Here is an 86,219-nt window from a genome sequence, read left to right as displayed (position 1 = left end):
CAATTTTTATTTAATTCCTACTTTCATCAATAAATGATCACAAAAAATTACAAATGATTTTCCTATCTTTGTACATGAAAAAATCTTTAAAAAACAACCTATAAATATAGATAACATGTATATTAAATAATTTTTATTAATAAAATATATGCAAATCATACAAATATATAAAATTACTATCAAATGAAATCCTTTCATAGCTCTTTGTATCAATAATATGGAGAAGTTTAAAATACATATTGAAACAATTACCCATTCTATTGTATATAGATAAAATTTACACATATATTTCATAATAAATGATGCCCCTAAAAAATATATACAAGTAAATACTATACATCTATCAAAACTAGTACAATGTTGACTTATAACTGTTTCTTTGAATATTAATGCCGTTATCATCATAGGCCATAAATATTTAAATACACCTAAAAAATAAGAAATACTAGATGCTATAAGAAATTCAATAATGATACCTAAAACTACACTAAAGCCATATTGAGCCTTTAATCGTTGAGTATTATCTACTTGACTAAATATAGCTAAACTAAAGATTTTTTCTGATATATTTTCTATATTTATCATTTATATCACTCCATTATAAACTTAGGAATTGAAATTTTAACCACAAAATAATCATTGTCGAGAAATATATCTAAATCACCTTCTAACTTCTGTACCCTTTCTTTTATAATAGATATTCCATATCCCCTACCTCTATTTTCTTTTGTAGAAAATCCCTCCTTGTATATTTCATCCATATTAATATTTTTATTATCATATCTATTCTTAATAATAAATATATAATCTAATGGATTCGATTCTATAGTTATAAAAATTTTTCTTCCTTCTTTAGGGATCTCCTTACAAGCATCAATAGTATTATCTAATAGATTAGATAATATGGAAACTAAAGGTATTATTTTATTTTTATTACAATGAATATATGTCTTATTTTTAAATTCTACCCCTATATCTAATTTCCTTGCTTCTTTAATTTTTGAATATATTAAAATATCTAATTCCGTACAACCCACATCTACCGTTATAAGTATATTGTCTATTTCCCTACTATAATGACATATGTAGTTGTTTAATTTATCATGCTCTTGATCTTCTAATAATTTACGCATAACTAGGATATGATTTTTAATATCATGCTTATGTTTTATATATCTTCTATTTTCTTCTTGTATAAAATTATATTTCACCTTGTTCGTATTATACTCTCCCTCTTCTTTCCATGTTTTATATAAGTCCTTTATAATAAATATAATAAGTATATGCATAATCAATATTACAATTCCTAATAACAACTCTATTACTGCCATATGCTTTGACTGAAAATAATTTAATCTTTTCATAAAATCATTGTTCACAAGTATACTTAATAATAGTGTTTGAATGATCAGATACACTATAATTCTTTTATACTTTCTTTCCCATGTATGATTCATCTACATCACCTATTTTCTACAAACACCGTTATCCTTTTACGATACACTATTATTGCTATTAAAAAATGTACTATAATTTGTGGTATAAAACATTTAAAAGCTAACATCATATCTTTACTAAAATCTAATGGATTGATATTAAAAATTAATATTAATAATTGAATAAAAACAAACTCTAATGTAGCACTTATAGACTCACTCAATAATACGGATATAATCCATTTAAATATATATCCCTTATTTACCATAATTCCTATTATTATATCTATCCACAAAAGTATAATCGTATATATAATAAAATTATCTATATTTTCTCTTATAAAATGTTGACTTATAGCTACCACTATACTAATCCATGTCCATATTTTAAAGTTCATTTTCTTTCCTAAAAAACCATAAGTCATAAGAATACTTACAAAAAATTGTGGGGTTGAAAATAATAGAATCTTTAAAACTATATGATTTTCCATCCTAAGCAACTCCTATCTAAATCATTTTTCGCAATTCTGATAACAAGCTTTTAGATAATTGAGCTTTATAGTTTTGATTACGAAATGCGATTTCTAGGGAAGTCCTAGACATAGAATGAATTGATACAATCTTTGTAATATTAACAATATAAGCCCTACTGGTCTTAAAGAAGTTTTTATGTGTTAATATTTCCTCTACTTCTTTTAAAGAATGATTAACTATATATTTGTCTTTAGATGTATATATTATAGATTTCTTTTTATTTGCTTCTACCATATATATATCTTCCACCCTAATATTGATATATCCATCTTTTACTTTAAATGAATAAAAATTTTCTTCTTCCCTATATCTGCTCTTTAATCGTTTTAAGGTTTTTAATAGCCTGTTTTTGTCTATTGGCTTTTCTATATAATCAAATGCATATACCTCTATCGCCTCTTTTATATACTCACTATAAGAAGTAATAAATACTATTTCTATATCTGGTAACTCACTTCGTATCTTTTTAGCTACCTCTATTCCACTTAATTTGGGCATATCTATATCTGTAATCATAATTTCAGGTCTTATTTTTCTTATCGCCCTTAAAAAATCCTCTCCATCTTCTGTAAAATATACAATCTCAAATCCATCTATATCTGTAATTTCTTTAATTAATGACTTTCTAAAAATCTCATCATCTTCTCCAAGAACAATTTTTAAATTCATAGTAACAGCTCTATAAAATCTATAAAAATCTAAATAAATATATAAAGATTATAGATTTTATTCATACACTCAATATTACTATTAGTGTATATAATAGCATTTCTCTACAATACTATACCGTAAGCCGACGGTACTTTTGTTCACTTCCTTTCTAAAAATCAAGCACTTAATTTTCCATAGTGAAAATGAAGAATAGTTACTTGATTTATATTTTTATAATTCAATTCAGTATCTTCTTTAAACCTGTTAAAAATGTTAATACTTGAATTAATGTCTCTGTCTAATGTCATACCACATTCACACGTATAAGTTCTTTTAGATAACCCCATATCTTGTTTATTTCCACAGTTTGAACAAGTTTTAGAAGTATAGGCTTCATTTATATAAACCACATTAACATCCTGCAATTTTGCCTTGTATGTTAAAAACGTTTTAAACTTACCTAAACCCCAATTTTCCTTTATACTTCTGTTCAGTTTTGTTAAATTCGATTTTTTAACCATTTGCTCTTGTGATAAATCTCCAAGAATTAATTCTTTATTATTTAATACTAAATATTTTGTTATAGTATGAATAAAATGTTCTTGTTGTTTTCTTCGGTTTTCATATAGTCTATTTAAGGTATTAGTTAATTTTTTATATCTTTTACTTCCTTTCTTCTTTGTATCTCTCATTGACCTTACTTTATCTGTTTTTTTATTCCAATACTTATCATATCTTGGATTTACAATTTCAATTACTTCTCCATTTTGATTTATTCCCGTTACAAGTTTAGAAATTCCCAAATCAATTGCTAAGGTAGTGGAATTGCTATTTTCTTTTTTATTAGCTTCATAAGTTATTGAAATTATATATTTATTTCTAACTTTACTAATCCAAACTTCTCCATAATTTTCTGGTATCTCATTAACATCCACCTTTAATTCATAAAAGCCTAGTTTGATTTTATCTTGTTTGATTTTTACATATTGCTTAGGTGTTTTAATTGGATAAAAATAGTTTTTATTTTTATATCTCGGAAGTTTTGTTTTTTCTCCCTTGCTTCTCTTTTTAATGCAACCTTTATAATCTTCGTCTAAATCCATACAAACAGCATGAAGATGTTTCGCATAAACTTTAGCATAATCAGTATTTTGTTCACGAAGTAGTGGAATTTGACTTCTTTGCTCTGTCATTTTCATTGTTGTATTATAACAAATATAATATTCTTTTCTTTGAGTTAGATAAGTATTATATAGTATTTTGCATAAAAAGCTATCCCGTTCTATATCTGCTATCTGTTCTTTTGTGGGATATATTTGAATTTTTTTACATAATACAACACTATCTTCATTTTTCTTCTTGAAACCCACTTTCAACAACCTCCTTTACCACTTTTTCTATTTTCTTTTGCTTATAACTTCTGCTTCCATAGAGTCTAGCAGAAAAAACATGAACTATTGTCATTAAATCTTCAACCATTTCTTGCTCATAAGTTTTTTCTTCTGCATTATTCATAACTATTACTTCTACATTAAATTTTTTACAAATACTTTCAAAGAAGTCATAGCCAAATCGTACAAATCTATCCTTATAAGCAATTATCACTCTTTCAACTTGATTAGCTAAAATCAAATCCCACATTTTTTGAAATTTAGGTCTATTATAGTTTAAAGCACTTCCTGTATCTGAAAATATTTCATCTATAACGTACCCCTTTACAATACAAAATTGTTTTATGTTTTCAAGTTGATGTTCTAATTCATTCTTTTGTTTATTTGAAGATACTCTTGCATAGACAATAGTTTTTCGTGGTAAAGGCTTTTGTATTAAATTACTAGCTATTATAAAATGTTCTTCTGTATATCTTCTGTGTCCACTATCAAGTTTAATTGGAGATAACTTTCCTTCTTTATCCCAATTACGCAAAGTTTGTATTGTTACACCTAATTTTTCTGAAAATTTTCCTATTGAATACATTTTCATCACCTCTGACATTATAATATCATAAATATGTAAATTATTTAATAGGTTTTTATATGTTTTTATAGATTTTAATTAACTGTTTATATCACCTCAATTCAAGATAACTATTAGCCTTGATAGTTTTTATCTTAACATATCCTATTAAAATAATTTGTCTTATTTTGTAATATTATCGAGTTTTATGCAAACTATATGCTTAAGTTATGCCTTCTATTAAATAAAACCGTCCTACGAGAAATTTATTTTGTATAAACAAAATCTATTCATAAAAACTAACTATAGATTATTTTTTATATACTAGACAAAAATAAAAAAAAAGAGTAGAATAATATCCAGGTCAAAGATATACCTCATTAGCTCAGTTGGCTAGAGCACCTGACTCTTAATCAGGGTGTCCAGGGTTCGAATCCCTGATGGGGTACCAAAGAAAAAAGCCTTGAATCTTCAAGGCTTTTTTTGCTATCTAAATATTTCTTCTATTTTTCTATGAATTTTGAACTTTTGATGATAGTATAGGGTTTTTGATAAACTAAATAAATTTTTTAAATATGAGATTTTTTTATGCATTTGTGTAAAGATTCTATGACATAATCTACTTCTTTTATTGTGTTTTTATGTCCAAAGCTAAATCTTATGGTTCCTTTTGGGAATGTTTTTAATATTTGATGGGCAGATGGAGCACAATGAAGACCACATCTTGTCATAATTCCAAATTCTTTGTAAAGATCATAAGCAATCTCCCCTTGATCCAAATCTTTTACATCAATAGAAAGTATACTCGTTCTATTTTTCAAGTCTTTCTTTCCTATAATTTGTACATAAGGCATATTTCCTATCCCTTCTATGAATCTTCCTAAAAGTTCTAGCTCCTTTTTTTGTATATATTCTAGCCTCTGCACGAGTATATACTCTAGTGCTGCATGAAGTCCATAAATGCCAGGAATATTCATAGTTCCTGCCTCAAATTTATCTGGCATATAAATAGGCTGTTCTTCATACTCTGATAAACTCCCTGTTCCTCCTTGTATCAAAGAATTTACTTTATTCGCCATATCATCACTAATTAAAAATCCTCCAATCCCTTGGGGCCCTAAAAGTCCTTTATGTCCTGTAAAAGCGATAGCATCTGCTCCTAATTTTTCATAATCTATATCTAAAAATCCTGCTGTTTGTGCTGTATCTATAATGAATAATAGTTTGTTTTCTTTGCATATTTTTCCTACTTCTTCAAGAGGGAGTATTGTACCACATACATTTGAAGCATGAAGCATTACTACCGCTTTTGTATTAGGCTTTATATACTTTTTTATATCTTTTGGATTAATTTCTCCTAAATAATTGCAAGGTACTTTTGTATATTCTACTTTCATTTCATGAAGAGGTCTCATAACTGCATTATGTTCCATAGAAGATACAATCACATGATCCTTTTCTTTCAAACATCCTTTTAAAAGTACATTTAAACTTTCAGTTATATTTTTTGTAAAAACTACATTCTCACTTTTTTGAAAATGAAAAAGTTCACAAAGAAATTCCCTTGTTTCATACACTATATTCTCTGCCTCAAAAGAACTTCCATAAGCTCCTCTATTGATATTACATCCGATATTATTTAAATAATGAGTCATTTTTTGTACAACCCCAGGAGCTTTTGGAAAAGAAGTAGCTCCATGATCTAAATAAACATTCATACTTATTCCCCCATAAAATAAATCTATGATCTTCGCTAAACTATAAGAATATTTTATTTAACATTTATTGTATAAATTGTTAACCTTATCTTGTATGCAATATTAAAAATATTCTATCACAGGAGGGGTGAACATGAAAGAGAAAAAAGGAATTATCATTTCAGGTGGCATTATAGGAATTATATCTGTTTTGTTAGTAAAATTAGGAAATCCTGCTAATATGGGATTTTGTATCGCATGCTTTATTAGAGATATTTCAGGGGGATTAGGACTACATAGAGCAGAGATCGTTCAATATTTAAGACCTGAAATTATGGGATTAGTTTTAGGTTCTTTTATCATTGCATTTATGAATAAAGAGTTCCGTCCTCAAGGAGGATCTTCTCCCTTTATTCGTTTTGTTTTAGGAATCACAGTTATGATTGGTGCTTTAATGTTTTTAGGTTGTCCTCTTCGAATGGTTCTTCGTCTAGGAGGAGGAGATTTAAATGCAATCTTTGGAATTTTAGGATTTATTGTAGGAATTTTAATAGGCATTTTCTTCTTAAACAAAGGCTTTAATTTAAAAAGAAACTATAAACTTTCTAATGGAGAAGGGCTTTTATTTCCTATCATCAACATATTTTTATTGATTTTACTCATTAGCGCTCCATCCTTTATTTTCTTTAGTCAAGAAGGGCCCGGCAGTATGTATGCTCCTATAGGCATATCTTTATTAGCAGGATTAGTCGTTGGTGTCTTATGTCAAAGAACTAGACTTTGCATGGTTGGAGGAATAAGAGATTTTATTTTGTTTAAAGATACTTATTTACTTTTAGGTTTTGTATCTATTTTTATATTTTGCCTTATAGGTAATGGATCATTGGGATATCTTAAAGTAGGTTTTTTAGAACAACCTGTTGCTTTTCATGATGGTCTTTGGAACTTTTTAGGTATGGTTTTATGTGGCTTAGGATCTGTATTATTAGGTGGCTGTCCTATGAGACAACTGATTTTATCTGGAGAAGGAAATACAGATTCTGTAATTACTGTTATGGGTATGCTCATAGGTGCTGCCATTTGTCATAATTTCGGATTAGCATCTAGCCCAAAAGGACCTACTCCTAATGGTCAAATTGCAGTGATTGTATGTTTGATCGTTGTAGGAGTTATAGGATATATACATTCAGAAATGTTTGTACCAAAAAAAGTGAAAGGAGATGTAAAGATTGGATAGAGTAGATACAAGAGGTATGTCTTGTCCCCAACCTGTTTTGATGACTAAAAATGCTATTTCTGATGATCCTGAAAAACTAGAAATTTTAGTAGATAATAACACAGCTAAAAATAATGTTTCTAGATTTTTAAAGCACACTGGATATACTTTTCAAATAAAAGAGGTGGATGAAGATTTTATCATTTACGCAAGAAAATAATATTTCTATAAAAAATTATATAGCAGTGTTCTTTACTCATTCAGGAGCTATCAAATTTAATAGATTTGCAAAGAAGAATAATATTTCTTGCGAACTTATGCCTGTCCCTAGAAAATTAAGCTCTAATTGTGGAATCGGAGCAAAATTTTGTTGTGATGATATTGAAAAAATAATAGATTCTGAAATTGAAAAAATATTTGAAGTAAAGATTAATGAGTATATTTTAGTATATGAAGAGTAAAAACCCCATATGGGGTTTTTTAACTTACAAATTTTATTTCAATTGTAAATCATTCTATACATGAATTATGATATAATATGTAAGTAAAAATCATAAAAAAAGGGGGGTCTCTCTTGAAAGAAATCCTTGAATGGATAAAAACTATTGTTGTCTCTATCCTGATCGCTTTTGTTATTACAACTTTTGTTACTCCACTCATTGTAGATGGAATGTCTATGTATCCTACTTTGGATGATCATGATTATCTTATTTTGAGAAATACACATAATGTACAAAAAGGAGATATTATTTCATTTTCTTCTAATTTAAAATTTTCTCCTGACGAATTAGAAAATTTAAGTATTTTTCAAAAAATTAAAAGGGGAGAAACAAAAAACTTAATTAAAAGAGTCATTGCTGTAGAAGGAGATGAGCTACTTATTAAAGATGGACAAGTCTATGTAAATGGAGAGTACCTAAAAGAAAATTATATTGATGGAGCGTATACTTTTGGTGATACTTACATAGAAAAAATTCCTAAAGATAAAATTTTTGTCATGGGAGACAATCGAGGAAATAGTTTAGATAGTAGAAATTTAGGTTTAATCGATTTAGAAAAAGTACAAGGAATAGCCCTTATAAGAATTTTCCCTGTATCTAAAATAGGAAGTATAGAATAACAATGACAAGAGTGGCAATTCACTCTTGTCATTGTTATATAAAGAACCAAGAACAAAGATGCAGATACATATAATAACATATGTAATTTTCCGTTGCACAGTCTACTCCCCTATTGATCCTTACTTATATTCTATCAATCCACTGATTTGTTATATCATTTGTATACCATAATTTTCTTCATTTTCCTGCAATGTATATACAATCTCTTCAAAAACTTCTACAAGATAAGGATCAAAATGAGTTCCTTTTCCATCTTTTATAATTTTCATTGCATCATCAATAGACATAGCCTTACGATAAGCTCTATTACTTGTTAGTGCATCAAATACATCTGCAACAGCTAATATTCTAGCTCCTAATGGAATATCTTCTCCCTTGATCTGATCTGGATACCCTTTTCCATCATATCTTTCATGATGATATTTAATGATATACTTAATATCATTAAACATGTGAGAATCATTTAATATTTTATAACCCATATCAGGATGTTTTTTAATAATATTATATTCTTCTTCTGTTAATTTTCCTGGTTTATTTAAAATCATATCAGGAATTGCTATTTTTCCTATATCATGCACTAATGCTGCATTTGATAATATATGTAAATCTCTATAGCCTATATGCTCTCCAATACGATAGGCATAAAAAGATACTCTTTCTGAATGACCTTTCGTATAAGCATCTTTTACTTCTAAAGAAGTTACTAAAGCTTTAATAGATTCTAAATAATTTTCCTCTTGTTTATCAATCATAGTTTTTATTTCTGTAGAAAGCATATTTACACTTTTAGAAAGTTCTCTTACTTCGTAAGACCCCTTCTCTTCTAGTCTTTGTTTATAATCTCCCTTTGCAATAGAATGGATTTTATTAATTACTTCATAAATTTTTTTCATTTCTTGATCCATCAAAATAGTAATAATCACACCTGCTATTAAAGAATATACAATAAAAGTCATCATAATTTCTTTAAATAATTTATACTTAAAATGATTCAAATCTGATAGATTATACACTACCTGAATCCAGGCTATTTCATCTTCATCTTGATTTTTTATAGGTTGATAAATTTCTATTTTATTTTTTTTATGTACAATAGGAAGTTTCAAATCATTTTGTTTTACAATATCTGTTTTCTTTGCATGGTCTCTTATAGCAAACACTTGTAAATTGTCTAAAAATAATTTATCTATTTTTTTTGCCAAAAGAAGAGTTCCATTTGATTTTGTTTGATCCTCCGTAGTAATTGGTGCTACTGCCACATCATATATCGTATCATCAAATATTACATATTCACGACTCATCTTATTTTCTTTTAATGATTTTTTATATACATTTGTATTTTCTAACTCAGATATAGAAATTTCATCTCCATAATACTCCATATAAGTATTACTTTTTTTAGATAAGTAAACTATGTCTATTCCAAAAAAATCAGTTTTATATAAATACTTGGTAATATTATTTTGTAGCCACTTTGAATCTTCTTTCTCTACGTGATTAAATGCATCATCCCACTGTGCATAATCATACATATAATTTTCTAATCTTTCAGAAGAATCTTTTAGGTAATTTTCTACAATCTTCAATCTAGATTCTCCGTATACATTAAAAAATTCTTCCTTAGCTTGTTCCATAATCACAGTAATTTGTATAGTAACTGTACTGATCACGATAGCTATTGCCCCCAAAATAAACAATTTTATTTTTGTTTTTGCTTTCATACATATCATCTCCCCCTTTTTATCCTATAAATACCCATTGTAATATTTTCCATAACTCCGATCTTAGTTTATTTTTATAATTATATTTTCTACAATTTTCGTCATTTTCCTCCATTTGGCTCAAAAAAAGCTGTTTCTATTTTTACGTGAATTATCCATTTATATGCAAAAGCTGAGGATCATCCTCAGCTCCTTAATAGTGTATAAGTAAGATTTATTTTTTTTTCATCATCACATGAATTGATTATTTGTATGGTGCCTTCTTTTTTAAGTTCCTTAAGCCAACCCTTTTCATCAAGAATATTCTTTAAATGAAGAGCTGTCCCTACCCCTCCATCAATAAGCTCAATATTATCTCCTAATATTTTTTTCATAGCATCCTTTAAAAATATGTAGTGGGTACATCCTAACACAATAGATGATACTTCTTTGATATTGATTCCTTCAAATGTTTCTAAAATAGCTCTTTGTGCTTCTTCTCCACTTGTAATTCCATTTTCTACAACTGTTACAAGCTTAGGAGCAGGAATCTTTACAATATTTGCCTCATCTTTATATCGATCCATAAGTTTTGCAAATTTTTCTTCCTTTAAAGTCACATCTGTAGCTAAAACAACAATTTTTCCTCTATTATACTTTTCTATAGCAGGTTTTAATGCAGGTTCTACTCCAATAATAGGAATATTATATCTTTCTCTAAACAAATCTACTGAAGCACTTGTAGCTGTATTGCATGCAATAACAATTGCCTTAACCCCTCTATCTATGAAATAATCTCCAATCTTTATACACAACTTTTGTAGTTGCTCTTTTGTTTTTGTCCCATAAGGTATGTTTTTAGAATCTCCATAATAAATATAATCTTCATAAGGCATAAGTTTTTTCATTTCTTTTAAGACACTAATTCCACCCATCCCTGAATCAAATATACCTATTGGCAAGTCCCTCAATGTATACTCCTCCTCATTTTATAATAAATTATTATACCACTTTTTTCCGTTATTATGTTTCTTATCTATAGTCTATTTTATATACATTATTTTTTACTATACTCCTAAAAATATCTTTATTTTTTATTATACAACTTTTCTTTTGAAGAACAAATACATCTAAACAATATATGATTGTATGATCTTATCATTTTATAGAAAAAAGTGAGCTTATACTCACTTTAAAAATGTAGGTTTATATAATCTTCTATTGTCTAATGACCAAATAGGTTCTGTAAATTTTCCTACTTCAATATTTTTTAAATGATCCTCCATATCGTACATTCTTGCATCAATCATATCAATATAATGAAGCAATTCTCCTTCCGGAATCATAGGCCTTTTAGGGCTTCCAAACTCTGGTTCATAATGATGTGATAACACCATATGTTGAAGAATCATGATAATTTCTTCATCTATTTCTAAAGTTTCCCCAACCTTTCCAATTTGATCAATACCCATATTGATATGTCCCAAAAGTTGCCCTTTGGTACTATATTCTGCAATTCCTAATGAATCTGCATTAAGTTCTTCAAGCTTTTTTATATCATGAAGTAAAATCCCTGCAAACAAAAGATCCTTATTTATATTTTCATATACTTCACTTAATTTTTCTCCTGTTCTTAACATCCTCAATACATGATACAATAACCCTGATCTTATGGCATGATGAAGCGATTTTGCTGCTGGATAATACATAAGCTTCTCTTTAGAATCTAAAATAATATAATCTACAATTTTTTTTATTCTTTCATCCTTTATTTTATTTACAAAGCTATATACTTCATCAAACATATCCTCAGCAGAAATAGGGGCAGATTGTACAAAGTCTTGAATTTTTTTGTTATCTTCTTCATTTGTTAAACGTATTTTAATTATTTTAATTTGAGGCTTTCCTTTCCACTCAGAAACACTTCCTCTTAATTTTATTAAACTTCCTGATTTAAATTCTTCTTCTTGACCCTCTTTGTAATCCCAAACTTTCCCATTTATTTCTCCCGTTTGATCTCCTAAAGTTAAATCCAAAAAAAATTTATTGTTAGAAGAAATTTTTTTTTCTATTTTTTTTACTATAAAAAAACTTTGAATATCATCTCCTGCTTTAAAATCTTGGATTTTTTTTTCTTCTATCATTTTTAATCCTCCCTAAAATATAATCTTTATACCCTAAGTATATCATCAAATAAATGAAAAAAAAGCAGGATTTACCTGCTTTTTTGTAAGTAATTATAAATTTCTATGGCTGCATCTGCTCTATATATTTCTTCTTTTGGATGAAAAGCTCCATTTTCTCCTTTTACAATACCTAATCCATATGCAATACAAATATGTCCAATTAAATTAGGATCAGCACTTTTCTCATCTGTAAAAGGATATTTGTAAATTCCTTTTATATTTCCTATATCATCATATTTTAAAGCTCTTATAATAAATTTTACACTTTGTTCTTTTGTTAATATTTCATCTGGTTTCTTTTCTTCTTCTTTTATAATATTTTGTCTTATCAATTCTTCATACATTTGATTTTTATCATCATATTCTCCATATGGATTTAATGCTTGTGATAGAAGGTATAAAAAGTCTTTTTGATTTATTTTATCATCTGGTCTAAAATCTTGTCCTTTAAAACCTATATTATATTCTCTTAAAGCTTCAATCTCCTTTTGTGCTTTATGGCCATCAATATCTTTGTATAAAATTTTCTTTTTCTCCTGATAAAGATCTCCATTGTATTGTAGTATTTTTCCTGTATGTGCATCAAATATAGCTGGTTTCTTTTCATCTATTCCATATACCAATTTTACTTCCTCATTTTTTTGAGAATTTATCCTACTTACTTTGTATAAAAGATTAAAGCCTATATCATCAAAAAGTTTATTATATAGCTCATCTATAGATACTAATTTGCTAGGAGCTGGAAATGAAATATCAAACCATTTTATATCAAAGCTTTGTATTTTTCCAGTTTTAGCGTTAAATCTTACATGAATAGCATTGTCTTCAAAGGGTACTCCATGAATTTTTCTTACATAAGTAAAATAATAATAAGATAACTTTTCATTTTGTGCTATTATTTCATCTTCTGTATTTTCTTTATAAATAGTTTGAGCATACTTTTCCCCTACGAAATTTTTTAAAAATTCTTCCACTTCTTTTTTAGCATAATCTTGATCATAGATAGGTTCTTCTTTTTCTTCATCATTTCCAATATAAAAATTTTTGATTTTTCCACTAAAAGCATCTATTCCTACACTTACATATTGATGATTCTTATCTTCTTTATTAGCAAAAGATAAATTCCACGTAAAGGAATCTTTCATGGGCCAATTTTTATGAATATTTCCATAAGATAATTCCATATCTTTTGTAATTCCTAATAATTCTTCATTTCTTGCAATTTGTTCTGCATCTTTTTTAGATATTAATTTTTCAGCTTCTTTTACAGCTCTTAATTCTTCTGGATTTAAAGAAATTTCATTTCTACTTATCCCTCCTCCTCCACTCTCACTTTCATCCATTGCTGACTTATTCTTATAAAGGATAGGTCTTGTAATTTTTATTCTTTTTCCTGTAAAAGCATCAATAAAGTAGTCTCTTCCATATTTTGTAGTATATACAAGATACGGCTTTACTTTTTCATCTTCATATCTATATTTATAAATTAACTCTAATCCTAATTCTTTTTTAAAAGCTTTTTTTGCTTCTTCTTTAGATAAAATTTTTTCAGGCTTTGGAAATGAAATATCATAACTCCAATTTCTATAAAAGCTTTCTACCTCTCCTGTATAACTATTTACTCCTATAGACACACTATCTTTATAAAAAGGAAGATCATAGACTTTTCTTATATAGTCATAATGATATGTACCTTGTATTCCGGATATTGTATTTTCCTCATATATTAATTGTGTTAAAAGATCTCCATCTACTTTTTTAATAAAATTCTCTGCAATTTTTTTCCCTTGATTTTTATTATACACTGGAAGTTTATTTTTAAAATCTCGTGGCTTATATTTATAATAAGATGTAATATTTTCTTTTTCATCTACAGAAACTTCTATTCGTCCTTCCTTTTCATCTTTACTATACCACTTCATATTCCATTTACTTCCATCCTCAAAAGAAGAAATATCATACTCAAATTCTGTAAATGTTTGAGGAATATCAAAAATTTTCTTTGTCTTTTGGATGGCTTTTTCTAATTTTACATCTTCTTGTGCAAAGGATTGTATAGGCTGTAAGCTACTAAATAATAAAGAACATATCATGAAAAAAAATATAATTTTTTTCATATTCTCACCCCTTTTTTCATTTTAATTGTTTAGACGAAAATACTTAATAAAAGTTTCATATATTTAAATATTTTTCCATGTTTATTTTTAATAAACCATATCTATAACAAAAGCATTATCCAATGGATAATGCTTTAGTGTATAGGATGTATATCATTTGCTGTATAAGAAGGATCTATATATGAATTCTTTAAGTAAGAATTCTCTGTATACGCTTTTCCCCATTGATTTATAAATACATGTTCTCTTACATCTTTTTTATCCTCATGTTCTGATTTTTCTTCTACTTCTCCTATAGGTGTCATGGCAATGACTCTAAATTCATGAGGAATAGAAAGAATGTTTCTAACTTGATCTTCATTTACTGCAGCAATCCAACAAGTTCCATAACCTTCATTCGTAGCCGCTAAGACAAAGTGTTCCATAGCAATAGCACCATCTACTAAGTAATATTCTTTGTCTGTAATGACTCCAGAATTTAGTGGTTCTCCTACCACTACTGCTACCATAGGAGCTTCTTCAATAGATTTTGAAGCTTCTGGTGTTTCATTCATAATAGCTTTTGATAGTTCTCTTTTTTCTCTTTCATCTTCTACTAAAATAAATTTGTAAGATGTATGGTTCTTCCATGAAGGTGACTGCATAGCTGCATTAATCATTCTAGATAATCGATCTTTTTCAATGGGTGATTTCTTAAAAGATTTGATACTTTTTCTATTTTGTATCACTTCATAAAATTGCATATAATCACGCTCCTTCTCAATTATTATGTACCAAGAAAGAGTAATTCATGTATTCCTTTATTTAAGAATTTCATAGCTATTTACAAAAACAGGAAGCTTTAAATTTTCTAAAACCCTTTCTAATAATATTCCTTCTCTTTGAGGATAATCAAATCCATAGCTTGCTCGAATAGCTGATACAATAAATTGTACACTTCTGTCCATTGCAACAGGTAAACTATCTCCTTGCAAGAGACTTCCTACTAATACACTTGTAAAAGTATCTCCTGTTCCAGGAAAATGAGCAGGAATATATAAACAACTTACCTTCCAAAATTTTTTTCCTTCTCGATCATAAGCAATTACACTAGTATTTTTGCATTCTTTTTCTGGTACACTTGTAATAATTACTATTTTAGGACCCATATCAGATAACTTTACAAGCCAATTTTTGATTATTTCTTCAGAGATTTCTGTTTCGTAAGATTCATCTAATAAATAAGCCGCTTCTGTAAAATTAGGAGTAATAATATCTGCTTTTCCAATAAGTTTTTTCATCTTCTCTACCATTTCTTCATTCATAGTGCTATATAGTGTTCCATTATCTCCCATTACTGGATCTATTACTTTTAGATTTTCTTGATTCCCAAATAAATCAATAAATTTAGAAACAATATCAATTTGTTTAGGTGAACCTAAAAAACCACTATATATACAATCAAAATCAATATCTATGCTTTTCCAATGATCAATATAACTTTGCATGGTATCTGTCAAATCTATAAAACTATATCCTTCAAAACCTCCAGTATGAGTAGATAAAACAGCAGTAGGAACAGGACATACTTGTACTTTCATAGTAGATAAAATAGGGATGATCACAGACAAAGAAGATCTTCCAAATCCTGAAAGGTCATGAATTGCAGCTACTCTTTTTACGGGTTTATCCATAAATTTTTCTCCTCTCTAATTTATTCACATCTATATGTATTATATCCTTTATAGTTTACGATAAATATCTTCTGATCATCTTTAAATTTTTCAAATATTTCTTTTGTATTTTTGCAATTTCTTGATCCTAAAAAACTTTCAATTTCATATTGATTCATAGGATGTCTTTTAATAATACTTAAAACAGCTTCATAATCATCCTCTTCTTCACTAAAAAATCCTTTTGTTGCTAACATATCAATAGAAACTCCTCCCAAGACATCTACTGCTCTTTTGATGGCTTCTTCAGTAGCCATCTCTACCCAACCTTCTGCTGGTGGTCTTACTGGGGTATTGATATAGAGCCTATCATAATCAATTGGTGTTAAAATTTCTTTTAGTTTTAATAAAGATTCTTTATCATCATTCATATCTTTTATAATCATAGTTTCTATCCACAATTGACCTTTATATACCTTTGAAAAATCAATTAGCCCGTTATAAATTTCATCAAATTTTATTTTTTTATAAGGCCGATCTATTTTTCTAAAGCTTTCTTCATCATATGCATCTAAAGAAGGAAGTACAATATCTGCATCTAAAAGACTATTTCTTACCTCTTCTTCATGAAGAGAAGATCCATTCGTAATAACTGCTACAGGTTTTTGAGTTAATTGCTTGAGTCCTAAAATAAGCTCTTTTATATTTTTATATAAAGTAGGCTCTCCTTCTCCTACTATTGTCACCACATCAAAATTTATATTTTCTTTTAGATACTCTTTGAACTCTTTTAAAATTATATTTGTTTCGAAAAATATCTCTTTTGTATTGCTCATTTTAGTAGTTCTTCCAAGCTGACAATATACACAAGAATAATTACAGTATTTTGGAGGAATAGGACTAACTCCTATAGATAACCCCATTCTTCTTGAGGGAATAGGTCCAAATAAATGATTATATTTTTTCAATGTAAGGTCCCCTTTCCTATGACTTGCATTCTTATTTTATCATATTTCTTTTTATATTGTATCACAATAGCCATACATTTTATATTGTATCTATACAAAAATTGTCAAAAAAAAAGCTCCCTTATGCAGAAGCTTTTTCATTTTTCCCTTTCTTCATGAACAATCCAAAGAAAATAATTGCTACTACGATACCTATCATATTAGAAACTTGTGCTACCATTTTAAATCCCTCTGGCGCTTGTAATATATAACTAGTCGTCACAGCAGTCATAAATACAGCAGGAATTGTACAAATCCAATGATTTCTTCCTTTTTTTACAAGATATGTTGAAGAAGCCCACAACATAATCATAGCTAAAGTTTGATTAGACCAAGCAAAATATCTCCATACAATACCAAAATCTATTCTTGTGAGTAAAACTCCTATTGCAAATAGCGGAATAGCTATATAAAATCTATTACTCTTTTTATCTTGCCTTAAATTTAGAGCATCTGCAATAACTAATCTAGCGCTTCTAAAAGCTGTATCTCCTGATGTGATAGGACAGGCTACTACTCCAAGTACAGCTAAAATTCCTCCTACAGTGCCTAAAAGAGTTCTAGAAATTTCATTTACAACTACACCTGGTCCTCCATCTCCTAAAATTTGAGCCAAGCCTTCTGTTCCTCCAAAGAATGCCATAGATGCAGCAGCCCAAATGAGTGCAATAATTCCTTCTGAAATCATAGCTCCATAAAACACTTTTCTTCCTTCACTTTCTTTTTTTACACACCTTGCCATAAGGGGTGACTGGGTTGCATGAAATCCTGATATAGCACCACAAGCAATAGTAATAAATAAAAATGGAAAAATAGGAGTTCCTTTTGGATGAAGATTTGTAAATGTCAGTTCTGGTATATGATATCCTTTTATAACAATCCCTGCTCCTATTCCTACTGCCATAATCAATAAAGATGCTCCAAAAATAGGATAGATTTTTCCAATTAGTTTGTCTACTGGAAGGACTGTTGCCAAAAGATAATAAATGATAATAATGCCTATTAATAAATCCATATCGAGTCCTGTAAGATTCTTAAGCAGTCCTGCAGGACCCATAACAAATACAACTCCTACTAATACTAGTAATACTACGCTAAAAATTCTCATAACAAATTTTGCAACATCTCCAAGATAAATACCTACAATCTCTGATACACTTGTTCCTTTATGGCGAAGAGAGAGCATTCCTGAAAAATAATCATGCACAGCCCCTGCAAAAATACTTCCAAACACAATCCATAAAAATGCAGCAGGTCCCCATAATGCTCCAGCAATGGCTCCAAAAATAGGTCCTAATCCTGCAATATTTAGAAATTGAATTAAAAATATTCTTGGCCAACTCATAGGAATATAATCTACTCCATCTTGCATAGAAATTGCTGGTGTTTCGTTTTGATCATTTACTTTAAAAACTCTTTCAACAACATTTCCATAAATAAAATATCCTGCAATTAATAAAATAATAGAAATAAAAAACGTAATCATAGTTTCCCCTCCTTTAAATAAAAATATTTGTTTCTACTTCTTTATATTTCATTATAAATTCAACCCTCTAAAATCATATCTCTTTTGCAATGAAGTGATCTAAAAATGACATGAAATGCAAAAAAATAAACACGAAATTTTATTCGTGTCATATGCCCATCTTTTCTTTAAATATTTTTATATTATTTCTGCTTACAGGAATTTCACAATCTAAATCTTTCATTTTTACATTGTATGTATGGTGAAACCAAGGGATAATTTCTTGTATTTTATCCAGATTAATAATATAAGAACGATGACTTCTAAAAAAATGATCTTTAGAAAGCTTATCAAAAAACTGTGAAATATTAATTTTTGCAATATATTTTTCCTCTTTTGTATATACAAAAGTTTCTCTTTCATGAGCTTCACAATAATATATATCTGTACAATCAAGAACAATCATTTTTTCATTTTTACATACAATAACTTTATGATATAAACAATTTTCTTTAAAATTTCCTTCTTTATGTTCTTGTAGTTTCTTAAGAGTTTGAATTATCCTTTCATTGGAATAAGGCTTTAAAATATAATCAAAAGCATAAATTTCAAAAGCCTCTATGGCATATTCTTTATATGCAGTAATAAATACGATCTTAGGATTTTTCTCAAATCTATGAATAATCTTACTAAAAGTCATACCATCTAACTTAGGCATATTAATATCTGCAAATACTACATCTATCTCATTTTTTTGCAAAAATTTCAAGGCACTAAGTCCATCTTCAAATTCTTCTATAATTTGAATACTACTATAATTTTTAATAAAATATTTTAACTCCTCCCTTGAAGGATATTCATCTTCTATGATAATACACCTCAAAGTTCTTCCCCCTTTCTATTGATCTCAAAAGATACTCTCGTTCCCTTTTTTAAACGTTTAAACTTAAGTCCTGCTCCATAAATGAGTTTCAATCGATTATGTACATTAAGAAGGCCTATTTTTCCATTCTCCATCTTTCCTTTATAAATACATTGTATAATTTCATCAGAAATTCCTACTCCATCATCTTCTATAATGATTTTTACTTTTTCATTTTGGTTCTTTATGCAAATGATTACAGATCCCTGCTCTCCTTTTTTTAATATTCCATGTCGAATAGCATTTTCAACTAATGGTTGTATAGTAAGACTTGGGATCTTTACATCTAAAATATCTTCTATCTTATATATGATATTTAATTTATCTTTATATCTAGCTTGCTCAATTTTTATATATGCTCTAACTTGATCTAGTTCTTTATGTAAACTGACTAATTGATCTCCTTTTTCCAAATTATATCTTAAATAAGTAGATAAATGAATCATAAGCTCTCTTGCTTCATCTGGGTTGATTCTTATAAAAGATACAATTGTATTTAAAGCATTAAATAAAAAATGAGGATTGATTTGAGCTTGTAATGCTTTGATTTCCGATTTTGTTGCTATATCTTTTAGCTTTTGCAATTTACTAATTTCAATTTGAGTAGATATAAGTTGAGATAACCCTTCTGCTAGGCTAATATCTCTAAAAGTAATAGCATGTTCCCTTTCATAATATAATTTAAGAGTTCCTATTACGTTTTCATTCTCTTTTAATGGAACAATAATTCCAGACCTAAGTGGACAATTTCTATCCACACAATTAATATCTGTAGCTTTATTTAATACTTCGATTTGATCCTTATGAATTACTCTTTGAGTAGCTTGTGTCAAAATAGATTTTCCAGGAATATGATGATCTTCTCCACTGCCTACATGAGCCAAGATATGTTTTTCATCTGTAATCGATACAGCATCTACATCTACAGACTCTTTTATAATTTTGCAGACTTTCTCAAGATTTGATTTATTAATATCTCTAAAATAAGGAAGAGTTTTATTAGCAATCTCTAAAGCATTCTTTGCCTGCTTTGCTATAATCTCCTCCTTTGCTTCAAAAATATTTTGTGTAATCATAATGATAATACTAATTCCTACTCCATTGATTAAAACCATTGGCAGATAAATTTGTTTTACAATGATTAATGCAAGATCAAATGGTTTTGAAAATAGAAGAATAAAAAACATACTAAGATTTTCTACTAAAACTCCACCTATAAATCCATACATACACCTATTCTTCATATTAGATTTTTTATAAATTATTCCTGATAAATATCCCCCTATCAACGTAGCTAAAGCACATGGTAGTGTAGTAATCCCTCCTGTATCAATATATATTCTATGAATCGCTGCTAATCCTGCTCCCATTAAACCTACAAAAGGTCCACACAAAATACCTCCTACCATTACTCCTATGTTTCTTGTATTAGCAATTGCACCTGCTACGTCAATTCCTACATATGTACCTAAAATTCCTGTCCCTCCAAATACAAAACCCAATAAAATCTTTTCTATTTTATTGATCTTATCTTTTTGGATCATCTGTCTAAATGTATGCAATTTAGATATAAAAAAAGAAATAACAATTACATAACCCAGATTATTCATCATATGTCTAAATAATTCTGCCAAAATCATCATCTCCAAAAAAATAAGCCAAAATGGCCTATTTAAACTTCTCTTTTATTTTAGTATTTATCTTATTTTTTGTAAAGTTTAGAAATTTTATTTTCTAACTTGATCCTTGGTCTTTAAAAAGCTTGGTCTTTTTTTAGAAAGGGTAATCTCGCTTAAAAGATAATGCTTTATATCTTTTATCTTCAATGGAGCCAATCCTGAAAGATATGGAATTCCTAAAGTTGTCAAACTACTAAGATGAATCACAATTAATGTAAATCCCATCACCAATCCAAATAAACCTAATATACCTGTTAAAAAAATAATCATAAATTTTAAAATTCTAATAGGACTCATAATTGTATAATCTGGCGCTACAAAAGAACACAACATAGAAAGAGATACAATAATTACAATCAAAGGACTTATAACTCCTGCTGCAACAGCAGCTTGTCCAATTACAATAGCTCCTACAATTCCAATAGCTGGTCCTACTTGTTTTGGAAGTCTTATACTTGCTTCTCTTAATATTTCTGCTATAAGTTCCATTAATATAGCTTCTACTATAGAATTGAAAGGAACTGCTATTCTTGATGTAGCTAATGCTAATATAAACTGAGGCGGTAAAATATCTGTATGAAAGCTTACTATAGCTACATATAAAGAAGATAATAATAAAGATGCAAAGAGAGAAAATACTCTTAAAAATTTAGAAAAAATCCCTAAATATAAATTATCATAATGATCTTCTCCTGCATCTAAAAATTCAATAAATATTTTAGGAACTACTAAAGCTATATTACTTCCTTCTATAAAAATACCAATCTTTCCTTCTAAAATATTGGCACATACTGTATCTGATCTTTCAGCAATTCCTGTTTGAGGAAACATATCAAATGTATTATTTAATAAAATCTTTTGTATATATCCTGATTCTAATATTCCATCAATTTTTACTTTTGATAATTTCTCTTTTACTTCTTGTACATATTCTGTATTTACTATATCTTCTATATATACCATAACTACATCTGTCTTTGTTCTTGTCCCTATACAATATGAATCCATTTTTAATGATTTATCTTTTATTCTATATCGAATCAAAGATAAATTTGTCTCTAAGCTTTCTGTAAAAGCATCTTTAGGAGCTCTTAGTGTAGTTTCTAGTTCTGGAGGGCTAACTGCTCTTTTTTGTGTCTTTTTTGTATTTGCAACAATATAATCTTTAGAATAAGAACAAAAGATAATAGAATTTCCTTTTAAAATATACTCTTCTAATTTCTCTATATTTTCATCTGAAAATGCATCGTCTATATAAATAATAGAATGAAGAAGTTTTTCTATATCTATTTTTTCACTTTTTTTATTTAATATAGGTTTTATAATGTATTCAGAAATCATTTTTCTATCTGTTAATAAAGGAATATATGCTAAAAAGATATCCCCATAATCCATAGAAATCTTTTTTATAAGGACTTTATCATCTATTTTTTGTAGCTTTTCTATCCATAGTTTTTTTTGATTCATCTTATTCATTCCTCTGTGACTTTTTCTTTAACATTTTGATTTACTAAATTTGTATTAATTATTTTAGTATTTACACGAATGACTACTTTCGAATTGGGAAAAATTTCTCTCCATTTCATCTTTTCATATTCTTGTATGTGTTGTGCTCTAAAATATTCAGCAAATCCAAAAATATCACATTTGTATTCTTTCTGTGCTTTTTGAATGATCTGTTGTATTTTTTGTTTTTGTTTTTTAGAAATTTCTTTTTCTAACTTTTCTATATTTTTTTTATGTAGATGCTCTCTATAATATTGATAGGAAAGCTGCGCATCTAAATCAAGATCAATATAAATAACAGGTATGTTTTTTTCATAGTCTATTTTTATCTTTCTTTTTTTTATAGATATCAAAAAAGAATATTTGTTATTTTTGTTTTCTATTTCCTCTATCCCTTCAAATGAAGATAGGTTTTTCACCAACAAATACAACATTCCTTGTGTGTTTTTCTCATCTATGATATCTATTAATTTAGAATCCTTCATTACTGCAAGTCCTAAATAAGATATATTATCTTTTTTCATTCCTATATAAGGCATAACATATCCTGCTTGTTGTAATTCTATATCAGATAAGAGATCTCCAACAGTAGAATATATACTCCTTCCTTTATTCTCTAAATAACCTATAATATTTTCTATCAAAAATCCTACTGCTATATCTTTTTGGGTATCTGTATTTAAAAGAATTGAAGGCTTTTCTTTACTTACTACTGCTAATACTGTCTTTCTATAATCAGTAGTTCTATCTACTCTATTTAAATAAGATCCTATTCCTTCTTTCGCATAATCTTGTCCAAAAACAACAACTCTTGCCGCTCCTAAGAACAGTGGAAATGGATTGCTTGAATCATAATTTTTTCTCGCTTCTCCAAAGGTTTTTCCCAAAGATTCCATATTGTATACATTAGCTACTTGTGCTTTTTCACCTTTCTCTTTAGAAGAAGCAAACTGTGCTACTTCTCCTGAAAATTCAATCATATTCTTTACTTTATCTACTCCTATAGAAACTACCACACACTTTTGATCAATATCTCTATAATCCCAACATCCAACTAAAGCTATGCTGCATATTATTAAAATCAAAATTTCATATGCTTTTTTTAACATTTTTTTTCACCTTTTCAATAATAAACAATATTGTAGGAAAAACAACAACAGTCAAAACTCCCATTTTACTCACTATATCTAATATTTCTTCTGTTTGCATAAAAGTCATTGGAAGTAAAGATATAAAAAATCCTATAATGCTTACAAAAACAGCTATCTTGGAAAAAGATATGTTTTTAAATTTTTTGCTGATCAAATGTACAGTTGCATATACCTCAATCAACACACTACAAAATATAGACATAATCCATACAATAATAAAAATCCCATCTAATCTTCTAATAAATTGAAGCTCTTTAATATCTATTCTTCTCAATGTAGCCAATAATGCATCATGATAATATATAATATTTTCAGATCCCATGACAGCTATACAAGCTTCCACATCTAAAATATAAAAAAAACCTATAAATAAAATCATCCCCAAAACATATTTATATACATGAATATTATCTTTCTTTTGTATGGGTAAAATTGTTAAAATTTCTATTCCTAAAAAAGAAAAAACAATAGATTTTGAGTTATAAATATATTTAGGCAACTGTTGTACTTCAAAAAAAGGAAGTAGATGAATCCATTCTCCTTCTAAAAATATAGCAAAAAATAGAAAAATTGAACCTGTAATAATCATCATCCCATAAATTTCACAAATTCTTCCTATCGTAAATATTTTATGTATGACTGCATAATAAACCACTATTAACAAAGTCAAAGAAATTACCCATATAGGAGTATTAGTAAGTATAGTTAACTTAATAGTTTCACAAGTAATTCTAGTCATCATACAAAATGATATAAAAAAATATATAATATAAAAAATTACTATAATATATGAAAAAAATGAATTCATTAATACTTTGCTATATTCATCAATTGTTTGATTAGGATAACTCAAACTAAGACTTAAAATAATATAAGTAAAAAACATTGTAAAGACTGTGGCAAAAACTAAAGAAACCCATCCTTGTGTTCCTCCGCTCTCTGCTACTTTTTGTGGTAAATTAATAAGTCCATAACCTACTACGAGTCCAAAAACAATAAAAGAAATTTGTCTATGAGTTAATGTTTGTTTCAATTTAGCACCTCCATTTTTATTTTTTCCATTATATTATTTTTGTATACAAAAAAAGCCCATAAGGGCTTAATTTAGAATATATACAATTACATTAGTAGCTGTTCCAAAATCTTTTACTGCTTGAATCTGATCGTCTCCCCCATCTCCTAAGTAGATATCAATTACATTTCCTTTAATGCCACCACCCGTATCTGCTGCAAGATAAATACCATTGTATTTGGATCTCCAATCATTTTCATCAAATAATATAAGTACCTTACTTCCAAGAGGAATCTGTTTTGAATCTACCGCAACTACCATTGCTTCTCCCCATTGCTTTCCATTTAAGTTAATACCTGTTTTGGTATAACCTCTATATTTTGATCCTACACTTTTTCCACAAGATCGTATAGACAAATCATAACCTATCACTTTATAATCATTTCCTAAATATTTGGCATCCTCTATAATTTGTTCTCTTGTTGTAGTTATATTTTCTTGTTCTTCTTTTATATTTATTTCTTTCTTTGCAAAGCTTTCAGGAAAAAATTCTTCATGAATCAACCCTACATTTTTTGCAAGAACCCATCCTTTTTTGCCTTTGTATTCAATTTCAAAATAGTCTTCTTTTAAATCAAGAATATTAAATTTTTCATTTTTATCAATTTTATCTATACTTTTCATATTTGAAGAAGGATTAGATAAAATTGGGCTATCTGTTGAAATTTTTCCTTTTTTATTATGAGGAATAATTTGTATATCCTCATCTACTGCCCATCCTAAAACTTCATCTCCCATACAAATCTCAATCCATCCATCCTTTTTTTTCACTATTGCAATCTTTGTAGCAAAACCTAATCTTCCTAAAATATCCGCTTCAATATTAGCTTCTTTATATATATTTATAGATTCTGTATTTACAACAGCATTTTGTATGAATGGCTTTTCTGCTTTTCCTAAAAGAACACATTCACTATGAACCCAGCCAAAAGTGCCTCTTTTCGTAGAAACTTTATACCATCTTCCATGATTGTTCTCTATATATACTTCATCTTCTAATGAAAGTCTTTCTATCACTTGAGAATTTATCTTAGGTTCTTTCAAAAGAATTGTTCCATTTTCGATAACCGTTCCTTTTGACAGACTGTGTGCATAAGTTATAGATCCAAATAATATACACACTAAAACGACAATCACTAATTTTATTATTCTTATCAAAATACAATCACTCCCTTTTTTGTTTAATTTTATCCGTATTTTACTGATAAATTGGATTTCCTTTATTTTTTTACTCTATACTCCTTGATTTGTATTTTTTTCTTTTATTTCTTTATGCAATCTAATAGCTAATATACTTGTAAGTATAAGTGTTAAAAAATCTGCAACAGTTTGACTCCAAATCACTCCATTCAATTGAAACAATTTAGATAAAATAAAAATTGCAGGAAGTAAAAAGATTCCCTGTCTGGCTATAGATAAAGTTAATGCTTCTTTTCCTTTTCCTAGTGCTTGAAATAACACAGCATAAACTTGTTGAAATCCAAACAAAGGAAATAACATACTCATCACTCTTAAAGTCTTTTCTCCGATCATGACTACATCCATATCTTTACTAAATACTAGTATAATTTCTTTTGCAAAAACATTAAATATTATAGTAATAATAATGCAAAATATACTGGTCCATTTTAAAGATACTTTAATAGATTCTTTGACTCTTTCATATTTTTTAGCTCCATAATTATAACCTACTACAGGCTGAAATCCTTGATTGTATCCAAATATTACAAACATTCCTAATGAAAATACTCTTAAAGATATTCCCATAGCTGCAACAGCTGCATCTCCATATGCTTTTGCTGCTAGATTAATAAACCCTAGAGAAAAGCTTCCTAAAGCTTGTCTAGCAAAAGTAGATACTCCTATTTTCATAATTTCATTATAAATCTTTATACAAGGAGAAAAATATTTTATAGAGATATGAATATAGCTTTTTTTAAGTATATAATATCTCATCAAAAATATAAAAGATATACTTTGAGCCACAACAGTAGCTACTGCAGCTCCTTTAATTCCCATATCAAATGCAAACATAAAAATAGGATCTAATATAATATTTATAACTGCTCCTATACTAATAGCCATCATACTATATTTTGCATTTCCTTCTGCTCGAATCGTATTATTAAGTGTCATATTCATGATTGTAAAAGTAGATCCAAACATAATAATCTTTGAATACTCCTTGGCAAAAACCATAATTGTATCTGTAGCCCCAAACATTTTTAATATAGGAATAATAAACTTAACTCCAAATATAGTAAAAAATATACTAAAAATCAAACTCGTAAAAAAGGTAGTAGATGCTGTTTGATCTGCTAATTTTTTATTCTTTTCTCCTAAAAGCCTAGATATATAAGATCCTGCTCCTATTCCAAACATCAATCCTATGGCTCCTATCATAATAAACATAGGAAAAGCTACACTAACAGCAGCAATAGCACTCGTATTTTTTAACATTCCTACAAAAGCAGTATCTACTACATTATAAATAGCATTTACAAGCATACCTATAATTGCTGGTATAGACAATTTTAATAATACACTAGAAATTTTCTCTTCTCCCATCATTTTTTCTCTTTCTGTCATATCTAACTCTCCTTTAGTCTCTTAATGTAGCTGTAATCCAATTTTTAATAAACTCAACATTTGTGCTCTTTTCCTTTGGATATTCTTTAATCATAGTAGAAATCATAACAGCCGTACTTATTCCTATTCTTTTTTTTATTTCTTCTGGTAATACACTATTCCTTTTCAATTCTAAAACTGTAAGAATTTTCATCATCTTTTCAAAAAATTTTTCCTTTATCTTTAAAACAAGTTGTAAATCCTCTCCTTCAAAAGCATTTTCTTTATTTAAAACTCCTCCCAATCCTTTTCTTTTAGATATTTCATCATATAAAATACAAATAAATTTTTCTAATTTTTCATCTATATCCATATTCTCTTGTAAAATATCATCTAATTTTTCAAATGTTATTTGCCAACTTCTTTCTAAGACACCCATAAATAGTTTTTGTTTATTAGAATAATAATTATATAATGTCCCTACTGCAATCCCTGCATTTTGGGCAATCATTTTCATATCCACTTGTCTATATCCATAGCTTCCAAACAACTCCATAGCCCCATTAAATATATTTTCCTCTATATCTTTTATAATTTTAGGCATTTTTTCACCCCTTTTATGAATTCAGATTCATATTATAATGAATTACTATTCATTATAATAAAGAAAATACTCTTCGTCAAATTTATTTTTGACTTTTCGTAAAACATATAATAAGATTTTGGATTTTGTTAAAGACTATTATTACTACAATCTTATTGGAGGAATTTATATTGTCTAAAGAAATTTTATCGGATCAGCAAAAATTTTGTATGATAACCATATTTATAATCGGTTCATCTTCTATATTTGTAATGGGCTTAGAAGCGGGTAAAGATTTATGGATATCTATTGTATTGGCTTTTTTTATGTCAATTCCTGTAATTTTATTATATGGAAACCTGCATGCTTCATTTCCTGGTCAGAATCTCTTTGATATGTGTGAAATTTGTTTGGGAAAATGGATAGGCAAATTTATTATTCTTTTATTTACTTGGTATACACTTGATGTAACTGCATTAAATATTAGAAATTATGGACAATTTATTCATGTTGTAGCTTTAGATTCTACCCCTATGCCCATTTCTATGGGTATATTTATTTTTTTAAGTATCTTTGCGCTCAAATCGGGAATAGAAGTTTTAGGAAGATGGGCTTCCTTTTTTTTACCCATTCCTATTTTTATTACAATTCTTATAATATTTTTACTTATTCCTGATATGGATCTTCATCATATTTATCCTATATTACAAACTCCTTTTTCTTCTATATTAAAGGGAGCATTTGAATTATTTTCATTTCCTTTTGCTTATATCGTAGTATTTCCTATGGTTTTTTCTCATTTTAACAATCAACCTTCTCATAAAATATATTTAAAGAGTTTATTAATAGGAGGACTCGTAATATTAGCAACTTCTTTAACTGGTCTTTTAGTCATAGGAATAAAAGATGCTTCTATCTCTTATTTCCCTAATTATCAAGCCATTACACGAGTCACTGTAGGAGACTCTCTACAAAGACTTGAAATTTTAGGTAGCATTAATTTCATGTTAGGAGGTTTTATAGAAATATCTATATACCTTCTTGCAACATGTATTGGAATGTCAAAACTTTTCAATTTCCAAGATTATAGATTTCTTGTTTTACCCTTAGGTCTTATAGCACTGAATTTGGCTTCTTTAGAATTTGATAGTATTATGGAATATTATGAATGGTCTTTTGAAGTATGGCCTTTTTATTCTTTTGTTTTTCAAGTAATCCTACCTAGCTTACTTCTTATTGCTGCAAAATTTTATCAAAGAAAAACCTTCTAGTTTACTAGAAGGTTTTTCTTTGATAAATTATGATAAATAAAGCATTTTTATTGAATTTTTTCATCTTATTTTGATAATACATGAATTGTATAGTCTCTTGTTTGATAAATTGTATCTTTATTCCAATCTTGATACAATCTAAAATGTATTTTTGTCTTTCCTTCTTTTAATCCTTTAACTACCCAGGTATGGATTCCTCCTGCCCCTTTTCTTCCTTCTTGGTTTTCCTTTTCCTTGTATTCACTAGTAATGATTTTTATCATATTTTCATTGTCTATATCTACATGCCATGTAGCACCTGTTGTAATATTTTCTTCTAACTGTATTTGAAATTCTTCTCCTACTTTTATCTCTTTTGTTGAAGAAAGATCTAAACCCTTTTTAATCATAGTTGCAGCCTCCGCTCTTGTTGCATATCCTTTTGGCTTTAATATATTTCCTGGATATCCTTTTATTAAATCTGTCTGTACTGCTACTTTTAAAGGTTCTATTGCCCATGAAGATATATCTTTACTGTCTATAAAATCTAAAGTGCTTTTACCTTGCGAAAGCTTCATGGCTTTTGCAAGCATTGCAACCATTTGCTCTCTAGTAATGTACTCATCTGGTCTAAAATTTCCATCTTCATATCCAGATGCAATCTCATTCCTTTGAGCAATAGAAATAACATCCTTTGCCCAATGATCTTTAGTATCTAAAAATATTTTTCCACTTCCTTTTAATTGCAATACTTTTACTAAAATACTTGTAAACTCTGCTCTTGTAATTGGATCCTCTGGCTTAAATGTATGATCTGAATAACCAGTAATTCCATATTTTTGTATCAATTCTTTGACATTTTCTTCTGCCCAATGTCCGTCAATATCTTTTATATGTATTGGAATAGAAGTATTTTCTGTTTTTTCAATAGCAATTACTGCAAATTTTGTAAAGTGATTGATTTCTCCACTTACTTTTTTATTTTTTTCATCTATATGAATATCATCTAGTTTAATCCATTCTTTTGTTTCTTCATTCAACCAAAAGATGCCTAAATCATATTTTTCTAAATCTACTTTTGATAGATTATAATCTATAGTGATATGAACAGGTTTTTTAAATAACCCTTCTTTATTTTTTTTGATTTCTACTACATTGCTCATAAACTTCATTTCTTTAGATAAAGGTAGTTTGGATATATCTGATATTTTTTCTATTGTAATATCTATTTCTCCATCAAAAGCATTCTTTGGTATAGTTACAGTAGCACCATTTTTTTCAAGACTACCTCCCAAAGATCCTTGAATAGATTTTTTATTTGTTACAGAACTACTTCCTCCACCTCTAGATCCTCCCTTTGATATAGATGGTTCTGAAGCTTTCACAGTTAAGGGAAAACTACTCGTCACATCTGCATACATATTTCCTTTCATTCTAATTAAAGCAATCAAATATGTATTCTGATCTTCTAATCCTTGATGAACCACCCCATCATTTGTAATACTATTTTCATTCCTTGAAGTCCATTCAATCAAAACATCTTTATATTCATCCCCTAAAAAGCTTCCGTCTTTTATAAGTCTTAGGTTGCTTCTAATATCATATAGGCTATTATTTTCTCCTTTGATTTGATCAAATGTTAATGCATCTCTTACCTTATGGGTATAAAAAATCTCCTTATAATTATTTAATTTTACATCAAATGATTTTTCAACTGATTTTTCTCCTAAAATAAAACGAGCTATAAGCTTTACTTTATCCTTTGTTGTTATTTGATCTAATGGTTTTAAAACATTGCCCTCATTGTCTACTAAACTTTGATCTTTACTTTCCCAAATGATTTTAATTCCTTTATCTCCTATAGATTCATCATCTTGAATCAAATTTAATTTATTTTCATAAATAGGACTGACAATATTTCTATATTTTAACTTTTGTTGTGCTTGGTGAAGAAGATATTCTTCTTTTGTTGGCAATGAAATTTCTTTTTTATAATCTTTTTCTAAGTTTTTTCCACCCTTATCCTCTACGGCATTTTGAGGAATAAGAAGGGTATATTTTTCTCCAAACCTAAAACCATCTATTGGTTTAATTTTTAGTCGATCGTTATCAATTATTTTATCCATATCTACAATAAAATCTTTATGTTCATTTCCATAGACTATTTCATAAACTGTATCATAAACATTTTTTGTGACAGTACTTATATCTTTATTTAAAAGATAAATATTTTCATATTCTTGTGATGGAAAAATCCTTTTGCTAAAAGAAAAAATTCCCTCATCTGTTTCTTCCATAAATAAGTTATTCTCTTGATTTGGATAATAAGCTTCTAATTTGGGTACTGTATCTTTATAGCTATAGGCTTTGATACAAATATTTGCTGTAGAATCTATATCTGTTATATCACTCCAATATACCTCATTGTATACAGTATTCTCTTTTGGTAGCCCTAGCATACTTTCTCCTGGGTTTGCAGAAGCATTTTCACTAAAACCATATAGAAAATTTTCAACAGGAACTAAATATGAAAAATCACTCCTTGGTGCAGAAAACTCTACGATAACCGAAAATTGTTCTCCTTCCTTTACTTCTACCAAATCATCTAATTCAATCGTATGATAACCCTGTTCTTGCAAAATCCCTTCTTTGATAGGATCTCCTAAATCTAGAGCAGTACCTGATTCAATAGCATTAGAAAATATCCATATTTTATATGAAAGATTATCTACAACAGCATAAAACCCTACCCCTTCAATTTTTTCGTCTTCTTTTGCAGTAAAAATATTTGCTCCATATAATTTTTCGTATTCCTTATCTCCAATCAAAGTAATCAATCCCAAAGGATCATATTGATAAATATTTTTATAATTTTCTACAGACTCCCCCATATAAATACTACTTAAAGTGATTTTTTCATCATCTTCCATATCATCAAATATGTCATAGTAAGATAAATAAAAATATCCTTCATCTCCAAAATTTTTTCCCCAACTATTTCTTACAATAAAAGCTCCATCTCCTGGTGGAGTGATTACAAAATTTTCCTTAGGATAATCATCATCCCATCCTACTAAAGTAATCTCATGATTTGTCAATATATTTCCCTTTCGATTTCTTTCATTTTCTTTATCATTATTTGTTCCTGAATAATAAGAATAATGATTATAATTTAGTAAATACTCCATTGCATCATCTACATACACTGCACTATCTACTGCCCCATATTTTAGGATGGCTTTTTTTAGTCCTTCATTATTTGTGAAATCTTTTCCATGCACAATCCATCTTGTATTTTGCACATGTTTTTTTGTTTCTATATCCATATTCCTTCGATCTACGCCATCATAAGGGTCATCTTCTTCATTTACTGGACCCTCCCATCTTAAAAAATAGGACCATGTTTGAGCAGGAAATCCTCCATCATCAAGGGTAATTTTATTAAAATATCCATGACCATATGCTAAATGATTTTCTGAAAAGTTATATTCTTTCAATGGTAGGAGATAAGATTCTAAAGATGCCATCCCTGCAAAAGCCCAGCATGTACCATACTGTCCTTGATTTTTAACAGAAGTTAGCTTTCCTTTTTCTCTTAAATCATATCTTGTAGGTAAAAATTCTTTGCTCATTCTTCCAAATCTCATTAGATTCTGAGAACTACTATTTGAAATAATGAAGGGAGTAGGTATTTTCCCTAATTTATATTCCCTCTCTCCTATCTTTATACTACTTAAAGGGTCTTCTCCACTATTCAGCTTATGAATATATGATTCATACTCAGGATTAATAGGTCCCTTTTCCCAATCAGCCCATACCTGTATTTGCAGCATACTACTAAATAGCATGCTCATTATCAATACCAACACCATTCCTTTGACAATAGAATTTTTCCTTTTTTTCATTTTATTCCTCCCTCTATAAATTATAGTTTTTTTATAATTTAATTCATTATATAATACTCCTCTTCATTTTCACAATAAAAAAAAATTTGCAAAATCTATTTTTCAAATCTCTATAAAACAAAAACCTCCTAGTTTACTAGAAGGTTATTCCCACAAATCATCTGCTATCTTTTCTATTTCTTCTTTTCTTTTTTTTGTTTCTTCTTTATCTATGATTATTTTTTCATCATAAACAAATAATACATCTCCTTCCTTTGCTTCTTTGGGAATATTTTCTTTTCCAATAGAAATCATATTCTTTTGTTCATCTTCACAAATTGCATAATTCCCCTCAAATCTATCAATTATAAGATACATTCTATCCCCTACCTTTTTGATTTTCTAAATCCAGCATTTTGTGCTTCTTCTTCTGTTTTAAAATAAACTTCTGCATTCACCTTTGCATAATATGCACCATCTGGCATATGATAGATCTTTTCTCCTTTACTATTAATATTTCCTTTAATTGCTCCTATTGCACTTTGTGTAGATTCATTTTTAGACACTTCTTTATTTTTATTACCTTTTGTATCTTTTCCATAAGTATAATCTCCAGATGATACATTAAATTGTATTTCTTCTCCATTACTACTAGCAATAATTGTTCCTTGCTGATCTATTCTATATACAGGAATATTTCTACTTTTTAATTTTTCCATAGTCTCTTTATGAGGATGTCCATAGTCATTTCCTGTTTCACACATAATTACTGCATATTTAGGATTTACTCGATCTAAAAATAAACTTGTTGTAGAAGAATGACTTCCATGATGACCTATCTTTAATACATCTGATGATAAGTCGAATCCGTTTTTTAACATTTCATCTTCTGAAACATCTTCTGCATCTCCAGTAAATAAAAATGAAGTATTTCCATAAACTAATTTTATAACAATAGAATAATCGTTAAGGTTTTTATATTCATCTTTATTTGGAGCAAGTATAATTCCTTTTGCATCTCCTAGTATAATTTCTTCTCCTACATAAGGAGTAGATATTTTAAGATTTTTTTTCTTAATAGAAGTAATCACATCTTTAAATGTCTTACTAGTATGAGTAACCTTTGGCATATATATCTTTTCAATATTAAAGTTATCAATCACATCATCTAATCCTCCTATATGGTCTTCATGAGGATGCGTTCCTACTACATAATCTAATTTTTCAACGCCTTGTTCCTTTAAATAATTTACAACTAAATCTCCATCTGCATTATTCCCTGCATCAATGAGCATATTATATTCCTTATTTTGAATTAAAATGCTATCTGCTTGCCCTACATCAATAAAATGCACCTTCAAATCCCCTAATACTTGAGTAGTTACTTGCTCTTTTAAAGCTTCTGACTCTCTACTAGTTTCTACGACTACTCCATCACTACACCCTGTAAAAACTAAAACAATAAATAACAATGTAAATAGTAAAAATAATCCTTTTAATTTTCTTTGATTCATCTGTCACACTCCATTTCGTCATTTTGTTCATTTCCTAGGAAATAAACAATATAAATTTTTCTACTTTACTCTTCATTTTTCCCTTCCTTTCACCATAATCTTTCATATTTTTTAGACTATCAAATAATAAGATCTTTAGCAACATTGTAATTTAAAAAACCACTGAAAAATTCAGTGGTTCAGACTAAAAACAAAGCATATTTTAGCAAAGTTATAAAAATAAGAAACAATTATTGAGAATTCTGTGATTTAAACAAATAAATCTACGATTTGTTGTTTAAGTACATCAACCATTCCAAGGTCAGACATTTTTGCATTTGGTATAACTGGAAGAGCTAATGTAGCAATTCTTAAAAGAGGATTTTCTATCTCTGTAAGTCCTAAATCTTTTAAGGCTTTTTTCATTTTAGTAGCTTCTTTAGCAATTACATCACAAGGCTTAGTAGACATAAGTCCCCCTACAGAAAGAGGTAGATGCTCTATCATTTTTTCATCTTTTGCACAATTTATTCCTCCCCCCAGTTCAATCAAATCCTTAGCAACTATATAAGCATTCTGTGGTGTATCATAGACAATCGTTAAATTATGACAATCATGAGATACTGTACTTCCTACAGCTCCCATATGCGTACCAAAATTTCTAACTACCCCATACCCCTTTGTTTGGTGTCCTTTGTGTCTATTGATAATAATCACAAACTTAAGATTTATATCATGAGAAATATCTAAATATCCATTTTTTACAGGAATCTCTTCTATTACAAAATCTGTTGTAGAGAAATTAAGCTCTTGATACTTGATCACTCTTGTTTTTATTTTTCCTTCTTGTATAGGTGCTTTTATCTTAAAATCTTCTAATGTTATATCTTCAACAAACATAGTATTTTTATTTTCTAATTCAAAAACTTGATTCACAATCTCTACCTTTAACTCTTTGTTTTCTGCAACTAACTTTCCTTCAAAAAATACTGCACAAGGATTCATTTCTTCTAATGAATCTAAGATCACTAAATCTGCTACGTATCCAGGTGCAATCGCTCCTAAATTGTTGATTCCAATTTCTTTTGCTACGTTTAAAGTAGCACTTCTAATAGCATCTATAGGATTCATTCCACATTTTATTGCTTTTCTTACTACATCATTCATATGTCCACTACTTAAAATATCTTCTGCTTCTCTATCATCTGTACAAAGAGTAAGATAATTAAAATACCTAAAATCTTGTATATTTTTTACAATATCTTCTACATTTTTTGAAATAGAGCTTTCCCTAGCATCTACATACATTCCTACTCTCATTTTATCTCTTGCTTCTTGGCCTATGCGACTTTCATGGTCACTATTAGGCCCTGCACATAAATAAGCTGACAGTTCTCTTCCGCTTACAAATGGGGCATGTCCCTGCATAAAAAGATTTCTTTTTTCTACACAATCTAATATATCTACCATTCTTTGATCATTATGAATAACCCCTGGATAGTCCATTACTTCTGCTAATCCTATTACTCTTTTAAGTTCTAATAATTGTTTTACTTCTTTATCTTGAAAAATCGCTCCTCCATTTTCCTTGCCAGGAACAGCAGGTACACAAGATGGTGCCAAAAGATATTGTCTCATAGGAAGATTTTTACTAGATTCATGCATATACATAACTCCATCTATTCCACATACATTAGCAATTTCATGAGGATCTGTAACAACGGTAGTTGTTCCATGTGGAACAACTGCTTTTGCAAAGTTTTTTGGTGTCATCATTGTACTTTCTATATGAATATGTGCATCAATAAGTCCTGGAATTATATATTTTCCAAAACCATCATAATACTGCTTTCCTACTAATTCATTTTCTTGTCTATGTAAGTCATCTGGATCACACTGAATGTGAGCTATAAATCCTTCATAAATACCTATATTTGCTTTATAAATTTCTCCTGTAAATACATTTACCATATTTACATTTTGAATCACTACATCACATGGTGTTTTTCCCATTGCAGCTTCAATCAATGCTTTTTTATCTTTTGGAAATATCTTCATTATATTTGCCCCTTTCTCAAGTCATTTCTAATTAAATAGAATATAGCATGTATAAAATACATGCCACAAACTGTTGATAACTTATATTATAACAAAAGCATTTTACTTCTGAACAATTATTAAAAATTTAATATTATTTCTTATAATTTTGTATATATCCTATATAATTACATAATAATAAAGTAAAAAATCAGTGGAATACATAAAATATAAAGTCCAAAATGAAGTTCTTTAGCTTTTCCTGAAACCAATTTTACAAAAGTATAAGAAATAATTCCTATACTAATTCCATTTGCAATGCTTGATGTATAAGCAGTAAAAATAATAGTTGCAAAAGCAGGAAAAGCTTCTGTAAAATCTGAATAATCAATTTCACTCATTCCTGATAACATCAAAAGGCCAATCAAAATGAGGGCAGGTGCTGTAGCTGCTGCTGGAATCATACCTGCAATAGGTGTAAAAAACATAGTAAGTAAAAAACAAATTCCTGTTACTACTCCTGTAAGTCCTGTACGTCCTCCAGCTTCTACTCCTGATGCTGACTCAATATAAGTAGTTACTACTGTAGAACCTAGTAAAGCTCCTACTATAGTAGCAATGGCATCTACTAAAAAAGGCTTATCTATATTTGGCAAATTTCCTTCTTCATCTAAAAATCCTGCCTTTGCAGATACTCCTAGTAAAGTTCCTAAAGTAGAGAAAAAATCTCCTACAAAGAATGTAAACATGAGTGGAAAGAAACTCCATTTTAATGCTCCCATAATGTCTAATTGAAATGCAATAGGTGCAATCGATGGAGGTATAGATATCAAACTATTAGGTACTTTTGTAATTCCCATAGGAATACCCATTATAGTTGTTCCAATCATTGCCCATAAAAGAGCACCTTTTACTTTATTCGCCATTAAAATAACTGCTAAAGCCAGTCCCATTAAAGATAATTTGGTAATAGGATCTCCCAAGTCTCCAATCTTAATAGCGTCTTGTGTAATCATCATAAACTTTGCACTTTTAAATCCAACAAGTACAATAAAAAATCCTACAGCTGATCCAATTGCAATTTTCACATTTTTAGGAATCATTTTAACAATAATTTCACGAAGTCCTAATATAGTAAGTACGATAAATATCATCCCTGATATAAATACCATTCCAAGTCCTTGTTGCCAAGTCACTAATCCTCCTGCTACTAACGTAAAAGCAAAAAAAGCATTACTGCCCATGGCAGGTGCTAATGCAAAAGGAAGATTTGTATAAAGAGCCATAAATAATGTAAATACTCCTGAAAGTAAAGCTGTCACTACAGTAACTGCTCCTGTGTCCATACCAGCAGCAGACATCATGCTTGGCTGTACAATAAGAATATATGCCATAGTCATAAATGTAGTTACTCCTGCTGTTGCTTCTGTTTTTATATTTGTTTTATGTTCTTCTAGCTTAAAAAAATCAATACCTTTAGATGTCATGTCTATTTTCATCCTCCTATACATTAAATTGATATTGTCATTTTAATCCACAGTTCTACAAAAGTCAACTTTTTTCTATTTTTATTTTATATTGTTCGTGTTTTTGGATGTTATTCATTGTATTTTTATATATTTAAATATATTTATTGAATTAAATGCGAACATTAAATTATTTTTTAAAAAAGTAAATTTAGAACATATATTTTTATGAACATCTCTTTTTAAATTGAAAATTATATAGAATGTGCTATTATATAAATGCTCTTGAATAAGTATTATTTATTTTAGAAAATTCTTTATAGCACATCATTTCTTATATGCTATAAAAATATATCTTAATTTAAAGAAAAGGAGGAGCTAGCCATGCATGCTACTGTTCATTTGATGAATTCTGTTCACAACTTAATTTCTCGTAAAATGAATAATAACGAAGACTTAGCAGATACTGATATTTGTATGCTTAGCAACTATTTAGATACAATCCTAGAAGCAATTGAAAATCATACTAATTAATTTCACATATAATGATCTGCACTATTCATACTATAAAAATAATTTTTATCTTTTTATTTCATATTCCAATTGCTTATAATTATTAGAAAGCTTTACTTTCTAATAATTATCAAATACATAATTTGCTGTAAAACAAAAAGAAGGACATGGTTTCAATCAACTTCCAAACCATCTCCTTCTTTTTGGCTATTGGTACAAATCTTAACTCATAAAGTATTTCTATGTAAAACCTCCACATTATTTTGTAATCACAATAAACACTTTATAAACTACCTTAATCTCTATTCTGTTTTTTGATTTTTTTAAATATTTTCTTTTCAATTTTCAGAATATTTATTTTATTATTGTTTTTCTTTCATATATCCTATTTCCAAAATGACAATTCTTAAAAATCTCAAAATTAACATTTGACTGAAAAGACAGATTATACTATAATTGAATGAAATTTATCTAAAAACATGAACTATCTAGAGCTTTTTTACAAAAATATACAAGGAGGTATCTATATGGAAATTAAAGTAGAATTATCAAAAAAGCTTAAACCCAAACCAAATTTTAACAAATTAGGGTTTGGTAAATTTTTTACCGATCATATGTTTGTAATGGATTATACCAATGATATAGGCTGGCACGATCCAAGAATTGTTCCTTATTCAAATTTTGAAATTCCCCCTGCTTCATTAATTTTACATTATGGTCAATCAGTTTTTGAAGGCCTAAAAGCTTATAAAACTAAAGCAGATGGTAAAATTACTTTATTTAGACCCCAAAAAAACTTTGAGAGATTAAATAAATCTAACAATAGACTTTGTATTCCTCAAATTGATGTTGATTTTGCTCTAGAAGCACTTTGTAAACTTGTTTCATTAGAAAAAGATTGGATCCCAACAAATGAAGGAACAGCTTTATATATTCGACCATTTATTTTTGCGACAGAAAGTATGTTAGGCATTCATCCTTCTAATACTTACAAATTTGTAATAATATTATCTCCAGTCGGTTCATATCTTTCAAACGGATTAACTCCTGTTAATATAGCAATTGAAAGTAATTACGTACGTGCAGTAAAAGGTGGAAGTGGTCATGTAAAAGCATCTGCTAACTATGCAATCAGTTTAAAAGGTCAAGTAGTTGGAAAATCAAAAGGATTTGACCAAGTATTATGGTTAGATGGAGTTGAAAAAAAGTATATAGAAGAAGTTGGATCTATGAACATCTTTTTCAAAATTGGTGGTAAATTAGTCACTCCATTAGCAGATGGTAGTATTTTAGAAGGAATCACAAGAGATTCTATTATTACCCTTGCTAAAAGTTGGGGATATGAAGTTGTTGAGAAAAAAATTTCTATTCAAGAGCTTTATGAAGCATTTCAACTAGGAAAATTAGAAGAATCTTTTGGATGTGGAACAGCAGCAGTTGTATCTCCTATTGGTAAATTCTTATGGGAAGATAAAGAAATTATAGTTTCAAATGGTCAACTTGGTAAGTTCACAAAAAAACTTTATAATCATTTAACAGGAATACAATACGGAAAAGAAAAAGATGAATTTGATTGGATTAGAGAAGTAAAATAAACCATTTAAGGAGGATAAAATGATAAGTGATCGAGTAAAAAAAGGAATAGAAAGAACTCCACATAGATCCCTCTTTAAAGCTATGGGATATACAGACGAAGAATTAAGTCGCCCACTTATTGGTGTTGCTAATGCTTTTAACGAAATCATTCCTGGTCATATCCATTTAGATAAAATAACAGAAGCTGTCAAAAGAGGGATTCTTGCAAATGGTGGAACTCCCATTGAGTTTCCTGTTATTGGAGTATGCGATGGTATCGTTATGGGTCACGAGGGAATGAGATATTCATTAGCAAGTCGTGAACTCATTGCAGACTCTATTGAAACAATGGCAGTAGCTCATGCATTTGATGGATTAGTTTTGATTCCAAACTGCGACAAAATTGTTCCTGGTATGTTAATGGCTACAGCAAGAATTAACATTCCTTCCATACTAATAAGTGGAGGTCCTATGTTAGCTGGAAAAAGCTTAACGGGTGAAGATACTAGTCTTTCCAATACCTTTGAAGCTATTGGAGCTTTTGTTTCTGGAAAAATTAATGAAGATGAATTAAAGTTTTGTGAAAATAATAGTTGTCCAACTTATGGATCCTGCTCAGGAATGTATACAGCAAATAGCATGAATTGTTTAACAGAAGTTTTAGGAATGGGTTTAGCAGGTAATGGTACTGTTCCTGCAGTTATGTCTGAAAGAATACGAATTGCAAAAAAAGCTGGTATGCAAATCGTAAATTTGATTCACAAAAATATTAAACCAAGAGATATTATGACAAAACAAGCATTTTTAAATGCATTGACTGTTGATATGGCTATAGGCTGTAGTACGAATAGTATGCTCCATTTACCAGCTATAGCAAGTGAAGCTGGAATTAAAATTACATTAGACATGGCGAATGAAATCAGTGAAAAAACTCCTAATTTATGTAAACTTGCTCCAGCAGGCAACCATCATATGGAAGATTTAAATCGTGCTGGGGGAATCTATGCAGTTATGAAAGAACTCACAAAACTAGATCTTTTAAATTTAGAAGTAATGACCGTTACAGGAAAAACTTTTAGCGAGAATTTTCAAAACATTAAAAATTTAGATACAAGCATTATAAAACCTGCAGAAACACCTTATAGCAAAACTGGTGGAATAGCCGTATTAAAGGGAAATATCGCATTAGACGGTTGTGTTGTAAAGCGTTCTGCTGTAGCACCAGAAATGTTAAAAACACGTTGTAAAGCTAAAGTATATAATTCAGAAGAAGAAGCAATCAAGGCTATATATGATGGAAAAATTGAAAAAGGTGATATAGTTGTAATTCTCTATGAAGGTCCAAAAGGTGGCCCAGGAATGAGAGAAATGCTTTCACCAACCTCTGCATTAGCTGGTATGGGGCTAGATAAAGATGTCGCACTTATTACTGACGGAAGATTTTCTGGTGCCTCTAGAGGAGCAAGTATTGGACATGCTTCTCCAGAGGCTGCTGTTGGAGGAAATATAGCGCTCATTGAAGATGGTGATTTTATTCAGATTGATATCAATGCAGGTATTATACACCTTGAAGTTTCTGATGAAGAATTAGAAAAAAGAAGGAAAAATTGGATTCCGCCTGAACCAAAAGTAAAAACTGGTTATTTAGCAAGATATGCAAAACTTGTACAAAGCGCTCATACAGGTGCAATATTAATATAAAAATGGAGTGATGCTTTTGAAATTAAATGGTTCTGAAATTTTACTAGAATGTTTATTAGAGCAAGGAGTAGATACAATCTTTGGATATCCTGGCGGAGCTGTTTTAAATATATATGATGCACTCTACAAATATAGCGATAAAATAAAACATTATCTTACATCCCATGAACAAGGTGCATCTCATGCTGCTGATGGATATTCTAGAGCAACTGGAAAAGTAGGAGTATGTTTAGCCACAAGTGGTCCTGGAGCAACAAATCTTGTAACAGGAATCGCTACTGCTTATGCAGATTCTGTTCCCTTAATCGCTATAACTGGAAACGTTGGAGTAGCCTCTTTAGGAAAAGATAGTTTTCAAGAGGTTGATATACAAGGAATTACTATGTCCATAACAAAACATAATTTTATCGTTAGAGATGTTAATATGTTAGCTGAAACGATAAGAAAAGCTTTTTATATCGCTCAGTCCAATAAACCAGGGCCTGTTTTGATCGATATAACAAAAGATGTTACAAGTGATACTTGTGAATATGAATATAAAAAACCTAAAAAAATTTTACCAAGGACAAAAACAATAAAACAAAATGATTTATTAAATGCTATAAAATTAATATGCAAAAGTAAAAAACCAATAATTTTTGCTGGCGGGGGTATTATTTCTTCAAAAGCAACAGAAGAATTAATAAAATTTGCTGAATTAATTGATTCGCCAGTAACTTTAAGTACTATGGGCCTTGGAGGTTTTCCAGCATCCAATATTCGTTATACTGGAATGTTAGGTATGCATGGGTCTAAAGCCTCAAATTTATCTGTTATGGAATGTGATTTATTTATTGCACTAGGAACTAGGTTTTCAGATAGAGTTTCTGGAAACACATCTCAATTTGCAAAAAATTCTAAAATTTTGCACATAGATATTGATCCTGCTGAAATCAATAAAAATATTTTTATTGATCAAAGTGTTATTGGAGATTTAAAGGAAATATTAAAACGCTTAAATTCAATGTTAACAAAACAAGATCATAAGGATTGGAACAACCAAGTAAACCAGCTAAAATTAAAATATCCACTAACATACAAAAAAGATGAACAGCTTAAACCTCAATACATCATGGAAAAAATTAATGAAATTACAAAAGGTCAAGCAATCATAACAACAGATGTTGGTCAGCATCAAATGTGGGCCTGTCAATACATTAAACACGAAAAACCTCGCCATCTTATCACTTCTGGTGGAATGGGAACTATGGGGTTTGGCTTAGGAGCAAGCATTGGTGCAAGTATTGGAAATCCTGATAAAATTATTATGAATATTACAGGAGATGGCTGTTTTAGAATGAATTGTATAGAAATCGCAACCGCTGTTGAATACAATATTCCTGTAATCATATTGATTATGAATAATCATGCTCTTGGTATGGTTCGGCAATGGCAAAGTATATTTTATGACTCTAGATATTCTTATACCACATTAAACAAAACAACAGATTTTGTTAAGCTTGCTCAAGCTTACAATGCAGAAGCTTTTCATATTACAGAAAAATCCCAAGTTGAAGAAATTTTAAGAAAAGCAATTTCACTAAAAAAACCTGTTGTCATTAATTTTGAAATTGATTGTGATGAAAAAGTTTTTCCAATGATACCCGCTAATTCAAACCTAGATCATTTTATAACAGAAAATTCAAAAGATTTGTTGACTTAACAATAAAAATGTGCTACTATTTTAAAAAATCAAATAATATTAACACTGTGATTAGGAATAGTAAATTTTTAATAATATACAGAGAGTTGTTGTATGGTGCAAAACAACTATTATTAACTTTTGAACTCGCCTATGAGTAACGAGCTGAACCATAACTTTTGTTATAGTAAGTAAGTCGGGATCGACCGTTATATCGACAATCGTAAATCTTACGTAAGAGCTGTGTTTTTTTATAAAACAAATTAGAGTGGTACCGCGGAATAACTTCCGTCTCTTTATTGAGACGGAAGTTTTTTTATTATATATAAAAAATTAAGGAGGTCCCCTATGAATCATTTCAATTATAAAAAATACAAAAGATATGAACCTATAAAATTAATAGATCGAACTTGGCCAAACAATACAATTACAAAAGCTCCCATTTGGTGCAGTGTGGATTTAAGAGATGGAAATCAAGCTCTTGAAATTCCAATGTCATTAGAACAAAAAATTGACTTTTTTAATTATTTGGTAAATATTGGTTTCAAAGAAATAGAAATAGGTTTCCCAGCAGCTTCTGATACAGAATTTGAATTCACGAGAACACTTATTGAAAAAAATTTAATTCCAGATGATGTCGTCGTTCAAGTATTAACTCAAGCTAGGGATCCTATCATTGAAAAAACATTTGAAGCATTAGAAGGAATTAAAAAAGCAATTGTTCATGTTTATAACTCTACCTCAACTTTACAAAGAAATGTTGTATTTAATGCTTCAAAAGACGAAGTGAAAAAAATTGCTATTTCTGGTGCTGAAAAACTTAAATATATGGCTCAAAAATATGGTAAAGAAAAGTTTATCTTTCAATATTCTCCTGAAAGCTTTACGGGTACAGAAGTAGATTATGCAGTGGAAGTTTGTAATGCCGTCATTGATATCTGGAAGCCTACAAAGGACAATAAAGTCATTATCAACTTACCAGCAACAGTTGAAATGACTACTCCCAATATTTACGCTGACCAAATAGAATACGTCTGTAGGAACATAAAAAATAGAGATAATATTATTATTAGCTTGCATACACATAATGACAGAGGAACTGCTATTGCTGCAAGTGAGCTAGGATTGTTAGCAGGTGCCGATCGAATCGAAGGTACACTTTTTGGAAATGGTGAAAGAACTGGTAATGCTGATATTACCGCCCTTGCATTAAATATGTTTACGCAAGGCATAAACCCATACCTTGATTTTAGCAACATAAACGAAGCTATAGAAACATATGAAAAATCAACTCATATGAGTATACACAAAAGGCAACCCTATGCAGGTGAATTAGTATATACTGCTTTTTCAGGTTCTCACCAAGATGCAATCCATAAAGGATTGGAAAAAATTAAAGAAAACTCAGAAATATGGGAAGTTCCTTATTTGCCTATTGATCCCTTTGATGTTGGAAGAAATTATGACCCAGTCATAAGAATCAATAGTCAATCTGGAAAAAGTGGTTCTGCTTATATTTTAAAAACAAATTATGGATTAAATATTCCTAAAAATATGCAACAACATTTTGGCAACTTAGTTACAAAAATTAGTGATGAAAAGAATCAAGAATTATCACCAAAAGATCTATATGAGTTATTCTGTAATCAATATGTAAACATCCATTCACCCATTAAACTTATTAATTTTAAAGAGATCTTTGACAATAACACAAATTTAGAATTTGTAATTGATTTTGAAAATGAAATTGAAATTATAAATTCAGTAGGCAAAGGCTTGTTAGAAGCTTTCTGCAAAGGGTTAATCACTAGATTTGATTTACACTTTGAAATTACAGATTACATGGAACACTCATTATCTAACAGTACTCATTCAAAAGCTATTACTTATTTACAAATTAAATATAAAGATCAATTTATTTATGGATCTGGAATTAGCAATAGCATAGCAAAATCTTCCATATATTCTGTTTTAAGTTGTTTTAATAAAATTTTGATTTTTTTAAATAAAAATTCAAAATTTTCTATTGACAAGAATATAAAATTTTGATAACATTTTGAAAATTAATATTATTATTCAAAGGCAACGATTGAGACCGGTTTTTAATTTTTGTTTTCAGAGAGCTAGTGTTTGGTGCAAACTAGTAACTAAATTAAAAAACATATCCCTCATGAGTCTTTATTCTGAAATTATATTTTTATAAATATATAGTAAGAATAAACGGTAAGCTCCGTTATTGGCTAAGGTTTGATAGAACCTTTTGAGTCTTTTACTGTAAAGTAAAATTAAATTAGGGTGGTAACGTGTGATGAACTCTCACCCCTAGCTAATCTAGGGGTGAGTTTTTTATACCCTGTATGGATTTAGTACACTGTTTTATGAAAAGAGGTGATCCAATGGAAAAACACATTTTATCAATTTTGGTAGAAAATCATTCAAGTGTATTAAGTAGAATAACAGGCTTGTTTAGTAGAAGATGCTTTAATATTTCAAGTTTAAGTGTAGGTGAGACACAAGATCCTAAACACTCAAGAATCACAATTGAAACTTATGGTGATGAGTTTATTATAGGACAAATACAAAAACAGTTAGATAACCTAGTTGATGTTATTAAAATCATTGAACTTAAACCTTGCAATTCAGTTTACAGAGAAACAAATTTGATTAAGGTAAGAGCTGATTCAACAGCTAGAGCTGAAATTATTGATACCGTTAAAATTTTTAGAGGATCCATTATAGATGTTTCTCAAGAATCATTAGTTATTGAAATATTAGGGGAAAAAGATAAAAACAATGCATTTATAGAACTGATGAAACCTTATGGAATCCTCGAATTAGTACGTACTGGTATTACAGGACTTGAAAGAGGAATAAAAACCTTAAAAGACTATAAAGACTATTAAATATTTAAATTTGTATAAAAATATAGGAGGTAATCAATTATGGCAAAATTATATTATCAAGAGGATTGTAATCTAGAATTTTTAAATGGAAAAAAAGTAGCGATTATTGGCTATGGTAGTCAAGGACATGCCCACGCACTAAATTTACACGAATCAGGTATAGATGTAATCGTTGGTTTATACGAAGGCAGTAAATCTTGGAAAGTAGCAGAAGAAGCTGGTTTATGTGTTAAAACAGCATTTGATGCATCTAAAGAAGCAGACATCATCATGATTTTGGTGAATGATGAAAAACAAGCAAAATTATACAATGAAAGTATTCTTCCAAATTTAACAAAAGGAAAATATTTAGCCTTTGCACATGGTTTTAACATTCATTTTGGACAAATTGTTCCACCAGATGACATAAACGTATTTATGATTGCACCAAAAGGTCCTGGTCATACTGTAAGAAGCCAATATCAAGAAGGAAAAGGTGTCCCTTGTCTTGTTGCAGTTCATAAAGATCCATCAAGCAATACAAAAGATATAGCTTTAGCTTATGCAGCAGGTATTGGTGGTGCCAGAGCTGGTATACTTGAAACCACATTCAAAGAAGAAACTGAAACAGATCTTTTTGGAGAACAAGCCGTTTTATGTGGTGGTGTAACAGAGCTTATGAAGGCTGGTTTTGATACTTTAGTGGAAGCTGGCTATCAGCCAGAAAGTGCTTATTTTGAATGTTTGCATGAAATGAAGTTAATCGTAGACTTAATCAACAAAGGCGGCTTAAGCTATATGCGTTACTCTATTTCAGATACAGCAGAATATGGTGATTATTGTGTAGGTAAAAGAATTATTACTGAAGAAACAAGAAAAGAAATGAAAAAGGTATTAACAGAAATACAAGATGGAACTTTTGCTAGAAATTGGATACTTGAGAATCAAGCAAACCGACCACAGTTTAATGCTATAAGAAAAATCGAATCACAAACTCTTATTGAAAAAGTTGGAAATGAGCTTAGAAAAATGATGAGTTGGTTAAAAAAATAAAATAAATATATGTATGAGGGTGAGTGAACTTTGATAAAAAAAATTACAATATTTGATTCTACATTAAGAGATGGAGCACAAGCAGAAGATATTTCATTTTCTGTAGAAGATAAACTAAAAATAGTGAAGGCTTTAGATGAGTTTGGTGTACATTATATTGAAGCTGGAAATCCTAGTTCTAACCCAAAAGATTTAGAATTTTTTAAAAGATTAAAAGATGTCCATCTTAAAAATTCAAAAATTTCTGCTTTTGGAAGTACTCGAAGACGAGATATCCCCGTAGAAAAAGATCCTCATGTTCAATCACTATTAAATGCAAATACAAATACTATCACGATTTTCGGAAAAAGCTGGGATTTCCATGTAACAGAAATCATTCAAACAACACTAAATGAAAACCTTAAAATGATTTCAGAAACAATCATTTATCTAAAATCTAAAAATAAAGAAGTTTTCTTTGATGCAGAACATTTTTTCGATGGATATAAAAACAATCCAGAATATGCATTAAAAGTATTACAAGTTGCCATAGCTGCTGGCGCTGATTGTGTGATTTTATGTGATACAAATGGTGGAACTTTTCCTAATGAAATTTTTGAAATTACTAAAATCGTTAAAGAAAAGTTTAAAAAAGTTTCAATAGGAATACATTGCCACAATGATTGTGAAATGGCTGTAGCAAATTCTATTATTGCAGTCAAAGCAGGCATAGAACATATTCAAGGTACCTTTCTTGGATTTGGAGAACGTTGTGGTAATGCAAATCTAGCAACCATTATACCCTGTTTACAGTTAAAAGATCATTATCATTGTGTACAAAATGATCATTTAAAAACACTTACAACAACCTCACGTTTTATAGCTGAAGTATCTAATGTAAATTTAAATGATCAGTCACCGTTTGTTGGGAAAAAAGCTTTTGCACATAAAGCAGGTATGCATATTGATGGTGTTGCAAAAGCATCCCATAGTTTTGAACATATTAACCCTACACTTGTTGGAAACGAAAGAAAATTTCTAACTAGTGAAGTTGGTGGCCGTAGTACAATACTTTCAAAAATTCAAAAAATAGCACCATATGTTACTAAAAACTCTCCAGAAACAGAAAAAATAATGACTCGATTAAAAGAGTTAGAATACGAAGGTTACCAGTTTGAGGGTGCAGAAGGAACTTTTGAATTAATAATAAGAAAACAATTAGGAAAGTATACTCCTTTTTTCAAACTTGAAAATTTTAAAATCATAGGAGAACAACCTTATGAAAAAGGTAAATCTGCAACAGCACTAATAAAAGTAATAGTTGACGGTAAAATGGAAATTACAGCCTCAGATGGAGATGGACCTGTCAATGCACTAGATAAAGCTCTTAGAAAAGCATTAGAAATCTTTTACCCTGAACTTTCAAAAGTTCATTTAACAGATTATAAAGTAAGAGTCATAGATAGCAATAGTGCTACCGCTTCTAAGGTTCGTGTTTTGATAGAATCAACAGATGGTTTAGAAAGCTGGTCAACAATTGGTGTTTCCAAAGATATTATAGAAGCAAGCTGGATAGCTTTAGTGGACTCCATTGAATACAAGTTAATAAAAGATATTGAAAAGAAAATCAAAGCTTTTATTTAAATTTTAATAAGAAACAAATAATGTAATGCTCTTATATACTCATAGCAAAACTTTTGAAGGAGGACATAAAATGGGAATGACAATGACTCAAAAAATTTTAGCTACACACGCAGGACTTAAAGAAGTCTGTGCTGGTCAGTTAATCGAAGCAAAATTAGATCTGGTTTTAGGAAATGATGTTACAACTCCAGTTGCTATCAAAGAATTTAAAAAAATTGGTGTAAATAAAGTTTTTGATCATGAAAAAGTTGCAATTATTTTAGACCATTTTACACCTAATAAAGATATAAAATCTGCTGAGCATTGTAAAATGTGTCGTGAATTTGCCATAGATAAAAATATTGATAACTTTTTTGATGTAGGCTCCATGGGTATAGAACATTGCTTAATACCTGAAAAAGGATTGGTTGTAGCAGGAGATGTTGTAATAGGTGCAGATTCACACACTTGCACCTATGGTGCATTAGGTGCCTTCTCTACTGGTGTTGGAAGCACAGATATGGCTTGTGGTATGGCAAGTGGATACACATGGTTTAAAGTTCCATCTGCAATCAAATTTATACTTAAAAACAAACCCGCTAAATGGGTTAGCGGAAAAGATATTATTTTGCATATCATCGGATTAATTGGAGTTGATGGTGCATTGTATAAATCTATGGAATTTTGTGGTGATGGATTAAGATATTTAACAATGGATGATCGATTTACTATTGCAAATATGGCCATTGAAGCTGGTGGAAAAAATGGTATTTTCCCAGTAGATGAAAAAACAATAGAATATTTAAAAGAACATTCAGTAAAAGAGTTTAAAGTTTTTGAAGCAGATGATGATGCAAACTATGATGAAATTATTGAAATTGACTTATCAAAATTAAGACCTACAGTGGCATTTCCTCATTTGCCAGAAAATACAAAAACCATTGATGAAGTTGAAGAAATAACAATTGATCAAGTTGTCATTGGATCTTGTACAAACGGAAGAATGGAAGACTTAAGAATTGCTGCTAAAATATTAAAAGGCAAAAAAATAGCTAAAAATGTAAGAGTCATTATTTTTCCTGGCACACAAAAAATATATCTGCAAGCACTTAGAGAAGGATTGATCGAAGATTTTGTAGAAGCTGGTGCAACTGTTAGCACCCCAACGTGTGGACCTTGTTTAGGTGGACATATGGGTATTTTAGCAAAAGGTGAAAGATGTATTTCAACAACAAATCGTAATTTTGTAGGAAGAATGGGTCATGTTGATTCAGAAGTGTATTTAGCCAGTCCTGCAGTTGCAGCAGCATCAGCTTTGGCAGGTAAAATTAAAGACCCAGAATCCGTCTAAGGAGAGGAGTTTCAAAAATGAAAGCAAACGGAAAAGTTTTTAAATATGGAGAAAATGTTGATACAGATGTAATCATCCCAGCAAGATATCTAAACTCCTCAGATCCAAAAGAGTTGGCTCTGCATTGTATGGAGGATATTGATATCGACTTTGTAAAAAAAGTACAACAAGGTGATATTATTGTTGCTACAAAAAACTTTGGCTGTGGATCATCAAGGGAACACGCACCCATTGCAATAAAAGCTTGCGGTATATCTTGCGTAATCGCTCACTCATTCGCAAGAATATTTTATAGAAATGCCATCAATACAGGACTTGCAATTTTAGAATGTAGTGAAGCAGCTGAAAGAATTCAATCTGGTGACCAAATTGAAGTAGACTTTTCAACTGGTATCATCACAAATTTAACAAAAAATGAATTTTATCAAGCGCAACCCTTCCCTAAATTTATGAATGATATCATTGCAAAAGAGGGACTTATCAATACATTAAAAGAAAAGTTAGATTCATAATATTTTTTCGTATCATCTCAAATCTCGTAATTATAGGAAAGGAGTTATTTATGAATTTTAATATATCAGTAATTTCAGGCGACGGAATAGGTCCAGACATAATCGAACAAGCAACAAAAGTATTAAATAAAATTGGTCATAAGTTTGGACATCAATTTAAATTTATTGAAGTAGATGCAGGAGGAATAGCTATTGATAAATTTGGTGAACCTCTTCCCCAAAAAACTTTAGATATTTGTAAAAGTAGTGATAGTATCTTACTTGGAGCTGTTGGTGGCCATAAATGGGATACACTTCCAGTAGAAAAACGTCCTGAAAAAGCATTGTTAGGTTTAAGAAGCGAGTTAGGACTTTATGCAAATCTACGTCCAGCAGTCTTATATGATACATTAAAAGATGCATGTCCATTAAAAGATGAAATTTCTAGCAAAGGTATAGACTTTATTGTTGTGAGAGAATTAACTGGCGGAATGTATTTTGGCGAAAGAGGAATCAAAGAAACTCATTTGGGTCAAGCCGCTTGGGATACTGAGATGTATGCAGTTGAAGAAGTTAGACGAATCGCTAAGACTGCTTTTGATATTGCAATGCTTAGAAACAAAAAAGTTACAAATATTGATAAAGCAAACGTACTCGCATCATCAAGGTTATGGCGTTCAGTAATTCTCGAAGTTAAAAAAGACTATCCACAAGTAGAACTTGACCATTTGTATGTTGATAATGCTACTATGCAACTGATTAAAAATCCTTCAAGCTTTGATGTAATAGTTACAACAAATATGTTTGGAGATATTATTTCTGATGAAGCAAGTCAAATCACAGGTTCCATAGGAATCATTCCATCTGCAAGCTTAGGTAAAAGTGGACTAGGTATGTATGAGCCAATACATGGTTCTGCTCCTGATATTGCCGGAAAGGATTTAGCAAATCCAATTGCTACAATATTGTCTGCTGCTATGATGTTAAAATACTCATTTCAACTTGAAGAAGAAGCTACCACAATTGAAATAGCTGTATTCAAAGTTTTAGAAAATGGATATAGAACAAAAGATATTATGAGCATAGGTAAAAAACAAGTAGGCACTAAAGAAATGGGTCAATTAATAACGGATGAAATTTAATTTGTATAAAAAGTCTTCCTTTGGAAGACTTTTTATACTTGACTATATACTATTTATATAAATCATACATTAATAGAATATTTCTCTATAAAAAGCTATACATTATTTTACAATTAAAACAGGTACCTTTGAATGACTTAATACTTTATGAGATACACTTCCTAGCATCACCTTTTGAAAAGATCCTAACCCTCTATTACTCATTACGATTAAATCCATCTCCTCTTTTTCAGCTACATCAATAATTTTATGAGCAGGATGTCCAAATTCTATTGCAGAATCTATTTTTCCACTGAAATTTTCTAAATTCTTTAATCCCTTTTCTAAAATTTCCTGACTTTTTTCTAAAACAGCTTCTTTTAATTTTTGAAATGCAGCATCTGCTTCTATTAATCCTTTTCGATATGGAGTATCGTCTATAACATAAAGTATTTTTAAATCGCTACCAAATTTCTCTGCAATCTCACTTCCTTTAAACAGAGCTTTATTGGCATACTTTGAACCATCATAAGCAATTAATATTTTTTTCATTTTAAATCCCCCTTTACTCTTTTCAATTTGTATACATTAAAGATACCCCTAGATCCAAAACATAAACAATGGAACAAACTATTCTTTTACTCCTATAGCAAATAATCCTTCTTATCAAATCCAAATTTTCCTTCTCTTATACTATTGATTTATTATAAGTAGAATCAAAAATGACAAAAATTTTTATAAATATTTTATAATTTATATTCTTTTTGATATTCAAAAATGATATATTTTAATATAGATGCTAAATGATGAGGTGACATAAATGAACAAATTTTACATGACTTTGCTGTTAGTACTGATTGCTGCCATATTAGGAATGCTTTCTAATTATCTAGACAACATATATTATGCTATCTTATCTTTAACAATTATTTTTATTTGCTTTCTACTAGAAACTTTTTCTTTTTCTAGACTATATTCTATATGGACTTCTAAAATTAAATTTTTAAGTCAATTAAAATTTCATATTTCTAGTAAAATATCTCTTTTTATTAGATCTCTTCGTTGTTTTAAGCTTCACAAAAGACATTCTACAAAGTAAAAGTGGTTTTAGCAAATTAGCTACAACCACTTTTTTTATTCCTAAGATATTTAAAAAAATCTTTCATAAGTTGTGCACATTCATTCTTTAATATTCCTCTTATTACTTTTGTTTGATGATTTAATCGATTATCCTCTGGAATGTTAAACAAAGAACCTGCACCTCCACCTTTAGGGTCCATAGTTCCTATCACTAAAGTATCTATTCTTGAAAGAATAATAGCTCCTGCACACATAGGGCAAGGTTCTACTGTTACATAAAGATCACAGCCTGATAATCTCCATCCTCCTAAGAATTTAGCTGCCTTTTGAATAGCTAATATTTCTGCATGAGCTATAGGATCTTTAAATGTTTCTCTTAAGTTATGAGCTCTTGCAATAATTTGTCCATCTTTAACAATTACTGCCCCTATAGGAACCTCTTCTAATTCCATAGCCTTTTTTGCTTCTCTCAATGCTTCTCTCATATATTTTTCTATCATTTTTTACCTCTAAGCATAAATATTTTTAACCTTGAGTATATCACCAAACACTAAATTAATCAATATTTTTACATATAATATCATAAATACTAGCAAGCTCACTATAAACTATAGTGAGCCTGACTTTTTATAGGTTATGCAACCATTTCTTGTTTCACCTTTTCTCTTTGCATCCAATATCCTCCTGCCAGGAGAATTATCCCTACTATATTTAGCCTTATATCTGTAGTTACAAGTAGTACTCCTCCAACAGCAAATATCATCCTCTCTATCATAGACATATTTGCTCTTAAATATCCTGTAAGAGCTGCTGCTACACATATGATTCCTATTAGTGCTGTAATAAGAATCAAAATCATCTCTAAAGGCTGAACATCAATAAGTAAAAGTTCTGGACTATATACAAAAATATATGGAATTAAAAATGCTGCTATAGCAAGCCTTGCAGCTTGAACACCTGTTCTCATAGGTTCAGATTTTGCCACTCCAGCCGCTGCAACAGCTGCTAAACAAACAGGCGGTGTTACATCAGCAACAATCCCAAAATAAAAAGCGAACATATGAGCTGCCATTATAGGAACATCCATCATCAAAAGAGCTGGTGCTGCAATAGTAGATGTGATTACATAATTGGCAGTCGTAGGAACTCCAATTCCTAAAATCAAAGAAGTAATCATAGTGAAAAATAGAGTAAGAAAAAGCTTTCCATTTGCAATACTAACAAGAATTGAACCCATTTTAAGTCCTAACCCTGTTTGAGTTACAACTCCGATAATAATTCCTGCACAAGCACATGCAGCAATTACTGTTAAAGCTCCTCTTGCACCTTTTTCTAGCCCATCTACTATATCCTTAAAGCTAAGTCTTGTTTCTTTCTTGATAGATGCACATAAAATGGATGTAACAATAGCACCTAATGCTGCTCGAATAGGTGTATACCCTGCAACCAATAAATAAACTACAATAATAATTGGAATAAGCAGATGCCCTCTTTGTTTCATTATTTTACCAAACTTGGGAAGTCTATCTCTTGAAATTCCTTCTAAGCCAAGCTTTTTAGCCTCAAAATGTACTCCAGAAAATACTCCAAAATAATATAAGAGTGCTGGAATACAAGCAGCAGAAATAATATTTACATATGGAGTATTTGTAAATTCTGCCATAAGAAAAGCTGCAGCTCCCATGATCGGTGGCATCAATTGTCCACCTGTTGATGCAGTCGCCTCAACAGCTCCAGCAAACTCGCTCTTATACCCTAACTTCTTCATCATAGGAATCGTAAAGCTCCCTGTTCCAACTACATTTGCTACAGAACTTCCTGTTAATGTTCCCATGCAACCACTAGAAATTACAGCAACCTTTGCAGGTCCTCCAGCTGCAAATCCAGCTAAAGCATTGGCACTATCAATAAAAAATTCTCCCATTCCAGTCTTTTCAAGATAAGCTCCAAATAATAAAAACATAAATATAAAAGTAGAAGATACTCCTATAGGAATACCAAATATTCCTTCTGTTGTAAAAAATAATTGTTGTACCAAATTTTCAATATCTACCCCTCTATGAGCAAGTTGCCCTGGAACATAAATTCCAAATAATGCATATAATATAAATAATAATGCGATAATTACCATAGGCCACCCAATTACTCTTCTAGCAGCCTCTAATACTAAAATAATAGCCATAATCCCTATAATCATATCTGTTTGACTTACAGTTCCAGCTCTTAATACGAGCTCTTTGTAAAAAACTACTACATACATGCACACTGCTGCTGCTGTAATAGCAAGTAAAATATCTACAGGATGCATCTTCTCTCTTGACCAACTTTTTCTAGATGGATATAAAAGAAATACCAAAGATAAACCAAAAGCTAAATGTACTGCTCTTTGAAGCATAGCATCCATAACTCCAAATATACCTGTATATAATTGAAAAAGAGTAAAACATATTAAAATAGCAGATATAACTTTACCTGCAACTCCTTTTAGTTCACGAAAATCGGAACCCTTATCATATTTTCTTAATATATCTTGTGTATCACCCGCACTTATTTCATCTATTCCTTGGGGTTTTATATCTTTATTTTGTTTCATTTTATATCCCCTTTCTCAACATCTTCTCTTGTCTCTATAATACTTTTATCCTAAATCTCAATAAAAAAATTCTTCCCAAACCCCTTTTGTTACAAGAGGTTTGAGAATGGATCATATCTATCTACGATATAAATTTTAATCAAGTCATCAGGTTTCTTTACTAAATCTATAAGTTCATACCTATGATCACCAACAGATAACCAATGTTTAGGAATTGGCGATACTCTTAAATGAATATCATGAAAATCTCTATTTATTTTTAATATAAATTTTCCATTCTTGATCTCAAAGTCTCCTTCTTGTTGTGAATACGGAAGCCCTACCCCAAAGGATTCATATATAGTTTTATAAAGCGATAACTCATTTTTATTCTTTATCTGAAAAAATTCTTCTACTGGAGTTAATAATACAGAATGTGTATATCCAATGCTAAATTTTGAGTCCGGAAGAATAAATTCATGTTTGATGTTTTCGTCTAAATCCTCAATGACTAATACCTTTTTACTTTTTGAGTCCGTGATAAGAATTACTCCTACAAGCAACATACATACAATAATTATGTTCCATCTCCCTATACCTTTTTTGTCCAAATTACTTTAATCTCCTTATTTTAATAATCCTTCTTCTTTAAAGTATTTTTCAGCTCCAGGATGAAGTGTGATAGACATTCCTTCTAGTCCTGTATCTTTTGTAATATTTTTCCCTACATTATGAGCTGCTACTATTCTATCGTGATTATCATAAATAGTTTTTACCATTTGATATGCTAATTCTTCGTCTAAATCAGCATTTACAGCAAGCATAGCTTTAACTGTTAAAGTTTGTATATCTTCTGTTTGTCCTTTATAAGTATTTGCAGGTATAGTGAATTTTGTAAAGAATTTGTATTTTTCTAATAGCTTATCTGCTATTTCTCCATCTACAGGTACTACGTGTACATCATTTTGAGCTCCTAAATCTTGAATTGCAGCAGTTGGAATTCCTGCTGTTAAAAATGCTGCGTCTACTTGTTTGTCTTTAAGTCCTGATGATGCTTCTGAGAAGGATAAAAATTTTGCCTTAATATCTTTTTCAAAATCCATTCCAGCAGCAGCTATAATTTGTCTAGCATTAGCTTCTACTCCACTACCAATAGCCCCTACTGCAACATTTTTACCTTTTAAATCTGCTACCGTTTTAATCTTTGGATCTGTAGTAATGAGTTGAAGAGGTTCACTATACATAGTATTTAATCCTCTAATGTCTTCATACTTAGCATCCTTAAACATTTCTTCTCCATTTTCTGTATACCAAGCGACATCATTTTGTACAATTACTACTTCAACTTTTTTATCTTTCAATAAGTTAATATTTGCTACAGAAGCTCCTGTACTTTGAGCAGTAGCATTTACTCCTTTTATGTTATTATTCCATATTTCAGAAAAAGCTCCCCCTAATGGGAAATATGTACCTGCTGTTCCTCCAGTTCCAATATTTACAAAAACTTGTTTTGTTTCTTCTGGCTGTTCACTACTTGTATCTGTTGATTGACTACCGCAGCCTCCTAATAATCCTATAAGCATAATACCTATGGTTAACCCCGATAATAATCTCTTTTTTTTTGTCATGATTTTTCCCCCTTAATTTTTCTTTTTTTGTTTTACAAAATCATCAATAAAAAAGCTCCCCCCTTTTTTAAAATATATGAAAATCTTTAAAAATCATGCATAACTATCTTCAAATCTATAAAACAATCTATATGTTTAATATTTAAATTATTCACGCTTTTTAGAATTACGGACTTTTCATATCATTATCTTTCTTTTGTCAATAGAGTATTCTCTACATATATCACAATATCCTTTTTTTTCAAAAAAATTTATTATATAACATTTTTAGTCATTTTCCCATACTTTTACGCTAAGTTTATTTGAACTTTTTATCGATTTGATTACAATATATTTGATCGTATATTGAAGATGATATATTTTAATATTTTAATATTTATATATATATCTTTTTTCAGAAAATTCCACCTGCTTGTCCATCATTTTATTTATATCCATCTATTCATCTACAAATATGCTTTTTTATTATCCATTTTTCATCAATATCTCCTCAATAAATTCTTCATTACTTGATCAAAAGGCATACCTCCCACTTGATCCATGATTTGTTCTAACTGGGATTTAGCCTTTGGTCTTTTTAAAGAACCACTCAAAACAATTTGTACTAATTGATCTTTATCTATTAAAATAGAAGTTACCTCTAAAACTCCACCTAACAAAGCCGCTATCACTAATATTTGACCTGGAGTTAAATTAGCTTTATTGCAATTTTTACGATCTCGCTTCATCCGCTCATACTCTTCTTGTATTCCAAATTCTTCCATGACTTTTTTTAAAAGTAAATCCATTGGATCTTTTGAAGACACTAATTCCTCCTCCTTTTTGTAAACTGATTTTACAAATATTTTATATGACTGGAATAATTCTCGTTTCATCAGATATTTCAGAAGGACCTGCACAACCTGTTACAAAGAGAATAAACAACATGGAAGTAATTATCAATAACAAGTCATGTTGAACATTTTTTGAAAGCTCCATTGAAATCTCCTCCTTTTAGATCGTAAATTTTATATTTCATTATACTCATTTATTTAGATCCTTGTGCCAAAAGAAATAAAAACACCCTTATGTTATAAGCAGATGGGCATTTTTATCAAAAGAAAATAAGTCTATTTTATTGATATAGTTCAGATGCCGTTGCATCTGTAATATTACTAATCTTTAAAACATTAATATAATCTTCATCCTTTTTTAACTTTGTCTTTATTATTTTCTTTATTATTCTTTTTATTTCTTATATTAATATTTCCTTCATCATCAAATTCATAATTAAGTATAATTTTTTCCCCATGTTCGTTTATATATTGGATACTATTTGAATCTATAGACTTTAATTCATACTCTGGATATACTTCTTCCCCTTCCAGTCTATCTATTAAATTGATTGATTGACTATTCTTTACATCATATAAAAACAATCCTTTAAAACCAGCAGTAAAAAATAAATATCTATCACTAATCCACTTTAAGTTATCTACAAAATATCCAGGATATATTCTTTCGTCCGCTTTACTATAGTCACAATATCTTATAAGAATACTAGCATTTTCATAAGTACCACCATCCTCCTTATAAGCAAGATATTTTTTATAAGGAGATAAGATTCCGTTTTTTTGTATCTCTTTTTGTAAAATCTCTTCCCATGAATAATAGATTTCTTCTCCCTTAAATACGAAATCTTTATCTATATAAGTAATTTTTACATTCTTATTTTCCTTCACTAAAGTTCCATCAAAATCATTATATACTCGTATCTTTATTTCATCAAAAAGCTCAAATTCTATTCCTGGATATCGTACAAGCCATCCTCCGCCTCTAATATGAGACTTAGATAAATATTTATGATATTTTTCCATAAAAGTATCATAAGAAGTATAATAACCTTTTTCTTCTCCATTCTTTACAAAATCATATAATAGATTCTTATAGTCTTTTGAAATGAAATCTCTCTTAATGAAAGAAACTTCTTCTACTTTTTTATTTCCCTTAATAATCAAATAATATTTTTCTGTTTTATATCCTAATAATTCTATTTTTTCGTTCTTAATATTTGGTTGCCCTATGTTCTGAATAAACTCCTCAGTATTCATTCCCATCTTTAAGTTGCCTATAATATTATCTTCAAATCTGTTGGTAAATCTTAATCCGCCCTCCATTTTGACTCCTTTTTTATATAGTGTATCTATATTATATTTTCCTTTAAACTCCATCTCCTTTATGTTAATAAAATCATTAGCAAGATCACATAATTTAAATTTGCTTAAATCTATATCTAAAACTTTCTTTAAATGCACCTCTTTTCTTAATAATTCCTCTTCTGATCCTTGCAAATCTTTATTTTCTGCAAAACTACATGCACATAAATTCAGCAATAAAGACAATAATAAAAAAATTGTAATTATGTTTTTCATAGATACTCTCCTTTTTACTCTAATGTATTAACTTTAAGAACATTCCAACTATTTAAATAACAAAATATTCCTTGCCTAATAATATTAAAACATTCCCATTACCATAAATCAACATATTTCCCTCATATATTTAAATAATAACTTTAACTGTACGTATATCTATTTCATATATCTATTCATTACTTTAGATTTATCACATGGTTTTTGGGTTTTGGTTTCAGTTTTGGGCAGTTTTGTAGGGTTTAGAACGGGTTTGGGGACGGTTAATAGGGTTTGGGGACGGTTAATAAATTTTAATATTACAATAAAAAAATCCTTTATCACAAGATAAAAGACTCCTTTATTGGATTCTATTTTATTTTTAGGCACTCAAAATAACCCCTTGATTTCTGTAAATATTTATTTAAGCTTAAGCACTTTTTAAAAATTTCTCTAACAATCCGTCTTCTTTAAAAGCCATCTCCATACCTATCATAGATAAATTTGAAACTCTCGTCTGAGTAATATTTCCTATTAATCTACATATCCTCTTTTGAGTCATATTACAATAACAGCTCATTAAAAAACAACTAATGGCTCTTAATTTTACGTATTTCCTTTTATATTTTACATATACTCTATTTTGCTCTATTTTTAAATGTTTAGCTACCATTTCTACAACTTCTTCTCCTGTATAGTTTCTTGGAATAATTCTTCTTTCGCTTTTATATACATTTTCAACTTTTTCAAATTCTACATCAATAGAATCATTTTCATTTTCGCATTGTTTTACAAATTCAATATAAGTTTTCTTATTTTTTTTATTAGTTAAATTAAGTAGTTGACTTAGAAAAGAAATATCTAATATTTCAAAACTGTTGCTTCCTTTGATATAATCATTTAAACTAGAAAATGGATATCTTTCTACTTGATTTTTATAATTAGGCAAATCCTTAGGATTGTTATGAATATACGCAGATAATGTAATCAAATATTTTTCATCTTTAATCAATTTGCTCTTGAATCTATCTTGGAATAAATGCCCATGCCTATTATATTTTCTATTAAAATATTGAGCATAGCAAAAATTAATACTATGCATAATTTTAGATATGTCTGCTCCATTACAATCTATGATCATATGTCCATGATTATCTAACAAACAATAGGCATATACCTTAAATTGATACTTCTTTTGATATTTTTGAAACAATTTGAAATATTTTATTTTGTCTATATCATCTAAAAACAAATTCACTTCACTTATACTCCGAAACATAATATGATAAATTCCTTCTTCGCTTTTTACTCGAGCTACTCTAGGCATAAAAAACCTACTCCTTTGTTCTTTTAGGAGTAGTTTCTGCATATTATCATTTATTATTCTTAATATTTAACCGTCCCTTGTTCACCTTGTTCATATTAATATTTAACTGTCCCTTGTTCCATCCCTTGTTCCATTTGAAAGCTTTTTAAATTTATCATAATGAATCCACCATAATATTATTCCATATACCATTCCTACCATTCCCCAAATAATTAACTTCATAATAAAATCCTTTAAGAAATAATTACTTACAGCAATCCCTAATAATACACCCCAGTTAAGGACTCCATATATCACTATAAATCTTAAAAACATATTAAAATCAAGTTTTGAATCTTTCTTTCCTAATTGTTTTAAAAAATTCCATTCTAAATATCCAATAGTTACTCCCAATAAAGAAAATAATAATAATTTTATAAATATATCTCTAAAATAAAATTGATTCACATTTGATATAGCCCCAGTAAAAATACCATTAAGAATACATAAAATCATTCCTTGAACAATTATTTTATATAATGTTACATCAACTAATATATATTTAAATATTCCTTTTTCTTTTATGTCCTCCCATTTATATTCTGAATAAAATTTATTTAAATAAAACATATTGAATCCTCCCTAAATATTATAATATACCCAAAATAGTAGATATGGTATTTCTCATTTTTCATTATAAATAGGAAATATAATTTGAAAAATAGTTCCCACTTTAGAGTTTAAAATAGTTAACCGTCCCTTTTGTTTTTTTACAAGGTTATGGACAAGAGAAAGTCCTAGCCCAGTTCCCGAGAACTTTTTTGATCGATTTTTATCTACTGTATAAAAGGGATCAAATATTTTTTCTCTATACTCACAGGGTATTCCGATCCCTGTATCTTCTATTTCAATATAGTTGTAATTATCTCTTACATAGCTTCTTATATATATTTTTCCATCACTTATATTGTATTTGATTGCATTGTCTATAAGGTTTATAAATATTTGCATAAAGCTTTCACAATCCATAAAAATATAAGCTGACTGGATATTTTTTATGATTTCTATGCCAAATTTAGAAGCTTTTCCACTCATTCTATTACATATATCTATGAGAACTTTTTTTGTATCTATTTTTTCTTTTTTTAATTCAAAATCATATTTTTCAATTCTTGATAAATAAAGTATATTCTCTACCATGCTATCTAATCTTTTTAATTCTTTTTCTGCTATTTCCTTTGATTTATGTACCATATCTTCATCATCTTTATAAAGGGTCATCAAATCTATTTGTGCTTTTATTACAGTTAGTGGAGTTTTAAATTCATGAGTAATATTTCCTATAAATTCTTTTTGCTGCTTCTCTAATCTTTGAAGTTTTTCTACAGCCAGCTGTAGTTTTTCTTTTTCATTATGAATCTCATTCATATTTCCTTTTATTCTACTTGCCATAAAATATATGCCTTTACTCAAATCCCCAATTTCATCTTTTTCATCTAATATTTTTACAGCTTCATAATTTCCTTTTTCAATTTCTTTTACAGATTTTTTAAGTCCTAAGATGTTATGAACAATTTTTGAAAAATAAAAACGTGCCAATAAATAAGTCACAACAATCGAAGCTATTCCAACTTCTAAGAAAAGCAGTCTGATTTCTTTATAAAAAGCTTTTTCTTTTTGCGTATCATATTCAAATTTTAATACACCAATTTGTTTTTTTAAATCATATACAGGAGCTAGATACAATATCTTTTCATTATTTTTTTCATATACGATTTTGTTATTTAAAGCTTCCTTCATGATTTTTAGATTTTTTTCATCTTTTATATCACTTTGTATACTTGATATCAAATTTCCTTTCATATCATAAAATGATATATACAAATCTAATATTCTCCCTAAATTAAATCCTATTTCTTGTGCATTTTCAGTATAAAATTTATTACAATCTTCATAATCACTAGAAAGAAATTTCTCCCTTATATAAAGATTTGCCGTTTTACTATTGTCTTTTAAAAATGCTTCATAAGATTGTCTTTGGTTTTTTTCTATTCCTTTTAACATAAAAAAACTTATGATAAAAAGATTAAAAATAAGTAATAAAATAATAAATATAGTCCATTTTATTTTTATACTAGCTTTCATAAATTTTCTCCACTACTTTATATCCTATTTTAGGTATAGTTTTTATAATTTCACTATATTTTCCTATCTTTTTTCTAATTCTTTGGATATGTATATCAATAGTTCTTGTTCCTCCAAAATAATCTTGTCCCCAAACTTTATCTAGAATCTCATCTCTTGTAAAGGTTTTTCCCTTATTTTTTACAAGAAACGATAAAAGATCAAATTCTTTTGGTTTTAAATCTATCATATTATTCTCTATATAAACCACTCTTTCTCTTAAACATATTTTTATTTCATGTATCTTTAAAACTTCATCAGAGGTTTTTTCTATGTCACTATTTCCTTTTTTTATTCTTCTACTTAAGGATCTAACTCTTGCAAGAAGCTCTAACATATCAAATGGCTTTGTCATATAATCATCAGCACCTAATTCAAGGCCTAATACTTTATCTACCAAATCACTTTTGGCTGTAAGCATGATAATTCCCATATTGTTATTATCTTCTATTTTTTTGCAAACCTCATAACCATTAAGCTTTGGCATCATTACATCTAAAATCAATAAATCTGGACGAAAATTTTGTATTTGACTTACGGCTTCCTCCCCATCATAAGCTTTATAAACTATATATTGTTCACGCTTTAGAGCATAGGCAATTGAATCTGTTATATTGTCTTCATCATCTGCTACTAGTATTTTGATTTCCATATATATCTCCTTTCTTTTATCTAACCCTATTTTAGCATAATATTTAAAATAGAAAAAAGAGCACATTTGCTCTTCTTTCTATAAATCATATTCCTAATTTAAAGTTACTACACTCGTTACATAAGAATTATGAGGATTTTCTGATTCTTTATAAGATGTCATAAAAAATTGATTTGAATCTTTATCCCAATCCGCCTCTGAAACACATTGTGAAAAAATCTTAAAGCTTTTTTCTGTTTCAAAGTCATAAACAAACATATTCTTTTCTCCTTTTTCACCATACACACGATAAGCAACCTTTATCTTATCTGGTGAAACTTGCACGCTTCCTCTTATATCACCTTTCGCAATAATTTTTTTATGTTTTCCATTTTCATCTAATTCCCAAAGTTCTCTCTCTCCTGAAGCATTTTCTTCTAATTTAGCCGTATTTTGCTTGTCTCTATGATAATAAAACTTTTTAGCCTCTGCCTTTGTTGTTGCTTTATATTCTTTCGTTTTTAAATTATATACAAAAGGAGCTTCAGTATATGTCTCTAGTAAAATTTCATCACCTTTTTTAATAGGAAATCGTATAGAGTTATTTTCTTTTTCATATTTATATCTTTCTTTTGCTTCTTTAAGCTCCTTATCATCAGGAGACTCTCCATCATAATATAATTTTAAGTGTTTTTCAAAGCTATATTCGTTAAAATCATTTAAGTTTTCAACTAGTTTATTTGGAAGCTTAATTTTTTCTTCATTTCCGTCTACATCATATATAAATAGATCCATACCTTTTGAACAAATTATTTTATTTTCATCCAAAAATCCAGATGCTTCATTTACTTTCTCTGCTATTTTCTTTTCTTCTCCAGTTTTTAAGTCAATTATATACACATTTTTTCTATCATCCCAACTATACCAGTCGAATCTTTTTGTATACAATACATATCTTTCATCTTTTATTATATCCCTAGTAGATAATAATGTTTTACCACTATCCTCATTTTTACTTAAAGTTTGAAGCTCTCCACTATTTATATCATATATAGCTACATTAGGAATTTTTTCATTATCATGTGAAATACTGAAGTTCTCGATTCCTAAAATTTTTCCATTCCCAAGCCAATACTCTCCTCTAAAATTATCAATTTCATCAATTTTTTTAATGGATAAAACATCATTAATTTCGTCTTGTTGATTGTTAAGTACTACGACCTCCTTTTCTTTTTCTTTTGAATCACAAGCAGTCATTCCACATACAGAAATTGCTGCAATCAATGAAGTACAAACTATTTTTTTTGTAAATTTCATGTTTTCTCCTCCTATTTATCATCTTATAGTAAAATTATAGCTTCTTTTCTTTTCTAAAAGATAAATAGAATATTTCCAAGATGTAAACTTTTTAATTTCAGAAAAAATACTTCTTACAAAAATAATTTGACAAAAAAGAAATAGACCTCTATATTTTTACAAATAATTATCTTTATCAATTAAAAAACATCCTAAAGCTACCATTGTAAATATTGATCCAGGTCTACATACTAAATTCTCATTCCATTATATTTTAGCCACTCACTTCTTTCTTTATAGTCTGGAATGATCTTTCCTACTAATCTCCAAAATGATCTATCATGATTCATATGTTCTAAATGACACAGTTCATGAACTACAATATAATCTATTACTTCTAGAGGTGCTCTAATCAATCTCCAATTAAACTCTAGATTTCTATCAGAATCACAACTTCCCCATTTACTTTGAGAAACTACTATTTTCACATCTTTTACTTTAGTCTTAAAATATTTTTGATAATATCCTACTCTTTTTCCAATGATTTCTTTACATTTTCTTTTATAATATTTTTCTAAAACTATATCAATTATAAGCTTTTCATTGCTTTTAACTATGATTATAAATGTATCTTCCTCCAAGATGACTCTTTCCTTTTCTACATTCTCATCAATAATTACTTGCATAGAGTAATTATTTCCTAGATACAAAAGACTTCCTTCATTTTTATGCTTTTGCTCTTTTATTATTTCATCTTTTGTTCTTATTTGATTAATTTTTTCTAAAATATCAGGAGCTTTTTCTTTTATTAACTCTACAATTCTCTCTTCTTTTGTCCCTTTAGGTGCAAGTACTTTAACTCTACAGGCAGGATCAATTTCAATTTGTATAGTTTTTCTTTTTTTATATTCTATTGCAAATATAATAGTTTGATCTTTATACGTTATATCCATATATGTCCTTTCTTTGTATCTAGTTTTAATACTATTTTAATATAAAGGATTCTTTATAAGCAAATAAAATCATGACCAACTATAAAAATATGGTCATGATTTTTATTTGCTTATCAAAAATAAATCTATTCTACTTCCTTAAAAGTTTTTAGTGCTTCTTTCAAGGATTCAATATTTTTATCATACAATTCTTCTACTCCTGTAATCGTTGCAGAATAGAATGCTTTTTCAGTTTCAATATACACATTATAACACTTTGCAACTACACCATTTTGTTCTGCTACAATTTCATTTGCTTTAGCAGCTTTTACTCCATCAATTTTAACATTTTCTATTTCAGATACTTCTCCCATTTCTATCAGCTTCGCAAGTACTGTTTTCTCTTTCAAAGCAATAAATGTATCAACATCTTTTATTTGATCCATAGCTTCAAAGCTCTTTGAAAATCCCTGAATAGTAATTGTTAAACTTTTGTCTTCATTATCCAAAGTAATATTATTTTCATTTGTATTTTCTTCTACAATCCATTCTCCTGCAACTGAAATTTTAAAAGTGTTTAATTTATTGCTATATTCTTTAGCAGGAGATTTAGAAACACTATTTGAGCACCCAAATAGTAAAGCTATACATGATAAAACCATAATACCTAATACTAATTTTTTAAATTTTGATTTCATTCTTCCACCTCTTTTTACATTAATATATTTTTCAACTACTTAAGTATAACATTATATTCGACATAAGATTCCTTTAATATGTAAAAATAGGTCTTAATTACTATATATTATAAATTATTACAACTATTTATAAGGATAACAAATTATATTATTGATAAACTATACCCTATACAAGGTTTCATTTGTAAATTATAAATATCAATCCATTCTATTTTATTCATCCTACATAAACCCCCTAAGTTTTTAAACCTAGAATATAATTTCCCCTGTTTTTCATATACTCTCTTATGGTCCTTTTTATACTACTCAACAATACCAAGACTCAATTTCCAACATAGTATTCTAATAACTGATTCGTCAATCTTACTCTCTGAAATTGTTCCATTTTTAACAGCCTCAATAACAGCTGGAATTTGTATTTCAAAATCCGTACAGCAAATCATATCATTACCTGATAATACAGCAACCACTGCTGCTTGTTTTGCTTTTGTATATTGTTGAATAGCATCCATATACAAATCATCTGTCATAATAACCCCATCAAAGTTTAAATCTTCTCTTAGTATTTGATGTACCTTTAAAGATAAGGATGCAGGATATTTAGAATCCATACATTCTACAATGTTATGGGATACCAATACTGCACCCGCTCCTCCATCGATTCGTGAAATAAATGGTAAAAAATCATTTTTTGCAAAAGATTCATAACTTCGATGATCATAAGCAATTCCTGTATGGGTATCTGAATTATTCCCGTATCCAGGGAAGTGCTTTAAAACACAACCCAGTTTATTCTCATTCATAACACCTACAACTTTTTGAACATATTGCGAGGTGAGTTTCGCATCTTTTCCTAATGTACGTTTATAAATATAGTCAGAGGGATTTGTGGACACATCACAAACAGGTGCCATATTGAGATTGATTCCAAGAGACTTAAGCAAGATAGCTTTTTCCTCTGTATCTTGTGCAATCAAATCCCATCCACCTGCTTTATATAAATCCTGTGGAGACTTAAACCGAGTAGAGCGAAATTCATCATATAAACTAACACGGTTTACCGTTCCACCTTCCTCGTCAACACCAATCAACATATTTATCTTTGAAGCATTTTGATAGCTCTGGATATTAGAAGAAACTTCTTCTTGTGTTTTATTCTTAAAATCACGACCAAAAAGAATATACCCACCTAAATGGTACTTTGAAATAAGTTGTACGTCATTTTCCTGTAGACAACGAACAATAAACATTTGACCAACTTTTTCTTCAAGGCTCATTTCATTTAATATTTCACGAGCTTTTTCTATATTAGAGATCTCCTCTTTTACAGGGTCACTAACTATTATTTTTTCACTTTTATCAACCTCGTATTTTAAGTTTTTTCCATTATACCATAACAATAAACAATGAACATAAAAAAGACCACTTCATATGTAAGGTATTAGCCTTATATTATGAAGCAGTCTCATATATAACTTATTGAATATAGCCACTTAAATCAGCACTATTAATCACTTTATGCATCTCTTTTTCATCTACTCCCATAAAAACTAAACCATAATTTATATTGTCAATATCAGTATTTGCTATAATCCCTTCACCTTCCTCTAATATTGAATATTTAGTACCTGATGGAGTCTTATAATCATCTTTATGAACAGAATCTGTTACTGTTACAACTGTACTATCTTCTAGCATATCTTGTGTTATGATTGTAACCCCAAACAATCTATTCTCTTGATCCTTTGATTTATAAGTAATATAGATATTGTGATTATTATTAAAAGACTCCTGAACCATTATATCTTTTTCCATTTTAAAATCTTCTGGAATATATGAAGGTAAAATAACTTTTACTCCTAAAGCTTTTTCAACCTCTTTTATGTTAGAGAATGTCATTGTCTTCGCTTCAGTAATTATACCTTTTTTATCTGGAGAGTTATAATTGTCTTTAGCTTCCTTTGCAAGTCTTTCTGCCTCTTTATCACTTATATTTTGGTTTGTTCTTATTTCAACTGTTGTATCTTTATTGTAAAATTTAAAGTTTTTAAATAAATCTGTTCCATAAGCTGCTGTTACACCTATAGTTAATACTAAACAAGCTGCTAATATTCCTGATTTTCTTATACCCTTTTTCATAATACCATTTCCTTTCTTATTTTGTTTTATAATTCTTTTGGCAAACATCTTACTATCTTCTATTTCATACGGTAGAGGCCTTTGTTTAGATAATTTTTCAAGTTGTCTTTCAATTTCAACCATATCCATATTATCAATGGCTTCGTCAAGTTTACTATGTATACTTTGAAATTGTGGAGTATTTTTAAAATTGCCTTTCATTTAATATCCTCCTTTTTGTTAGGATTGAGCTCATATCCTATCACTTAATATATGTCGTCAATATTTGTTTGTAACAAATTTTTCTTTCGCTATATGATGTGTTAATTTTTTTATTTCACGTCTTAGTCTTACATATCTCATACGTAAGCTTACTTCATTAACATTTAGTATTTTCGCTATATCCTTATAGCTTTTATTTTCAATATAATAAAGTTTATAAAGCTTGTACTTATCTTCTGAAAGCAACGATAATACATTATCAATATACTGGTTTTCATCAATTTTACGATCATAATTTATAATGAGTTTTTCATACAAATCCGACTCTTGGCTTCCTATTTCCATATTTATAGGAGTTTCCTTTAAATTCTTTTGAATAGCTTTTCTCTTAAAATTAGCTCCTACAAATTTTGCTGTTTGATAAATAAATCCACCCACATTTTCATGATTTTGCAATTCATCTATACGATTGTATACAATAACAAATACTTCTTGAGTAAGATCTTTGGCATCCTCTATATCTCCTATAGAATAATATAGATATTTTAAAATTTTTGAATGATAGCTTTCACATAGTGTGACAAAAAACTTATCCAAAATCGCTCCCCCCTCTCTACTTTATTTATGTTCATATGTGTCAATTGTAACATTTGTTTTTTTTATAAAAGTGTAAAAGTGTAGTAAAAGTGTAGGGACAGTTAATTAATTATTGTAAAATACAATAACTTATTATAGTGCAAAAAAAAATATTATATGATATCATAAAAAAAGTAGAGTTACTAGATCCATATTATTTCATTAGATTATTTTAACTCAAAATTTTATCAATCAGAAATAATTTTATTATGAAAAAATAACATTAAAAATTAAGGTTATAGCTTTCATTATGTATTTTATTTGAAATACATATTTTTTTAAAAAATGTAATGATAATGATTTTCAATATCTTGTAATAAATTTTATAACAGTATAAAAATAAAAGTTTTAAGGGATAAAGAAAGGGTGAATCAATATGGGAAAATATAAAGAAGAATTAGTAGGAGTTCCAGAGACCATGCTTATACCAGTATGGGCTAGAGCACAGGAAACCAAAAGAGAAGATAGTATTATAAAAGATTTTAAATCTTTAGAGATAGTAAAAAAAATTGATTACGATTTTTCTATATTTGGAGATGATAATAAATTTTATAAAACACAAGTTGGTGTTGCAGCAAGAACTAAAATACTAGATGATTTGACTAAAGCATATGTAGAAAAAAACCCTAATGGAACCATCATCAATATAGGTGCTGGTCTAGATACAAGACCTATTAGAATAGATCTTAAAAATATTCGCTGGTATGATATAGATTTAGCTGAAGGAATAAACATCAGAAGAAAATTCATAAAAGAAACAGATAGACTTAAATTTATAGAAAAATCAGTATTTGAGTATGAATGGATGGATTTAATAGACAAAAAAGAAAATGTGTTAATAATCGCAGAAGGTATATTTATGTATTTTGATATACCTCAATTAAAAAATTTATTTAAGAAATTAGCAGATCACTTTACAAATTCATATATTGTTTTTGAAGCAATGGATCCCCTGGCGGTAGGAAAATCAAAGCATCATGAGTCAGTGAACAAACTAAAAACAAAATCTGAATTTTATTCTGGATTTAAGTCAGGAAAAGAAATTGAATGCTTTGATAATCGACTTCATTTTGTAAAAGAATGGTACCATTTTGATGTTGGAGGAAAAAGATGGAGAAATATGAGGTGGCTCTGGTGCATTCCAAGATTTAAAAAAATGGCGAAAATAATAAAAATTCAAGTAAATTAGCAAAAGGGACAAATTCATTGTCTCTTTTATTTTCTAATAATCCTTCTTAATCTGCCTTTTTTACTACTCTATAATGTCAAGGATCAATTTCCAACACAATATTCTAATAACAGATTGATCAATAGTATCCTCTGAAATTATTTCATTTTTAACAGCCTCAATAACAGCAGGAATTTGCACGTCAAAATCTGTACAACAAATCATATCGTTTCCTGCTAATACTGCAACTACTGCTGCTTCCTCTGCTTTTGTATACTTCTGAATAGCATCCATATATAAATCATCCGTAATTATAACACCATCAAAGCTTAAATCTTTCCTCAATATTTGATGTACCTTTGCAGATAAAGACGCAGGGTATTGTGAATCCATGCAATCTACAATATTGTGTGATACCAATATTGCATCTGCTCCTGCTTTGATTCCTGAAATAAATGGTAAAAAATCATTTTTGACAAAGGATTCATAACTACGATAATCATAAGCCATCCCTGTATGGGTATCTAAATTATCTCCATATCCTGGGAAATGCTTTAAAACACACCCTAATTTGTTGTTATTCATCACTCCTACAACTTTTTGGACATATTGTGAAGTAAGTTTTGCATCTTTTCCAAATGTACGAGCATACATATAATCATCTTGATTGGTAGACACATCACCTACAGGTGCCATGTTGAGATTGATTCCAAGAGATTTAAGAAGAGTAACTTTTTCCTCTGTATCTTTTGCAATCAAAGCCCAGCCTCCTTCTTTATATAAATTCTGCGGAGACTTAAACCGAGAAGAACGAAATTGATTATATGCACTAACCCGATTTACTGTTCCTCCTTCCTCGTCAACACCAATCAGCATATCTATTTTTGAAGCATTTTGATAACTTTGGATGTTTAAAGAAACTTCTTCCTGTGTTTTATTTTTAAAATCACGACCAAAAAGAATATACCCACCCAAATGATACTTTGAAATAGATTGTATCGCATTTTCCTGAGGACAACGAACAATAAACATTTGTCCCACTTTTTCTTCAAGGCTCATTTCATTTAATATTTGATGGGCTTTTTCTAAATCAGACATTTGCTTTTCTACTGGGTCACTAATTACTACTTTTTCAATCTTCTCTTTATTCCTCTCAGAATCTTTTGTACCATTAAAAACCAGTTTACATGAAGTCATCAACATGCATAAACACAGTAATGTACCTATAATTTTAATGTATTTTATATGAAATATTTTCATTTTCATCAACCTCATATTTTATAAATTACAATATGTAGCCATATTATTGTTTAATTTCTAGCTATTCAAATCCTTAACTTTTATTTGTCATTATATCATAAAAAGAGATAGTACACCTATTCCTTTGAAATATCATCTGCTACTTTCATTTTTTCTTCATATTCCAATTATTTATTATTATTTTTCTCTTTTGTGTATTTCATAAATCATTCTAGTTCTTTTTCTCTAAAAATAAATTTTTTATTGTTCCAAATCTATCAAAATTATAAATTAGACCTTAATTGCTTTTCAAGGTGATCAATTACCTAATGTATGAATATGGTATACTTGAACTATTAAAATTTTAGGAAATATAGTGTAAACTCAAAGGAACTACATTAAGAATGGAGGAATATTATGTAAAGCACAACAAAAGAAAGAAATCATTTAAAGCCATGCTTAATATTAATGGGAGGAATATATGTTTAAAAGTATTTTAAAATCAAAAAATGTAAAACGCAAAAAAATAGCACATACATATATCATGTGGATACTGCCCATATTGCTATTTTTATTAGTAGCACTTGGAGCAGGAATTTTTAATTTGAATAAAGTTAGCCAAACAAAATCAAATAAAGACTTTAATGTAAAAATCTTAGACCAAGCTAATAAAACTTTAAAGACATGGATCGATGATCAAATGTCTACTTTATTGATCATTTCAAAAGATCCACGTACTATAGAGGCCTGCTTAAATCCGTCTAATAAAGAAGCAGTGACCAAAGCCAATGAATTTCTTTTATCCATAGCTGATCAAAACAAATATTATGAAAATATTGCTTTAGCTTCTAATCTTAGTCCTGAGACGAGTTTAAATATTACATCTGTTGATGGAGAAGATCATATAATCAAGAGAGGTGTTTTTTTTGTAGATTCATCAAATGGAGCTTCTGTGGGAAAATCTAGTGCAGATCATCCTATGGCAAAAGATATTTATAATAAGAGTAAAGATCATGTTGTTACTCATGTATATCGAAGTCTTATCTATGGCAATCCAGTATTTGTTATCTCCGTTCCTGTTATGAATGAAGGTAATCTAATTGGTACAGCACATATGGCACTTCCTATGAATCATTTTACAGACATATTTGTAAATAATATTAAACTCGGGGATACAGGTTATATGTTCATGATGGATGAAAATGGATTTTTAATTTCACACCCACAAAAACAAAATATACTCAATGAGGATGCTGTTAAAACATACAAGCCTTTACTCAATAAAATTATTGGAGATGAAACCTACACTTCACTAAATTTTGATGGCCAAGATAAAACTTATACAATACAAAAATATGATTTTGAGAATGAAAACTACCTTAGCCAATGGTATCTAGTTTTTGTACAATCGAATATGGAAGTTATAAAACATTCTTTAAAATCAGTTTGGATTGTTGGAGCTGTTTTGTTAGTGCTTTTGTTGATTATAACATGTATTATTTATTCTATTACAAATCTAATTGTAACAAAGCCATTAAATATTTTAGAAACTGAGTTAAACAATCTTTCAGAAAAAGGTGGAGATTTAACAACCCGTATTCATATGAAAAATCAAGATGAAATTGGCAAACTCGGTAATTCTGTAAATAAATTTCTTGAGAATCTTGGGACAATAGTTGGTAATGTAAGTAGTGGTTTTGGACATGTTGATAACTTTTCACAGCAATTGCTTATCTCCACTCAGGAAGTGAAAACTTCTATGAATCAAGTTTCTAATGTAATAGGAGAAATTTCAGTCACAGCTGAAAAACAAAGTACATATACAAATAATATTATGGAAATGCTAGAAAAAGTCGAAAAACAAGTAAACCAGGGTGCACAGCAAATTGAAAAAAATACAATAAATACAAAAGAATCTACAGAGCTTGTATATAAAAGCATGACTTCTATGAAAGAAGCTACTATTCATCTTGATTCTGTTAATAAAACTGTAAGACTTGCTACTGAAGCAATCCATAAATTAGATGATCGTTCTTTGCAAATAGGTAATATTATAACTATCATAAAAGATATATCCGAACAAACAAATCTACTTGCTTTAAATGCTAATATAGAGGCAGCTAGAGCTGGAGAATATGGACAAGGTTTTGCAGTTGTAGCTGATGAAATTAGAAAGCTTGCAGAACAATCTAAAACAGCAACAGAAGAAATATCTGTTTTAGTAAAAGATATACAAAAAGATACGAAAAGTACCGTTAAAACTATGAATAACGGTATGTATGCAGTTGAGCAACAAGGAAATATAATTACTAATTGTAGTCAAGCGTTATCCACCGTTGTTGATAAAGTAGAAATATCTGATCTTAACGCAAAGCAAACTCAAAATATATTCTATGAACTATTAAACAGTACTGAATCTGTTTTGAAAAATACAAAAGAAATAGCGAGTATAGTACACGGTTATTCTATATCAACTGTTGACTCAGTATCAGATATCAAGGAACAGTCTGATAAAATCAATACGATTACAGAAAATACAGATGAACTTGTACAAATTGTAAGTAAATTAAAAAATCAAATTAGTAAATTTAACGTATAACTATAAAACAGAGGGACATCTTCACTGTCCCTCTGTTTTAATTGCCCTAAAAGATTTTTTAGATTCAATAATTATCAGATGAAAATTTTAATGGTTCTATTTTAAAATTTGCACTAGACAATATTTCTGGCCAAATCTTAACCATTTGGTATACTTTATTTTTTTTATCATCAGGTAATAGATCCCAAGGAACGAGGGCAGGATCCGTTTTTCTATCTATATCTTTTACTCTACCATGAGTCCAACCTGCTTCTTTTCTATGAAGACACCAACGGGTATGTTCGTAGTTTGCTAAAATCTCTAACTCATCTTCTGTAAAGTCAATATATTTTGGTGTTTCTTTAACAGATACAACATCATAATTAATTTTAAGTAACGCTCTAGGAATATGTTTTGCATGATCCATATTGGAGCTTTTAAGATCTTCACTGAGCTCATCCCAAGGACTTATAAAATCTGCATCAATATTTTTATTATCTTTATTTAACATAATATATTTTTGATGAATCGCTTTTGCAAGACTTTCAATTTTTTCACTAAAAAATGCATCATGCATTAAATGACGTAAAAATTGGTCTTCGTCTACATGGAGTTTTAACTGCTCTCTAGAAGGTAAATAAGATTGCTCCCATTTCTTTGCTTTATTTAACATACTCATCTCTAATATAGCTTCCATAGATCTTGATTCATGCTTGTATCTTGGAATTTTAAGCAATGCTCTTAGTACACCATTATCAATTTGAGCTTCTCCCTTTTCATTTATCAAATGAGGTTCTTTACGCTCCAACAATGATCGTAATAGCATCGCTCTTCGAATGATAAATAATTGGTCTAACTGTCCATTTGCTTGATTAGGTCCTAAGATATTTACATATCCTCTCAGACGACTAATAAAGTCAGGTCCTTTTGCACTTTTGAATGCTTTTAAGAATTGTTTTTGTTCCATTTCATCGGTAATATCTTCTCCACAGAATTCTTTAAAAGAACTACTAGTACCTCCTCCAAATACAAAAATAGCCTTTCCTATAGGGTGAATAGCATCCCCTTCTCTAAATACACCATCTTGCATAGGTGCTAAGAAATATTTCAACCATCCAAGATTTCCTTCAAAAGTAGAATCAAATTCATCAAAAAATACTAGTGGAACTTTTCCTTCCAAAGATAGATCCCTTACTTTATGAAAACTATTAATTAAATCTGCTGTTGTACGAAATTGAGATAAATTAAAATTTAATGCTTTAATAAGATTGGGTGCAATACTAGCAGCTATCTCCATGATCCCAAAGGACTTTCCAGATCCTGGTGTTCCAAATACAGAAATGGACAAAGGACGAACAGCATTGGTTGTGGAAATATATTCTAGCATCAAATTCTTTATGCTTCTATAACTTTCAATTTCTGTTCGATCTACCGTTTTTAATTTTCCAAACTGTGCACTTGGAATAGATTTAAGTACTTTTCTTTCTCCATTTTTAACAATATCATAAGCAATTTCTGCTAAATTTGCGGAACTTTTGTCTTCAAGTATATACCAACGGGAATACCCGTTTATATCAGATTCATTAGGGATTTTTACATCCTGCACATGCTCTTTGTATATAAAGTCGTTCTCATCTTCAACAAATATTGCAGGATTAGGAAAAGTAAATTCTTCAATGTTTTTACCAAAACCTTCTATGAAATATTTTTGTGCAGCAACAATACCTTCTCGAATTCCTTTACTCAGCCAATAAGAGAGCTTCTTTTTATTATGCTTTTTCGAGGAAACAATACTGCGTGATAGTCCAGCAACAAAGCAAGAGGTCAATCCATACATTTTACCTTGTGTATCTTTCACAAAACCTCCTTCGAATTCATAGGGAAGAAAATATAACCTAGATTCAGCTACTGATCTATCATTCCTATAATAAATAGCACCTTCAAGTCCAAAGGGTACTATAAGATGATGACATTTTGCAAGGAAGGCAAGATTCGGATTATTGTTGATTTGCCAAACAAAATCCTGTGATGTTCTTTCCCAAGAAAGACTTTTGCTAATGTTTACTCCCTTTGAACGTAAATCATCAGCATTTATAACAACGATGGTATTTTCAATATGAAATTTTTCTAGATGCTTCCAAAGATCACTAGATGAAATAGGATTATTCATTTTATATAATACAATAGGTGATTTTTTAGATGATTTTATTGCCAAAGGCCAAAACTCTTCATTAGAATTAAAACCATTATTTTCATCATCTATAATTACTAGATCAGCATTTTCATCATCATCATAAATTGGAAGTAACTTTGGCTTACCAGATGATGGTCCTGTAAATCCCATAAAATGTTTCACTCGATATACTTTATTCTTATCTTTTTCATTAGAAGATACAGGAAATAAATCTAGTGTTGCATTAGAACGAAGAAATTCTTTTGGTAAATCTGACTCTAAATACTTGATCTTCGGTGAACATATAGAACTATCCGTTGCCAAAGCTACAAGCTTTGATAGTAACAAAGATTCACCAGGTTTTAAAACAGTATGCATATTCAAATGGGTTTGCCAATTCAATCCTTCATTATTTTGAGGGTCTGTAATCCACTGAAGTGAATTTATACATATGTCCCCAGATATAACAATACTTACTTTTTTATCATTCATAAATTAAAACCTCCTACTTCTTTATCTGCAATTTCATTATCTAAATATAATTTTACTCTAAAGGTTGTTTATATATTAATCGATACTTTCTTCTTCCTTATTTATATAAACATAACATATGCTGTGAATATTTCAACAAAATTCTTCAATATCCTTGTCTTATTTTATAAAAAACTAAGTATAGGCAATAAGACAATATGGGTAACAATATGGAAAATATGGAAAATTTGGGAAATTTGGGGACGGTTAATGATTTCTTTTCTATTTTTCAAGATTTTGAATTTGCATTGTGTTTTCTACTCCCTCGTTTTTGTATTTATCTTTAAATAAATGTACTTTTATTCCTCTGAGTATTATATAACAAATTCCTACTCCTTTTTGCTATTTCTAAAACAAAAAAGGAGTAGGAATTTGTTAACTCCCACTCCAATTATTAATCTAATTAATAAATACAAGTGATAACCACGGTATATAGGTTACTAAGGCTAATCCAATTAATCCCACTATGAACAATGGCATAATATGTACAAACATGCTTTCCATTTTTATTTTAGCAACAGCTGCCCCTACAAACAGGTTGCAACCATAAGGAGGAGTACATAAACCTAATGCTAAGTTTACAGTCATCAATACTCCAAAGTGCACAGGGTTAATGCCTAATACTTGAACTGTAGGCATTAACATTGGAGCCATAACAATAATAGCTGGCACTGTATCTAAGAATAAGCCTACAACTAATAATATTAAGTTAACAAACAACAATACAATTAAAGGATTCGTCGATACACTTGTCAAAAATTCTGTAATCGTCTGTGGAACTCTTTCATATGTCATAAATGTAGAAAATACGGTAGAATATCCTAATAAAAATGAAGTTATTCCATTTAATACTGCTGTATCCAAAAATACATTTTTTAATCCCGCCCACGTTAAATCTTTATATACATATAAACTTATTATAATTGAGTATACAACAGATATACAAGCAGCTTCAGTAGGAGTGAATACTCCTGAATAAATACCTCCTAGAATAATAACTGGAGATAATAACGCCCAAAAACCTTCTTTCATACTTTTAGCAATTTCTGAAAATCTATATTTCATAGCTTCCCCAATAGGCACTTTCTCATCAGAATCGTTAACTCTCTTTTGTTTTAAGTCAACTCCTTTTATAGTGCACGTTATAATATTTGCACCTAAAAACAAAATACCCATCAATACTCCTGGCAATACTCCTGCCAAAAATAATTGTGAAATAGATACTCCCGTTGAAGCTCCATATAACACAAAAGATAAACTTGGAGGAATAATTGGACCGATAATGCCTCCAAAACAAACGATCGTAGCTGCATAAGCTGGATCGTAACCCTTTCTTTTCATCTCTGGAATCATCATCCCACCAATTGCTGATGTTGTTGCCATTCCAGATCCTGATAAAGCACCAAAAAACATACATGCAATAATTGTTACACAACCAATAGCACCACTTACAAAGCTTATTAATGCAGATGCAAAATCAACAATTCTTTTGGCTATTCCACCTGTTGACATTATAAGTCCAGCCAACATAAAAAAAGGTATTGCCATTACAGTAAATGAGAATATTCCACTATAGCAATATTGCGCATTGATAGCCATGTTCAAGTCTGAATAGGCAAACATTGATAGCATAGTGGCTCCACCTATCGCAAATCCAACAGGAACACCTATCAATAACATCACAAATAATGCAATAAATAATACTGGTACTGCCATTATATCTTTCCTCCTTATGAAATTACTTCATTCTTTAAAATACATTTAACTGCCTCTAAAAGGTATACAGCTGCTCTTATTATAAATATTGCACATCCAAGTACAAGAGACAGATATCCCCATGCTGTACTTATTTTAATTCCTGCATAAGGAATATTCATTTGTATGTTAATCATTGTAAATCCGTAATACATTGTAATGCCACAAATAACAATAACAATTAGTTCTGATATTGCTTCTGCCAATTTATTTAACTTATACGGTAATTTATCAATCAATAATGTAATTTTTATATGTTCTTTTCTTCTATGACCTATACTTATTCCTAGCCACGAAAGCCACACAAATAAAAATTTGCCTAGTTCTTCTGACCAAGATAGTGAATTGTTAAAGACGTATCTCATAATGACTTGAAAACATATTACTCCAACCATTGCCATAAACATAGTTATTAAAACCGTATCTTCAATTTTATCTAAAGCTTTCAAAACTTTATTTTTCATGTTATACCATTACCCCAGTAAAAGAGTAATGACCTAACCTCCTTTCATACTATCTTATAAACCATATGACACCTTAAAATAACTCCTTATCAAGGCTTATCATCCTGGGTTTTGTATAATAAATATAAGAAGTAATATAGCTATATTACTTCTTATATTTATTTAAATTAAGGACGTGTATTTAACCATTTATCAACCATTTCATCTCCAACAATTTTACGTTGATAGTCATATACTGGTTTTACTGCTTCTTCAAATGCCTTTATTTCATCAGGAGTTAATTCATACACTTGTGCCCCTTCATCTATAAATCTTTTTATATAACTTTGCTCTTTAGCAAATTCCTCTGCTCTTTGGCTCTTCGCAACTTCTTTAACTCCTGCTTCCAATATTTCTCTGTCTGCGGGATCTAAAGATTCAATCCAGTCTCTTGAACAGATTATTGGGAATGGAGAGGAAGCATGATTTGTTAATGTTACATATGGGGCAATTTCATGTAGATTAAAATCATTGAATACACCTAAAGAGTGATCTAATGCATTGATCTGTCCTTGAGATAATGAAGTTACCACTTCTCCCCAAGCCATAGGTGTTGGATTAGCCCCCATAGCTTTCCAAATTTCAATATTTAAATCATTTTGTGCAATACGAACTTTCTGTCCTTTAAGATCAGCTTTTGTTTTATAAATCTTATCTCTACTTATCACTTGTCTCATCCCGTTATAATACATATCTATACAATAGTACCCTGAATCTTTTAAAGTTTCATTAAACAACTCTAGTCCACCATTTTCAAAAGTACCCTTTTCCCAATCTTCAAATGAAGGATATAAATAAGGTAAATCAATACAAGTTGAAGCTGGTCCTGCTGCAGATGTAATTGGTGTTGATAAGTCAAACATCATTGTAACGGTTCCCAGTTTAATCCCTGATACTAAATCTGGTGTATCTCCCAATTGTCCATCTGAATAAACCTCTACTTTAAACTTTCCTGGTGCTTCTTTTTCTAAATACTCTCCTAAAGCTTCACTCCATTTGTGAGTCGATCTTTGAGAAGAGTCAGTATGTCCAATTTTGATAACAATTGGTCCATTCTCTGATGTGGTAGTATCCTTCCTTCCACAACCTCCCATCAAACTCATTGCCAATACCAATGTTAATATAAAAGCTAGCACTTTTCCTTTTTTCATCTTTTTCAATCCTTTCTTTTAATTTTTAACATTCATGATGTTATCATTATTTTATAATTGCAACTGTCATGCCAATTATCTAAAATCAATGAATGCCCTTCACCCTCAATGTAATGCTTATTTTAGGATGATCAATATTTATATAAAAATAAAAAGTGTGAATTATTTTTCACACTTCCATGCTCAACACTGAAAAATTATTCACACTTTTCCCACTTCTATCTTATATTGATTTATTTTATTCCACAGCTGCCTTGTGCTTATTTCTAATTCATCTGCTGTTTTGGTAACATTCCCAGTATTGTTCTTTAGAGCTTCTGATATAAAAATCTTTTCAAAATTAGCACGAGCCTTCTTTAATGTCTTTTCACAATTATTATTTATCAACTTTTTTTTATTAACGCAACCTAGTGGCATTAATATTTCATTGACTGTAATAACACCATCTTTACTTAATGCTATCATCCTTTCAATTATATTTTTAAGTTCTCTAATATTTCCTGGATAGTCATATCCTAATAAAAAATCCATTACCTTGTCATCAACTTTCTTGATTTTTTTCTTTTGATCCATTTCAATTTTTTTAATGAAAAAATTAATGAGTGCTGGCAAATCTTCTCTTCTTTCTCTCAGTGGTGGTATATTCAGCGTCAATGTATTAATTCTATATAGCAAATCCTCTCTAAAATCTCCTTCAATGATTTGTTTTGAAAGGTCTTTATTTGTTGCTGAAATAAATCTCACATCTAAATCAATTGACTTATTACTTCCTAGTCTTTCTATTTTCCTACTTTCTAAAACTCTTAGTAATTTTCCTTGTGTTACAATGGGCAAATCTCCAATTTCATCTAAGAATAAGGTGCCAAAGTTGGCTTGTTCAAATTTTCCGATTCTAGTATCAATAGCTCCTGTAAATGAACCTTTTTCATGACCAAACAACTCAGATTCTATGACTCCTTCAGGGAAAACTTGGCAATTTACAGGAACAAATGGTTCTTGCCTTCTTTTACTTAATCGGTGAATATAGTTTGCAATGACCTCTTTACCTACTCCAGATTCTCCTAATAACAAAATGTTAATACCTGTATCTGCAACTCTTTTACACATCTCCAAAAGATTTAAGTATTCCTTATTTTTAGACTCAATAAATGATTCAGTTTCATTTTGATTCTTAAGTAAAAAAGAACTTTGCCGCTCTAATCTATATATTTTAGCTAACCGATCGACTTTCATAACCAATTCTTTTATATCACTACTCTTAACAAAATAGTCGAGTGCACCATACTTTATTGAATCAACTGCACTTTCAATACTGCCAAAGGCTGTCATAACAATTACCTCAACCTCATCGTATGTTTCTTTTATTCTCTTAATCAGCTCAACTCCATCCATAACAGGCATTTTTAAATCAGTAAGTACAAGATTTACGATATTTTTCTCGATATGTTCAAGAGCTTCATGCCCATTGGAACAGCTAGCTATATCATATCCAACATCTGAAAGTATTAAAGCCAGAACCTTTTGATACTCAATTTCATCATCTACAATTAGTATTTTGTATCCTTTTTTTTTAACCATATACACTACCCCTTTATTGGTAAAACTATATCAAACTCTGTACCTTCTCCAAAATTACTTTTTACAGATATCCTTCCATCATTATTGGATATTTCTGTACTGATAATATAAAGACCTAAGCCTGTTCCATTTTCTTTGGTAGAATAAAAAGGATCAAATATGTTCTCAAGCTTTTCCTTTTCTATACCACACCCATTATCTATAACCTTTATATTTAAATAGTTCTCTTCAATGTTCATTGTTAAGTAAATTTTCTTTTCCTCTCTCTCAACACCTTCAAAGGAATGAATACTATTATTTATTAGATTAAGCAGTACCATTCTTAGCACATCTTCATTGATTAAAACTGGCTTTGAATGGTTCCCAGTGACCTTGCAGATCATATTGATTTCATTTCGTTCAATATTCTTTTTTTCCAAATCTAGTATTAAGCTTACTAAGTTTTCAATATTCACTGATTTAATTTCATCATTCGAAAGCTTTGAAAATCTTAATAAGTTCTCAATAAGCTTATTAATTCTTGCTACCGAGTCATTGATAACCAATATAGCATGCTCACACATTTCATTCACACAATACTTTTCAATAATATAAATATAGCTTTTTATTAATCCTAATGGATTTCTTATTTCATGAGCCAATCCAGCCGATAGCTGTCCAACAGCTATCAGTTTAGCTTCCTGTCTAGCCTTCTTTTCATGCAAATACTTTTCTGTATAATTTTCAATTATAATCATACTTTTATTGCTCGCAATTTTCTGACTAGTAACATAATAATATGCATTGCCCACATTTAATACCTTATTCATTTGATCTTTGTCAACAAAAGGCTCTAATACTTTAAGTTGGTTATAATCAGCTCCTATTAAATATTCTCTAGGCATATTCGTTATACTAGTAATTGCATCATTACATTCCACAATTATAGAATTCCTTTCTATAACCATAATACCGCTTTGCATGGTATCAATAATAAGGCGTAATTCCTCTTTACTTTCAGATAGTTCCTTAGTCTTTGTGTTAACTCTTTGGGTAATAACATAATTCCAGCTAGAAAAGATACCTATAATAAATAGAATGCCAATTACTACTTTATAAGCTAACTCAATATGTCTTAAGTCAATACTATCAGTATCAAAATTACCAAGCCATTTATATTGAGTCTGTGCTATCAAGTTTTTTTTCTTTAATTCTAATATAGCTTTGTTCAATATATTCAGAAAATAGCTATTTTCTTTTTTAACAGCCAAGCACATCTCTTTTTCATAAAGAGTCGGTTCTAAAAATCTGAAATTTGCGCCTCTATTGGTCACATTAAGAAAATGTGCGGCTTCCATATCATCGCCTACAAATCCAGCTACACTATCTTTATTGATTAAAGCAAAGCATTGATAGATATTGTCTACTTCAATGATTTTAACATTACTTTTATATTTAAAATATTTATTTATACGCCCATCTATATTGTCTCTCTCCAATGCCACTAAAGTCATATCCTTTAGATCCTTAATATTTTCTATATTTGAGTTATTCTTAACTAGTATTTTCCCCTTAACAACACATAATGGCTGACTTATATCAAACTCTTTTTTATTCTTGTATGTATTTTCCACAACCATGATGTCCACTTCATCACTTTTTATTGCATTGAGTAAATACTCCTTTGATCCTACTCTTAAATGAATATTACTACTTAATTCAATTGCTAATTGAGATAAATAATCCACCATAATTCCAGTATTATAGTTATTAAATTCATTAATAAATGCCAAAGGTGGATCATTATAAACCCCTACAATAAAAGGTTTTTTCTTTAACAACTCTTTTTCTTTTTCGGTTAGTGGAGTATTGTATTTATAATATTCACGCATCCCTATATTGTATCTTAAATTTATGTCTAACTTCCTTATACCAATGAAACCACTAATTAGCAGTATAATTAAGATTATGATCTTTCCCTTTTTCATAAAGCCTCCATAATTGGTTGAACAATAAGTTTTATTTGCAATTCCTCTAACTATCTTATTCTAACATTATGCTATTTTTTTTACAATTCAATTACATACTTGGATAGTGTCCAGATACTTTAGGAAAAAATCGGTTATCACTCTCCTATATATTGTCATCATCTCTTATAATACAAAAACCTCATCTTCCTTGAATTTTCAAGAAAAATTAGGTTTTATTTTAGTGTTTCGACCTTTGACGACGATTTGACAACGTAGTAAGAGAAACTGCCAAGAATCATTTAGAGCAAACTAAAATAGATTGTAATTCTTATTAATTATCTTCCTTATCTGTTCTTTTATCTTTTTTCTCAGATATAATTATTATATGTAAAGTGAATTTTACGTAAAGTATGCTTGACATCATTTGGAATCAGATGTATATTAAAATTGTAAAGTTTATTTTACATTCAAATTTATTATATAAAAAAGGATGTGATTATTATTGAAAAACAGAATCAAACAGCTTAGGGATATCCATAATCTAACACAAGATGAATTTGCTAAATTAGTAAACGTATCAAGACAAACTATAATATCCTTAGAAAAGGGTCACTACAATCCATCTATAACCCTCGCATTTAAAATTGCAAAAGTATTCAATACTACGATTGAACATATTTTTCTATATGAGGAGGAATAATTATGAAAAATAATCTTGATATTATCTACATCATATTAACCATATTGATAACCATTGTTTTAATCCCTGTTAACTTAAATCTTGCCTTAACAATAGGTGGTATATTATCTGTAATAGGCGTCTTTTTCATTCAATCTTATATAGGGGTTAAATTATTTAAATCCAGTATGGATGAAAGAGCTTCATATATAAGTGGTCGAGCATACTCATTAGCTTTTAACATTACATTTCTAGCTGTTGTCATAATCATCATACTTATACATGATTTTCACATACCAATGATATCAGAATTTTTTAAGATTATACTCCTCATTGGTTGGCTAACATTTTCAATTTCTGTTGCTTATATTAGACGATTTCATTAGAGCCTAAATATAAGACCTATCTTTTCTATTCTTCAAAGAAAATAGGTCTTATATTTTACATCCTCACAAATTTCACCTTTGAAAATATACCATCATCCTATTTATCCGCTGCTTCTTTCTCTACCTCTGTAATTACATGGGAGTAAATATCCATTGTAGTAAATATTAAAGCACGTCCTAACCTTTGTTGTGCTACCTTTGGAATTTGTAAATAAATAAATGAAGCTTCCTAGACTCTTCATTATCCTTATAGAATCTTGTTTTCATATAAATAACAACATTTTGATGTTACTTATAAGTGATAACATAAGAATGGTTCTTTCCATAGTTAATTGATTTTTCTATTTTATTCAAACCACAATATTTTTTTTGTTAAAATATCAAATTTATTTCTTCCATACATTATTCTTTTACACCAGTTTACAAGTTTGACTAAGCAATCTTGTTTCCTTTTTAAATAGTAATTAGCTGATTCTTTTATAGCAGAATATATTTTGCTATTTTCGAGAGAAGA

At 29.2% G+C, this 86,219-nt stretch carries 74 protein-coding genes, 1 tRNA gene and 2 other annotated features; of the genes, 22 read left to right on the top strand and 53 right to left on the bottom strand.

The genetic code is table 11. The annotated features are described in order from the left end of the window. Positions 1-6 precede the first annotated feature (6 nt). The 6 genes from EK368_RS14090 to EK368_RS14065 all read right to left on the bottom strand — a co-directional run bounded on the left by EK368_RS14090 (position 7) and on the right by EK368_RS14065 (position 4,598). Positions 7-585 carry an accessory gene regulator B family protein gene (locus EK368_RS14090; RefSeq protein ID WP_129600751.1) on the bottom strand — a complete coding sequence of 193 codons (579 nt, stop codon included), beginning with the start codon at positions 583-585 and terminating at the stop codon, positions 7-9. A 5-nt stretch (positions 586-590) separates the two neighbouring features. After that, positions 591-1,457, bottom strand: coding sequence for a sensor histidine kinase (locus tag EK368_RS14085; protein ID WP_129600749.1), 867 nt, complete (start codon positions 1,455-1,457; stop codon positions 591-593). Between the two features lie 5 nt (positions 1,458-1,462). After that, entirely contained in the window at positions 1,463-1,927 is a 465-nt protein-coding gene (locus EK368_RS14080; RefSeq protein ID WP_129600747.1) for a hypothetical protein, read from the bottom strand. Positions 1,928-1,943: 16 nt separating this feature from the next. Further along, positions 1,944-2,639 carry a LytR/AlgR family response regulator transcription factor gene (locus EK368_RS14075; RefSeq protein ID WP_129600745.1) on the bottom strand — a complete coding sequence of 232 codons (696 nt, stop codon included), beginning with the start codon at positions 2,637-2,639 and terminating at the stop codon, positions 1,944-1,946. Between the two features lie 158 nt (positions 2,640-2,797). Next, on the bottom strand, positions 2,798-3,991 hold the full coding sequence (locus EK368_RS14070; RefSeq protein ID WP_129600743.1) for an RNA-guided endonuclease InsQ/TnpB family protein: 1,194 nt from the start codon (positions 3,989-3,991) through the stop codon (positions 2,798-2,800). Then, positions 3,969-4,598, bottom strand: a complete 630-nt coding sequence (locus EK368_RS14065; protein ID WP_129600741.1) for an IS607 family transposase — start codon at positions 4,596-4,598, stop codon at positions 3,969-3,971. Before EK368_RS14065 ends, EK368_RS14070 begins: the two co-directional genes overlap by 23 nt. Before the next feature lie 353 nt (positions 4,599-4,951). On the opposite strand from EK368_RS14065, the gene EK368_RS14060 reads away from it, so the two are divergent. Beyond that, positions 4,952-5,028: transfer RNA gene (locus EK368_RS14060), tRNA-Lys, on the top strand. Between the two features lie 118 nt (positions 5,029-5,146). Here the strand turns inward: EK368_RS14060 and EK368_RS14055 are convergent. Next, on the bottom strand, positions 5,147-6,295 hold the full coding sequence (locus tag EK368_RS14055; protein ID WP_129600739.1) for an aminotransferase class V-fold PLP-dependent enzyme: 1,149 nt from the start codon (positions 6,293-6,295) through the stop codon (positions 5,147-5,149). Between the two features lie 133 nt (positions 6,296-6,428). Here EK368_RS14055 and yedE point away from each other — a divergent pair, with 133 nt between their 5' ends. The 4 genes from yedE to lepB all read left to right on the top strand — a co-directional run bounded on the left by yedE (position 6,429) and on the right by lepB (position 8,610). Beyond that, positions 6,429-7,511 (top strand): YedE family putative selenium transporter, encoded by a 1,083-nt coding sequence (gene yedE / locus EK368_RS14050; protein WP_129600736.1) that lies wholly within the window; start codon positions 6,429-6,431, stop codon positions 7,509-7,511. Continuing rightward, positions 7,504-7,710, top strand: coding sequence for a sulfurtransferase TusA family protein (locus EK368_RS14045; RefSeq protein ID WP_129600734.1), 207 nt, complete (start codon positions 7,504-7,506; stop codon positions 7,708-7,710). The genes yedE and EK368_RS14045 overlap by 8 nt, the downstream gene beginning before the upstream one ends. Next, positions 7,679-7,951: a putative Se/S carrier protein gene (locus EK368_RS14040; RefSeq protein ID WP_129600732.1), complete on the top strand. Its 273-nt coding sequence runs from the start codon at positions 7,679-7,681 to the stop codon at positions 7,949-7,951. Before EK368_RS14045 ends, EK368_RS14040 begins: the two co-directional genes overlap by 32 nt. 113 nt (positions 7,952-8,064) lie before the next feature. Further along, positions 8,065-8,610: a signal peptidase I gene (gene lepB, locus EK368_RS14035; RefSeq protein WP_243109435.1), complete on the top strand. Its 546-nt coding sequence runs from the start codon at positions 8,065-8,067 to the stop codon at positions 8,608-8,610. 150 nt (positions 8,611-8,760) lie between these two features. Here the strand turns inward: lepB and EK368_RS14030 are convergent, their stop codons facing one another. The 16 genes from EK368_RS14030 to EK368_RS13955 all read right to left on the bottom strand — a co-directional run bounded on the left by EK368_RS14030 (position 8,761) and on the right by EK368_RS13955 (position 28,243). Further along, on the bottom strand, positions 8,761-10,335 hold the full coding sequence (locus EK368_RS14030) for an HD domain-containing phosphohydrolase (RefSeq protein ID WP_165000476.1): 1,575 nt from the start codon (positions 10,333-10,335) through the stop codon (positions 8,761-8,763). A 185-nt stretch (positions 10,336-10,520) separates the two neighbouring features. Further along, on the bottom strand, positions 10,521-11,285 hold the full coding sequence (murI, locus tag EK368_RS14025) for a glutamate racemase (protein ID WP_243109434.1): 765 nt from the start codon (positions 11,283-11,285) through the stop codon (positions 10,521-10,523). Positions 11,286-11,501: 216 nt separating this feature from the next. Beyond that, the gene (locus EK368_RS14020; protein ID WP_165000475.1) at positions 11,502-12,458 is read right to left on the bottom strand and encodes a 3'-5' exoribonuclease YhaM family protein; all 957 of its coding nucleotides are present in this window, start codon (positions 12,456-12,458) and stop codon (positions 11,502-11,504) included. 71 nt (positions 12,459-12,529) lie between these two features. Beyond that, positions 12,530-14,617 carry a YcdB/YcdC domain-containing protein gene (locus EK368_RS14015; RefSeq protein ID WP_129600726.1) on the bottom strand — a complete coding sequence of 696 codons (2,088 nt, stop codon included), beginning with the start codon at positions 14,615-14,617 and terminating at the stop codon, positions 12,530-12,532. A 134-nt stretch (positions 14,618-14,751) separates the two neighbouring features. Further along, entirely contained in the window at positions 14,752-15,360 is a 609-nt protein-coding gene (locus EK368_RS14010; RefSeq protein ID WP_129600724.1) for a nitroreductase family protein, read from the bottom strand. Positions 15,361-15,417: 57 nt separating this feature from the next. Beyond that, the gene (locus EK368_RS14005; protein WP_129600722.1) at positions 15,418-16,290 is read right to left on the bottom strand and encodes a pyridoxamine kinase; all 873 of its coding nucleotides are present in this window, start codon (positions 16,288-16,290) and stop codon (positions 15,418-15,420) included. Positions 16,291-16,310: 20 nt separating this feature from the next. Then, complete coding sequence (locus tag EK368_RS14000; RefSeq protein WP_129600720.1) at positions 16,311-17,237, bottom strand: radical SAM protein; 927 nt, start codon at positions 17,235-17,237, stop codon at positions 16,311-16,313. A gap of 121 nt (positions 17,238-17,358) precedes the next feature. After that, positions 17,359-18,762, bottom strand: coding sequence for a carbon starvation CstA family protein (locus EK368_RS13995; protein WP_129600718.1), 1,404 nt, complete (start codon positions 18,760-18,762; stop codon positions 17,359-17,361). A 148-nt stretch (positions 18,763-18,910) separates the two neighbouring features. Then, the gene (locus EK368_RS13990) at positions 18,911-19,624 is read right to left on the bottom strand and encodes a LytR/AlgR family response regulator transcription factor (protein WP_129600716.1); all 714 of its coding nucleotides are present in this window, start codon (positions 19,622-19,624) and stop codon (positions 18,911-18,913) included. Beyond that, positions 19,621-21,297: a sensor histidine kinase gene (locus EK368_RS13985; protein WP_129600714.1), complete on the bottom strand. Its 1,677-nt coding sequence runs from the start codon at positions 21,295-21,297 to the stop codon at positions 19,621-19,623. The genes EK368_RS13990 and EK368_RS13985 overlap by 4 nt, the downstream gene beginning before the upstream one ends. A gap of 93 nt (positions 21,298-21,390) precedes the next feature. Then, on the bottom strand, positions 21,391-22,809 hold the full coding sequence (locus tag EK368_RS13980; RefSeq protein WP_243109433.1) for a spore germination protein: 1,419 nt from the start codon (positions 22,807-22,809) through the stop codon (positions 21,391-21,393). Positions 22,810-22,814: 5 nt separating this feature from the next. Further along, positions 22,815-23,957: a Ger(x)C family spore germination protein gene (locus EK368_RS13975; protein WP_129600710.1), complete on the bottom strand. Its 1,143-nt coding sequence runs from the start codon at positions 23,955-23,957 to the stop codon at positions 22,815-22,817. Beyond that, positions 23,938-25,032: a GerAB/ArcD/ProY family transporter gene (locus EK368_RS13970; protein WP_129600708.1), complete on the bottom strand. Its 1,095-nt coding sequence runs from the start codon at positions 25,030-25,032 to the stop codon at positions 23,938-23,940. Before EK368_RS13970 ends, EK368_RS13975 begins: the two co-directional genes overlap by 20 nt. A gap of 66 nt (positions 25,033-25,098) precedes the next feature. Then, the gene (locus tag EK368_RS13965) at positions 25,099-26,229 is read right to left on the bottom strand and encodes an SH3 domain-containing protein (RefSeq protein ID WP_129600706.1); all 1,131 of its coding nucleotides are present in this window, start codon (positions 26,227-26,229) and stop codon (positions 25,099-25,101) included. Between the two features lie 75 nt (positions 26,230-26,304). Then, positions 26,305-27,660: an MATE family efflux transporter gene (locus EK368_RS13960; protein ID WP_129600704.1), complete on the bottom strand. Its 1,356-nt coding sequence runs from the start codon at positions 27,658-27,660 to the stop codon at positions 26,305-26,307. A gap of 13 nt (positions 27,661-27,673) precedes the next feature. Beyond that, positions 27,674-28,243, bottom strand: a complete 570-nt coding sequence (locus EK368_RS13955; protein WP_129600702.1) for a TetR/AcrR family transcriptional regulator — start codon at positions 28,241-28,243, stop codon at positions 27,674-27,676. A 170-nt stretch (positions 28,244-28,413) separates the two neighbouring features. Between EK368_RS13955 and EK368_RS13950 the strand changes: the two genes are divergently transcribed. Further along, positions 28,414-29,493 (top strand): GerAB/ArcD/ProY family transporter, encoded by a 1,080-nt coding sequence (locus EK368_RS13950; protein ID WP_129600700.1) that lies wholly within the window; start codon positions 28,414-28,416, stop codon positions 29,491-29,493. A 65-nt stretch (positions 29,494-29,558) separates the two neighbouring features. Here EK368_RS13950 and EK368_RS13945 read toward each other — a convergent pair whose 3' ends face one another. The 5 genes from EK368_RS13945 to EK368_RS13925 all read right to left on the bottom strand — a co-directional run bounded on the left by EK368_RS13945 (position 29,559) and on the right by EK368_RS13925 (position 38,385). Beyond that, positions 29,559-33,377, bottom strand: coding sequence for a lectin like domain-containing protein (locus EK368_RS13945; RefSeq protein ID WP_129600698.1), 3,819 nt, complete (start codon positions 33,375-33,377; stop codon positions 29,559-29,561). Positions 33,378-33,521: 144 nt separating this feature from the next. Continuing rightward, positions 33,522-33,734, bottom strand: coding sequence for a DUF3006 domain-containing protein (locus EK368_RS13940; protein ID WP_129600696.1), 213 nt, complete (start codon positions 33,732-33,734; stop codon positions 33,522-33,524). An 8-nt stretch (positions 33,735-33,742) separates the two neighbouring features. Beyond that, positions 33,743-34,870, bottom strand: a complete 1,128-nt coding sequence (locus tag EK368_RS13935) for a ComEC/Rec2 family competence protein (protein ID WP_129600694.1) — start codon at positions 34,868-34,870, stop codon at positions 33,743-33,745. A gap of 249 nt (positions 34,871-35,119) precedes the next feature. Continuing rightward, the gene (ade, locus tag EK368_RS13930; protein WP_129600692.1) at positions 35,120-36,907 is read right to left on the bottom strand and encodes an adenine deaminase; all 1,788 of its coding nucleotides are present in this window, start codon (positions 36,905-36,907) and stop codon (positions 35,120-35,122) included. Between the two features lie 167 nt (positions 36,908-37,074). Next, positions 37,075-38,385, bottom strand: a complete 1,311-nt coding sequence (locus EK368_RS13925; protein ID WP_202976494.1) for an NCS2 family permease — start codon at positions 38,383-38,385, stop codon at positions 37,075-37,077. Between the two features lie 351 nt (positions 38,386-38,736). On the opposite strand from EK368_RS13925, the gene EK368_RS15025 reads away from it, so the two are divergent. The 11 genes from EK368_RS15025 to leuB all read left to right on the top strand — a co-directional run bounded on the left by EK368_RS15025 (position 38,737) and on the right by leuB (position 52,343). Further along, positions 38,737-38,886, top strand: a complete 150-nt coding sequence (locus tag EK368_RS15025) for a hypothetical protein (protein WP_165000474.1) — start codon at positions 38,737-38,739, stop codon at positions 38,884-38,886. A gap of 506 nt (positions 38,887-39,392) precedes the next feature. Then, positions 39,393-40,460 carry a branched-chain amino acid aminotransferase gene (locus EK368_RS13920; RefSeq protein WP_129600691.1) on the top strand — a complete coding sequence of 356 codons (1,068 nt, stop codon included), beginning with the start codon at positions 39,393-39,395 and terminating at the stop codon, positions 40,458-40,460. A gap of 19 nt (positions 40,461-40,479) precedes the next feature. After that, positions 40,480-42,141, top strand: a complete 1,662-nt coding sequence (gene ilvD, locus EK368_RS13915) for a dihydroxy-acid dehydratase (protein ID WP_129600689.1) — start codon at positions 40,480-40,482, stop codon at positions 42,139-42,141. A 10-nt stretch (positions 42,142-42,151) separates the two neighbouring features. Further along, positions 42,152-43,843, top strand: a complete 1,692-nt coding sequence (gene ilvB / locus EK368_RS13910) for a biosynthetic-type acetolactate synthase large subunit (RefSeq protein ID WP_129600688.1) — start codon at positions 42,152-42,154, stop codon at positions 43,841-43,843. A 38-nt stretch (positions 43,844-43,881) separates the two neighbouring features. After that, positions 43,882-44,121 (top strand) — a binding site (T-box leader). A gap of 49 nt (positions 44,122-44,170) precedes the next feature. Next, positions 44,171-45,871, top strand: a complete 1,701-nt coding sequence (gene leuA, locus EK368_RS13905) for a 2-isopropylmalate synthase (RefSeq protein WP_129600686.1) — start codon at positions 44,171-44,173, stop codon at positions 45,869-45,871. Positions 45,872-45,898: 27 nt separating this feature from the next. Continuing rightward, positions 45,899-46,149: a binding site (T-box leader), on the top strand. 69 nt (positions 46,150-46,218) lie between these two features. Next, a complete protein-coding gene (gene ilvN / locus EK368_RS13900; protein WP_129600685.1) occupies positions 46,219-46,725 on the top strand; it encodes an acetolactate synthase small subunit in 507 nt (168 codons plus the stop codon). A 39-nt stretch (positions 46,726-46,764) separates the two neighbouring features. Further along, a complete protein-coding gene (gene ilvC / locus EK368_RS13895) occupies positions 46,765-47,757 on the top strand; it encodes a ketol-acid reductoisomerase (RefSeq protein ID WP_129600684.1) in 993 nt (330 codons plus the stop codon). A gap of 30 nt (positions 47,758-47,787) precedes the next feature. Then, complete coding sequence (cimA, locus tag EK368_RS13890; protein WP_479722773.1) at positions 47,788-49,380, top strand: citramalate synthase; 1,593 nt, start codon at positions 47,788-47,790, stop codon at positions 49,378-49,380. A 70-nt stretch (positions 49,381-49,450) separates the two neighbouring features. After that, a complete protein-coding gene (gene leuC / locus EK368_RS13885) occupies positions 49,451-50,710 on the top strand; it encodes a 3-isopropylmalate dehydratase large subunit (protein ID WP_129600682.1) in 1,260 nt (419 codons plus the stop codon). 17 nt (positions 50,711-50,727) lie between these two features. Next, positions 50,728-51,222 (top strand): 3-isopropylmalate dehydratase small subunit, encoded by a 495-nt coding sequence (gene leuD / locus EK368_RS13880; protein WP_129600681.1) that lies wholly within the window; start codon positions 50,728-50,730, stop codon positions 51,220-51,222. A gap of 50 nt (positions 51,223-51,272) precedes the next feature. Next, positions 51,273-52,343, top strand: coding sequence for a 3-isopropylmalate dehydrogenase (leuB, locus tag EK368_RS13875; RefSeq protein ID WP_129600679.1), 1,071 nt, complete (start codon positions 51,273-51,275; stop codon positions 52,341-52,343). 102 nt (positions 52,344-52,445) lie between these two features. On the opposite strand, the gene EK368_RS13870 is transcribed toward leuB, so the two are convergent. Further along, positions 52,446-52,874 carry a universal stress protein gene (locus tag EK368_RS13870; RefSeq protein WP_129600678.1) on the bottom strand — a complete coding sequence of 143 codons (429 nt, stop codon included), beginning with the start codon at positions 52,872-52,874 and terminating at the stop codon, positions 52,446-52,448. Positions 52,875-53,142: 268 nt separating this feature from the next. Between EK368_RS13870 and EK368_RS13865 the strand changes: the two genes are divergently transcribed. Next, the gene (locus tag EK368_RS13865; RefSeq protein ID WP_129600677.1) at positions 53,143-53,421 is read left to right on the top strand and encodes a hypothetical protein; all 279 of its coding nucleotides are present in this window, start codon (positions 53,143-53,145) and stop codon (positions 53,419-53,421) included. Positions 53,422-53,437: 16 nt separating this feature from the next. On the opposite strand, the gene tadA is transcribed toward EK368_RS13865, so the two are convergent. The 17 genes from tadA to EK368_RS13785 form a co-directional block, all read right to left on the bottom strand. Then, the gene (gene tadA / locus EK368_RS13860; protein WP_129600675.1) at positions 53,438-53,902 is read right to left on the bottom strand and encodes a tRNA adenosine(34) deaminase TadA; all 465 of its coding nucleotides are present in this window, start codon (positions 53,900-53,902) and stop codon (positions 53,438-53,440) included. 134 nt (positions 53,903-54,036) lie between these two features. Next, a complete protein-coding gene (locus tag EK368_RS13855; protein ID WP_129600674.1) occupies positions 54,037-55,995 on the bottom strand; it encodes a TRAP transporter permease in 1,959 nt (652 codons plus the stop codon). 89 nt (positions 55,996-56,084) lie between these two features. Next, positions 56,085-56,585, bottom strand: coding sequence for a DUF1850 domain-containing protein (locus EK368_RS13850; protein ID WP_129600672.1), 501 nt, complete (start codon positions 56,583-56,585; stop codon positions 56,085-56,087). 15 nt (positions 56,586-56,600) lie between these two features. Beyond that, the gene (locus EK368_RS13845) at positions 56,601-57,602 is read right to left on the bottom strand and encodes a TAXI family TRAP transporter solute-binding subunit (RefSeq protein WP_129600671.1); all 1,002 of its coding nucleotides are present in this window, start codon (positions 57,600-57,602) and stop codon (positions 56,601-56,603) included. Positions 57,603-58,081: 479 nt separating this feature from the next. Then, positions 58,082-58,408 carry a hypothetical protein gene (locus tag EK368_RS13840; protein ID WP_129600670.1) on the bottom strand — a complete coding sequence of 109 codons (327 nt, stop codon included), beginning with the start codon at positions 58,406-58,408 and terminating at the stop codon, positions 58,082-58,084. Positions 58,409-58,448: 40 nt separating this feature from the next. Further along, complete coding sequence (locus tag EK368_RS15305) at positions 58,449-58,580, bottom strand: hypothetical protein (RefSeq protein WP_279222284.1); 132 nt, start codon at positions 58,578-58,580, stop codon at positions 58,449-58,451. Between the two features lie 203 nt (positions 58,581-58,783). Continuing rightward, entirely contained in the window at positions 58,784-60,013 is a 1,230-nt protein-coding gene (locus tag EK368_RS13835) for a hypothetical protein (protein WP_129600668.1), read from the bottom strand. A 409-nt stretch (positions 60,014-60,422) separates the two neighbouring features. Beyond that, on the bottom strand, positions 60,423-61,319 hold the full coding sequence (locus EK368_RS13830) for a transposase (RefSeq protein WP_165000473.1): 897 nt from the start codon (positions 61,317-61,319) through the stop codon (positions 60,423-60,425). Between the two features lie 102 nt (positions 61,320-61,421). Beyond that, positions 61,422-61,928, bottom strand: a complete 507-nt coding sequence (locus tag EK368_RS13825; RefSeq protein ID WP_129600665.1) for a hypothetical protein — start codon at positions 61,926-61,928, stop codon at positions 61,422-61,424. A 54-nt stretch (positions 61,929-61,982) separates the two neighbouring features. Further along, a complete protein-coding gene (locus tag EK368_RS13820; protein ID WP_129600664.1) occupies positions 61,983-63,443 on the bottom strand; it encodes a sensor histidine kinase in 1,461 nt (486 codons plus the stop codon). Continuing rightward, a complete protein-coding gene (locus tag EK368_RS13815; RefSeq protein ID WP_129600662.1) occupies positions 63,433-64,134 on the bottom strand; it encodes a response regulator transcription factor in 702 nt (233 codons plus the stop codon). Before EK368_RS13815 ends, EK368_RS13820 begins: the two co-directional genes overlap by 11 nt. 93 nt (positions 64,135-64,227) lie before the next feature. Next, a complete protein-coding gene (locus EK368_RS13810) occupies positions 64,228-65,430 on the bottom strand; it encodes a TolB-like translocation protein (RefSeq protein ID WP_129600661.1) in 1,203 nt (400 codons plus the stop codon). A 230-nt stretch (positions 65,431-65,660) separates the two neighbouring features. Continuing rightward, a complete protein-coding gene (locus EK368_RS13805; RefSeq protein ID WP_129600660.1) occupies positions 65,661-66,362 on the bottom strand; it encodes a M48 family metallopeptidase in 702 nt (233 codons plus the stop codon). A gap of 125 nt (positions 66,363-66,487) precedes the next feature. Then, positions 66,488-67,039 (bottom strand): hypothetical protein, encoded by a 552-nt coding sequence (locus EK368_RS13800; RefSeq protein ID WP_129600658.1) that lies wholly within the window; start codon positions 67,037-67,039, stop codon positions 66,488-66,490. A 302-nt stretch (positions 67,040-67,341) separates the two neighbouring features. Further along, on the bottom strand, positions 67,342-68,439 hold the full coding sequence (locus tag EK368_RS13795; protein ID WP_243109432.1) for a glycoside hydrolase family 3 protein: 1,098 nt from the start codon (positions 68,437-68,439) through the stop codon (positions 67,342-67,344). Positions 68,440-68,515: 76 nt separating this feature from the next. Continuing rightward, positions 68,516-69,379, bottom strand: coding sequence for a hypothetical protein (locus tag EK368_RS13790; protein WP_129600656.1), 864 nt, complete (start codon positions 69,377-69,379; stop codon positions 68,516-68,518). 57 nt (positions 69,380-69,436) lie between these two features. Next, the gene (locus EK368_RS13785) at positions 69,437-69,976 is read right to left on the bottom strand and encodes an RNA polymerase sigma factor (RefSeq protein WP_165000472.1); all 540 of its coding nucleotides are present in this window, start codon (positions 69,974-69,976) and stop codon (positions 69,437-69,439) included. A gap of 415 nt (positions 69,977-70,391) precedes the next feature. Between EK368_RS13785 and EK368_RS13780 the strand changes: the two genes are divergently transcribed. Then, on the top strand, positions 70,392-71,204 hold the full coding sequence (locus EK368_RS13780) for a class I SAM-dependent methyltransferase (RefSeq protein ID WP_129600651.1): 813 nt from the start codon (positions 70,392-70,394) through the stop codon (positions 71,202-71,204). A 63-nt stretch (positions 71,205-71,267) separates the two neighbouring features. On the opposite strand, the gene EK368_RS13775 is transcribed toward EK368_RS13780, so the two are convergent. Then, positions 71,268-72,443: a glycoside hydrolase family 3 N-terminal domain-containing protein gene (locus EK368_RS13775; protein WP_243109431.1), complete on the bottom strand. Its 1,176-nt coding sequence runs from the start codon at positions 72,441-72,443 to the stop codon at positions 71,268-71,270. Between the two features lie 460 nt (positions 72,444-72,903). Between EK368_RS13775 and EK368_RS13770 the strand changes: the two genes are divergently transcribed. Beyond that, entirely contained in the window at positions 72,904-75,021 is a 2,118-nt protein-coding gene (locus EK368_RS13770) for a methyl-accepting chemotaxis protein (RefSeq protein WP_129600647.1), read from the top strand. Between the two features lie 64 nt (positions 75,022-75,085). Here EK368_RS13770 and EK368_RS13765 read toward each other — a convergent pair whose 3' ends face one another. From EK368_RS13765 to EK368_RS13740, 6 genes are all read right to left on the bottom strand, one after another. Further along, positions 75,086-77,665, bottom strand: coding sequence for a RyR domain-containing protein (locus tag EK368_RS13765; protein WP_129600645.1), 2,580 nt, complete (start codon positions 77,663-77,665; stop codon positions 75,086-75,088). Between the two features lie 438 nt (positions 77,666-78,103). Continuing rightward, positions 78,104-79,420, bottom strand: coding sequence for a TRAP transporter large permease (locus tag EK368_RS13760; protein ID WP_129600643.1), 1,317 nt, complete (start codon positions 79,418-79,420; stop codon positions 78,104-78,106). Between the two features lie 14 nt (positions 79,421-79,434). Then, positions 79,435-79,923, bottom strand: a complete 489-nt coding sequence (locus EK368_RS13755) for a TRAP transporter small permease (RefSeq protein ID WP_129600641.1) — start codon at positions 79,921-79,923, stop codon at positions 79,435-79,437. Positions 79,924-80,090: 167 nt separating this feature from the next. Beyond that, entirely contained in the window at positions 80,091-81,113 is a 1,023-nt protein-coding gene (locus tag EK368_RS13750) for a TRAP transporter substrate-binding protein (protein ID WP_202976493.1), read from the bottom strand. Between the two features lie 201 nt (positions 81,114-81,314). Next, positions 81,315-82,691 (bottom strand): sigma-54-dependent transcriptional regulator, encoded by a 1,377-nt coding sequence (locus tag EK368_RS13745; RefSeq protein ID WP_129600639.1) that lies wholly within the window; start codon positions 82,689-82,691, stop codon positions 81,315-81,317. A gap of 5 nt (positions 82,692-82,696) precedes the next feature. Beyond that, a complete protein-coding gene (locus EK368_RS13740; protein ID WP_129600637.1) occupies positions 82,697-84,658 on the bottom strand; it encodes an ATP-binding protein in 1,962 nt (653 codons plus the stop codon). 484 nt (positions 84,659-85,142) lie between these two features. On the opposite strand from EK368_RS13740, the gene EK368_RS13735 reads away from it, so the two are divergent. Together EK368_RS13735 and EK368_RS13730 are read left to right on the top strand one after the other, a co-directional pair. Continuing rightward, entirely contained in the window at positions 85,143-85,340 is a 198-nt protein-coding gene (locus tag EK368_RS13735) for a helix-turn-helix transcriptional regulator (protein ID WP_129600635.1), read from the top strand. A gap of 2 nt (positions 85,341-85,342) precedes the next feature. After that, positions 85,343-85,705 (top strand): hypothetical protein, encoded by a 363-nt coding sequence (locus EK368_RS13730; protein WP_129600633.1) that lies wholly within the window; start codon positions 85,343-85,345, stop codon positions 85,703-85,705. The last annotated feature ends 514 nt before the right edge of the window (positions 85,706-86,219 follow it).

Source organism: Anaerophilus nitritigenes (assembly GCF_004138215.1).
In the GTDB taxonomy this organism is placed as follows: Bacteria; Bacillota; Clostridia; order Peptostreptococcales; family Thermotaleaceae; genus Anaerophilus; species Anaerophilus nitritogenes.
Note: the sequence above shows the minus strand (reverse complement) of the source record. Positions and strands in the feature narration are given on the sequence as shown.

Excerpts from the sequence above, each read along its gene's own strand:
- EK368_RS14075 (WP_129600745.1), bottom strand. The coding sequence starts at position 2,639 with ATGAATTTAAAAATTGTTCTTGGAGAAGATGATGAGATTTTTAGAAAG.
- EK368_RS14080 (WP_129600747.1), bottom strand. The coding sequence starts at position 1,927 with ATGGAAAATCATATAGTTTTAAAGATTCTATTATTTTCAACCCCACAA.
- EK368_RS13760 (WP_129600643.1), bottom strand. The coding sequence starts at position 79,420 with ATGGCAGTACCAGTATTATTTATTGCATTATTTGTGATGTTATTGATA.
- EK368_RS13830 (WP_165000473.1), bottom strand. The coding sequence starts at position 61,319 with ATGCCTAGAGTAGCTCGAGTAAAAAGCGAAGAAGGAATTTATCATATT.
- EK368_RS13865 (WP_129600677.1), top strand. The coding sequence starts at position 53,143 with ATGAACAAATTTTACATGACTTTGCTGTTAGTACTGATTGCTGCCATA.
- EK368_RS13790 (WP_129600656.1), bottom strand. The coding sequence starts at position 69,379 with ATGAAAGGCAATTTTAAAAATACTCCACAATTTCAAAGTATACATAGT.
- EK368_RS13835 (WP_129600668.1), bottom strand. The coding sequence starts at position 60,013 with ATGAAAAACATAATTACAATTTTTTTATTATTGTCTTTATTGCTGAAT.
- EK368_RS13945 (WP_129600698.1), bottom strand. The coding sequence starts at position 33,377 with ATGAAAAAAAGGAAAAATTCTATTGTCAAAGGAATGGTGTTGGTATTG.
- EK368_RS14090 (WP_129600751.1), bottom strand. The coding sequence starts at position 585 with ATGATAAATATAGAAAATATATCAGAAAAAATCTTTAGTTTAGCTATA.
- EK368_RS14010 (WP_129600724.1), bottom strand. The coding sequence starts at position 15,360 with ATGCAATTTTATGAAGTGATACAAAATAGAAAAAGTATCAAATCTTTT.
- EK368_RS14020 (WP_165000475.1), bottom strand. The coding sequence starts at position 12,458 with ATGATAGAAGAAAAAAAAATCCAAGATTTTAAAGCAGGAGATGATATT.
- EK368_RS14030 (WP_165000476.1), bottom strand. The coding sequence starts at position 10,335 with ATGAAAGCAAAAACAAAAATAAAATTGTTTATTTTGGGGGCAATAGCT.
- EK368_RS13800 (WP_129600658.1), bottom strand. The coding sequence starts at position 67,039 with ATGAAATCAAAATTTAAAAAATTAGTATTAGGTATTATGGTTTTATCA.
- EK368_RS13750 (WP_202976493.1), bottom strand. The coding sequence starts at position 81,113 with ATGAAAAAAGGAAAAGTGCTAGCTTTTATATTAACATTGGTATTGGCA.
- EK368_RS13780 (WP_129600651.1), top strand. The coding sequence starts at position 70,392 with ATGGGAAAATATAAAGAAGAATTAGTAGGAGTTCCAGAGACCATGCTT.
- EK368_RS15025 (WP_165000474.1), top strand. The coding sequence starts at position 38,737 with ATGCATGCTACTGTTCATTTGATGAATTCTGTTCACAACTTAATTTCT.
- EK368_RS13920 (WP_129600691.1), top strand. The coding sequence starts at position 39,393 with ATGGAAATTAAAGTAGAATTATCAAAAAAGCTTAAACCCAAACCAAAT.
- EK368_RS14055 (WP_129600739.1), bottom strand. The coding sequence starts at position 6,295 with ATGAATGTTTATTTAGATCATGGAGCTACTTCTTTTCCAAAAGCTCCT.
- EK368_RS13740 (WP_129600637.1), bottom strand. The coding sequence starts at position 84,658 with ATGAAAAAGGGAAAGATCATAATCTTAATTATACTGCTAATTAGTGGT.
- EK368_RS13845 (WP_129600671.1), bottom strand. The coding sequence starts at position 57,602 with ATGACAAAAAAAAAGAGATTATTATCGGGGTTAACCATAGGTATTATG.
- EK368_RS13810 (WP_129600661.1), bottom strand. The coding sequence starts at position 65,430 with ATGAAATTTACAAAAAAAATAGTTTGTACTTCATTGATTGCAGCAATT.
- EK368_RS13870 (WP_129600678.1), bottom strand. The coding sequence starts at position 52,874 with ATGAAAAAAATATTAATTGCTTATGATGGTTCAAAGTATGCCAATAAA.
- EK368_RS13825 (WP_129600665.1), bottom strand. The coding sequence starts at position 61,928 with ATGTTTTATTTAAATAAATTTTATTCAGAATATAAATGGGAGGACATA.
- EK368_RS13755 (WP_129600641.1), bottom strand. The coding sequence starts at position 79,923 with ATGAAAAATAAAGTTTTGAAAGCTTTAGATAAAATTGAAGATACGGTT.
- EK368_RS13730 (WP_129600633.1), top strand. The coding sequence starts at position 85,343 with ATGAAAAATAATCTTGATATTATCTACATCATATTAACCATATTGATA.
- EK368_RS14015 (WP_129600726.1), bottom strand. The coding sequence starts at position 14,617 with ATGAAAAAAATTATATTTTTTTTCATGATATGTTCTTTATTATTTAGT.
- ilvB (WP_129600688.1), top strand. The coding sequence starts at position 42,152 with ATGCTTTTGAAATTAAATGGTTCTGAAATTTTACTAGAATGTTTATTA.
- leuB (WP_129600679.1), top strand. The coding sequence starts at position 51,273 with ATGAATTTTAATATATCAGTAATTTCAGGCGACGGAATAGGTCCAGAC.
- EK368_RS13815 (WP_129600662.1), bottom strand. The coding sequence starts at position 64,134 with ATGGAAATCAAAATACTAGTAGCAGATGATGAAGACAATATAACAGAT.
- ade (WP_129600692.1), bottom strand. The coding sequence starts at position 36,907 with ATGAAGATATTTCCAAAAGATAAAAAAGCATTGATTGAAGCTGCAATG.
- EK368_RS13770 (WP_129600647.1), top strand. The coding sequence starts at position 72,904 with ATGTTTAAAAGTATTTTAAAATCAAAAAATGTAAAACGCAAAAAAATA.
- EK368_RS13935 (WP_129600694.1), bottom strand. The coding sequence starts at position 34,870 with ATGAATCAAAGAAAATTAAAAGGATTATTTTTACTATTTACATTGTTA.
- ilvN (WP_129600685.1), top strand. The coding sequence starts at position 46,219 with ATGGAAAAACACATTTTATCAATTTTGGTAGAAAATCATTCAAGTGTA.
- EK368_RS13995 (WP_129600718.1), bottom strand. The coding sequence starts at position 18,762 with ATGATTACGTTTTTTATTTCTATTATTTTATTAATTGCAGGATATTTT.
- EK368_RS14085 (WP_129600749.1), bottom strand. The coding sequence starts at position 1,457 with ATGAATCATACATGGGAAAGAAAGTATAAAAGAATTATAGTGTATCTG.
- EK368_RS14065 (WP_129600741.1), bottom strand. The coding sequence starts at position 4,598 with ATGTATTCAATAGGAAAATTTTCAGAAAAATTAGGTGTAACAATACAA.
- EK368_RS13960 (WP_129600704.1), bottom strand. The coding sequence starts at position 27,660 with ATGACAGAAAGAGAAAAAATGATGGGAGAAGAGAAAATTTCTAGTGTA.
- EK368_RS13855 (WP_129600674.1), bottom strand. The coding sequence starts at position 55,995 with ATGAAACAAAATAAAGATATAAAACCCCAAGGAATAGATGAAATAAGT.
- EK368_RS13805 (WP_129600660.1), bottom strand. The coding sequence starts at position 66,362 with ATGGATATAACGTATAAAGATCAAACTATTATATTTGCAATAGAATAT.
- EK368_RS13925 (WP_202976494.1), bottom strand. The coding sequence starts at position 38,385 with ATGAAAATAGACATGACATCTAAAGGTATTGATTTTTTTAAGCTAGAA.
- ilvD (WP_129600689.1), top strand. The coding sequence starts at position 40,480 with ATGATAAGTGATCGAGTAAAAAAAGGAATAGAAAGAACTCCACATAGA.
- yedE (WP_129600736.1), top strand. The coding sequence starts at position 6,429 with ATGAAAGAGAAAAAAGGAATTATCATTTCAGGTGGCATTATAGGAATT.
- EK368_RS13955 (WP_129600702.1), bottom strand. The coding sequence starts at position 28,243 with ATGCCTAAAATTATAAAAGATATAGAGGAAAATATATTTAATGGGGCT.
- leuD (WP_129600681.1), top strand. The coding sequence starts at position 50,728 with ATGAAAGCAAACGGAAAAGTTTTTAAATATGGAGAAAATGTTGATACA.
- tadA (WP_129600675.1), bottom strand. The coding sequence starts at position 53,902 with ATGATAGAAAAATATATGAGAGAAGCATTGAGAGAAGCAAAAAAGGCT.
- EK368_RS15305 (WP_279222284.1), bottom strand. The coding sequence starts at position 58,580 with ATGGAGCTTTCAAAAAATGTTCAACATGACTTGTTATTGATAATTACT.
- EK368_RS13975 (WP_129600710.1), bottom strand. The coding sequence starts at position 23,957 with ATGTTAAAAAAAGCATATGAAATTTTGATTTTAATAATATGCAGCATA.
- leuA (WP_129600686.1), top strand. The coding sequence starts at position 44,171 with ATGAATCATTTCAATTATAAAAAATACAAAAGATATGAACCTATAAAA.
- leuC (WP_129600682.1), top strand. The coding sequence starts at position 49,451 with ATGGGAATGACAATGACTCAAAAAATTTTAGCTACACACGCAGGACTT.
- EK368_RS14005 (WP_129600722.1), bottom strand. The coding sequence starts at position 16,290 with ATGGATAAACCCGTAAAAAGAGTAGCTGCAATTCATGACCTTTCAGGA.
- EK368_RS13980 (WP_243109433.1), bottom strand. The coding sequence starts at position 22,809 with ATGAATCAAAAAAAACTATGGATAGAAAAGCTACAAAAAATAGATGAT.
- EK368_RS13820 (WP_129600664.1), bottom strand. The coding sequence starts at position 63,443 with ATGAAAGCTAGTATAAAAATAAAATGGACTATATTTATTATTTTATTA.
- EK368_RS13745 (WP_129600639.1), bottom strand. The coding sequence starts at position 82,691 with ATGGTTAAAAAAAAAGGATACAAAATACTAATTGTAGATGATGAAATT.
- EK368_RS13775 (WP_243109431.1), bottom strand. The coding sequence starts at position 72,443 with ATGAAAATATTTCATATAAAATACATTAAAATTATAGGTACATTACTG.
- EK368_RS13940 (WP_129600696.1), bottom strand. The coding sequence starts at position 33,734 with ATGTATCTTATAATTGATAGATTTGAGGGGAATTATGCAATTTGTGAA.
- EK368_RS13765 (WP_129600645.1), bottom strand. The coding sequence starts at position 77,665 with ATGAATGATAAAAAAGTAAGTATTGTTATATCTGGGGACATATGTATA.
- EK368_RS14040 (WP_129600732.1), top strand. The coding sequence starts at position 7,679 with ATGAAGATTTTATCATTTACGCAAGAAAATAATATTTCTATAAAAAAT.
- ilvC (WP_129600684.1), top strand. The coding sequence starts at position 46,765 with ATGGCAAAATTATATTATCAAGAGGATTGTAATCTAGAATTTTTAAAT.